The following is a 115,343-nucleotide window of genomic DNA, read 5'->3' as shown; positions in this document are numbered from 1 at the left end:
AGGTTGATGTCCACTGGTCGCCAGGAATCTAACTCGATTAGGAAGGTTTCTTCAATGGGGTTTGGAGTACCACTCCGATAAATTGATATATGGGCTGCAGGGCTGGCTTCCCCGTTTGGCCCCATCCCAGCGGGGTCGCCGTCAAACCAGGCGTTACCGGTATTCCCCTCCACTACGCAATCCCGATACATATTGATCCGGATTTGGTAGACTTTAATTCCCGAGAGGGTATCCCCGTTGAGGAAGCCCAGGCACTCATAGCTGAATTCTCCCCCCACGATGTGGTCAGCTAACGCCTTTTGGGGAAGGAAAAACAGAGCAACAAACGCAAGTAGGATGACTTTATGGAAAAACTTGCTCGGTATCAATCTTAAAAATTTAGGATGGGTACAATCTGAACGGCAAAATACAGTTTCCTAGTCTGAATGCAGTTCTTTTATCCAGGGTTCAGGAAGAAAGTCAAACCGCTTGTCGGTCAGACGTCTCCAAACCGATAAAAGGTTGGTATTCTCTCCCTTAGTGGAGAATCGTAGTCCTGAAAATTAAAGCGTTTCGCGACCGACCGGGGGTTTCCCCCAACGGGTCATGAGATGACTCACGAAGTATTTGAAACCGCTACCGGCCCCGATTGGGCCGGGGTCTTTACCAAAAAGAATGAACATCAGGACTAACCCACTACCCGAGATGCACCATCCGCTGCCACCGCGTGGCACCAAGGCCCTGTCGACCTTACACACCGGTGGTCTGCTGCTCCTGCCCACCGCGAACCTGTGGCAGCTCACCGCCCACGTGCAACTTCCCACGGCGGTCGACAAACTCTTTGCCGCCTGCCCGCCCTCCCGCATCAACCGCCCCGAGCTGATCTTCGGTGATCAGGAAACCCTGCGCGAATGGTGCCCCATGATCCACCCCCGACTGGATACGCTGCTGGCCTACCATCGCCGTCCCCTGACCCTTCTGGTTCCCGCCGGAAGACGGGTACCGCTGGCCATGATTGATAAGAACGGAGAAGTGGCCGTCCGACTGGCCATGGACAGTTTCTGTTACCGGATATGTGAAGATTTGGAGGTACCCCTCGTCGCTTGCCTGGCCCTCGGCCAGGGAGCCACCGAACTGCCCACGAGATTCGGGCGAATCCGGTCCGACGTACTGCGGGCGGCCAACTACACCCTTCCCCGTCGTCAACGGGACGAAATCGGGCAATACCCCGCCGTGCGGGCCCGGGTGAATGCCCTGGAAGAAATTGAGTTTATCCGCTGATTACCAGCGCTTTCCGAAATGGAAGTTAACGAAGAGGCTTAAGAACAGCGGACTGTTAGACACACCCGGCGTAAGGTCACTTTCGATCATGATGTCCGTGTTGCCGAGGAAGAAGTCCGCCATCAGTCCGGTTTCCAGAAGTTTGGCCGACTCTTCGTAGGCTCCGAAGCCGAAGTGAGCGGCGATTTTGGCGTGGATTCCGGGGCGGAAGGCAATTTCATCGATGCCCACCGTCCAGGCACTGGCCCCGAAGATGCGATCCTGGTTAAGGAACTCGGCGGTGTTTTCCCCCGTGTGGCGGATGTCGACGATGGTTCCGGGCCGGCCGGGTTCGCCGGCGTCCACTTCCAGATAGTAGGGTTTCAGCAGGCCAAGGGTCGGGCCGAATTCGTAGGAATACCCTACGGCTACTCCCCGTTCCCGCGCTTTCTCGCTCAGGTACGTCCGTTGTCCGAACCCCACCCGCAGAGCGTAGAGTTGGTTCTGCTTGCCAAACACGTAGGCGCGGCTGACGCGGTTGGTCGCCAGGTTGATGCGGTCGGGATTTTCGCGACGCTCCCGGGAATGGCGAATGTCGCCAAACGAGGCCGTCCAGTACCGCATTTTATCGTAGGTGATCAGCTTGCCCGAACGCACCCCGAAGAAGAAATTACGGGGCGTAGCCAGCCCGGCGTAAAAGGTCAGTTCGTGGTCATAGACGATTCCTACGCCACCGGCATCGTAGATGTTCTGGTTGCCCGGAAGTTGCTGCTGGGCGGAGGCCCAGGAGGACAGGAAAAGCAGGAAGAAGAGGGCAGTAAGGAATCTCATCATGATACTAAGATAAGCGACACGAAGAAAAGACAGGAAAACGGGCACTATTGTTGTGGAGATATTTCGCCGGAAGGGAAAAATCCGCCGGTCCGTCCGGAATTTTACCTTTGTGGTGAGCTGATGGCTTGGGCAACGCGTGCAGGTGCCATGGTATCGGGAGAGGAGCAGGCTTGATTGGCCACACTTCCCGGCCGCCGGAAGGTACGTTGCACCCGCACCGGCTGAACCGAGTATTTCGTTACCCTGCACACACCGTGGCCTGATCAACCCACATTTTCTTCACCAACGCTTCCCGATGCGCGAGTCCACCGTTGCCCTACTGAGTACGCACCGTCATCCGAGGTTACGGTACGTGATTCGGGAACTGACCGGAGTCACCGGGCACCGGTTTCGGCTCTTTACCCAGGAAGAACAATGGAGGGCCGCCAAGGTGGATTACCGCTGCTGCTACGGACTTTCCCGGCCCGCCGTTCCCAGCCTGCCGGCCAACGATTTCCTGAGCGGAAAGCTTCCCAAAAAAGAAGACCTACTGGTAAAAGTTGACGACGGATTGCCAGTATTTTTCACCGATCCCAGCGGAATCCCCGATCTCCTGTCCTGCATCTTTTTTGCCCTCAGCCGCTACGAAGAATACGGCCCCGGCCCCCGTGATGGGCACGGTCGGTTTACGGCGGCCGATTCCCACGCCCAGCGGTGGGGCTACCTTCCAAGGCCCGTCGTGGCGGAATGGGCCGAACGATTGATTACCGTCATCACCGGAAAAACATCCCCACAATCTCCCAACGACTGGTCGCTTCAACTTACCTACGACGTAGACATTCCCTGGGCCTGGCAGCATCGTGGGTGGCGGGGCGTTGCCGCTGGATTACGCGACCTCCTCACCGGCCACTGGCAGCGCGCCCGCAACCGCTTCTTCGGCACCAACACCCACGACCCGTACTGGACCTTCGAACAATTGGAAAATTTGCACCGGGAGCACGGGCTGGGCGTGCTTTATTTCTGGCTACTGTCGGAAGGCAAGAACCGCCATGATCCCAATACATTTCCCATTCCTGCCGCCCAAAGGGACTTAATCCGACAGCTGAGCCAACGGCAGGTCTGTGGCATCCACCCCAGCTACGAAGCCAGCGACCGCCCCCCCCTGCTTGATCAGGAACGTGCTCGCCTGGAAGAAATTACGGGCAAAACGATCACTCGCAGTCGGCAGCACTTCCTCCGTTTTCGGCTCCCCGATACCTACCGGCAGTTATACCACGCCGGCATTCAGCACGATTACTCCATGGGTTACGCCGACGCCATCGGTTGGCGGGCGGGCACGAACCGCCCCTTTTACTGGTACGATCTGGACCGGGAAGGTGTCACGGGTTTTCGCGTCCATCCCTTCGGGGCCATGGAGGTGACCCTGAAGCAATACCTGGACCTGGGACCGCGTGAGGCCAAAGCCGAAATACTGGCCCTGGCCGCGGCTACCCTCCCCTACGGAGGTCCCTTCACGCTGCTGTGGCACAACAGCAGCTTTTCTGCTGCCTACGGCTGGCGGGGATGGTGGGAAATGTACCAGCAGCTCGTGGCTGAACTACTGGACCTCCGAAGTTCGGCTACTTAAGTACGAACAAGTCCTTGACCCCGGGATACCGCGCCACGTTAAAGCCCTCGGCCAGTTCGAAGCCCGCCTCGCGGCCGAAGCCGCGGGCCTTGGCGCTCAGGAAATCCATGAAGTCCTTCCCGCTGATGGGGGTCTTGGCCTCCTTGGCGTACTCGTTGCTCTCGTGGTCGTTAAACTGGGAGCGATAGCACTGGATGATGGCCATTTTCTTCTCCAGGTAGCCGGTAATGTCCACTACAAAATCCGGTTTCAGGTTCTTATCCTGAATGTAATGGTACACCGCCTGCGGGCGCCACCGTTCCTGCAATTCTCCGTCTTCACCCCGGGTTTCCAGTTTCATCAGCCCACTGTAGAAGCAGGCATCGACCACCAATTTGGCGGCCCGTCCGTGATCCGGATGGCGATCCTCGACGGCATTGGCCAGTACGATTTTAGGACGGCACGCCCGCAGGACACCAATAATCTTGCGGATGTTTTCCTCCGTATTGCGGAACAGGCCGTCCTGCATATCAAGGTTGACCCTGAATTTGGCTCCCATCATTTCGGCGGCATCCAGCGCTTCCTGCGTCCTGATTTCCGCGTTTCCCCGCGTACCCAGTTCTCCCCGCGTAAGGTCGAGCAGTCCTACCGTATAGCCCTGGTCAATGTGGGTAAGTACGGTGCCACAGGAACTGAGTTCAACGTCGTCGGGATGGACGCCAATGGCCAGAATATCTACTTCGGAAATCATGGAAATTGCTCTTTTACGATTGGAGGGGGCGGCCACCAGAGAGTCGCCATTTCGGCAGCCTGATCGGTAAGCCCGGCAAAGAAAAGCATTCCCGGGAGGATAAGTTTATTTCCACCCGAAATCATCTGGCCAAATCCGCGACACAAGCCTTGTACAGCCGACGGCACAAGCGAACGGAAATTTCCACTTCCGTAGTTCGCCAGAAAGTATCTAACTTCCTTTTTGGCTAGCGGGCACGGAAGGCCGCCACGCCGTCGACGTAAGTGGCCAGAATTTCCGTGTCCATAATGTCATCCTCCGGGCAACTCAGCAGGTTCTTCGTCAGTAGGACAAAATCGGCGTCCTTACCCGCCTCCAGTGTTCCCAGTCGGTCTTCCTGGAAAGCGGCGTAGGCACAGGCCCCCGTGTAGCTGTGGAGGGCTTCTTCCCTGGTCATGGACTGCTCGGGGAAAAACACAGCCTTTCCGTCGGCCCGTTTCCGGGTAACGTTGGCGTAGAAGCTTTCGATGGGGTCCACGTCTTCCACTGGGGCGTCCGTACCGTTGGTTACCACCGCTCCGGCATCCAGCAGGCTGCGCCAGGGGTAGGCGCCCTCGCGGGCGCGCTCGGTGCCCAGCCGCGTTTCGGCAAAGAGGGCATCGGAGGTGCAGTGAATACCCTGCATACTGGCAATCACGCCCAGTTCCGCAAAACGGGGAATATCCGCGGGGTCCAGGTGCTGGCTATGCTCGATCCGCCACCGCCGATCATCTTCGGGCTTGACGTATTTGGCCATTAGGCTCAGGGTTTCGCGGTTGGCCTTGTCACCGATCGCGTGCACACACAGCTGCATATCGTTTTCCATCGCCAGTTGGGCGATACTGTCCACGGTTTCCACCAGGGTCGTATTCTGTCCCCGGAATCCCGGATTATCGAAGTAGGGTTCGATCAACCAGGCCCCGTAGGCGCCCAGGGCGCCGTCCAGTTCCGACTTAATCGCCGCACAGGTAAACCGGTCGCCGTAGTGCGGCAGCCCCTCCATGTTGTTGTCCATTTCGTTAATTCGGTGTCGTAGCATGACCCACAACTTCAGGTCGAGGCTATCGGCTTCGTCCAGTTCTTTGTACCATTCAATTTCCCGGTACTTACTGCCCGCGTCCTGAAAGGAGGTAATACCCTTCCGGAGGCATTCTGCCTCCGCTTCCCGAATACCGGCCAGCCATTCTTCCTTGCGTTCTTCGGGGGCCATTTTCTGCACGAAGTCCTGGTAGGCATCGGTGATCAGGTCCATGGCCCGTTCCTCGAATACCCCGATGGGATCTCCGCTTTCGTCGCGGACGATCCGTCCGCCGCGTGGATCAACCGTCTCGCGGGTGACGTTGGCCAGTTCCATTGCTTTGGCGTTGGCGTAGAGGGAGTGCCCGCTGGCGTGGCGCAGGATAACGGGGTTTTCTTCCGTCAATCGGCTTAGTTCGTCGTGGACGGGATAGCCACCTACGCTGTGGTCGTGGGGTTCATCCCATTTTTCCTGATGCCATCCGCGGCCCGTTACCCAGGCACCCGCCGGTAGCTCATTGGCGCGATTAGCCACCATCTGGACGATCTCGTCCCAGTTTTTCGAGCGCAGAAAGTTGAGGTTTCGCAGGCTACTCCCCAGTCCACTGAAGTGGGCGTGCCCCTCAATGAAGCCGGGCATCAGAAACTGCCCCCCGGCATCCACCCGGCGGGTCTCCTCCTGCAGGTGCCCTGACCAGGACGTAGTGTCCTGCCCGACGTACATGATTTGTCCCTGTTTATCGACCAGCATGGCCGTGGCACAGTAATCTTCTCCGGCGGGACGCTCTACCCCGGCACAGTCGAGACCGGTCCATATTTTGGCGTTATACACGAGAAGTCCGGCGGGCTCAATGCCATTGTCGGCTGCTTCGCCACAAGAAAAAAGAAGGGCCAGAAGGGCCAGCCCCGTAATGATTTTATGCATGGATGCGTATGGTTATGGGCCGAGGACGCGCCTCGTTTAATCGTTCAATAAGTCGGCCAGCTCATCCGGTGAAATCACCTGAACCGGGCGGTTAATGCTTTCCTCCAGACTGATGAAAGTTTCCGTTCGCTGGATTCCTTCATACTGCTGAATCCGCTGCAGTACCCGGCGGAGGTGATCGGTATCCCGGCACACGACCTTGAGAAATATGCTGTAGACCCCCGTGGTGTAGTGAGCCGAAACGATTTCCTGAATGCTTTGCAAATACTCCGCCGCCGGCGCATATTCTCCACTACTCTTCAGGTAAACGCCCAAAAAGGCCGTCACGTCGTATCCGAGCTTGGTGTGGTCGACCTCCAGGGTCTGCCCCTTCACAATGCCGGCAGCGATGAGCTTGTTCATCCGCACGTGAATCGTACCGCCGGAAACGAACAATTTTGCGGCCAGGTCCGTGTACGGACGCTTGGCGTTTTCCATCAGGAGGGCCAGAATCTTACGATCCAGGTCATCAAGTTCGTACGGTTTTGCCATGGAAGTGCTTCCTGTAAAGCCGAAAGATAGTGAACCCTACCCTTCTGCAAAAAAGCTAGGGAGTATCCCAGCCGAGCCAGGCATCCCTGACCCGGAAGGGGACTTCGCCGGCCCGGTCCTTTTCCAGTACCATAAGTTCCGTGGTGGGAGCAAGTTGTTCCTCAATGGCCCGACGGACGGCCTCGTCGTAATCCGCCCGGATTTCGGGAGTTTCCATCCAGAGGACCAGGACGATTTTTTGTGGATCGTCTACCCTTCGGTGAGCTTCCGACCAGAACCAGTAGTTCGATTCCGGGCGGTCCTTCGCCCGCTTTTCCAGGTACCATAACCGGATGCGTGACCACCATCTGCGGCGCAGGGAGGCGTCCACAATGCGGATCAGCCGACAGGTATCGTCAAACTTCCGGGCAACGTGATTGGCCAGCTCCCGGGGGCTGCGCCGTTTGGCGAAGTGTTCTTTGCCGGTTCGGGTACTGATCCGGGGTCGGTAGTTCTTGACCTCCATCAGCCATAATTTCCCGTCGGGAGTGAGCGCCAGAAAATCGACGCCCTTCAGTCCGTGCCCACTCAGGCTCTGATAGGCCACCGTATCGTCGTATTTCCGCACGATCCAGTCGTCCGGAAAATCAAACAGCAGGTCACTTTCTTCGTAGGTGGACAAGGAAGGGGGATCATTAGGGATTTCCAAGGTAGGCCTTCCAGTCGGAATATTGGCGGCATTTTTTGGCGTCACCGCAGGTGCAGTGATCACGGAACTGCCGTGCTCAGCCGGGGTGCCATGTTGTTGGGAATGTAGAGACAAGGCATGCCTTGTCTCACAACATCCATAATTCATTGCACCTGCGCGCCGTCGCATTGTCTACCTAAATCGATGATCCCGACGAGTTTTGCTTCGCAGCTCCCTTCGGTGGTCGGATCTCGGGACCATCGCCCGCAGCAACCAGCAACCAGCAACCAGTAACTTCCCATATCCGGTCGGCAGACGAACCAGCTCGTCCCTCGCGTTTCGGCGGACGACCTATCTTCCTCCAGCAACCAGCAACCAGCAACCAAACTAAACCCTATCTTCGAAAATACGTTACGCTAAGCAATGGCCAAGAAGGATAAGAAACAAGGTGAAGACGCGGATTTCGTAAATCCCATCGATGCGGATAAAATTGCCGAAAATCCGCACCTGCTGCCCTACGCCCACGAACGGGGCGGGGCGACGATCAAGCCCGTGGACAAGGGCAAGATCAAGGGCCTCGCCATGACGGCTATGTACGAGCAGACCGACATGCAACTGGACCAGATCAAGGCCCAGATCGAACTTCTCGCCCGCCAGGCCAACGAGATCCAGCACCGGATGACGATTTCCGAGCGCATCTACGAAGCGGAAATGGGCATCGATCCCATTGTGGGGCGCACCTATTACCTCTACGTCCGCAAAAACGGCAAGAGCGTGCTGAGCCTCGTCAGCCCCGCCGAATGGGGCCCCAATCCTCCCTACAACTATATCGCCACTATCAAGCTGCTGGCTGACCGTACGTGGGATATTCTGGAGAGAAGGGAGGATGTTGACCTGTAAAATATGATTACCCCACGTTTCCGATCACCTGCAATTGCGACAGGTCCGGCGTAGGTTTACCCCCCTCGTCCTCGAGCGTGATGGCGAAGGCAGCCACATCGTCGAAGTGGGGGACTTCCAGGAAGGCGCCAGCCGTCAGGTCGAGCGCCAGGACACCCATATCTTTCGGTCCGTCGGCGTCGATGGCCCAGAGTTGATACTGTTTTCCCGCGGGAGGCTCCGGCAGGTTAGCTGCCGCAAAGAGCGTCTTGCGGTCTTCGGGATTATAGTATACGAAGGCCCGGCTGTCGGGTGCGTTGTCCGTGCCGTCCAGCAATACCTGACGGGTAGCGGGGTCCGAGAGGGCCACGATTTGATCACGCGCGGCCGCCAGTCGGGTTTGCTGTTCTCCGCAGTCCTCCTCCAGTTCGATGAATTGCTGCTGCAATTGCCGGTACTGATTCATTTGATCTTGTCCCCGGTTAAAGAGGTAAAATGCGCCAATGGCCAGGATGGCCGTTAGGAGCCAGGGCCCGATCCGCCCCAGACCAAAACCTCCGGCACTACCTACCGGCGGGCTGGGCGGAGGGGTTGCACTGGGCGGATTGCCAATCTTGTCCATCAAGCTATCCAGCATTCCTTCCGGCAGCGGCGAACTGTTTGCCTGAGCGTAGGCCTCCAGGGCCAGCTCAATCTCGTCCATCTCCGCCCGAATTTCCGGATACTGCAGGGCATTAGCTTCCACCTCCCGAGCTTCTTCGGGGCTGAGACGGCCGAGCAAATAGAGCTCGAGAACGCCGGAGGCTATGTACTGCTTGATGTCCAAAACTATTTCGTTAGAATAAAGCTATTTGGGTTAAAAAATGTACCATTACCAACCACACCATCTCGTGCTTCAGCAACTCACGTAACTGAAGGATGGCCCGGCGGGCGCGGGTTTTGACCGTTCCCAGCGGAAGGTCAAGTTCTTTGGCGACTTCGGATTGAGTAAACTCCCGTAAATACAGAAGTTCGATGATGCCCCTACTCTTTTGGTCAAGTTTTGTCAGGAGTCCGCTAACGCCGATTTGATCAATCGATGGGGTCTCACTGTGGGCAACACTATTACTTACGAGAGGAACCAGTGAATCGGTTTTATTTTTTTTACGAAATCCTTTAGAACGCACTTTATCTACGGCCGCATTCCGGGAAATCCGGGCCATCCAGGTAAAGAATCTCGACTTGCTGGCATCGTACTGATCGATGTTATTCCAGACCTTGAGGAGTACGTCATGGAGTACTTCCTCGGCCACTTCGGGCTGATCGATAATTTTACTAATGATGGTCAGTAGAGCTCCACCGTAATGCGTAAACAACTCCTGCATCCCCTCCTGGCGACGTTGCCGAAGCAACGCCAGGACCCGATCTTGCCGGTCGTTGAATACATTAGTTTTTGCCACGATAGTGTCGTACAGGTTCAGTCCCTCAAGACTGGAATGGGTCAAAACTACGTTACATTATTGACATTGCCCTACTGCGACAGCATTTCCTTCTTCTTCGGAAGCAATATGGAAATATGTTTTCCAATTATCGTTATTTTGCCGAACGCTGCGGAAATTTCCGCAGGTATGGCTGACTAATCTCATCCCTTCCATGAAACATTTACTCTCCGGCATTGGTATTGGTCTGGTTTTTCTCGCAGGATGGCTCGTGCTGGCCAGCAGCAACGGTCAGCCCGCGGCTCCGCCCGTTGCGGAGGTAACCACCAACGCGGACGAAGGGCAACTGCCGCAGAAGGTGCGCCCCGTGGACCTGGACCGGCCCTTTGACTTCGCCGGAGAAGCACTCCCGATGGAGAATTTCGACGTACGGGAAAGACTGGACCAGGAATTACTGCGTAACGCGTATTTCCACCGCAACACCCTTTTACTGCTCAAGCGGACGACCCGGTACTTCCCCACCATTGAAAAAATTCTGGCCGAAGAGGGACTCCCCGAAGACCTGAAGTATCTGGCCGTAGCGGAAAGTGGCCTCGATAACGTCACCAGCGTAGCGGGCGCCAAGGGCGTCTGGCAGTTTATGGCCCCCACCGGCCGGGGATACGGTCTGGAAATCAACCAGGAAGTCGACGAGCGCTACCACCTCGAAAAGGCCACCCGGGCGGCCTGTGCCTACATCAAGGATTACCATAAAGAATTCGGGAATTGGCACTGGGTTGCCGCCGCCTACAATATGGGTGGGCCTAACGTCAAAAAATGGCGCAATCGGCAAAACGCCGACGAGTTTTTCGATCTCCACATCAACGCCGAGACCATGCAGTACCTCTTCCGTATCGTGGCGCTGAAAACCATCATGGAGGACCCCGAAAGCTTTGGTTTCGAACTGGACGCCGCTGATTACTACCCCCCACTGGATCAATTCCGAACCATCACGGTGGAGAAAAGCATCTCCGATTTGGGAGCCTTTGCCGAAGCGCAGGGCACCTCCTACCGAATGCTCAAGCTTTACAATCCGTGGCTCATCGACAGCTCCCTCCCCATCAGTAGCGGAAACAGCTACGACATTAAAATTCCGGAATAAGCCGCACCCATTCGGGCCTTTCCTTGTTTCCTTCCGGTAACCCCAAAGCTTCTGCATTTGAAAGCTCAATTGCTCAAACCTTACGCCAACCTGGTTCGCCGGAGGCTGCGCCGCAGCGCCAAGCGCGCCGTGGACAACCAGCTGGATATCCTCACAGATCTGGTCCACACCGCCCGCAACACGGCTTTTGGACAGAACCATGATTTCGGCAACATCAAAAATCATGAAGACTTCCTCCAACGCGTACCCATCGTAGATTACGAGGGCTTTCGGCAATACGCCGATCGCATCAAGGAGGGGGAAGCCGACGTTAGCTGGGTTGGCAAACCAAAATATTTCGCCAAGACCAGCGGCACCACCAGCGGCGTAAAGTACATTCCCCTTACCCGCGAGAGCATTCCCAATCACTTTGGCACGGCCCGTAACGCCCTGTTCAACTACTACGCCGAAACGGGACAAGGGGGCTGGCTCAACGGTAAGATGATCTTCCTGAGTGGAAGCCCGGAAATGAATGACACGAACGGCATTCCAACTGGCCGTCTGAGCGGCATCGTCAACCACCAGGTCCCCGCCTGGCTGCGGACGAATCAGCTACCCTCCTACCCCACGAACTGCATCGAAGACTGGGAAGAAAAACTCGAAGCCATCGTGGCCGAAACGATGCACGCCGACATGCGCCTTATCTCCGGCATTCCGCCCTGGGTGCAGATGTACTACGAACGGTTGCTGGAAAGAACGGGCAAAGAAACCATTCTGGACCTGTTCCCCAACCTGGAAATGTTCGTTTACGGAGGGGTCAACTTTGAGCCCTATCGCCAGAGCCTCGAAAAGTTAGTGGGCGGCCGCATCCCCAGCGTGGAGACCTATCCGGCCAGTGAGGGCTTCATCGCCTTTCAGGATAGCCAGACGGAGGAAGGCCTCCTGCTCAACACCAACAGTGGCATATTCTTCGAATTTATCCCCGCGGGAGAAATTTTTGCGGATAATCCCACCCGCCTGAACCTCAGTCAGGTCACCACCGGCGAAAATTACGCCATCATCCTCAACACCAACGCCGGATTGTGGGGATACAACATCGGCGATACCGTTGAATTCGTGAGCCTCAACCCCTTCCGCATCCGGGTAACCGGTCGGATCAAGCACTACATCAGTGCCTTCGGTGAGCACGTGATCGGCAAGGAAGTCGAAACCGCCCTGCGGTCCATTTCGGACGAATTCCGGGCGGAAGTGACGGAATTTACCGTTGCCCCCCAGGTAAACCCGCCCGCCGGCGGACTTCCGTACCACGAATGGTTCGTCGAGTTCAGTCAGCCGCCCGCCGATCCGGCAACCTACGCGGCGGCCATGGACCGGGCCATGCAGGAACAAAACATTTATTACCAGGACCTCATCAGCGGCGGTATTCTCCGGCCACTGGTCATCACTCCCCTACCCGCAGGCTCCTTCCGGGAGTACATGAAAAGTCAGGGTAAACTCGGCGGCCAGAATAAGGTTCCCCGCCTGAGCAATGACCGTAAAATCGCCGATTGGTTCTCCGCCCACAAAAAATCCTGACCCATGTCAAATTCCACCGACAAGCTCCTCAAAATCATTGCCGCCGTGATTCTCCCACCGCTGGCCATCCTGCTCCACGAAGGCATCACCAAACAGTTCTGGATCTGCCTGGTCCTGACGATCATTTTCTTCCTTCCCGGCATGGTCTACGCCATCTGGATCGTGACGAAGTAAGGATTCAGGTTTGAGGATTCAGGTTTTAGGATCAAAGCCTTAAGCCTGAATCCTCAAACCTAAATCCTAATCCCGACGCTTCGCGTCGCGGACCATCTCCTTCACCTCCTCGCGCAACTTCACGGCATCGTAGACGATGCCATCCTTTACGGTGTAAAGAATCCCCTTGGTGGTCGTTACGTCCCCTTCGTCGGTCAGGCGGGTAGCCCCGGTGCCGTAGAGCACCTTGAGGTCCGCCAGGGGATTCTCGCCGACGATCACCAGGTCGGCCATTTTTCCGGGTTCAATGGTGCCGATCTGATCTTCCATGCCGAGGGCTTCGGCGCCGTACAGCGTAGCCGAGCGAATGACCTCCAGCGGGTGGAAGCCGGCCTCCCGGAGCAGCTCCAGTTCGCGGATGTAACCGAATCCATAAAGCTGATAGATGAAGCCGGAATCGGATCCGGCCGTTACCCGACCACCCCGGTTCTTGTATTCGTTTACGAAGGTCATCCACAGCTGGTAGTTGCGCTTCCAGTTTACCTCCTGTTCGGTTCCCCAGTTATGCCAGTAGCTGCCGTGGCTGATGCGGCTGGGCTGGTAAAACTGCCAGAGGCTGGGCAGGGTGTATTCTTCGTGCCAGTCGGCGTTGCGCGCCCGCATCACGTCGCGGTTCGCGTCGTAGATGTTGAAGGTCGGATCGATGGTGAAGTCCAGGTCCAGCAGCTCCTGCATCACGGCATTCCAGTGATCGCTGTAGGGTGCGGCGGCCTGTTGCCAGAGGCGACCGGCCTCCCCGAAGCGGTCCTGCTCATTCTGGTAGTTATAATCGACGGGGTAATCCTGAACGGTCCGGTCGTTAAAGAGGGCCTCGGGAAGACCATACCAGTGTTCCATGGTGGTCAGGCCCGCCCGGGCGGATTTCAGCACGTTCCACCGGCCCACGTCCATCTGCGCGTGGTGACAGGCCGAGCCCAGACCAATTTCCTTGTTGGTTTCCAGGGCCGCCTGCATAAAGTCAGGACGGGCACCAAAAAACTTGATGCCGTCACTTCCGTTGGCTTTGTTTTCCCGCACCCAGTCTTTGACTTCGTCTACGGTCGTAAAGGGTTCCGTCCGTCCCTGACCAAAGCCGGTGTAGGCGACGATTCTGGGGGCGACAATGGTGTTTTCCGCCGAGCGCCGTTTGTGGTCCAGGACCCATTTTAGGCCGTTAAAGCTACCCGGCTCCCGAATGGTGGTGATGCCGTGGCCCATCCAGAGTTTGAACACGTAGTCGGCGTCCGCTCCCTGGGCCCGTCCGCCGATGTGGCCGTGCATGTCCACGAAGCCGGGAAGGGCATACATGCCGGAGCAGTCAATCTCCTTGCCGCCCGCCTTCAGTTTGGGCCGACGGCGCTCGTTGATGGGAACGCCGGGATAACCCACCGTACTCGTCGAGACGATTTTATTACCCTCAATCACAATGTCCACCGGCCCGATGGGTGGTGCACAGTTCCCGTTGATCAGGGTCAGTCCCCGCAGGATAAGCTGGGGGTATGGCCCGTCGCCGTGATCGGTTCCACGATCGGGGGCGGGGTCAACCTGGGCGAGGACGCGGGTGCAAAGAAATACGGTAAGCGCAAGCAAGAAGAGGTTTCGCATGGTGAGCTTTGGTCTGGTATGGGTGTAGATTGATTGGGGTGAACGACCAATCGGCCCCAAGATCGTAAATCCTTGCTGGATTCAATTGTCCACCTCCCGATTTCCTCCGATCCTTACCGGATGATCGATTATTCCGCCCAACACCCCGCCCCACTTCAAGCCCTGCTGGAGCACAGTGAACGTATTGGTTTCACCATGAACGCCGACCATCGGGTTGGCAGCCTGCTACGCACGCTAACCGCCAGCAGACCCGGAGGCAACTTTCTGGAGCTCGGCACGGGAACGGGTGTGGCCCTGTCCTGGATGCTCGACGGTATGGACGAACACTCCTCCATCATCAGTATTGACAACGACGGCGAAGCCCTCGGGGTCGCCCGGGAACAGCTGGGAGAAGATGCGAGGCTTACGCTGGTCGAAGCAGACGCCGAAGGATGGATCATGGAGTACTCCGGTGCCCGGTTCGACCTCATCTTTGCCGACACCTGGGCCGGAAAGTACCATACTCTGGAGCCCACCCTCCAGTTGCTCAAACCCGGGGGCATGTGGCTGATCGACGACATGATCGCCCAGGCATCGTGGCCCGAAGGCCACGCCGAACGTGCCCTAGCCCTGATGCAGTCCCTCGCGGACCGGCAGGACCTCCTCCTCACCAGCCTGCCGTGGGCAACCGGAGTGATTTTGGCCGTGAGGCGGTAGCCGGTGAAGCCCCGAAAAGGATCAATGCACTGCGCTTGTTTCGCGCTGCAAGGTCCCAGGGAAGCACACCTCAAATCGGTCGAGGACTTCCTAGAGCCGAACATCTTTCCGGAAAAGGCGTGCCCTGGGTTAGCAGATTGATTTTTCATAGTCTTTACGACCGGCTTGCAGAGCAAGCCTTTTCCGGGTGGTGCTCTTCGACCTTAGCCTTCTCCTGAGCCTCAGCCTTACGACCGACTTGCAGAGCTAGCATTTTCGGGTGCTCGTCCTCAGCCTGCTCCTCTGCCTCAACCTTATTACTTACCTTGTGCTCGGAACAACCATTCTTGCCACCATCGCCCGCTCGCCCCGTCCCAATCAGGTTTACGTAGTCTTCAGTCTGGCCCTGGTCCTGTTTCTCCTGGGGCTGGTCGGCTGGTGGATGCTCCAGGCTAACGACCTGACGCAGCGCCTGCAGGAAGACCTCGACATCGTCGTGGAATTAACGGCCGAACGTAGCGACACTGCTCAGGACCAACTGATGTTGCACCTGCGCTCCGCGCCCTACTTACGCCCCGGCGCCGAACCCCAGCTCGTCACGAAGGAAGCGGCCCTCACCGACATGGGCGAGTCCCTGGAACGGGACCTCGAGTCTCTGGGCCTCACCAATCCCCTGCTGGACGTGGTAACCTTTAATGTGCCCGTGGAATACCTCCACACCGACAGCCTTCAATGGATTGCGGCGGAAGTCGGTGAACTGCCCGGCGTCAGTGGTGTATACTACCAAGAAAACTTCGTGGAGAGGATCGCCGGAAACGCCCGAAAATTGGGCTATTTACTGTTGGGACTGACGGCCCTGTTTACCCTGGTGGCCGGGCTGCTGATCCACAATACGGTACGGCTGTCGCTCTACGCCAATCGGTTCCAGATCAAGACCCAGGAACTGGTGGGTGCCAGCTGGGGCTTCATCAGTCGCCCCTTTTTGTGGCGGGCCGTTGGTCAGGGCATCATCAGTGGACTGCTGGCCGCCGGAGCCCTCTACGGTCTCCAGCGGTGGGTCGCCACCGTCCTGCCCGAACTAAATCTCGTAGAGGATCCGTTGTTACTCGGTCCGCTCTTCGGTGGAATTGTCCTGTTGGGCATCTTGATCAACTTCTTGAGCCACTATGTCGTGGTTCGTCGTTACCTTCGCCTCCGCGTTGACGACCTGTACTAGACAGCTGGTTTTAACGCTCCAAAAAGAAATAAGCAGACGGGACCTTTGGGCTCCGTCGTTGAAATTGCCGTTATGAGTAAGCGCAGAAATAAGGCTAAAAAATCAAAGGCTGCTGCCCCCAAAGCCCAGCTCGATAACACCCGGGTGGCCGCTCCGGTGGCCCGCACCACAGTGAAGAAATCATCGAGTGACGGCTCCAAATCGTCCGCCCGCCCCCTGACTTTCGGTCCCGAAACCTACAAATGGATGGGGGGAGGATTTGCCCTCGTTTTATTGGGTATCCTCCTGATGGCCGGTGGCCGGGGAGACGATCCTACCGTTTTTGACGCCGACGCCATTTACAGCTTCCGGCGCATCACCCTGGCGCCCATCGTCATGCTCGTTGGTTTGGCCGGGGTCATCTACGGTATTCTCAAAAAGTAAAGCGTGTTGGAATTGGTTAAGGCCCTCATTCTGGGGGTTGTTCAGGGGCTGACGGAGTTTCTCCCCGTCAGTAGCAGCGGACATCTGGAACTGGCCAAGTGGATCCTGCAGGACGATAGCATCGCCGCCGAATCCATGCTGATGACCGTCAGCCTTCATGCCGCCACGGCACTGGCCACCCTGGTGGTCTTCCGCCGGGAAGTCATGGAGATTCTTCGGGACCTACTAAAGTTCACCTGGAACGAAGGCACCCGTTTTTCGTGGTTCATCGTTTTGAGCATGATACCGGCGGCTATCGTCGGGGTATTGTTTGACGATATGCTGGAAGCGCTTTTTGACCGGCAGATTGTCCTGGTAGCCCTGATGTTGATCGTAACGGGCTTTCTCCTCTTCCTGGCCGATCGGGCGCAGGAAACCGACCAAAAAGTAAGCTGGAAATCCGCCCTGCTCATCGGCCTGGCCCAGGCCGTAGCCATCTTACCGGGCATCAGCCGTTCCGGGGCTACCATTTCCACCAGTGTCCTGCTGGGCGTTGACCGCGAACGTGCCGCACGCTTCAGCTTCCTGATGGTCGTCCCCCTCATCCTCGGTAAAATGGCTAAAGATTTACTGGAAGGAGACTTCACCGGGGCTACTCCGCTCCTGGAACTGGGCGTCGGTTTCGTGGCCGCCTTCCTCACCGGCATGCTGGCCTGCGTATGGATGATCCGACTCGTTAAGCGAGCTGAACTCAAGTGGTTTGCCTACTATTGTTTTGCCGTGGCTGGCATCGTACTGCTCTTCAGACTTATATTTAGTTATTAATCAAGTCCATTCTTGCTTCATGGCCTCCGTACCAGCTACTACTGAACCCCCCTTTAATTTTGTGGAGGGGTGCTTACTTCTAGTCGATAAACCAAAGGACTGGACGAGTTTTGACGTGGTCAACAAACTCCGCTTCGCCATCAAACGCCACCTGGGCGTAAAGAAGTTTAAGGTCGGACATGCCGGCACCCTTGACCCCATGGCGACGGGCCTGCTCTGCATCTGTACGGGCAGATGGACCAAACGTCTGCAGGAACTGCAGGGCATGGACAAATCCTACACCGGTACGATTAAGCTCGGGGCCACTACCCCATCCTTCGACGCCGAAACGGAAGAAGACGAACACTTCCCCACGGACCACCTTAGTGAAGCCTTGTTAAACGCCGAAGCCAGGAAACTCACCGGAGACCTCCAGCAGCTTCCGCCCATCTTCTCCGCCATCAAAGTAGACGGGCAACCCCTCTACAAAAAGGCCCGCCAGGGCATCAAGGTCGAAGTAAAACCGCGGCCGGTTACCATCCATAAATTTGAACTCACCAGCATCAAACTGCCCGAAGTAGACTTTGCGGTTGATTGCTCCAAAGGTACCTACATCCGCTCCCTGGCCCATGACCTCGGGAAAAATGCCGGCTCCGGCGGCTACCTGACGGCGCTGTGCCGGACCAGCATCGGCCCGTATAAATTGGAAGATGCGTGGGATTTGGAGGAGTTGGTCAGGGTGCTGGAGGAGGATGTTTGATGCAGGGGATGGGTTGTGGGTACTGGGATAGTCCTGCCTGGGGAGGACGTTTGATGTTTGATGTAGGGGATGGGGCGTCGGTACTAGGATGGTACTACCTAGGAAAGGACGTTTGATGTTTGATGTAGGGGTTGGGGCGTGAGCACTAGGATGGTACTGCCTGGGGAAGACGTTTGATGTTTGATGTAGGGGTTGGGGCGTAGGTACTAGGGAGGTAGTGCCTCGGGGAGGACGTTTGATGTTTGATGTAGGGGCTGGGGCGTCGGTACTAGGGAGGTAGTGCCTCGGGGAGGACGATTGATGTTTGATGTAGGGGTTGGGGCGTGAGCACTAGGATGGTACTGCCTGGGGAAGACGTTTGATGTTTGATGTAGGGGCTGGGGCGTCGGTACTAGGGAGGTAGTGCCTCGGGGAGGACGTTTGATGTTTGATGTAGGGGATGGGGCGTAGGTACTGGGATGGTACTACCTAGGAAAGGACGTTTGATGTTTGATGTAGGGGTTGGGGCGTGAGCACTAGGATGGTACTGCCTGGGGAGGACGTTTGATGTTTGATGTAGGGGCTGGGGCGTCGGTACTAGGGAGGTAGTGCCTCGGGGAGGACGTTTGATGTTTGACGTAGGGGATGGGGCGTAGGTACTAGGGAGGTAGTGCCTCGGGGAGGACGTTTGATGTTTGACGTAGGGGATGGGGCGTCGGTACTAGGGAGGTAGTGCCTCGGGGAGGACGTTTGATGTTTGATGTAGGGGATGGGGCGTGAGCACTAGGATGGTACTGCCTGGGGAGGACGTTTGATGCAGGGGATGGGGCGTCGGTACTAGGGAGGTAGTGCCTCGGGGAGGACGTTTGATGTTTGATGTAGGGGATGGGGCGTCGGTACTGGGGGATAGTTTATTAGTACATTTTGTTTATATTTACGAACATAAAAACAATTTAACGCTCCTAAGTCCTGAAAAATGAACACTCGTGCCCTCGAGCTTGAAGAACGGCTGATTGACTTCGCGGTGAACGTGATTGATTTTGCCGAACAGCTTCCGAAGTCCTTAGCCGGTAAGCATTTATCCGGGCAAATAATTCGATCTGGTAGTGCGCCTGCGCTGAATTACGGAGAAGCCCGGGGAGCGGCTTCCCGGCGAGATTATCGCCATAAACTCACCATCGTGGTGAAGGAACTCCGTGAGACGCACATTAATCTTCGAATAATTGAGAAGAAGCGATTCGCTGACCTTCCTGAAATGGATGTCCTCCTTAATGAAAACAATCAACTGATCAGCATCTTCGTCGCTACGATCAAAACCCTGGATGGTTCAGGGAAGCGTTAACCCTTGCCCAGAACATCTTGGACATACCTCGAATCACGTGCCCTAACTCTTAATGGAATCATTTATTCAGTATCCTGTGTATCCGAAATGTTGCTTGGTCTAGTTTTCCAAAAAATATATTTCCTCCTTGACGGGTATTGAAGTACAGATCACATGAAAAATTACCTTCCAGGTCAACCAGTATTTCCCCGCCTGCCAGTTGAATAGCGGAGGCTTTGGTTAATACCAGATGGTTATTCCCCTGAAAGCCAGCTTCACTCGATAAAGGTGTGGCTGCATAAAATCCTCTACCGTTGGCGTAAAAATCGAAGCAATAAGCCCTAAGGACAACTTTGGCACCCTGGTCACATGCCATACCCTGTCCGATAATGGATATTGGCACTCCTACTTTCAAGTGGTCGACGTATTCCAGAGGTGTACTAAACTCCTCGCTACAGGGAAATTGAATAGAAGCGGAAAATAGCGGTGCACCTACAAAAGAACTGCCCGAAGCAGCCTCCTGACCGATCGCAAACGTAAACTGATAACGGCTTTCTACCGTAGACTGGGATTGATTGGGATTATTAATTATCAATAATTCCTCATCTACGAATCTAACTCGGTAGTCCTTAAACCCATCTTTAATAATGATTGGAATATTATCCAAAGTGCCTGAGAAAAACACGCTATCTTCTGTAGAATCAATAACACTTGATTCAAATTCGGAAAAGTCGGCGCAGTCTGCCACCTCCTCTATTGCTTCCCTAAGTGGTGTTTTTTCACATCCGAGGCAAGAGAGACAAAAGACCACTATGTAAAAGGCACTTCGGCGAATAATTATTCTCATTCTATTTCATGAAAAATAATACTTCTGGTGGCATTCACGAAATCACCGATTATCTGATTTTCCAGGAATGAGATGGCGAAGACGGATTTAATTATGAAATGACACTAGTTCTTAATCTTAAAGATTACCCTAGCAGCCAACTGTTCGCCGGATAAATCCGGCGCTACTGATGACTTAATGATGCTTTCGTTGTCCTAAAGTGACGTACTGCTACATCAAAATCAACCGCCATATCCCATTCACTTCCATAGCAAAAAGGAACTTCCCCCTACTTCAAACGTCAAACGTCTTACTTCAAATATCAAGCATCACTCTCCTCCCAATCCATACTCCGCTTTACCGCTTTCTTCCAGCCACGGTAACGTTTCTCCCGGCTGTCCGCATCCATCTTGGCTTCGAATCGCTGGTCCAGTTGCCAGGTAGAGGCCAGGTCGTCTCGGGTCCAGAAGCCTACGGCTAGACCGGCGAGCATGGCGGCCCCCAGGGCCGTGGTTTCCACGATTTCCGGACGTTCAACCCGGGTTCCCAGGATGTCGGCCTGAAACTGCATCAGCAGGTTGTTGGCGCTGGCACCACCGTCCACCCGGAGGGTCGTGAGGTCTTTGCCCGAATCCTGCTGCATGGCCTCCAGAACGTCCCGCACCTGATAGGCAAGGCTTTGCAGGGTGGCCCGGACGATGTGGGCCTTGGTGGTTCCGCGGGTCAGGCCAAAGATGGCTCCCCGGGCGTACATATCCCAGTAGGGAGCTCCGAGTCCCGCAAAGGCCGGCACGACGTAAACCCCTCCGGTATCCTTGACTTTGCGGGCGTAAAACTCACTGTCCGGAGCTTCATCGATGAGCTTCAGGCCGTCGCGCAGCCACTGAATGGCCGCCCCGGCAATGAATACCGATCCCTCCAGGGCATATTCCATCTTCCCGTCCACTTCCCAGGCAACGGTCGTCAGTAGCCCATTGTCCGAAGCAACCGCTTCGGTTCCGGTGTTCATGAGCATAAAACAGCCCGTACCATAGGTGTTCTTGGCCTGTCCCGGCTCAAAACAAGCCTGCCCGAAGAGGGCGCAATGCTGATCACCGGCCATACCCGCGATGGGGATTTCCGCTCCTAGTAGTTCCGCCGATGTATGGCCGTAAATTTCACTACTCCCCTTGACGTCCGGCAGCAGTTCGGTGGGGACGTCCAGCTCCCGCAGTAGTTTTTCGTCCCACCGGCGGTTCCGAATGTCAAACAGCATGGTACGTCCGGCGTTGGTAACGTCCGTAACGTGCACCTTACCGCCGGTCAGTTTATACACCAGCCAGCTGTCCATCGTACCGAAGCACAATTCCCCGGCCGCGGCGCGCTGCCGCGCGCCTTCGACGTTATCGAGGATCCAGCGGATTTTGGTCCCGCTGAAGTAGGCGTCAATGACCAGCCCCGTAGTATCCTTCACGTGTTTTTCCAGCCCCCGCTCCTTGAGTTCATCGCAGAAACCGGCCGTCCGCCGGTCCTGCCAAACGATCGCGTTGTGGATTGGCTCTCCGGTGGCGCGGTCCCAGATCAGGGTGGTTTCCCGCTGGTTGGTGATGCCAATGGCGGCTACTTCCTTGGCCGAAACACCCGCCTTTCGCAGGACTTCCTGCGCTACGGCCAGTTGGGTCGACCAGATTTCCTCCGCGTCGTGTTCTACCCAGGCGGGCTGGGGATAAATTTGGGTGAATTCCTTTTGGGCTACTTCGGTAATGTTACCGGATTGATCGAATAGAATGGCCCGGCAAGAAGTGGTGCCCTGATCAAGCGAAAGAATAAATTGTGCCATAGAAGTTGTGATCGACGCGAAATTTTAGAGAAAAGAAAGCTTCAACTCGGAGCCATTAAACTATCTGGTTGCTACACGGGTTATCCACCCCGATCCGCAAGATAACCACCCCATGCAAATTGACCGTATTCCATTCCCGGAAGTCCCCCAGTTTTCCCAACGCGACGTAGCCTACAGCATCGGAAAGGAAGATCTTCGCCCGTTTTACCAGTATCCGGTTACGCGGGACGCCTTTGGAGAGGTTATGGCCGACAAGGCCAAGGATCCCATTGATCGGGACTTGCTGGTCCGTGAACTCCTGGCGCAATACGCGGAAATTCCTGATTCTGATCGGGCGCAAGCGCAGGTGCAAAGTCTTGCGAATGGCAATACCTTCACGGTCATTACGGCCCACCAACCGGCCCTGTTCACCGGCCCCCTGTACTTTATCTACAAGATCTGCTCGGCCATCAATCTGGCCCGAACACTCAACGCCGCCTATCCCGATCACCACGTCGTGCCCGTCTTCATCACCGGAGGGGAAGACCACGACTTCGAAGAAATCAATCACGCCCGCATTTTCGGCAACAAACTGGTGTGGGAGAATGACGCCGCCGGCGCCGTGGGCGCCATGTCAACGGACACCCTGGCCCCCGTTCTGGCCGAACTGAAGGACATCCTCGGCACCCGGGAAACCGCTGCCGCCATTTACGCCAAGATTGAAGCCGCCTACACCAACTACTCTACTTACGGACGGGCCAGCGTCGCCCTGGTTCACTCCCTGTTTGCGGACACGGAACTGGTGGTAGCCGACATGGCGCGACCGGCCTTCAAGCAGGCCTTCCGCCCCCACATGGAGCGAGAAATTTTTGAGCAGGTCAGTCAGCCCCTCATCGAATCGGCCCAGGCCGAACTGGAGAGCCTCGGGTATTCCGGACAGGCGCACGCCCGCGAAATCAATCTCTTCTACCTCACCCCTAACCGCCGCGACCGAATCGTCCTTGAAGGAGACACCTACTCCGTCCTGGACACGGACATCACCTTCAGCTCCGAAGCACTGCGTAAGGAACTTCACGAGCACCCGGAAAGATTCTCCCCCAACGTGGTGATGCGCCCACTCTTTCAGGAAGCCATCTTCCCGAACCTGGCCTACATCGGCGGGGGCGGTGAACTTGCCTACTGGCTGGAGCGCAAATCCCAGTTCGCGGCCTTTGGCCTGAATTTCCCCATGCTCATCCGCCGGAATTCGGTGCTGTGGATTGACGGTGGATCCCAGAAAAAGCTCGACAAACTTTCCCTGGATTACCGGGAACTGTTCCGCGAAGCGGACCTCATCATCCGGGATTACGTAGAGCAACAATCCGACAATGAATTGAGCCTGGCCGGAGAACTCGATCAACTGGAAAACATCTTCCAGCAGATCGCCGAAAAGGCCCGGGAAATTGATCCGACGCTGGAAAAGGCGGTGCTCGGCGAGCACGTCCGTCAGGCCAAGGCCATTGAAAACCTGGAGGGCCGCCTCCGGCGGACCGAAAAACAGCGCTTCGATACCGCCATGAACCAGATCCGCGGACTACGGGACAAACTCTTCCCCGACAACAGCCTCCAGGAACGCAAGGATAATTTCCTGAACGTTTACCTACAGGAAGGTCCGGAGATGATTCCCCAACTCATTGAGGCCCTCGATCCGCTGGAAAAAGGGATGGTGGTCATCCGGCCGTAGGGGGAAATGTAGCTAGTGCGGAGTTACTGGCATTAGCTTGATGACGGAGGGACGTTTGATGTAAGGCCGGGGACGTGGGTACCAGGATAGTGATTCCCGGGGCAGACGTTGGGCGGTTGGTGCGGGTCAGGCTTCTGCCCCGGACTCAGAGTCTACCTCGATGCGGAGGGCATAGGGAAGCGCGGACAGCGCTTCACCCGTTTGCTGGCGGAGCATTTCGGGAGTAAGCCGGCCGGCCATTTCCTGTTCGTTCTCCTGGCGTACCCGTATGGGTAATACACCTTCTTCCAGACGTCCAATGACAATTTTGATGCCCTGTCGGCCGTAACGGACAACTGCCGAGAGCACGTGTGCCCGCAATCCTTCTGGAAATTGGTGTAGATTCATAATTATTAGTGCTTGTCCGCAGGATTCCAAAGATATAGTTTTCTCCTACGGTAATCAATACCCACCGTGTAGGTGGAAAGAAAAGTTGAACCAAGAATGCCGGAAATGGTATTTCCCGAATCTGATTGCAGGTGATCGAAATCCATGGCAACGCAAACGATACCATTTTCGGTGGCCCGGAAATTATCCGGAGTACGGAGTTCAACCATATCGTACACGGCCTCATTTCCGTCCAGTCCCTGCAGGTTTATCTTCCGGTCTTTGCCAGTTGCCAATCGCGGCGTGCTCGCCAATCGGCTGTCCAGCAGATTAACGCCGGAGCCCGTGTCGATCACAAACCGCAGTTTTTTGCCGTTCACCTTTAAAGTAATCACGGGCAGATGATCATGGAAAGTAATCTTGAAAACATGATCGGGTAACCGGCCTTCGTGCTGCGGTGTTCGGGTGGATTTCCGCAAATAGAATAATTCCGATTGATAATTGATCCGCAGCTCTCCCGTGCGGATCAGGTCGTAGCCGACGTAGCCGTCAATGGTCTTGCCCGTCCGGGATTCCATCGGCCGCAGATCCGTGGCCAGCGCCCAGCGCCGTCCGAGGTCCTTACCCGCCATTTCAAAGGATTCTACCTTGTAGTCCGACAGGGCTACGGTGCCACCGGCAGCCACTCCGATGGAAGTGGGTGATGGTTTGATCGCTTTGCGGGCGTTAAGTAGTAAAGTAGGAGCACCGGTATCCAAAACGTAGTTACCCTCCTTCCCATCGAGATGTGCCGTAAAGAAGATGAGGTTCCGCTCAAAGGAAAATTGCTGAGTACCCACGAGCGCCGCTACCTCCCGATTTTCCAGGTGGTCGGCACGGAGGAAAGACACGGCATCCTGCGCTTGCGCCCCAGAAAATCCTACACCAAGAACCAGGGCCAATAGGTAGGCCAAAGTGCTTGAGATTGCCGCCTTTTTGCGGAGGATTTGCATGGATTATCTGGTCAGGTTAGGGTTGAAAACATACTAAATTAACCAATAGTTTACACATAGTTAACATTGGATGATTTTTTAACACCTCCCATCCAAATAATTTTTCCGGACGGACTTTCCCCGGGCAGAATTGCGGTTGATGACCCGAGCAAATCTGGGTGGGGCCGTTCGTCGCCCGGATTTTTGCAACGCTTTCCCTTACTTGACCAGAATAAAAATGTTTCTCCGCCTCCCGTAGCTCAGGAATAATTGTACCTTTGTATCCCGTAATCGATCTACATGAGTAAGTATATTTTCGTTACGGGCGGGGTGACTTCGTCCCTCGGTAAAGGCATTATCGCCGCCTCTTTGGCCAAGCTACTTCAAGCCCGCGGCCTCTCCGTTACCATCCAGAAATTTGACCCCTATCTCAACGTTGATCCGGGTACGCTGAACCCGTACGAACACGGAGAATGTTACGTCACCGACGACGGGGCGGAGACGGACCTGGACCTCGGCCACTACGAGCGTTTCCTGAATACGCCCACCAGTCAGGCCAACAACGTTACTACGGGAAGGATTTATCAAACCGTACTGGACAAAGAACGCCGCGGAGACTACCTCGGGAAGACCGTGCAGGTAATCCCCCACGTGACCGACGAAATCAAGCGGCGCATTCAGCTGCTGGGCAATTCCGGCGACTACGATATCGTGATTACCGAGCTCGGTGGCACCGTCGGCGACATTGAGTCCCTACCCTACCTGGAAAGCCTACGGCAACTGCGCTGGGAGCTGGGCCGCGACAACTGCATCTGCGTGCACCTGACCCTGATTCCCTACCTGTCCGCGGCCAAGGAACTGAAGACCAAACCCACCCAGCACAGCGTCAAGGAATTGCTCCAGACCGGCATCCAGCCCGACATCCTCGTGGTGCGAACCGAACACGAGATCGACGAGAGCATCCGTCGGAAACTGGCCCTGTTCTGCAACGTGGAAAAGAGCGCCATCATTGAAGCCCTCGACGCCGCGACCATCTACGACGTTCCGCTGCTCATGCTCAAAGAAGGTCTTGACGCTCAAGTAATTAGCAAACTACGACTACCGGATCGTAAGGCCCCCGATCTGCGGCGCTGGAAGAGCTTCCTGGGTAAACTCAAGAATTCTACCCACGAAGTCACCATCGGACTGGTGGGTAAATACAATGAACTCCAGGACGCCTACAAATCCATCTACGAGGCCTTTATTCACGCCGGTGCGGTGAACGAATGTGAGGTCAAGGTGGTGCCGATCCACTCCGAACAGTTGGAGGGGAACGCCGACCAGATTCACAAAACCCTCAAGCGGTTTGACGGCATTCTGGTGGCGCCGGGCTTTGGTGAACGGGGTATTGAGGGAAAAATTTCCACCATTCGCTACGTACGGGAAAATGGAATTCCCTTCTTCGGCATTTGCCTCGGCATGCAGTGCGCGGTAGTGGAGTTCAGCCGCAACATCGCTGGGATCGAGGATGCCAGTTCTACCGAAGTTAACAAGGACACCAAGGCTCCCGTGATTGCCCTCATGGAGGAACAGAAAAACATTGAAGAAATGGGCGGCACGATGCGCCTCGGGGCCTACGCCTGTAAACTGGTAAAGGGGTCCAAATCCGCAAAAGCCTACGGTACCACCGAAATCAGCGAACGTCACCGGCATCGCTACGAGTTCAACAACGCCTACCTGGACCAACTGAAGGCCGCGGGATTACAGATCGCGGGAACCAACCCGGAAACCGGACTGGTGGAAGTGATTGAACTGAAGAACCACCCCTACTTTGTCGGCGTTCAGTTCCACCCTGAACTGAAGAGTACCGTGGAGGAACCCCATCCGCTCTTTGTGTCCTTCGTTGCGGCGGCCATGAAGCACCGGGAGGCCTAGTGGTGGTACCCCATGCCCGGATGGTAGGCTGGCCCACCATTGACCGTTGACCGACATAACCAATGCACCCCAGAAATCGCTATCGGGACCCGCATGACTTTCGACAATTAGCGGAAGTCGTTCCGGAACTGAAAAATCACTTCACGAAGACGCCCGATGGGCGCCTCAGTCTCGATTTTGCCGATCCCATGACGGTAAGGAGACTCAATCTGGCCCTGCTCAAGCGCGATTACGGGATGAAGCACTGGGACATTCCCGAGGGCAACCTTTGTCCGGGCATTCCCGGTCGACTGGATTACGTCCACCTACTCGCGGATTTACTGGCGGGCGAGGGGCCGCAGGTGCCAGAAACCTCCGAACGGCAACGGATTCGCGTACTCGACGTCGGCGTCGGTGCTTCCTGCATTTACCCCATCCTGGGCGTCCGCGAATACGGGTGGGAGTTTGTCGGCAGCGACGTCAACGATCAGTCGCTGCGGGTAGCGGGTGCCATCGTTAAGTTCAATCCCGGTCTGGGCAAAAAGATTACCCTACGGAAGCAACCTCAGGCGGAGTCCATCTTCCGGGGAATTATCCACGAAGGCGAATTCTTTCACCTGAGCATGTGCAATCCTCCCTTTTACGAAGACGCCGCGGCCGCGCGGGCCGCGGCCCGCAGAAAATGGACCAAACTCGGCCGGGCGGCCTCCCCCACCCTCAATTTCGGGGGGCAGGCGAATGAGCTGTGGACGAAGGGCGGGGAACCCGCTTTCCTGAGGCGAATGATCCGTGAATCCAGCGACTTTGCCACCCAGGTGGGGTGGTTCACCACCCTGGTTTCTCAGGCCGGCTACCTGAAAATTGCCCGGCAGGAACTGGATCGGATCAAGGCCGCCGAAGTAAAGGTTTTGCCCATGGAGCAGGGCGGGAAGAAACGGCGGGTGCTGGCGTGGCGGTATTAGGAGCCTCAGCCTAAGGCTAAGGCTAAGGCTAAGGCTAGGGCAAGGAAGGATGAAGGAGAAAGAAGCGTTCTACGGATGTCTCCGGAGCGCAGCCTAGGGTCATCCGATGTAGGGTTAAAATCCACTGATTTGACCAGACATTCCTCGCCAATGGCTTCTTCATGTACTGTCCAGGCCAGGGATCAAGCGTGGTCGGAAGCCTGTTTCGCGAGGGCGTAGCCGAGTGAAATGGCGTCCGAACACTATTTGATGTACACTGCTAGACAAATGCGTTTTCTCCCTCTCCAAAACGCTGCGCTGGAGAGGAACCGAAACGGCCATTTGTCTAGCAGTGTGCTATTTGAGGTATCGCTCAAGCGCGAAATTTTCACCACCCTACCTCCGATGCATCGCGGATAAATCAACCAAAATTTACATCTTTTTCCTCCCCTCGGCCGGGGCACAAACTACCGCGATTTCTTTGGAATCGTAATTATTCAAAGGGGGCTTCAGTAGGCAGCAAGACATGCCCCGCCGCTACCTTCCCCCCAACAAATATTCAAGCCTTTACTCCAGCGCCGCGTACACCCTCCTGACCAGTTCTCCGATTTTACTGGGCTCCAGCCAGCGGGTGACGATGACCAGGTCTCGTTCCTGATCCACCACGATGAAGTTGCCGCCAAAACCGGCGGCGTAGAAGACGTTGCCGGGTACGGCCTCCCAGGATCGGGGGCCCTGATTAAGCCACCACATGTAACCGTAGCTGGTGTAGGGCGCGGCGGGAGTCTTGATGGCGTCCATCCAGCTTCGGGAGATCAGCTGCTGATCTCGCCACTTTCCGTGCCGGGCGAACAGCAGCCCGAAGCGGGCGTGGTCCAGGGTACTGGCGAAAAATCCGCCACCGTGGTGCCCGCCGCCACTGACTGACTGCATCCTGATCCCATCCACATTTACCCAGGTGTTGTCGTAGCCGTACCAGCGCCAGGTGGTGGTGGCGCCGATGGGATCCATAATTCGTTCCTTGAGCACCTGCGGCAGGGGACGTCTCCATACCTGAAGAAGGGAATAGGCCAGGACGTTCACCCGCACGTCATTGTACTTGTAGGCCGTGCCCGGGGTTTTCAGTTCCCGGTACTTCCAGTCGTCGTACCCACCGTTGCGGGCGGGGCGATCCGCCCAGTCGTTGAGGCCGAAGAGGGTGCCGGACCAGTCGGAAGTTTGTTGCAGGAGGTGCTCCCAGGTGATTTGTCCGTTGTGCTCGCCCCTGAAGGTGCCGTCCCAGACGTATTCCTTCACCGGGTCCTGCACCGAGCGGATGAGACCATCGTCCACCGCCAGTCCGGCGGTGGTGGACAGGTAACTTTTCGTGACACTGAAGGTCATGTCCACCCGATTGATGTCGCCCCATTCCGTGATGAGGTAACCGTCCTTGATGATCATGCCCGCCGGACCGCCCCGCTCCTTGGTGGGACCAAGGAGTTTGTGGTCCGGCTCCCGAGCAAAGCCTTTTAGGATCGCCAAGCGTAGGTCCCGCTCGCCACTGTATTCATTATTCATCGCGAAGTTGACGGCCGCCTGCAGGCTGTCGGATCGGAAGCCCGCGTCCGTCGGCAAGCGCGTATCCCAGTCGTTCGGCGCCGGGTAGTACTGGGCCGAGAGGGAGAGGCTGAGGAGGAGGCTGAGGCTAAGGAGGAGGTGGGGGCGTTTCATGAGGGGGAAGGTACGATTTGACCTTATAATGGTTCATGGGCTAAAGAGTCACCTCGCCATAGTTGAAAACAAAACGCCTCCCCCCAAATCGGGAGGAGGCGTTCCATTTAAACAAGAGTTCAGAAGAACTCCGGCAGAGGCGGATTAGTATCCGGGGTTCTGCGTCAGGTTCCGGTTGGCGTTCAGCTGAGGTGCGGGGATCGGGAAGAGCTTCGCATTATCGGAAGAAGCCGTCTTATCGAACCAGGCGTTGGTAAAGGCATCGAAACGGATCAGGTCCTGGCGGCGCGTTCCTTCGTAGAAGAACTCACGACCACGCTCGGCGAGGAGCTCGTCGGCGTCGATGTCACCGTCAGCCAGCGGATCGAGGTCAGCACGCTCACGCACCATATTAACGAACATGGCGTAACCACTCTCACCCTGACGCCACATGGCTTCCGCTTTGTTCATCAGTACTTCCGCGTAGCGGATGATGGGGAAGTCATTGCGCATGGTGTTGGGCGTTCCGATTTCGTAACCGTACTTGAATACCCGGGCACCAGCCTCACGGTAAGCCTGTGGCTCCAGCTCGTTTACTTCGGGGGTAAAGACGACCTCAAGACCACCGGGGTCGTCGGCCGTACCGTCAATGATGGGCGTCGTGCCATCCAGGGCATACTGAGGACCGGCGAGGAAGTTACCACGAACCTGCTGGTTACCGAACTCACCCTTACGGGCGTCTTCGTCATCGTAGCTGTTGTAGAACTCCTGCAGCGTACAGTAACCGTTCCAGGGCTGATCCTGGGTGTTGAAGGTCTGCTGGCTGGAGTAGTGCAGCGTCATCTGCACCAGGTTGAAGCCACCGGCAACGGCGGGGGCATCGTAAGGTACTACCCAGATGTTCTCGGCCGTACCGGCACCACCGTTGTCGTTGTCGGGATCAAAGTTCGTGAAGTAGTTGTCCTCCAGGCTGTAGCGACCACCATTGATTACCTCGTCGGCGGCAGCTTCGGCGTCGGCCCAGCGGGCCGTACCCGTCATTACTTCAGCGTTCAGCAGCATCCGGCTCAGGAGTGCACGGTTGGCCCAGTAGTTGATCTTACCGTAAGTAGCCTGACCGGTCTCCCGGCTCAGGTCCGCTCCGGCAGCTTCCATTTCGCTAACGGCGAAGTTGTACACGTCGGCGCGGGGCGTCGCGGCGGGCTCAATGTCGGCGGGGTCAGACTGGTCGGTTACCAGCGGCACGTCACCGAAAGAGTCAGCCAGGAGGAAGTAGAAGTAAGCCCGCAGTGAGCGAAGCTCAGCAAGGAAGGGCGCTTTCTCGGCTTCCGACAGGGCGTCAGACGCGTTGATGGCGTTGATTACGGAGTTGGCCTGCAGGGCTCCCTGGTAGAGGAAAGTCCAGGCACCGTTGAACTGACCGTCGTTGGGGTCATAGGTCTGGCGGTGCGTGCGCAGCCAGATACCACCATCGAACCAGTCAGAACCACGCTGAGGAATCATGATCTCATCGGAAGAAACTTCCTGGATACTCATGTAACCACCGTGGTTCATCATGCCGTAAAGGCGGGTGTAGGAAGAAAGGTACGACGTGATTAAGTCGTCCCGGCTGGCCGGGAAGTTGTCCGGCGTCAGGTCGGAGAAAACCTCCGGCTCCAGGTCCGTACAGGAGTTAAAGGGCACCATCAATGCCGTCAACAGCATCACGGTGAGCACCCGTAGTTTAAGTAAGTTTTTCATTAGTTAAATTTTGTGGCACGTAGCTCCGGGGAGGCGGGAGGAAGCCTCCCCGGGGCACTAATGCCTTAAGTGCGTACGATAGTTTACGGTTTAAAATCCGACCGCTACCCCGAACGTATAGGTAGCCGTACGGAAGAAGGTCGTCCGACGGTCGATACCGGGAGCGAGGGGGCTTTCGCCAGCTTCCCGAGAACCGTTGGAGTTCTGGTCATCAAAGAAACGAACGTTGGGATCAACACCGGAATAATCGGTCAGGTAAAAGAGGTTCTGTCCGGCAACGTACAGACGAACGTTGTCAAATCCAGTGCCTGCACCAAGATCGAAGGTGTACCCCAGCTGTGCGTTGTCGAGGGCCAGGAAGCTGGCGTCCTCCACGAAGTAGTCAGAGAAGATCGGGGGGCTGATCACGCCTTCCAGGAAGCGGTCACTCACGATGATGTTGTCAATCGGACGGCTGATGGCGTTACCCTGCTGACCGTAGAAGTTAGCGGGCAGGTTAGCCAGGCTGTGGCCGAAGTCACCGCGCAGCAAGAAGTTGAAGTCCCAGTTGCGGTAAGCGAAAGAGTTCGTGATCGTCAGGCTGAAGTCGGGCAGACCGTTACCAACGAGTACTTTGTCGTCGTTGTCGACGTCGCCGTCACCATCCTGGTCAACGAATACGTAAGAACCTTCCGCACGGGAAGCCTCCACGTCGAGGACCCGGGTGTAGAGGCCACCGAACTCCTCACCGATCCGTACCTGGCTGATGGGGTCACCATTCTGACCGGGAGAACCGGGCGTAGAGCTCTGAATAATTTCGACACCACCGGCACCGAAGTTGAAGTCAGGCGTCTCACCGTTGTCCCGCAGTTCCGTGTTGAACGTAGCGAAGGTCAGGCTGGGCTGCCAGCTGAATCCGTCACCACCAACGTCACCTACGGCGTAGGCAAGTGCCAATTCAACACCAGTGTTGAAGAGGTCCACGTTGTTCAGGTTAGCCTGCAGCGTTCCGAACTGGAAGGGAGGAGAAGGTACCTGAGCGTTGTAGAGCAGGTCGCGCGTGGTCCGCGTGTAGAAGTCCAATGAACCCGTCAGACGGTAGTCCATGAAGGCGAAGTCCAAACCAACGTTAAATTCTCCCTTCTTCTCGAAGCGGAGCAGTGGGTTGGCGTTGGAGCTGGGACCAATGGTGGGCACGAAGCCGCCACCGAAGGGCACCTGACCCTGACCACCGAAGGTTTGCAGGTAGTCGTAGTTACCCGGAGGAAGCGATCCCGTGATACCGTAACCGGCCCGCAGTTTCAGCTGGTCGGGGCCCTGAAGGTCGAGGGCGTCCACCAGGTCAGCACTGGCAGAGATGGCGGGGAAGATGTCCCACTTATTCTCGGGGCCGTTACGGCTCGTACCGTCACGACGCACCGAGGCGGTGATGTTGTAGGCAGAACCGAGGCTCAGGCGGGCACGACCGAAGAAGCCGATTACGCGGTAAGCCTGCTGGTAGCTGGATACGTTAACCTGTCCGTTGGCGATGTCGAGCAGCTGACCGAGGTTGTTGAAGCCGAAGGCGTCAGAAGGCAGACCACGACCACCGGCGTTAAAGCCCTGGAAGTTGAATTCCTGCCAGGAGTAACCGGCCAGTAAGTTCAGAGAGTTGCCACCGAGGTCCAGGTCGTAGTTGGCGGTAACCTCAAAGAGTTCGTTACCATCATCGTTGCTGAAACGGTTAGCCGCACCACGGCGCTCAACGGCACCGTTGGCACCACCGGCGAAGCGGCTCGTCTGGCTGGCGAAGAAACCATTGATGCCGGAAGTACGGTTGCGGGAGTAGGCAACGTCCAGGCTGAAGTCATCCGTGAAGTCGTAACCGGCACGGACGCTGTAGAGAATCGTCGTTTCCTGACGCTCGTTACGCGTCGTCCGGGCGATGGCAGCGGGGTTGTTGTACTGGAAGTTATCGATTTCGAAGAAGCCACCGTAAATACGGTTAGATTCGTCAATTACGGCCTGAGGCACGTTGAATCCTGGCTGGTCAACCGTCACCGGAGCGGTGGGGTTGTAGGTCGTAGCGAACTGGAATACAGCAGGATCGAGGAACTGAGAAGCACGATCCGTAGCCGTTACGTCCAGATTCAGACGAAGCTTATCGTTCAGGGCCTTGGTTCCGATGCTCAGACGACCGTTCAGCTGACGGAAGCCATCGTTTACGGCACCGATACCCTGAATATCACGGTAGTTTACCGAAGCACGGTAGGTCGTATTACCGGCACCGCCGGAGTAGCTCAGGTTGTGTACGTGGCTGATGCCCGTACGGGTTACCTCGTCTACCCAGTCCGTTTCACCACCGAAGTCGTTTTGTGCGCGCGTAGCGGCACCGTCACCACCGTTCAGGTTGGTGGTCTCTTCAATGAGACGGAGGTACTCGCTGCGGCCAGCCGTAGGCTGCTGCTTGGCGATGGATTCTGCGGCTACGTAGCCACGGTAGTCAAAGCTACCTTCTCCAGCGCGTCCCTGCTTGGTCGTAATGATGATTACACCCGCAGAGGCCTGGATACCGTAAATGGCGGCGGCAGATCCGTCCTTGAGGACGTTTACGGAGGCGATGTCCGCGGGGTCAACCGTGTTTAGGTTGGCACCTACCACACCGTCAATGATGACGAGGGGGCTGGAGTTACCACCGAAGCTGGAAAGTCCACGCAGACGGATCACGGACTGACCGTTGGCGTTACCACCGGGACGAGAGATCGTCAGACCGGCTACCTTACCCTGAATAAGCTGGGTGGGGTCGTTGATGTTACCGGCGTTAAAGTCCTCGGCTTCGATGGACGTTACCGCAGAAGTTACTTCTTTCTGCGTAACGGTACCGTAACCTACGACGACTACCTCTTCGAGCAGCTCACCGGAAGTCAGTGCTACGTTGATGGTCGTTTGGCCCGTCAGGGGAATGGTTTGGGTTGCGTAACCCGTGTAAGAAATGGTCAGTGACTCCGCCCCGTCGGGAACGTTCAGGGTGAAGTTACCGTCAAAGTCAGTAACCGTACCCGTGGAAGTGCCCGTCACGAGGATGCTGGCACCGATGAGCGGATCGCCGTTGTCAGCGTCCGTGATCGTTCCTGAAATCGATTGCGATGAAAGCAAACCGGTGAACAGAACGAGCATGACGAAGAGACAACCACGAAGTAAGTGGTTCAATTTAAGCTTCATACTACTACTTAAGGTTGAAAAAATTTGGATGTATCGCAAACGCGGGGAACCCTCCGGTGGAGGTGTTGTCCTCGCGGATAAGCTGGGGAATAGACCGGCAAATGAACGTGTAGAAAGGTACCCTTGGTCACCTTATTGGCTGTTTGCATGATCGTGTTGTACCGACAGATATATGTCGGTGAAGGCCTCAATTGGCACGCCAAATGTCCACATTTTGCAGTACTCTGCCAAACAAAGGCCCGTAAATTGTCATCAACTTACCGACAAAAGTTTGGTCTATTTTCCAAAATGCAACATTCGTCGTAACACTTTCTTAACGTACGGGCGGTCCAGTTCGCTGCTTAATTGATTGTTCCTATATTTCCTGCGCCTCCATCGCCAACCCGATTAAATGTCCGGCACACTTTCATACTCGTGGCTATTTCGTTTACTGTTGCTGCTGATGGCGCTAGCGCTGGTGCCGTGTACATCCGGGGCGCAAAGATTGGACATGAAGGTGCTCGGCAAGGCCAAAAGAATTGAGCTTCCTTTCATACTCGAAAATGATTTCATCGTTCTTCCCGTCCTGGTAAATAATGTGGTCCCCCTGCGCTTTATCCTGGACACGGGGGCCGAAAACACCGTTTTGCTGGAGAAGCAGGTCACCGACCTGCTAGACATCAGTTACCGCCGCACCTTCGAAGTACGGGGCGCCGACGTGGATTCCGTCCTGACGGCCTACCTGGCCACCGGCGTTAACCTGCGCATCGCCAACCGGTTGCTGGCCCGCAACCGCTCCATGCTGGTCCTGGAGAAAAACTACTTCAATTTCGAAAGAATCACCGGCACCAACATTCACGGAATCCTCGGCGCAGATTTCCTGATGCGGTTCTCGGTGGAATTCGACTTCAAAAAGAATGTTGTCATTTTACACGAGCCGCATAAATTCAAACCCAGCAACCGGCACGTGGAAATTCCGGCCACCTTCATCCGTAACCGCCCCTACCTGGAACTCCCCATTCGCGTAAACGCCCAGGAGGAAACCACCCGAAAAATCCTGCTGGACTCCGGGGCCGGCCTGACGCTGCTCCTCCACACCTTTGGGGATTCTACGGACGTCGACCTCCCCGTCCAAACGATCCCGGCCTACATTGCCGACGGTCTGGGAGGGAAATTGGAGGGCAGCGTGGGCCGCTGCCGGGAGGTAGCTCTGGCCGGCAAATCACTCACTAACGTCGTTTCCTATTTCCAACCCCTCGACACCACCGGACTGGATTTCCTCAACGGCCGCGAGGGCATCATCGGTAATCGCCTGATGAAACGGTTCAACGTAGCCATCGACTACGTGCAGGAAAAGGTTTACTTCCGTCCCGAAGGACGAAGCTGGAAGGCAAAGTTCCGCTACGACCGTTCGGGTATTGCCATCGTGGCGGGTGGCGCGAACCTGCGCACCTACACGGTCAGCAACGTGGTCAAGGAAAGTCCGGCCGGCGAAGCCGGCGTCCAGGTCGGTGACCGGATCGTCGGAATGAACGGGACCTCAGCCACCTTTCTCAGCCTCGGAAACATTATCCGTAAGCTGGAGGGAAAGCCGGGGAAAAGAATCCGGCTCCGCCTACGCCGGCAGGGAAAATACGTCGAAGTTGAATTCAGGTTGCGGGATTTGATCTAGTGCGCGTTGGGGAAGGGCAACTCCGGTTATGACCTTACTCTAAAGCAAAATCCATACCTTTTGCGGAGCACCAATGACGTTCTGCCATGCGAATCTCCCGGCTTCTGACGAAAATTCTTTGCACCTGCGCGCTGGCGCCCCTTGTGATTACCGGATTATCGGCCCAGTCCATCCCCGCAACGAAGGCCAGACTCCTGGACGCCATTGACGGACGGGAGCAACAACTTGTGGCCATGTCGGACGAAATTTGGGCGCTGGCGGAAGTAGCCTTTGCGGAAACCCGGAGCAGCAAAATTCTGGCCGACTACGCCGAAGGACAAGGATTTTCCGTGCGACGGGGAGTATCCGAAATGCCAACGGCCTTCATCGCCGAATATGGGAGCGGGTCCCCCATCATCGGCATTCTCGGGGAGTTTGACGCCCTGCCGGGCGTCAGCCAACGCGCCGTTCCGGAAAAATCTCCCCTTAAACCCGGAGCCGCGGGGCACGGATGCGGCCATAATCTTTTCGGCGTCGGAAGCCTGGCGGCGGCCGTAGCCATCAAGGAGGCCATGGAACGGGGAGAGATCACGGGTACCGTTCGTTTCTACGGCACCCCGGCCGAAGAAAAATATTTCGGTAAGCTCTACCTCGCCCGCGACGGTCAGTTCGACGATCTCGACGCCTGCCTCGACTGGCACCCCTCCGACCAGACCAAGACCGACGTGCAGTCCTCCCTGGCCCTGGTGGACTTCATCGTTGAGTTTCGCGGACAGGCGGCCCACGCCGCCGGGGATCCCTGGAACGGCCGAAGCGCCGCGGACGCCATGGAACTGATGAGTGCGGGCATCAACGCCTACCGCGAGCACGTCCGGCCCTCGGTGCGTATCCACACCCACATGCAGCAGGCCGGAAGCGTGGTAAACGTGGTTCCGGACTACGCGAAGTTTTGGGTCCGGGTGCGGGATTCCAAACGGGAAGGCATGGTTCCCGTCTGGGACCGGGTGAAGGAAATCGCCCGCGGCGCGGCCATCATGGCCGACGTTGATTACGAAATCACCCTCGTTTCCGGTCTCCACGAAGTACTCGTGAACCGGACGGGGGGAACTATCATGCAGTCGAACCTGGACCTACTGGGAGCCATTGAGTACAGCGAGGAAGAAATTGCCTTCGCCCACGGCATTCAGGAGGCTACGGGAAAACCCCGGTTGGGGATTGACGGAAGTATCCATCCCCTGGAGGCCACGCGGGAGCACCCCGGCGGAGCCAGCTCCGACGTCGGAGACGTCAGCTGGCTCGTTCCGGAGATACGACTCGGGGTCACCACGGCGCCCATCGGTACCCCCTGGCATTCCTGGGCCGTGGTGGCCTGCGGCGGGATGAGCATCGGGCACAAGGGTATGCTACACGCCAGCAAGGCGCTGGCCATGACGATGTATGACCTGTTCCAAAACCCGAAATCCCTCAAAGCCATGCGAACAGAATTCGAAGAACGGCGCGGAGACGCCAGGTACGAAGCCATCCTGCCCCCTACTGGCCCACCCATTCCGGAAGACGGAAAGTAGCCAACCAGCAACCAGCAACCAGAGCAACCAGCAACTAGCAACTAGCAACCAGTACCCAGCACCTACTTCATCCCCTGCACAATGAGTTCGCTCAGGTCATAAACCATGACGCTCTCCTGCTTTTCCTTGGCCGTAACGCCATCGGACATCATGGTCATACAGAAGGGACAGTTGACGGCGATAATGTCGGGTTGCACCCCGAGGGCTTCGTCGATGCGTTCCATGTTGATGCGCTTCTCGCCGGGTTCGTCTTCCTTCCACATCTGGGCGCCTCCGGCGCCGCAGCAGAGACCATTGGTTTTACTGCGCTTCAGTTCCACCAGTTGGCCGTCCAGGGATTTGAGTACGTCGCGGGGGGCTTCGTAGACGCCGTTAGCGCGCCCGAGGTAGCAGCTATCGTGGTAAGTGATGCGTTTCCCCTTGAAGGCACCGCCTCCGGTCATTTTGATCCGACCCTCGTTGATCAGTTCCTGCAACAACTGGGTGTGGTGGACGATATCGTAGTGTCCGCCCAGGGCCGGGTACTCGTTCTTGATGGTGTTGAAGCAATGTGGGCAGGCCGTCACCATCTTCTTCACCTTGTACATATTGAGGGTCTCAATATTCTGGAGGGCCACCATCTGGAACAGGAACTCATTGCCCGCCCGGCGGGCGGGGTCTCCGGTACAGGCCTCTTCGTTACCCAGCACCGCAAACTCGATGTTTGCCGCGGTGAGGATTTCCGCAAAGGCCCGGGTGATTTTCTGGGCCCGGTCATCGAAGCTTCCCGCGCAGCCTACCCAAAAAAGAATTTCCGGTTCTTTATTCTCGGCCGCGAATTCGGCCATTGTCTTTACCGTCATAATTGAGGGGGAATTTACTCCTGTGCCCAGGCCGTCCGGTCAGTGCCGACGCTCCACGCCCGTTGCTGGTTTTCGATTGAGTTGAAAAGGGGAAGCCAATCCTGGGGACCAGCCGCTTCGGTGAGAATTTCGTGACGCCGCAGCTTGGTGATCATTTCCAGTGGATTGATCAGTACCGGACAGGCTTCCACGCAGGCATTGCAGGTGGTACAGGCGTGGATTTCCTCCCGGCTGATGTAGTCCCAGAGGGTTTTTCCGTCGTCAAAGTTGTCTACGCTTAGGGGCTGAGAATCATCTTTGGCGAATTCAGCATTTCCGGAACGAATCTTTTCGCCCACCTCCTCCGTGCGGTCCCTGACGTCCATGACAATTTTCCGGGGACTGAGCTTTTTGCCCGTGATGTTGGCCGGACACACACTGGTGCAGCGGCCGCATTCCGTACAGGAATAGGCGCCCAGCAAATCGATACGGCTCATGCCGAGGATGTCGTTAGCTCCGAACTCCGGCAGTTCCGCGTTCATGTCCGGCTCGGGAGCATCGGGATCACCGAGGCCCATCATGGATTTGACCTCGTTCATGACTTCGGGCATGTTCAGCATTTCCCCCTTGGGCTTGAGCCGGGCGAAGTACGTATTGGGAAAGGCCAGCAGAATATGCAGGTGCTTGGATTTGGGCAGGTAATTGAGGAAGAGGAATACCATCAGAATGTGACCCCACCAACCGATCCGCTCCAGAATTTTCAGGGTTCCTTCTTCCATGCCGCCAAAGATTGCGGGGCCCAGCCAGGACGTCACGGCGAAGTTGGTAGCCGGATAGTGCTCCGGATCCATGGTCTGCAACACCGCATCCGTCCCGTTCATGGTGAAGATGCAGATGAGCAGGATGATTTCGAAGATCAGGATGAGGTTGGCATCCAGTTCGGGCCAGCCCTTCATTTCGGGTTTTCGGAACCGGGGAATCCGCAGGGCATTACGGCGAATGAGGAAGATCAGGGTAGCCACGAAGGCCAGCACGGATAGCACCTCAATGGTGCTGATGATGACGTTGTAAAGCGGCCCGAGTTTATCCACAAACCAGCGATGTACGCCGAATACCCCATCGATGAATATCTCGATGAGTTCAATCTGGGTGAAGACGAAGGCGACGTAAAGGGCAAAGTGCAGAACGGCGGGAATCAGGCGCTTGAACATTTTCTTCTGTCCCAGCGCCACCAGGGTCATGTTTCGCCAACGGTCGGCAGCAGGGCCCGCCAGCTCCTCCGCCTCGCCAAGCATGATGTTCTGATAAACCTTTCGAAACTGAAAGAAAGCATACCCGAGGGCCAGGATGGAGACCAGGCTGAAAACAATCGACTGTAGCATGCTGCCAAAGGTAGCAGCCCCGCTAATTGTAGCCAAATGACAATAGCGAATTTTCGCTAATTTAGATCAGATATGTGTTCTCCGGGAGGGAGTAAAGGAAACAACCCTAGCCCGCCGTTTCCACCAGGAAAACGTGTCCTGACTGGTGATGCGGATCGAGGTCCACGTAGTTTCTTTCGCCATTCCACCAGTACTGGTTACCGGTGAGGAGATCCGTGACCCGGAAGCCATTGCCCGTCAGGAGGTCCCGGGGTACGAAGACGTGGCCGGCCTGTCGGTTGTGCTGATCGAAGTTGACGATCGTCCAGATCAGGTTGTCCCGTTCGTCGGTGTACTTGACGTAGCTCAACAAGTTGGGGTTGTCAGATCCCGTGAAGCGAATATTATTGGTCTGCTGCAGGGCCGCGTTTTCTTTCCGGATGCGGTTGATTTTGGTGTACATATCCGTAATCCGGTTCCGGTAGGACCAGTCGTAGTGGCGGACCATATACTTCTCCGAATCGTAGTATTCTTCCTTACCGTTGGTGTTCCCCCGGTTTTCCATCAGTTCGTAGCTGGGGCCATAGAGTCCGTAACAACTGGACAGCGTGGAGGCCAGCAGCAATCGCTTGAGGAACTGATTGACATTGGCGCCCATCATTTCGTAGGCCAGAATATCGGGCGTATTGGGCCAGAAATTTGGTTGCATGATGTCCTTCAGCTCGGTGGTAGTCAGCTCTTCGAGGTATTCCCGCATTTCTCCGGGGGTGGTCCGCCAGGTGAAATAGGTGTAGCTCTGCTGGTAACCACGCTTGGCCAGTTCGGCCATGATCGCCGGCCGGGTGAATGCTTCGGCCAGGAAGATGGTGTCCGGATATTTCTTATGGGTCTCCTCGATGATGTACTCCCAGAACCGGTAGGGTTTGGTGTGTGGATTGTCTACCCGGAAAATCTTGATGCCGGCCTTACACCAGTACAGGACGACGCTGAGCAGCTCCTCCCAGAGGGCTTTCCAGTCTTCCGTCTCAAAATTGATGGGCACGATATCCTGGTACTTCTTTGGCGGATTTTCCGCGTACATAATCGTTCCGTCGGGGCGCCAGATGAACCACTCCGGGTGTTCTTCGATGTAGGGGTGATCGGGGGCACACTGGAAGGCCAGGTCCAGGGCGACCTCGATGTCGTAAGCGGCCGCCTTTTTGATCAGTTGCTGGTAATCGTCAATGTTGCCCAACTCGGGGAGGATGGCCTTATGGCCGCCCTCGGCGGCGCCGATGGCCCAGGGGCTACCGGGCTCCCCCTCCATGGCGTTAACGGCATTATTACGGCCCTTACGGTTACGGCGACCGATGGGGTGCACCGGCGGCATATAGAGCACGTCAAATCCGAATTCTTCAATGCGGGGCAGGAGGGCCTCCACGTCCCGGAAAGTCCCGGGACGCTCGACATCCGGGGAGGCCGAGCGGGGAAACAGTTCGTACCAGGTACTGAAGCGTTCCTTCAACCGGCCTACTTTGATGCGCAGGTCGTGGTCATAGACGGTCTCATGCTGCCGCAGGGGGTAGCGATCAATGATCTCGGCAAAGGCTGGGCTGAGCACGTAGGTAACGGCTTCCTTTTGGTCGTCGCTTCCCAGAAGCTGGATGGCCTCCCGGACGGGTTTTTGCTTATTCTTCGGCAGCTTTTTCATCACCGCCGTGAGCAGGTTGGCACCGATGGTGAGCTCGACGCCCATGTCCTGGCCGTCGGCCTGCTTTTTCTTGAAGCCCCGGTACCAGGTGAGCAGGTGATCCACCCAGGATACCAGTCGGTATTTGTGGACACCGCGCTCGAGCACCTGAAAGGTCGCCGACCAGTGATCATTTCCGTGCTCCTCCATTTCCACGGCCGACCAGGTCCGTGCTTTAGGAGCCTTGAACTCCACGACCGCCCGCAGGTAATCATGGCCATCACCAAAGATGCTGGCCGTAACGTGTACGCGCTCACCGACGACGCGCTGGATGGGAAAACGGCCGTTGTTTATCTGCGGAGAAACGTGATCAATTACGCTGCGATTCTGCATGGGTGCTGGGGGAATTTCCTAGAAAGTGCAATGTTAAGTAAAAAGATATAAAGTGTAAGCCCCCCCGGAAGTTCAGTCCCGTTAAGTTTATATGAACCAGTGCGTTAGCGCCCCTCCTTTTGGATCCTCGGAACACGGCCGCACGGGCACCACGCGGCACCCGCAGCCATGCCCAAATCAATCCATTTCGCTCCATCTCCTGATCCCGTCAAAATGTTAACGTTAAGGCCCCGGAAAGGGGTACGTTAAGAACGTTAAAACCCTTCCGCTCAATTTCCCTCATTCTATTGCCCTGCGGCCGGAAACCGTCGCGAAAAGACCGTTCCCTCATTGTAGGGAAACATTAAGATTTTGGGGGGCAATTTTTAGGGCCACTTCACAGCTATACTACTACCGTTATTATGAACACCGAGCTCTATCTACAGTACCAATTTGAAATCCCAGAAACATGAAACCTGCATTAGTCCTTCTTGCTCTCCTGTTTGCCCTCCCCATTTTTGGCCAGGGAAGATGTATTCAGGGCGACTGCCAAAACGGAAAGGGTACCTTTAGGTTTCCCGACGGCGCTACTTATAAAGGCGACTTTAAACGCGGTAAATTCCACGGCATGGGCATCCTGAATTATCCGGGAGGCGCCATGTACGTCGGCAACTGGCGCAACTCCCTGCAGGAAGGAAAGGGGCGGCTGACGGAAGCTGACGGCACCAGCTACTTCGGAGAATTTCACCAGGGCAAACGACACGGAGAAGGGAGCATTACCTTCTCTAATGGCAGCCAGATGAAGGCTTTCTGGGCCTTTGACAAGGTGAGCGGTACCGCAGAATTCACCTTCGCCAACAAAGATTTTTACCGCGGAGAGATGGAAGGCACCATCATGTCCGGTCAGGGAACGATGAACTACGCCAACGGAGATACCTACACGGGCAGCTGGCTGTCCAACCGCCGCCACGGCGAGGGCAAGATGGAATTTGCCGACGGATCCGAACTGGCCGGTACCTGGGACAACGATGAGTTCCAGGCCGACTGGTCGCTGCTGGGCTACCAGGGAGACATGGCCGCCGCCACGGATTGCTCCGGCGGAAACTGTCCGGACGGTCGGGGAAAATACCGCTACCCGGACGGCACCACCTTCTTCGGGAAGATTGTCAATAAAGTACCCACCGGCAACGGCAGCGTTCAGTACAACAACGGTAATCTGTACCACGGTGGCTTCTCCGGGCACCGACCCGATGGCCTCGGCATCATGTACTACGCCGACGGCGAGATTCAGGGAGGGCTCTGGAAGGGCGGTCAGCTCTACCGCCGACTCTTCACCGCCACCGGTCGCCCCGTGCAGGAGGTCGCCACGGATTATGATCCCGCCGTCAAGATTTGGGCGGTGGTCGTGGGGGCCGCGCGCTACAATCACATGCGGACCCTGAAGTACACCGACGACGACGCCTACCATCTGTATGCTTTCCTGAAGAGCGTGGAAGGGGGTGCCCTGCCCGACGAACAGGTGAAGGTGCTCATCGATGATGACGCCACCCACCGGAACATCATTCTCTCCATGCGGGAGGTGTACCAGCGGGCCGACGAGAACGACGTTATTCTGTTCTACTTCAGCGGCCACGGCCTGCAGGGAGCTTTCCTGCCCGTCGACTACGATGGTTTTGAAAACCGTCTGGAGCATTATCAGCTCCGGGATGCGCTGCTGGCCAGTCGGGCCCGCCATAAACTGGTCATCGCCGACGCCTGCCATAGCGGGAGTCTGGGAGGCCGGACGGGCGGAGGGCCCCAGGACCTCGCAGCGCGCTCGGGAGGCGTAGATGGTGCCCTGGACGCCTACTATCAGGCCCTGAACAACGCTCAGGCCTCTACGGCCCTGCTGCTGTCGAGCAAGGGGGAAGAAATCAGCCTGGAAGACGGGGGGCTACGGTCCGGCATTTTCAGTCACTACCTCATCCGGGGAATGAAGGGAGAAGCCGACGAAAACGGAGATCAACTCGTGGGCATCCATGAACTGTTCAGCTTCGTGCACCGGGAAGTTCGCCGCTACACGGGGAACATTCAAACCCCCACCCTCACGGGTACCTACGATGACAATATGCCGGTGGCGGTCATTCGTCGCCGCTAGTCGGGCCGCAGCTTTTCCAGGACGGAATACTCAATCGCCTTCGGGCTAAAGCGCACGCCAATGGCGCTCGTGGGCTTACGATTAAGCGTCAGGGGGATTTGTGCCTGGCGGCCACTCAGTGCGTAGGTGCTCAGGTCGGCTACGAGGTAAAAGTCGGTCGGCCGGATGGAGCCATAAGCACTTTTGGGGATCGTCACAACCACCTCCACCTCCTCCGGGAAGATGCGAAAACTATCGACCTGAGGGGTATTGATCGTCCGGACGGGGACCATCAGTTTTTCCTGAATGAAGGGTTCAACGTCCAGCTGGTAGTCGATCTGTGAGCGACTCAGGGAGATGCCGGGTGGAGGGTCCGCCAGCGACAGGGAAAGTTGGAGGTTATCGGTAACCCGTTCGAGGACCACTTCTGTGGTGGCCCATTCATTGACCTCCTCCAGCACGTCGAGGGATCCGCTGATGGTGATGGAATCCGGCGTAATGCGGGCCGACCGGGGCGCCAGATAACCGGAGGCGAAGTCCACCGTCACGCGGGGCAGGACGGGCACGCGCTTGCCTTCCTTGGGGGTGGTGAGGATGTTGACGGGTTCAAAATTCATGAACCCCACCTTCAGGTCTCCGCTGGAGAGTTTACGGTCGATCTTGAGGGAAAAGTCGTTTTCGGTCAACCGCAGATTTTCCTGATTGCGCAAATCAATCGTGACGGGAAGATTACCCGGCCGCAGGCTTTCCCAGAGCAGGTTCCAGCCCCGGCCCTCAACCTGAACGTCCACGACTTCCGGAGCTCGGCCGGCGATGACCCGCTCGGGGTCCACCTGATAGGTAATTTCTACCGTCCGACTGATGCTGTAGTCCCGGGAGAGGTTCAGGATGAGCCAAAAGATAAAGGCGGCACCGATGCAGATGGCCAGCACCTTACGGTCCGTTTCCGCCATCTGCCGCAGCGGGTTGTTATTCGTCAGCCTTTTGAGTAAAGATAGCATCGGTTAACTCCTTGGAAATCGCATTCTTGGTTACCCGAATGTACGTCTTGTTGCCCACGTTGATGGTAACAATCTTGTCTTCAATCTTATCAATCCGGCCGAGGATGCCACTGGCGGTGACCACTTCCTGCCCCTTGGCGAGTCCTTCCATGAAGGTCTTTTGTTCCCGGGCCCGCTTCCGCTGAGGGATGATCATGAAGAATACCAGTACGACGAGCATGGCAATCATGAAGAAGCCGTTGGTCAGCATGGAGCCGCCACCGGCTTGAAGTAGAATAGTGGTCATGGTTAATCGTTGATGATCGTACCGTCCATGTACACCGTGGTCATGGATGGGTAAGTATTGGCAATGATGGTAATGGGCTTGCGTTGCCGCCCGTACTTGTTCTTGGTATCGAAGGACACCCGGATGACGCCCGTTTCTCCGGGCTCGATGGGTTCGGTTGGATGCTCGGAAACGGTGCACCCGCAGGTGGTCCGGGCGTCACTGATCAGCAGGGGCTGCGTCCCGGAATTCGTGAAGGGGAATTCGTGCTCGATAACCTTTCCCTCCTTTACCTCACCGAACAGAAATTCGGGTTCCGCAAAGGTAATTCGGGCCTGGTCCGTCGTGTCCGCACCATTTTCCTCCGCCGAAACGGGCATCCGGATGATGGATGCGGTATGGCTTTGATCTTCCACGGCCGCCGGATCAAGATTAGCCGAGGACGCAGGTGCCGGGTCACACCCGAAGAGCAATGTTCCCAGGATAAGTAAGAGGAGTGAACAACGAAGTGAACCTGACAGCATGTAGCACGTAGTATTTCTGAGGGCAAATGTAATGACCAAATTCATAAAAGCATTCCAGTCATTACATTTGTCAGCGCCAAAATCAGGAGTTCCCCCATTGGGACCACTCCCTACTCTTTTTTCTCCTTTGAACTTTCGCGAGGGCACGCTCCTCTTTCCAATTTTTTCAGTAGTCTTTCATCCTCCCCCCCATGCGTATTTTCCTCACTGGCTTCATGGGCTCTGGCAAGAGTCATACCGGCCTTGAATTGGCCCGAAAACTTGGCCGCCCCTTCGTCGATTTAGATCACTGGATTGAAGAGCTTCAGGGCCGAAGCATCCGGGAAATCTTTTCCCAGCAAGGGGAAGATGCTTTTCGGGCACTAGAGGCCGAAACGCTGCGCAGCTTCGAAAAGCTCCCCTACTTCATCATGGCTACCGGAGGGGGCGCGCCCTGTTATCACGATAACATCGAGTGGATGAACGACCACGGGATGACCGTCTTCCTCGATCCGCCGGTCAATCTCCTGGTTGAACGGCTGCGCGGAGAAATCGAGCAACGGCCGCTTCTGCACGGACAGGACGATCTTTCGGCCTTCATTGAGGAGAAAATGCTGGACCGCCGCCCCTTCTACGAACGGGCCCACGTGCACCTGCGTCCCGCAAAAAATACGGATGTTTCCACCCTGCTGGCCAATCAGTTCACCAACATTACCGGCCACTAATCATTCCTAATAAATTGATCTTCGGGGCAACAACTCCCCTACTCCGATCATTTATTCATAGTTGAAAAGTTCATCTATCCAACTCCCCCGACATGCGTTTTCAATTCCTCATTATTGCCCTGCTACTGTCTTCCACCGCCCTGGTTTCCCAGGATAAGGAAGGGATGTTTTTTGTGGGTTTTGCCGACAAGGCCGACTCCCCCTTTTCACTCGACAATCCCCAGGAGTTTTTGAGTCAACGGGCCCTGAATCGTCGTGCCCTCCACCAGGCGGCCATCACGGAATTGGACCTTCCACTCAGTCAGCCCTATCAGCAAGCCGTTTTGGCCACCGGAGCAAAAATCTGGTTGCGGAGTAAGTGGATGAACGGCGTCGTCGTCCAGGCCAGCGAGGAACAACTGGCCGCGATCAAAAAACTAGACTTCGTTACGGAAACCGAATTCGTGGCCCCGAAGCAGTATGATCGCCCGAGCAGAGTGCCCGTTATGGCTTCCCTGGACCGCCCGGCTCCCACGCCGGCGAAGGTTCCCGTGTCCCAACGCTTCTACGGATTTGGCTGGGATAACCTCACGGGAATGAAGGGGGATAGCCTTCACCGCTGGGGCTTCCGCGGAGAGGGCGTGCTGGTCGCCGTACTCGACGGAGGGTTCCCCAACGTGGGCTACAAAGATTTCCTCGGCTACGACGAGGAGGCGGCCGTACCCGGCAACTACGACCTCGTACAACAGGACAGTACGGCCCTCGACGGTGGCACCCACGGGGCCACGGTACTGAGTACCATGGCCGCCCATCACCCCTTCTTTTACATCGGCACGGCGCCCGGTGCCCGTTACGTCCTCTTCAAAACGGAGAACGGACGCGGAGAGCACCGGCTGGAAGAAATCAACTACGCCGTTGCGCTCGAAATTGCCGACAGCATTGGCGTTGACGTGGTCAACAGTTCGCTCGGGTACACGGAGTTTTCGGACGCTACCATGAACTACACCAAAGACGATTTGGACGGCAAGACCAGCCCGGCCAGCGTGGCCATTGGCCACGCCTTCTCGCGGGGAATGATCATCGTCACGAGTGCCGGCAATTCCGGAGCCGATAAATGGAAGTACATCGGCACCCCCGCTGATGCTCCCCAGGCCCTGAGCATCGGTGCCCTCGATCCCGAAGGCGAGCGAGCCTACTTCAGCAGCGTCGGCCCCACGGCCGACGGTAGAATCAAGCCCGACGTAAGCGCCCTCGGCGTTAGCGTAGCCGCCGTTTCGGCCAACGGCCGCGGACTCGACGGTGCCAACGGCACCAGCCTTTCCTCCCCCCTCGTGGCTGGCCTGGTCGCCTGCCTGCGGCAGGCCGTCCCCGACGCTACCAACCAGGAACTGCTGGACGCCATCCGGGCCACGGCCAGCCAGGCCAGCTCCCCCGACAACCTGACCGGATACGGGCAGCCCGATTTTGCGGCGGCCTACCGCCGGCTGATGATGGCCAGAAAATAGCCGAGTCCACCGGGCTAATCATAAATTGCTTACATCGCCCGTACACGAAAATTCCCGGAAATTTTCGCGCCATTAGAAAGGCCAGGCTGAATTATGGCAATTCTACTAATACACAAGTTATTGTTGATCAGTAGTTTCAGCAAAAAAATTACATTTCCCTTTTGCGCGAAATCCCCATAAAATTTCTCAAACCCATTTGTCAACAAGCGACGGGTTTGCTACTTTTACCTTAGAAAGGGTAAGGAATCCAGGTTTCAGCCTCCTGAAGCACTCCTTCCCTCCGGGAGTCTTTCCCGAAAAGAATTATTTGGTATCAGTAAGTTGGAACGAGCCCCGTCAGGATTACTGTCGGGGTTCTTTTTTGTTAGAGTTCTGTCGGTTTGCAAAAGCTGCAACCCCGCACTGGTCGAGGCGTTTCACGCCGAGCCATGCCCTGGGCCGAACATCTTTTCGGACGAGGCTTACTCCCCGCGCCATCGATGATTGGTCGAAAACTGAAGAGCAGTCCGGGAAAAGGCTTGCTCTGCAAGCCGGTCGTTTGGTAAGGGGAAAACTGAAGCTGGTTGAGGGGCTCAAAGGAGCTACGCACTACGCTTGCTGCACGGCTTCGAGGTCCCGGGGAAGCGCTCCCTAAACTGGTCGAGGCGTTCCACGCCGAGCCATTCCCAGCACCAAACAGCTTTCTGGGCCACACTTACGCTAGGTAGCAACATGGACTTTTCCTTATGCAGCCGATGAGGGAGTTCCAGCTCCCGCCTGACGTTGCGGAATCTAGGACTAGGCTGTTCCGCGAAGTTTCATCAGCGATTCGTGCGGAATAGCGGCAGTTCAGTGGTGCAACGGGTAGCGGCAGGAGATTTCCTGCCGCTACTAGAAAATTCAAGGGCTTGATTGCCAATTGATTACTTCACGGAGCAGCCTAGCGCAGGCGAACCGTTCCTTTGCGGGGCCATCGGGCTCCTAGCGATTAAAGAGCAGCCGCTCACCGCGGAATTCCTCAAAGAACAGCCCCCGATCGTAGGCCAGGTGACCGGAAACGATGGTTTGGCGGACCTTCCCGTGAAGTTCCATTCCCTCCAGCGGAGACCAGCCTACCTTATAGAAAATGTTGTCGGCGGCCACCGTCCAGTTTTCGGCCGGATCGTAAATCACCACGTCCCCCCAGTAGCCCTCGTCAAGGTATCCGCGCCGGTCTACCTGGTAACAGATGGCCGGAGCGTGGCACATCTTCTCGATGATCTTCTCCAGGGATATTTTTCCCTGCTGCTCCAGCCGCATCATCATGTCGAGGGAGTGCTGCACGAGCGGTAGTCCACCGGGTGCCTTGAAGTAGTCCGTTTGGGCTTTCTCCTCCGCCGTGTGGGGGGCGTGGTCCGTAGCGATAACGTCAAACTTATCCGCCAGCAGGGCGGGCAGCAGGGCCGCCCGGTGGTGCTCCGCCTTGATGGCTGGATTGCACTTGATTTTGTTGCCCAGGGTATGGTAATCCTCCGCGTTAAAGGTCAGGTGGTGCACGCATACCTCGGCGGTGATGCGCTTCTCTTCCAGGGGGATGTCGTTCCGGAAGAGGGCAATTTCATCCTCCGTGCTGATGTGCAGGATGTGCAACCGGGTATTGTGCTTCTTCGCCAACTCCATGGCCAGCGTACTGCTCTTCAGGCATCCTTCGGCGGAGCGAATTACCGGATGCATCGTCACGGGAATTTCCCTCCCGTACTGTTCCATCGCCTTTGCCGCATTGGCCCGGATCGTGGCCTCATCCTCGCAGTGAGTAGCGATGAGGAGCGGGCTTTTGGCAAACAGGGCATCCAGGGTACTGTAATCGTCTACCAGCATGTTACCGGTGCTACTGCCCATGAAAATTTTGAGTCCACACACCGTTTTGGGGTCGGTTTTCAGGGCTTCGTCCAGGTTGTCGTTGGACGCCCCCATGTAGAAGCTGTAATTGGCCGGGGAGCAGGCAGCTCCGATGTCGTACTTGGCCTGCAGCAGCTCCTGCGTCAGCGTGGGTGGCTTTACGTTGGGCATCTCCATGAAGGAAGTCGTGCCGCCGGCCACGGCCGCCCGGCTCTCGGTCTTGATGTTAGCCTTGTGCGTGAGCCCCGGCTCGCGGAAATGCACCTGATCGTCAATGATCCCCGGCAAAACAAAACACCCCTCAGCGTTGATCTCCCGGTCGGCGGATCGATCCAGAGAAGTGCCCACCGCTTCGATCATCCCGTCCTTGATGAAGATGTCTCCCACAAATCGCTTCCCTCGGTTCACCAGGGTTCCTCCCTTAATCAAAATGCTTTGTTTACCCATGATCCTTTGTGCTTTGGGCCAAAGGTAAATGATTTGATTACTCTTTCTAATTTCAGGGGGATAAATGCGGGAAAGTACCCACGCCAGAGGAACTAGCCCTTTAGCTTAAGTATTCAGACGTACTCCAAGACCCAGGAGCAGCAGTCCGGGCCTCTGGCCCAGAACCGACAGTTCGAAGGACCGGCTTTAATTTCTTAGACCAGAGCGCTCCTCGGAACCGTCAAATGTTTACGCGACTAGCGGATTGCGATGGCGTGCAAAGAGCTGCTCCGAGCTTTCGCGAAAGTTAACTGAACAGCCAGGCCAGACGATCACTAAAAGTCATGGAAGTAAGCACCGTTGATTAGTGTACGCAAACAAGTATTATTTTAAATTGAGAAAATTTTGGATGAGTAAATTACATCCATTAACGCTATTCCCATACCGCCCTGGCTTACGTCCCTGGGGGCCTCCCTTTTTTCCCCAGACTCGTCGGTCGGTGAGCCCGCGAACGTCGGAAGAATGGTTACCTCCATCGGAATTTTCCGCGGTAATCCCTTAAGTCTTCATTAATTGTCCGGGTCTAAAATTTTAAGAGTTTTCGATGCAACCTTTGTTATTGCGGATCCGCCATTAGGGTGTAAGAGCTTGTTTGGACTTTAGAAGTCGGCCTCCATTTGGCCTTTTTTGGCGCTAGCTTCGTTGGTAAAATCCTCATTTAGCGCTGCTAAACTCCGGTTTTCCCGCCTTGCTACCACCAAAAAAATCTCAAATTCGGCCAGACGACCAAAATCCGAACAAGCTCTAAATGAATTCGCGTATCGCCTTGAACTCAACAATTCAGCAATCATGAGACTTTTTGCACTACTGCTTTTTTCGGCCCTCACTTTCAGTCTGAGTGCCCAGGACATCAACGCCAACGTTGACGAAGTTGGCATCCTTGCCTACCGCACCACCACCACTTCCGTTGAGGAAGAAGCCGTGTCCAAACGGTACCGCAAATACCGGGAGCGCACCCTACTGGGTGACCTCGACCTCAGCGGTGCCTGGGGTGGCCCCACCTACAACTACTCCATGACCGGCGACGACTGGGCGCTGGTGCGCGGTGGTTTTGGTGGCCTGGAATTCGGTGAAGAATTCTTCCTCGGCTACGGCGGCTGGAAAGCCCGTGACCCCTTCACTACGGACGAAGACGTGGTCGATCGTCCGGACTACAATTTCCGCCACGGGGGCTTCATCCTGGCCTACTCTCCCCTGCGGGAGAGCGCCATTCACCCCCGGATTACGACCATCATTGGTCCGGGCCGCATTGACTTCGCCAACGCCAACGGGGAGAACATCCGCGACCGGATGCTCATCGGCCAGGCCATGGCCGGGCTGGAACTCAACCTGTTCCAGTGGTTCCGCCTCGGTGTGGAAGGCGGCTACCGCTTCGCCAGCGGCGTGGATGTCGAGGGTGACCTGATCTCCGACAAAGACGTTGGGGGTGCGGTCGTCCAGATTGAAGCGCGCTTCGGCTTCAGCTGGTAATGCCCCGGGCGCTGCGCGCAGGTGCATTGCCTTTACCAAAGGGCCCCGCACCTGCGGTCATCGCCCAAACGAAAAGCCCCGGATGAAATGATTCATCCGGGGCTTATTGTTTTTGAAACAATGAGCACTTAGCCCATTTCCTGCACGACTTCCTTCACTTGAGGCATCATCCGCTTGAGCATTTGCTCGATACCGGATTTCAGGGTGACCGTCGAGCTGGGGCAACCGCTGCAAGACCCCTGCATGATTACCGTAACGACGCCCTCGTGGTAGCTCTTGAATTCGATGTTACCACCGTCCATTTCCACGGCGGGCTTCACGTAGGTGTCGATCAGTTCCTTGATCTGCTTTACCGCTTCGGCGTCATCTTCGCTGTATTCGTAGGTGTCTCCACGTTCCGCTTCCAGCCGCGCTACCTCATCGGCAAAACCCTCCTTCATGATGGTCTTGTCCTCCTGCAGGTATTCCTTGATGTACTCCTTGAGTTTGAGCATGATGTCATCCCAGGAGTAGTTGAATTCCTTCGTCAGGGTGACGTAGTTGTTGGCGATGTACACCTTCTTCACGTAGGGGAAATCGTAAAGTGCGGCGGCGAGCGGAGACCATTCGCGGGCGAAATCCTCTTCCTTGAACTCGGCCGTACCGTTGTACAACATCCGGTTGGTGACGAACTTCAGGCTTTCGGGATTCGGGGTCTGCTCGGTGTAGAGCAATACGGGGCGTTTTTTGGTGGCCACTTCACTCATCGGTTACAATTTTGGGGCCGCGAGGCCGGTTTGTGAATAAACACGTAACGAATAATTGGGTTGAATGAGGGGATTACTACTTTTGCCAACCATTCAGGGTGTAGCCCGCCTCTTTTAGCCAAACTCTTAAGACATGATGTCGTTTTATCGCCTTTGCATTATCTGTTGCTGCCTGATCTGTGGCCTGAGCCTCAGTGCTCAGGAGTTCAGCGGTGGTTTCCGTGCCGGTCTCAATTTCGCCAGCTTCGACGGTGACCGGGAAATGAGTGCCGACGGCATGACGGAATACGAGACCTTCAGAACCTACACCGGCTTCCACGTCGGCGCCACCTTCGCCCTCGAATTTACCGACCTGGTGGGGATCAAGGCCGACCTCATGTACAGCCAGCGCGGTGGTCAGATCGACTACGACGGTCCGTCCTACTTCTACCTGTACCAGAATACTGCGGATACCGAGGGAGAAATCAATTTCGGCCGCCGGGTAAGCGAAAAGGACGTCGTCAACAGCTACATCGACGTTCCCCTCGTGGCCTACTACCGCCTCGGCCCCTTCGAAATCGAGGGCGGCGTGAGTGCCGGTGTGATGGTCAGCAGTCGTCTCTCGGGGGGCACCACCTATTCCGGCACCCGCTTCGGGGCCGACGAGGAAATCATCTTTAACTTTGACGGCAATTATTACCGCGACGGTGCCGGCGGACAAAGCATCCTGGCCTTCGCCACCGAGCCGCTTCCCCGCACGGAGGTTCGCCCGCCCAGCATCGTGGGTGCCTACTACAACTCCAACTCTGACGAAAGCCTTTACCGCCGACTGGACTTTGGCCTCATCGCCGGCGTGAGCGTCTTCCTCAATAACGGCCTCTACGTGGGGGTCCGCTACCAGCACGGACTGACGGACATCACCCAGGGAGAAAACGACCTCCGCGTCACCAACGAAGACAATACCGGTGGCCGCTCCTTCAACACCGACGACGTGGACAACAACCGCAATGTGGCGGCTAGCGTGGGTTTCCGGTTCTGATTTAACGGTCAATTCAATACACGAAGGCCCGGCAGTGAATCACTGCCGGGCCTTCGTATTCTCCTAAAGGAAATTAGTTATTCGGCGTAAGTTTCCCGCGTAAACCCAAAGCGAATCAGGTCCGCCAACATCCCGCCGGGCTTGCGGAATTCATTCCGCAGATCCCCCTCCCGGGTGAAGCCGATCCGCCGGGCCAGCCGGTGGCTGGCGTAATTGTCCGCCAGCATCTGGAGGTAAATTTTCTCGAGCTCCAGCTGCCGGAAGCCGAACCGGATAATCCGCGCCATAACTTCCGTCATCAGTCCCTGCTGCACGTGGTCCTTATCGATGAAGTAACTCAGCTGGGCCATCGGAATGGACCAGTCGATCTCGAACAGGTGGACGTAGCCGATGAGCTCCGTCGATTCGTTTAGCCAGACCCCGAAGGCGTAGTCCTGCTGCAACAGCCAGGCGGCAATGCGCTGGCGAATAAAGATTTCCGCCTTCTCTTCCGTCGTGCCGATTTCCCCCACCAGGATGGGGAAGTGATCCTTGAGGTAGTCCTGATTGGCCGAGATAAGCTGGTGGAACGCGGCGCCGTCGTTCTCCCGGAATCGCCGCACGACGCAGCGACTCGTTAACAGGGCAGTATCAATGGCAAAAAGCGAAGGACGCATAGGTAGGAAGGTGAAGGAGGTGCTAAGTAACGGAAAACGCGGTTATTCTACCCAGGTAACCTTTTCTTCCCAGGGACCACGCGGGCGGGGAAGCTCGGGAGCGGCGTGGTGGCCGAGGTAGAAAATACCCAGGCAGCGTTCATTGTCGGCGGCTCCCGGCCACTGCCCGTAATCACCACAAAGGAATCCCGGGCTGGACCAGTAGCCCCCCAGATTCACCTCATCCAGGCCCAACCACAGGTTCTGAACGGCACACCCAACGGCCGCAATTTCTTCCCACTCCGGCACCCGTTCTTCGGGGTCGCGGTGCAAAAAGACCGCCAGCGCGGTATCGGAGGCCATGACCTTAGAGGAAAACTTTTTCTCCAGCTTATCGTCCCAAACGCGGTCCGAAGGCCCGGCATTATAGACTTCTCGCATGAGGCGCATCAGTTCCTCCCGTCCGGCACCCCGAAAAACCCGGAAGCGCCAGGGTTCGGTTTTCCGGTGACTGGGAGCAGCGTTCGCGGCGGAAAGCAGCGCTTCGATGACTTCCCGGTCTACGGACTGATCGGTGAAAAACTGGGGAAAAATGGAACGGCGACGTTCAAAAATGGAATTCATATCCGGCATCAGCTTGTAAAAATGGTCACGTCCTCTGCGGCCTTCGGAGGGCCGTGGGACAACAAAGAAATTAAAGATCGAGGAGAAAACGAACCAGGCTACACTAAGTTGACGTAAGTTTGCCCCGTCTTGGGGTAGATCATGCTTTGGTGTGGTCTTTAAAAGGGAATCCGGTGCAAAACCGGAACTGTCCCCGCAGCTGTAAGCTTCAAAAATTCCAGCCCACGGTGCCACTGAGCGATCGGGAAGGCGGGTTGGAAGGAGTAAGTCAGAAGACCTGCCCGGAGACGCCATACGTAACCATCCTTCGGTGAGAAAGGCGGGAACGAGTCGTTACGCGGGTCCGTGGGAACCGCCGTCAAGTGGTAGTACACCAGAAGCTGATCTTTTGGGCGTCACCGCGGGTGCCATGCTGGTGGGAAGTGCCATCATTATGGGTAGTAAGGCTTGCTTTCGGTCCGACTTGCGGGAGGTAAATTTTCCCGCCCTTGCGTTTCCTCCTTACTACCACCTTTTTATTCCTTTGCTGCGGTCTCTCGGCCCAGGAGGTCCCTACCCTATCCACTACCACGGACGAGGTACTGGTCAGCACAACGAAATTCCCGCAGGCCGCCGAAGATAGCCCACAGTACGTCACCGTCATCGACTCTACGGCCATCCTGGCGGGGGGCGACCTGGCCATGCTCCTCCAGGAACAGGCCGGGGTGGTCATCAACGGCGCCTACAGTAATTTCGGGAAGGACAAGTCGGTTTTTCTCCGCAATGCCGGTAACCAGTACGCCCTGATCCTGATCGACGGCATTCCGGTGACGGACCCCTCCGCCCTGGGCGGAGCCATCGATCTGCGACTGTTGTCCCTGGACAACGTTCGGCGGATTGAAATTTTGCGCGGCCCCCGCTCCCTACTCTACGGCTCAGACGCCATGGCCGGGGTCATCAACATCATTACGAAAAACAGCGATACCGAAGACCCCATCGGCTTGCACCTGCGCGCCGCCGCCCAGACCCACAATACCTTCGACGGAGCCGTTTCGGTCAGCGGAAGTACCGCAAAAGTGGACTACCGCCTGGCCTACGACCGCTTTCAGAGCGACGGCATCAGCGAAGCGGCCGAACCGGCCGGGACCACGGACGCCTTCGACGATGACCCCGTCACCCGGCAAAACATCAATGCCAGCCTCCGGTGGCAGGCCACGCAGCGTTTGTCCCTCCGCCCCAGTCTGCGAATCGCCGATTTTGACGGGGATTACGACGACGGCGCCTTCACCGACGGCGCCAACACCTACACCAACGACCTCATTCTTCCCGGCCTGCGACTGGATTATGCCGCCGACAAATTCCGCATCACCGGCAACTATAACTACGCCAAAACGGACCGGGTATTCAACTCCGCCTTTGGCGCTTTCGAAGGGCGGGGGCGCAGTCACCAGGCCGACCTGGCCGCCAGTTTTTTCCCGCAGGAGAAGCTCTTTTACACCCTCGGCACCCAGCTCCGGGAGGAGCGCCTGCAGGTAAACGATCCCGGAACGGATGCCCCGCAGGCCACCACCATCAGCCCCTTCCTGCAGCTGGGCTACCGGCCCTCCGAACGACTCAGCCTGGAGGGAGGATTCCGGTTTAACCAGCATTCCAATTTCGGTGGACAAAGCAACTGGTCACTGGCCGGTATTCTGAGTAACCGGGGCGGACTATCCTGGCGGGTATCCGTCGCTAGCGCCTTCCAGAGCCCCACCCTAGATCAACTGGCTGGTCCCTTCGGAGCCAATCCGGACCTCCAACCCCAGGTAGCTACCTCCCTCGAAACGGGTGTCAGCTTCCAGACGGAAGACCAGCACCTCAAGCTGCACCTTACCGGTTTTCGCCGCCTGATCTCCGACATCATCGTTTTCGGTACCAACGGCTACGAGAACCAGGATGAGCAACGGGACCTCGGCCTTGAATTCTCGGGAGACTATCGGTTGAACAAAGTGCTGACCGTATCCGGAAACTTCACCCACGTCTCCGGCACCCTGCGCCAACCAAACGTTCCCAGAAATGTGGAAGTCCGTGATTTCCCTCGCCGTCCCGGCACTACGGCAACCCTGAGTCTTAACTACCAAGCTCCCAAAGCATTTTCTGCCCGGATCACCACCCAGTACGTCGGTGATCGTCCCGACTTGCTCTTCAATCCCGATTTCAGCACGACGCTGGTTACCCTGGACAATTACGTTTTGGTGAACGCTTACCTCCAGTACCAACTCCTCAAACGGCAACAGCTCACCCTATTCGCTGACCTGAGGAACCTGACCGATACCGAATTTACGGAGGTGATCGGGTTCAATACGCTGGGAAGGATGATCAGGCTTGGGTTTTCGGTGGATTTGTAGGATAGAAGTACCGAGATTCGTCAGACAAACTTTGTATTGACTACGTCAGAAACAAAGAATTTGTCGGACGACCGCTACGGGAACCTGGGAGGTAATTTCTTTTAACTTTCATCCTAGTGCGGTGAGATCTTTTGGCACGAACCGTTCTATCTCACGCTCTACTACCGACTCGCCTTGGTTATAACTCATTTCAATAAAACAGTCCGGCAACCGCTCCGGTCATGAGGCAGGCGATGGTGCCGCCGATGAGGGCGGTGATGCCCAGTTCGGTGAGGGTTTGCCGCTGGCCGGGGGCGATGGCTCCGATGCCGCCAATCTGGATGCCGATGCTGGCGAAGTTGGCGAAGCCACACAGGGCGTAGGCGGCGATGAGGACACTCTTGGGGGATAGCTCCAAGCCGCTGGCCTGAACGTTGCGGAAGGTATCGTAAGCCACGAATTCGTTGATTACGGTTTTGAGTCCGAGGAGCTGACCGATGACGGTGATGTCTTCGAAGGGAACACCGATGATCCAGGCAACGGGAGCGAAAAGCAGCGCCAGGAGGTAGGAGAAGCTGAATCCTTTGAAACGGTTGTCGGTGGCCGCGGCGATCATCTCGTTCCAGTCGCCGACGTCCGGATTGATCCAACGAACCAGGTCATTGACGATGTCGGTGCCACCCAGGAAAAGGACGTTGAGCATGTAGATGAGGGCCGTAAAGACCAGCAGCATGGCGCCTACGTTCACCGCCAGACGCAGGCCGTCGGAGGTGCCGGTGCTGATGGCGTCCAGAAGGTTGCTGCTTTCGTCGGCGGCCATTTCCAGCCGTTTGTCTTGCTGGGGGGTGTGGGCGGCGTGGGGATCGTCGGTGGCCGCGCCGGTTACGGCGGCCAATTCCGCGGAGGTTTCCGGCAGCAGCATTTTGGCGCAGACGATGGCGGCCGGAGCGGAGATGATGCTGGCCGTCAGGAGGTGCTTGGCGAAGAACTGCTGGCTCTCGGGGTCACTGCCCCCGAGGAAGCCGATGTAGGACACAAATACACTGCCGGCGATGGTGGCCATACCACCCACCATAACGCAGAGCAGTTCGGAGCGGGTCATATTCTCCAGGTAGGGCTTCACGACCAGGGGGGCTTCGGTCTGTCCGATGAAGACGTTGGCCGCGGCGGCCAGGCTTTCCGGACCGCTCAGTCCCATGGCCTTACTCAGCAACCAGGCCAGTCCGTACACCACCTTCTGCAGGATGCCGAAGTAGTAAAGGATGGCCGAGAGGGCCGAAAAGAAAACGATCGTCGGTAATACCTGGAAGGCAAAAATATAGCCGAAGCTGTCCATGTCGTTGACGATGCTGCCGAAGAGGAACTCCGAGCCGGCAGCGGTAAACTCCAGCGTCTTGCGAAAACCCGTAGCGACGTAATCAAAGATGGTGGACACCCCCTTGACCTTAAGGATAAGGACGGCCAGCACAAACTGCATGGTTACGCCGATTCCGACCAGTTTCCAGTCAATCGCTTTGCGGTTTTTACTGAACAGGTAACAGATACCGATCATTACGGCCAAACCTAGCAGGGTACGGAATAGATCGTAGGCAAAATCCATGGTTACAATTGGGTTGGCGGCAAGTTAACATATTTGTCCGCAGCAAGGGCATTGTTACTCCGGAATAGTCAGGGCGGGGGAAAATCCTTCTGTCCTGAACCGTCCCCTGCGGGATACTTCCCGATTGACCGGGAAGAATCGGGACGGAGGCCCTACCTTCGCGTTCCGTATGAAAAGACCTTTTCTCATCGGCATTACGGGAGGTTCCGGTTCCGGCAAAACCACCTTCATTAAGCAATTACGTGACGGTTTTACCGATCAGCAGGTTTGCCTGCTGAGTATGGATGATTATTACGTCCCCCGTGAATTTCAGAAGAAGGACAAGAACGGCATTTACAATTTTGATCGTCCGAAGTCTATCTACAAAGACGAATTCGTCCGGGATTTGCGCCTGCTGTGTGAGGGGCAGTCGGTCCAGCGACAGGAGTACGTCTTCAATAATGAGCTGGCCGAACCCAAGCTGCTCACCTTCTTTCCCGCGCCGGTCATCATCGTGGAGGGCCTTTTTGTGTTTCACTATAAGGAAGTGCGCAAAATGCTCGACCTGCGGGTCTTTCTGCACGCCAAGGACAACCTCAAGGTGGTCCGGAGAATCAAGCGGGACCGGGTAGAACGTAATTACCCGCTGGAAGACGTCCTATACCGTTACGAACACCACGTGCTTCCGGCCTACGAGAAGTACGTGCACCCCTACCGGGAAAAGGCCGACATCATCGTCAACAACAACAGCGACTTTAACATGGGGCTGGCCGTGGTGCGGGCCTTCGTGGAAAAGAAGGTTGGGAGTTAGGATTGAGGTTTAAGGATCGGGGCTTGAGGATTCAGCCTAAAACCTGAATCCTGAATCCTGAATCCTAAAACCTGAATCCTAACTTGGGTGAACACTAAAATAAAACGGGTCGGTCCTTTCCCTTATCAGAATAATGCTTATCTTTGCGCTCCATTTGTAAAACCACGTGTTATGCCTAAGATGAAAACGCACAGCAGTGCGAAGAAGCGCTTCAAAATCACCGGTAAGGGGAAAGTGAAGCGTTTTCAGGCTTACACCTCGCACATGATGCGCAACAAAAGCAAGAAAGCCAAGCTTCGTCTTCGTGACGGCGCCCTGGTTTCCGAAGCTGATGAGAAGCGTATTAAGCGCCTGCTGTGTAAGTAAACTGCTGCCCCAGATGTGGGGTCTTCTTTAACCTCTTTTTTCACGAGAGTACGGGTTCCAAAGCACAATCGTCTCCGTACTGCACAAAATCAGAGCATTATGCCTCGTTCCGTTAATCACGTCGCCTCCCGCGCACGTCGTAAGCGCATCCTGAAAGCCGCCAAAGGTTACTGGGGTGCACGTTCCAAAGTCTACACCGTAGCAAAAAACGCGGTCGAAAAGGGTCTTCAGTACGCCTACCGTGACCGCCGCAACAAGAAACGCGCCTTCCGCCGCCTGTGGATTGCCCGTATCAACGCCGCTGCCCGCCAGAATGGCACTACGTACAGCCGCCTGATGCACGCCCTGGGTCAGAAGGAAGTTGGCCTGAACCGCAAGGTCCTCGCGGACCTGGCCATGAATCACCCCGAAGCCTTCAAGGCCGTGGTGGACAGCGTAAAATAAACGCTGGGATAATCCCATCGACAAACTTTGGAACCCCTATCATCTTCGGATGGTAGGGGTTTTCTTTTATTTGTAGCAGCACCGGCACTTAGCGCTTCCGGAACGGTGGGCTAAGCATCCTTTTTCCAACCAAATTTCCCGCGGATGTTGTTGCTCTTTATCTTCTGCTACCTTCTGGTGACCATCTTCATTGGCTACCTCGCTTCCCGGAGGGTCAAGAACGCCCAGGACTTCGTTATTGCCGGCCGCAACCTTCCCCTGCCGCTGGCGGCTACGGCCCTGTTCGCCACCTGGTTTGGATCGGAAACCATCATGGGGGCCAGTGCGGAATTTACCTCCCATGGCCTACTCGGCGTCATTGAAGATCCCTTCGGAGCCGCGCTGTGCCTCATTCTCGTGGGAGCCTTTTTTACCCGCCCGCTCTATCGCCTCAACATCCTGACCTTCAACGATTTCTTCCGCCTGCGTTTCAGTCGCAAAGCCGAAGTAATTTCGGCCATCTTCATGGTCCCCAGCTACTTTGGCTGGATTGCCGCCCAACTGGTGGCCCTGGCCATCATCCTGCAAACCCTCGCCGGAATTCCGCTGGTGTACGGTATTCTACTCTGCGCCGGTGTGGTGCTCTTCTACACCTACATTGGTGGGATGTGGGCCGTCTCCGTCACGGATTTCGTGCAAACCATCATGATCGTAGCCGGCCTGCTCATCCTGGCCTGGCAACTCGTCGGACTGGCCGGCGGTCTGGAGGTTGTCCTGGACAGTCAGCCCGACGAATTTTACCGCTTCCTGCCGGATGCCGGATGGCAGCCGGGATTAGAATACCTGGCCGCCTGGATTACCATCGGGCTGGGCTCCATTCCCCAACAAGACGTCTTCCAGCGGGTCATGGCCGCCAAGTCCGCCGATACCGCCGTCCGGTCTGCTTACCTCGGTGGCTTTCTCTACCTCTTTATCGGATTACTCCCCCTGCTGATCGCCATCGCTGGCACCGTCCTCTACCCTTCTCTGGCGGCCGCCGAAGATCAGCAAATGTTCCTGCCCAGTCTGGTCCTGCAGCACGCCTCCCTGCCCCTGCAAATTCTCTTTTTCGGCGCCCTGCTGTCCGCCATTCTCAGCACCACGAGCGGAGCTATGCTCGCTCCGGCAACGGTGATCGGGGAGAACCTCGTTCGCCCCCTGCTGACGGTCGGCCAACTGAGCCGGGAGGAGCAGGACCGACGCCTACTGCGGATCATGCGGTACAGCCTGGTGGGGGTAGCCCTGGCCTCCGCCGCGATGGCCGCCAGCACCCAGAACATCTACGAACTGGTGGGGCAGTCCTCCGCCCTCAGCCTGGTCGCCCTCTTCGTGCCGCTCACCGCGGGCCTGTACTGGAAGCGGGCCAGTCGGGCCGGCACCTACGGTGCCATCGTAATGGGCACCCTCGTGTGGCTGTACTTTGAATGCTGGCCGGTAGAAACTCCTTCCCTGCTCCTCGGAGGCGCCGCCAGCCTGGTGGCCATGATCGCCGGCTCTATTCTTCGTCCGGATAACAGTCATCAGGAATTCATCCAGGAGACGAGCACCGCGTAGCGCACGGGGTTAGTCATCACGGTTATCCTGAGTTATCGGTGGGCAAAGCTTATTTGGTGCCCCGTCGCCGTTGGGCGAGCATCCACCGATACAACTCGGGGTCCGCGTAGGCACGTTCCCAACTGTTGTGCCCTACCCCCTCGTACAGGGTCAGTTTCGGCGGCGGGCTCATCTTTTTGCGGCGGAGGTTTTCCACCATATTGACCGATTCGGAAGGATGAATCAGATCGTCGTCGGTGCCGTGAAACACCCAGATAGGTAAATTTTCCGGCACCCAGATGTCGTAGGAAGCCGGCACGGCACCGCAGACCGGCACCAGGGCCGCAAAGCGCCCCGGGTCATGCATCGCCGTCATCCAGGCCCCCAGACCTCCGCGGCTGAGGCCCGTCAGGTAAATCCGGTCAGGATCGATCCGGGTGTCCCGGGTAATTTCATCCAGCAGGTGGTGAAGGCCAACAATGTCCCAAAATCCCCGCTGGTACTTGTTCTGCGGGGCCAGGAGCACGAAGGGGAATTTTTCTCCGGCCGCCACGTGCTTCGGGATGCCGTTTTTCTTGACCAGTTCGAGGTCATTGCCCCCTTCGCCCCCGCCGTGAAGAAACAACACCAGTGGCCAGAGTTCTTCCCCGTCCCCAAAACCTTCCGGATAGGCCAGCAGATAGTGCATGCTGTCGCGGCCCAGATCAACAAATCCACGCTCAAACTGGGCGTGGGCCGGGAAGGAAAGTCCGCAGAGAAGCAGGAGTAGGATAATTCGCATTGCGTGTATTTTGGGAGTTCACAGGGTGTGAACTTTTGGTAGTCGGTGCCCACGAAGAGCTTACGGATAGACGTAAAAAAACCGTGCAGCCCCCGAATGGAACTGCACGGTTATCATGCCAGTATGCTGGTAAACGCCCGGAGCAATTACTTCTTGGTAGAAGTCTTGTCCTTGGGCACTTTGATGACTTGCACCTGCTGCTCCAGAATCATCCGGTTGTAGGCGGGCACCTGATCGGCGAGGATGGAACGGTAGGTAGCCAGCTGCTCGTCAATCTTCTTGGTCATTTCGGCCTTAACGGCGTAGGCAGCCTTGGTGGGCGCGTAGGTACCGATACCCGTCAGGCTGTTGAGGTGCGCCAGCTTATTCGTCAGACGGATGGGGAAGTTCAGCGGATCCTGTCCACTCCGGTTTTTGGTCTGGTAGAGGGCCTCCTCTACTTCCGTCAATCCCTTGATGATGTCCTTTCCGGACTGCATCAGTTCCTTTGGCGCATCGGCCGGGAGGCGATCCTGGAAGGACTTGATCTGATCACGCACGGAACGCAGGTCAATGATGGCCTGGTGGGCTTCACTGACTTTGTCCTGCACCTCCTTCATGAAGTCAAACTGTGCCTTCATTTCTGCCGGGGTAGCCGTCACGCGGGGATCCGCCTTGATGTTGAAATCATGGCTTTGCGTCACGTCGCCCTGGGTGAGGGAAACGGTGTAAGTACCGGGCAGGGCCATCGGCCCGCCTACTCCGGCCGACCACATAATCATGCCCTCGAAGCGGGTTCCTTCGGGATACCGCATATTCCAGTTGATGACCTGACCACCCGGTTTGATCTCCAGTTTTTCGGAGCGCTTCCCGTCGGTTGACCAGCTGCGGATGGTGTCCGTTCCCTGCATGACGTGCAGGACGAACGGCAGGGTGTCCTTGGCGGCTTCTTCGCTCACGTAGACGTGGAAGTTCACGCCGCCGGGGTGGTTTTGTCCGGCCGTACGACTGGTCCGGCTGCTGCCCCCCATGCGCCAGGCATCCACGGGATCGTAGAGGTGGAAGCTGGCGTTGTTGGCCACCTTACCTACTTGCTTGAGCACGGTCAGGTCGTCCAGAATCCAGAAGCTCCGCCCCTGCGTAGCCAGAATAAGATTGTCGTCCTTAATGGCCATATCCGTAATGGGCACCATGGGTACGTTCCGCTGGAAGGAACGCCAGTTTTTTCCGGCGTCAAAGCTGATGTACAGTCCACTTTCCGTTCCGGCAAACAGCACGTTCGGCGCACCGGGGTACTGGCGGATGGCCCGGGTGAAGTGGTCGCGGGGAATCCCGTTATCGATCCGCGTCCACGTCTTACCGTAATCACCGGTGTGGTAGAGGTAGGGCGTGTAGTCGCCCATTTTGTAGCTGGTGCCCGCCACGAAGAGGCCACCGTTCATCCGCTGGTCTACTTCCACGCAGTTCCACATGACGTGGGTGGGTGCGGCCTTAGGCGTGACGTTTTCCCAGTCCCCACCGTTGTTTTTGCTGACGTGAATCAGGCCGTCGTCGGAAGCCGCCCAGAGCAGGCCGGGCTCTTTGTTACTTTCGGTCGCCGCAAAGATGGTTGCGTAGTATTCTACGCCGGTATTGTCCTTGGTGATGGGGCCGCCACTACTCACCAGTTTATCCGCCTCGTTGCGGGTCAGGTCCGGGCTGATGATCTCCCAGCTTTCTCCACCGTCCGTACTCCGGTGCAGGTGCTGACTGGTGGTATACAGTACTTCCGGATTATTGGGGCTAAAGAAGATCGGGAAGTTCCACTGGAAGCGGTACTTCATGCCTTCTGCTCCGTATCCCATCGGGTTGTCCGGCCAGACGTTGATGGCCCGGACCTGGTTGTTCTCGTGGTCGTAGCGGGTCAGGAAGCCACCGTAGCTGCCACCGTAAACGATGTCGGGATTCTTCGGGTCCGGGGCCAGGTGGGCGCTTTCGCCCCCGGCGGTGGATTCCCAGTCGGATTCTCCGATGGTACCCCGATCCGTACGGTGCTGAATCCGGACCGTAGAGTTATCCTGCTGAGCGCCATAGATCCGGTACGGGAAGCTGTTGTCCGTAACGACCCGGTAAAACTGGCTCGTGGGCTGGTTGTAGTAAGTACTCCAGTTTTCACCCTGGTCAAAGGAGACCTGTGCCCCTCCGTCGTCGCCGATGATCATGCGTTCCGGATCTTCCGGAGCAATCCACAGATCGTGGTGGTCGCCGTGGGGAGCCCGGTGAGACTCGAAGGTCCGACCGCCGTCGGTACTGTGGTGGTAGCTTACGTTGACCACGTAGACGCCGTCCACGTCTACCGGGTCAGCGTAAATCCGGGTGTAGTACCAGGCACGCTGCCGCAGCGCCCGGCTGGAGTTGCGCTTCGCCCAGGTATCTCCGCCGTCGTTCGACACGTAGACACCACCGTCCTTATTTTCGATGATGGCGTATACGCGGTTGCTTTCCGCGGGACTTACGGCCACGGCATTAATACCCCACAGGCCCTTGGGTAATCCCTGGTTACCACTGATGTTTTCCCAGTTGTCGCCACCGTCGGTGCTGCGCCAAAGGCCGCTGCCTTCCCCGCCGCTTTCCAGGCTGTAGGGGGTGCGGCGGATGGTCCAGGTGCTGGCGAACATCGTCCGGGGATTATTGGGGTCCAGGATCAGGTCAACGGCTCCCGAGCGCTCGTCGGAGAAAAGGATTTGCTCCCAGCTCTCACCGCCGTCCGTGGAGCGGTAAACGCCCCGTTCCTTAGTGTCTTTGTAGAGGTCTCCCATCACCGCAGCGTAGAGGACGTCCGGGTTATCGGGATGGATGCGGATGCGGGAAATGTGGCGGCTGTTCTCCAGCCCCATCTGCTTCCAGGTCTTTCCCCCGTCGATGGTTTTCCAGACGCCGTAGCCGTAGCTAACGTTACCCCGCACGGTTTTTTCACCGCCCCCGACGTAAATGATGTTGGGGTTATCCGGATACACGGCTACGGCACCGATGGAGCCGCCGAAGTAACCGTCGGAAATGTTGGTCCAGGTTTGCCCACCGTCTTTCGTTTTCCAGACGCCGCCACCGGCAGCGCCAAAGAAATACAGGTTGGGTTTTCCGGGCACCCCGGTTACGGCCGCCGAACGGCCACCCCGAAAGGGACCGATGTTGCGGAATTCCAGGGAGGAATAGTGTGCCTCCTCCTGGGCGGACAAGCCCAGCGGAAGTAGCAGGCACAGTAGTAAAACAAGCCTCATAATGGTTCTCATGGTTTCAAATGGATTTGGACGCGCCAAGGTACAAAATTGGGCGCGGACGCGGGTGCCGTGATTTTTTGTGTGGCCTTGTTGGTGAATGACCGTATTATTGTACCAACATTGTGGTCGGCCCCGCAACTTATGGGCACCATCACCGGGTTTTCCCGGTGCATTTTGGGGCTTGAGCCCAAAATCCAAGACTTCAGCCTTCCCAAGGCTCAAGCGCATACTTTTTTCACTACCACACCCTTTTATCCACCTATTAAACCCTCTTTTCCATGCACGACGTTCTCGACCAAATCACTACCCGCGGCGAAAGATCATTTGCCATCGCCCCGAAGAGCAAACGACTGGGAAACTACCTGCTCGATTATATCGGCTTTTACGCCATGAGCATGGGCTTCGGCCTGCTGCTCGGTTTCCTGTTAATGGTCCTCCCCGTCGATTTCCTTGAGCAGTGGATTGACGATGACGGGTCCGGTAACTTTTGGGCCTTTGACCTTGTCTTCGGCATCATCCTTTCCCTGTCCTACTACACCTGTTTCGAATACTTCACCCAGGGAAAGTCGCTGGGTAAACTCGTTACCCGGACCCGAGCCGTCCGGCTCGACAATGAACCCCTGACCTTCCGGGATGCCCTCCTGCGGAGCGCCATACGAATGATTCCCTTTGAGGCCTTCAGCTTTCTGAGAGAAGAGAACACCGGATGGCACGATATGTGGACCGACACCAAGGTCATTCTGGATCAGGACTGGAAGTAGGCTGTTCCGTGAATTAATCCTTTGGCCATCAAATCCTTGAATTTTCCGGTAGCGGCAAGGCATACCTTGCCGCTACCGTTTGCCCCACTAAATTGCCGCGATTCCGCAGGAATCGCTGATGAAACTTCAGGGAAAGCCTAGGACTGGAAGTAACGCTCTCCCAGTTGCCTACTCCCCCTGCACCGGCCCCTGATTCCACGGTCCGTTTACCATGATCGGCTTACCGCCGAGGAGCATGGGATGTTTTTTCAGGATCTGGGTTCTCCGGTATTCGACGGCGGGATCTTCCTGGTAGTTGACCACCTGCTCCATCAGCAGGAGACCGTCGTCAGTGCTGAAGTCGAGCAGGCGGGTCCGGAGGGTTTCTTCCCCTTCGGCCAGGACGTAGGAATAACTGTACCCGTACTCCCCCACGTCCGTAAAGGTGATCGTCAGGGTTTGTCCACCGCGTTCGTAAACCGTCGTTTCGGTGGTGGCGTCGCCTCCGGACTCTTCTCCGCCGGAAACCTTGTTCCACTCGCTAAGGTCGAAGGTACCGAAGTAGGGGTACTGCACGTATTCGGGGTCCTGCTCCGGGTTCCCCTTTTCTTCTCCGACCATCTTTACCGCACCGCCAAACACCCAGCCGGGGGTGGCGTCTTCCGTTTTCACCTCCAGCCAGGGTGCCTCGTACACCACCCCGCGCAGGAGTACCGTCTCGGTATGATCCGACTGCTTCCCCGTAAACAACAGGGGATTTTTGGAGGAAATGTTGGCCACGACTTTAGCCTTGAGCTCCGGACTTTCCCGGATGTTGAGGCGGTCCACCCAGGCGTAGAGCGTTTCCCCGGCCTCCAGCCCCTTTGGTTTGGGCATAATGATGGTGGGTTTTTCCCTTTCTTCGGCAGGCGCATCCGTTGCGGGGGCGGCGGCCTCGCCGCCGCAGGCCATCAGGAGGGCAGCAAGGGCAAAGAGAAAGAGGAATCGGGAGAGCCTGATCATATTTACTTTGTTTACGACCGTAAAGAAGGGAAATAATCTGCAGAATACCCCGCAAACTCCCCTTACCCGGCCAGTTGGGCCGCATAGCGGAAGCCGGCAAAGGCGGGCATGCCGAAGGTTCGGTAACCCAGGGAATCGGAGGCCTCGTCTCCGTAGAAGAAATTGAAGATGAGCGCGTGGTCCTCACTATCCTGGTGTGCTTCCGCGTGCCGGGCTACCGCTGGTGGCAACTCACCTCCTTCCAGTCCCGCAACGCCCGCCACGTATTGTTCCTGTTCCAGGTGCTGCCGCAGGCTTACCGGCTGCCCGTGGGCGTAGCCGTAGGCAAAGCGCGCCGCGGCGGCCACCGCCCTTTCTTCGATTAGGGCCGGTGAGTAAGTTTCACTCGTCCAGAAATGCGGCGTACAGAACCTCCGTTTCACCAGTGCCGAGGTACGGAAGGTGGCGGCGTAGTCCGTGGCGTAGCGGTTCGTCCAGCCTCCGCCCACGTCGTCCGCCAGGTTGATCACCACCCGCACCTCCACCTCCACTTCGGGTAGCAACGCCAGCCCACCGACCGCACGCCGCACGATCGCTTCGGCATCCAGGGCACGCAGGGCCTCCAGGCTCTCCGCCACGTGCGCTCTGGCCATCGGGTTATAGGCCATGATGGGCACCTCCAGGTCGCCCCGACTACTCCCCTGCAATTTTTCCAGATAGGCTTTGAAGCGATCGCGGGAAATGGGCTGGGCGTAGAGGTCGGCCATCCAGTCCAGGATGGGGAAGAGGGTGAAGGTCATGGGGATGATTAGCGCCGTAAATTTTGTTTGGAATTTGATTAGGGTTGGATGTTGTCTACCCTTTCGATACTACGTTTGACCTCTCTTTCGATTGAATTACAAACCCAACCTGCATGAGAATCAAGAACTGGAAAGTCCCAAATTCTTTCTCCAGATGGTGACAGTAGCATAAGCCACGACCCCGTGTCTTCCATTAATTTATACCCATCTTGGTTTGCCAGGGAGAATTGATTAGCATCCTTCTTCCATCCTCGTTCGCAAAGCATTGAAAATATAATATTCACAATTTCAGGTTTCTATTATAACTGAAATATTCAATTGCTGAGGCAGATACACCCTCAACCAACATTCTTTGCTAAAAATTAGGTGCAGGAATTCCCCACATTTTATAATATAGCTCGTGCGCCACTTAATGGGTTGCAAAATCCTTGATATCCCGACCCCTTCGAGGACTCTGGGATTGGTGTTCGGCACCATTCATTACACCACTTCCGCCAACCGATCAAAGGCGTTTCCCCACCCCCGAAAGAAGCCCATTTTTTCCTGTTGCTCCTTCTGGGTTTCGGTTTGGTGATGCACGGCAAAGATCATCCGGGTCTGCCCGCTTTCCTCCCGTAGAGTGACCTCCATGACCACGCCTTCGGTCATGGGCCGGAAGTTTGCCGTAGTGATGATTTTGTGTCCCGCCTCAATGGTCTGAAACTCCCCCTCCGAAACAAAATCACTGCCGTCGGGCAGGGGCATGAGGTAGCGCCACGCTCCGCCTTCACGGAAATCGTGTTTGGCCATCAGCACTTCCGTGCCGGGAGGTCCCCACCAGCGGGCGATGGTGCCCCGGTCAGACCAGGCTTTCCATACCCGATCCACCGGGGCAGCAAAGGTTCTTTCGATGGTTAGGATGAGTCCGTTATCAGCCATTATCACTTGACGTTTGATTTTGATCGGTAGCATTAAGCTAACTGTGAAATAGGTAAACTACACCAACGCGACGCTCAAAGGACCTCAAATCTTTGATTTTCGGACGGTTCGAGGACGCTGGTAAGTGACAAGTTTGTCCTCGAAGTGTTTAGGTAATTGCGCGGGTAGCGAAATTAGGCTAATCCTTTGAGAGTCAACCTCGGGTTTCCTAACCTAAGTTATTTTATTTAGTGAAACCAAGATCAGCCCAGAGCTCCGGTCCCGGTTTCAGGTACCGCGGATGGTTGATCTCCGTCCGCCAGCGCTCGGAAAGGTACGGGCTTAGCTGCAAACGCGAATCCACGTTCTTAAATACCGGGTTAATGATCCACATCGGCTGCACCGACCAGTTGACGTTGATGTAACTGAAGGCCTTCACCAGGTCAGGATTACCGTGGATGGTTTGGAAAAAGGGCTGGAACCAGCGCTCCCACTCCCGGCGGGCAATCCTGGGATCACTGAGGCGGGTATCAAAAAACAGCCCTTCCCGCTCGTACACGGGCGTCGCTTCGGCGATGAAGACGGGCTTTCCGTGGCGCCGGGCGAAGGTGATCATCTCTTCATCCGGCGAGCCGAAGTAGGAATACCCGCACCAGTCCACCCGGTCGTCGCCCGGGTACCAGTCCTCCAGCAGCTCCTGACCGGAGCCCGTACCCTTGGATTGCCAGACGTAGGCGACGTTGTCCACGGCCATGTCCCGCAGAATGTCCTGAATGCGGTTCCACGCCCCGAGGTAAGCTTTGCGTTCGTAGTGGTTCCAGTCGAAGCCGTCGAATTCATACCCGATGCGCAGGAAGACCGGCCGGTTGGCGGCTTTGATCCAATTACCCAACTCCCGAATCAGGTTATCGTGCTCGCCCCGGGCGATGCGCTTGTCGTGGCCCACCAGGGAAAGGCCGATGGCCATCATGCTGTGGCGGTAATCGGTATCATCCAGGTAACACTGGGCGCAGTTATCGCCGGAGCCCCAGTTGGCCGTTTCGGTTAGGCCATCCAGTCCTTTGGCGTAGAAGCCGAAGGATTCTCCCCCCGGTGAAAGGTTGGTGTACACCGTGAAGCCGGCCGGCACCGCAAAATGATCGCCATAGCCATCGGCGTAGCCGGGCAGGGCGCCGGTGGCGCCCATGTCCTGTCCGATGAAGAAGAGAACTTCTCCGTCGGCGGGCTCGAATTTGGCGGGGGCGCGGTCCGGGGCGGAGGTTGTCGCCTCCGGGGTTTTACAGCCCCCAACGACAACGATCATCAGCAGGCTTAGGAGGAGGGGCTTCATGGGCGTGGGGGTGTTTGCGGGGTGGAAGGTAAGGTAGCAGGAGATTGGGGTCCCGGCAAGGCTCCGGAGGATTCAGCTTTGCTCCTCTTGGCACCTTAAGGGACTTTGAAAACAAGGGTTAGCCGGACGTTTCAAGGACGCGTTCAGTCATTTGGGTTGACCGCGAAGTGTTTAGGGAGGGAGGTGAGTTGGTGATGTTTAGCGGTCGACGCATAGCGTCTCAACCAGGGGGGAAGTGGTGCTATTCAGCGGTCGACGCATAGCGTCTCAACCAGGAGGGATTGGTACAATTTAGCAGTCGACGCATAGCGTCTCGACCAGGGGAAGTGGGGCAAATAGAAGATTGCAAGGGCGATTACCGCAGGTGCAAGGCTCCTTACCAAAGCGCCTTGCACCTGCGGTGATCGCCCAGATCATTTTACTTCTTCTTAGCCCGGGCAACCGGTGAAAGGCCCTTGGCCGTAAGCATGGCGTTGAACTTCGGCAGTTCGTCGTCGAGCACGGTTTCCAGTTTGGCCAGGTGACCATCCAGTTCGGCGGACAACTCCCGAAACACCTGATACGCACCGTCGGTGGGGCGGGCGTCGCCGCGCTCCAGGCTACGCCGGAGGTAGGCAAAGCGGTTGTTAAGCTTGATGGGGAAGTTGAGGGGATCCTGGTTACTCCGGTTTTTTACCTGGTACAAATCCTCCTCCACGGCCGTCATCGGCGCGACGAGTTTTTCGGCCATGTTCCTAACCGAAGAATCTTCGGTACCCTCCAGCCGATCCTCGATGGCCGACCGCATTTCCCGGATCATGATAACCGCCTCGTTGGCCATGCTGGTCTTATCGCGGATCTGACTCGCCAGTTTGAACTGTTCCTCCAGGTCCTCCTGCGTGATGCCCTTTAGATTGGGGTCCATCTCGATGGTGAACGGATAGGTTTTTTCGTAATCTCCCGCGCGCAGTCGGACTTGATAGTCCCCCGGAGGCGCCTTGGGGCCACGGGCGGGCTGCGCACTCCAGATGATCATGCCGTCGAAGGTGGTGGCCCCGGGGTAGCGCATGTCCCAGGTGAAGGTATTCAGACCCGCCGCCGTGGTGGGTTTGGAGGAGCCGCCGCGTAGCCACCAGGGAGTATTGGGGTCCCGCTGGTACTTCGGCTGGTTCCCCGAAAAACGGGCAATTTCATCTCCGTCCGCCTCCAGAATGGTGATGGTCACGGAGTCCATTTCCTCCTCCAGGTAATACTGCACGGTGGCGTCGTACACGCCGCGAATGGCGGACGTTGGCTTGAAGAGAATGACCGGGTCATCGGCCAGTTCGGGCGTGATTTGCCGCAGGGGACCGATGTCATCCATGATCCAGAAGCCGCGGCCGTGGGTTCCGAGGACAAGGTCGTTATCCTTGACCACCATGTCCCGTACCGGCGTATCGGGAAGGTTGCGTTGTAGCGACTGCCAGTAGCCCCCGTCGTTGAAGGACACGTAGACGCCGTGTTCGGTGGCGAGGTAGAGCAATCCCGGTCGTTCGGGGTCTTCCCGTACCGCCCGGGCGAAGTGCCCGGCGGCAATGCCGTCAATGATTTTGGTCCAGGTCTTACCGTAGTCGTGGGTCTTGAATACGTAGGGCTCGCGGTCGTCCACCTGGTAGCGGTTGGCGGCCAGGTAGAGCGTTCCGGGTTGGTGGACGGACTCTTCGATGATGCTGATCCGGGAAAATTTCGGTAGTCCGGCCGGCGTGATGTCCGTCCAGTTCTTGCCGCCGTTGCGGGTGAGGTGCACCTTCCCGTCGTCGGATCCGGCCCAGATAGTGTTAATGTCGTGGTTGGAGGGAGCCAGGGCGAAGACCGTGGCGTATATCTCCGGACCGTTCATGTCCATGGTGATGATTCCGCCCGTTTTCCCGAGGGTCTCGGGGTCCGCGTAGGTGAGGTCCGGGCTGATTTTTTCCCAGCTCTGCCCGTCGTTGGTGGTCTTCCAGACATGTTGGGAGCAGGTGTACATCACGTTGGGGTCGAGGGGAGAAAACATGATGGGGAAGGTCCACTGCCAGCGTTCGGGGAGGGAGCTGGCGGGATCCCCGGAAAAGAAGCGGGGGTAGACCTGAATGTCGCGGGTTTGGCCCGTGCTGCGGTCGTAGCGGGTCAGCAGGGCGCCCTGGCTGCCGGCGTAGAAGATATCCGGATTGGTGGGGTGCTGGGAAATCCAGCCGCTCTCTCCCCCACCGACGGGGTAATACCAGCCGTGGTTGGGGCCCCGTGCCTGCATGTTGCTCCAGCCGTCACTGGGCATGGCCACGGTGCTGTTGTCCTGCTGGGCACCGGCCACGTGGTAGGGCACGTCGCTGGTGGCCATGACGTGGTAGAGCTGGGTGGTGATGTAATCCTGCTCCGTCCAGGTTTTCCCGCCGTTGATGGATACGTTGCCGCCGCCGTCGTTGGCGTTGATCATGCGATCAGGGTTATTCGGGTCGATCCAGAGGTCGTGATTATCTCCGTGCGGTACGCTGATCTGATCATCGAAGGTGACGCCGCCGTCGGTAGAGCGGTACAGGCCGGTGTTCAGGCAGTAGACGGTATTCTCGTCCCAGGGGTCGGCGTAGATGCGGGAGTAGTAGAAGGCCCGTTGGCGCAGTTTGCGCTGGCTGTTGGTGCGCTTCCAGGTCCAGCCGCCGTCGTCGGAGCGGAAAACGCCCCCTTCGTTGGCCTCCACGATGGCCCAGACGCGGTCCGGGTTGGCGGGAGAAACCGTGACGCCGATCTTTCCGATCGGCCCCTCGGGCATGCCGGGGTTGGTCGTCAAATCAATCCAGGTATCGCCACCGTCCAGGGATTTAAACAGTTTACAGTCGGGGCCGCCGCCCCACATTTTCCAGGCCTTACGGTACACCTGCCAGGTAGAGGCGTAGAGGACTTTAGGGTTCGTCCGGTCGATGATCAGGTCCACCGCTCCGGCCTTGTCGCTGACGTAGAGAACCTTCTCCCAGGTGTTTCCACCGTCCGTGGAGCGGAAAACACCGCGTTCTTCGTTGTCTCCGTAGGGGTGGCCCAGAGCGGCCACGTAGACGATATCGGGATTGGTGGGATGGATACGGATGCGCGAGACGGCCTGGGTTTCCTTCAGGCCCAGGTGTCGCCAGGTTTTTCCGCCGTCGGTGGTTTTGTACACCCCGTCGCCCTGGGTGATGCTGCCGCGCAGCTGCACTTCCCCCATGCCGATGTAGACCACGTCGGGGTTGGTCTCGGCTACGGCCACGGCCCCCACCGAAGAGCTGGTTACCTGGCCGTCGGTGACGGGAAACCATTCGGTGCCGCCGTCCACCGTTTTCCAGAGGCCACCGCCGGTAGCCCCGAAGTAGTATTCATTGGGGCGGCCCGGACTACCGGCCGCGCCCAGGGATCGGCCACCCCGGTAGGGACCGATGTTGCGCCACTTGAGGGCGGAAAAATATTTATCGTCGTAGCCTTCTTCCTCCGTAGAAGTAGATGACTGGGCACCTACCCCAAGGGGCAGGCAGGTCAGCAGACAAAGTAAGCCTACCGAAAGAATGGTTAGGGAAAATCTCATGTGTGTATTGTATGGGTTACCAATAAGTATTGAAGTAAAAATTCATCTAGTCTCAGGACGTAATTACTAGGCCTCTCTCCTTTACCAGGCAAAGCGGATCGTTACCCGGCGGTTCTTCTGCCGCCCCTCAGCGGAGTCATTTGACTGCGCCGGGGAGGACTCCCCGACAGAAGCAACCTCAATCAATTCGGGATCAATTCCCCGCTTGGTCAGCAGGGCTTTCACCCGATTGGCGCGGTCCAGGCCAAGTTGATAATTGACGTCCGGGTTGCCGATGCTGTCCGTATGGCCCGTCAGCAGTAACGATTTCGGTTCCCTGGCAAGGTAATTTTCTAATACCTCAATCACCGGCAAAACCCTGTCAATATTGACGATCCGGGTAGAATTGAAGGCAAAGTAAGTCGTTAAGCGCTCGGCTATCTCTCTTTCATATTCTTCTCTGATCTCGTTTTTTATCACCTCTTCTTCGTAGAGCACCCGTTGTTCGGCTACCTCAGCGGCAAAGGCCTCGGCGGACTTTGCCGAAATTACTTCTCCGCTAAAGCGGAAAGCCACCAAAGAATCGGCAGGCGTTACCGATAAAATCTCCACTGATTCCGCAAAGGAAATCTTGCTGGGCACAAATTCCCCGCCGTCTCTTTTGAGTACCGTTACGACGATGCGCAAACTGTGCTCCCCCAGTAGCAGGGGCTTCACCGAAAAACTCCACTCCGAGAACCGCTCGTTTTGGATGAACTGTTCCTCCTGTCCCGGGAAAATGGGTTGGATATTGAAGGCTGGATTCGATACGGAAGTATTCACCAGTTCTACCCGCATGCGGTCCGACGTCTCGATGGCCTCCACCGTAGCGGATTCCCGGACCATTTCTTGCAGGAGCTTTAGGGAGTCAAAGGCAATTCGGACGGTACACTCGGTTTCCCGCCCAAGCTGCATCTGGGTAGGAACATGGTACAACAGATAGCCCGTTGAATGCTCGGGAATTATCGCAAATTCTTCGTCAGGTAAGGGACTACCGAATAAATCCCCCCGGAGCCCAAAAAAGACGGCTCCCCCCAGGAGTAGCAAGCCGAGCAGAAGTGTGATACCACGTAATAACCACCCGCCAATCGCCCGCAAGCGTGAAAAATCGGCTACTTCAAGTCCGGCGACCAACTCAATGACGCTAGACCGAATCCGATTGGTCGAAACTTCTTCACTTTCCTGGGTGATGGTCTTCTCGATCCGCTTCTTCTCCAATTCATTGTACTGCCCCTCCAGATTGAGCACCCGCTCAAAAACCGGTGAATACTGCGGGATTTTTTCCTTGAGCACCAGAAAGGTCGCCGGAAGGTCGCTGACCACCAGGGACTGCAAACGATCCTTTAATTCGTCCAATTCACTGGCTGAAATCATAGAAGAATGGTGGGTCAACGGGAACGAACGCCCAGAGCAGCAAGGCAGCAAAGCGTGATACGGGCTTAAATATAGCTAATGAGAAAATGGGCGCCAGGAAGGCTACTGGCCCAATCACCCACCCCTACCCTTCAGATCATTCATAACCGGAAGGAGTCAACCGTCGGTAATCCGTTGGGGACTGCCGGAAAGGATTATTTTGAAAAGTGTCAAAATGGAACTAACTTTGAATAACAAAGTACTTTAAATATTTGCCATGCAACTTACTTCCGACTTCCGCAGACTGGGCTACTTCCTGCTGGGTATTGCTGTACTGCTACTCATTCCCTTCCTGGCCATGCAATTCACCGAGGAGGTCAACTGGTCCGGCGGAGACTTCCTGGTGATGGGCGGTCTGTTATTTTTATTCGCAGTTGGTATCGAGGCGATGCTCCAGGCCACCAAACAGACCAGGACCAGAATATTGCTCGGACTGTTCCTGCTGGTGCTTTTCCTGCTGATTTGGGCCGAGCTGGCCGTCGGCATCTTTGGTTCTCCCTTTGCGGGTTCCTAAGGCCCAAACGGTTCGCCGGCGGAACCGGCGAACCGTTCGAAAAGGCCAACACGAACAACTCCGCTCAGCTTATTCTTCCAGGTAGAGGATCAGCACCTCGATTTCCCGTTCCTCCTTGGCGTAGGTTAGGCCCAGTTCTTCCATGGCGGTCTTGAAGGTGGTTGGATTCTCCGGATCGTAGGTAAAATCAATGGCGTAAGCCCCTGCGATGGACGTTTCATCAACCACGGGAAGGTTGAAGATACCGAAGCCCTCCAGATAAGATCGAAAATCCTCCACCGTAGCTCCTTCGCTACTAAAGCCATCCTGGCGGCCCGTATACCCCTCCACTGGAGTCGCCGGAACGGCCGCCAGGGTACCGTCCTTTATTGCCCGTAATACGACCACCTCACGGGTTTGTCTTTCCGTACGCGCCTTGATGGGGTGAGCTTGCTGAAGGTGACGGCGAAATTCCGGAAGTAAATCCTCCGGGTTTTCCACTACAACATCGGCGCAGAAACGATTTTCTTCCCGCTCCCAATCAACCAGGAATTCCTCGAACTCCAGTTCCATCCGATAAATGGTGGTTTCGTAGGCCATCCGATACAGGCCGGGAATGGTGAGGTTATAAACGGACATTCTCCGCCCCCGGAAGGGCCCGTCATAAAATTGCTTGGTGAAACTCGGGGTCACGGGATTGTGGGGCTGGAGGGTAAAGGTCCTTACCGTATTGGTATCCAGCTGGAAATAGTCATGGGTAGGATCAAAGTCCCGGGCGTAGCGTTTTACCGGCAGATCAACCACTTCGCCCCGTAAGGTCTTTTCAATCACCTCCCGGGTGATGTTATCCGGGGAGGTAATGGCCACGACGGTGCCGTCGGGGGCGATGAGGACGGAATGGGGAATCACGCCGTAGGGAAACAGCTCGCGCAGGTCGCCGGTGTCCCGGGCAAAGAGAAATTGGTGATCCGTGTGGCGAAGGAAGCGCAAGAGCCGATCTTCTGATTCTTCGCTGACGGCGATGACCCGAAGCTCCTCCCGGAAAGCCTCCTGCAGGCTATCCAGATGGGACATGGACGAAATGCAGGGCGCGCACCAGGTGGCCCAGAAATCCAGCAGCAGGACCTTGCCGGTATGGGTCTCCGGCTGATTGGCCGTCGGGTCTTCCCCCAGGAAAGCAAAACTGAGCGGAGGGGCTTTTTCGCCCGGAGTGAGTCCCTGAGCAAAAATGGGAGCGTATGCAGCAAAAAGGAAAAAGAATAGGATGTAGTACTTCATGGCGTAGGTTTTGAGCGAAGTACGGCGCCCCGGAAAAAAAACAGGGTTAACGGCTCCCTTAAGAAGTGTAAATGTTTGCTAATGGCCCGTTCAGCCTTGACCGTAGACATTAGCTTTGGGTCATGACCAAACGTACGCAGTCACTTTCGTTCTTGATTACGGGTTCTCTTTTGGGCATCTTTCTGCTGCAAGTCTACTTCGGCTACCAGGTTTACCAAAAGCATCGCCTTACCATCCAGCGGGAACTCACCGCTGCGCTGGACGAGGCCATTGACCGCGCCGACGCCCGGCGCATCTCGACGATCAACGACCTCTTCGCCCGGGATCTCCGGGATCCGGAATTGGTCCGCCTGGAAATCCGCGTGGAGGAAGACCAGCCTAAAGTATTCATCATTTCCCCGCAAACCGGCGACATCCACGTGTCCATCTTTTTCCCGGACCTAGTGGACTCCGTTGCGGCCGTACAACAAATGGAGGAGCAAATTCTGGAACGTAACCGGGCCCTACTCGTAGAAGGGTCCATAATGTACTGGACCGACGAGCTGGGCAAACGCCTGATCACCTATTCCGATTCCATCCAAATCTCCCGCGAAACCCTGCGGACGGCGGTCGCCCGCGAACTTGACTCCCTGGACATCCGTAGTGCCTTTTCCCTGGTGTTGGAGCATGACTCCTTGGCCGCAGTTCCCGACGAAAGCCTCTTTTTCCAACACCAGCGGTTACCCGCGAAAGTAGAAGGCAACAATCTGGTTTCCATTCTGCTGGCCCAACCGGCGCTGGAGGTGTTTCGCCGCGCCGGCTTGGTTTTCCTCATGACCCTGATCATCCTTTTGCTCATGGTGGCCGGTTTCTGGTGGCTACTGAAACTTGCCCGACGGGAGGCCCGTTTGTCCCGGCTCAAGGACGACTTCATTGACAACGTGACCCACGAACTCCTTACCCCCATTGCCACCCTAAAACTGGCGCTGGCCACCCTGCGGGAGGACAACAATCTGCCCAAACCCAATAAATACCTCGCCATGAGCGAGCAGCAGGCGCAGCGCATTGCCGAGGTCGTGGATCACGTCCTGAAGGTCACTTTCGTTGACCAGCAGCAGGCCGGTATTACTCTGGAGCGCGTCAACCCTAACGCCATACTGACGGAGGTCATCTCCTACTACGAGAATCATGCCGGTGCCACCATCACGGTATTGCCCGCTAAGGACATTGAGGTTGACACGGACCCACACCACCTGCAAAACGTCTTTCACAACCTCGTGAGCAACGCCCTGAAATACGGCCCCGAACACCCCGAACTGACCGTTCGGGTAAAAACTCTCCCCCAATCGGTGACCATTTCCTTCACCGACAATGGCCCGGGTATTCCCCCATCGGAACGGGACAGCATCTTCGAAAAATTCCATCGCATTTCGGAAGGAGGAACCCACGACGTCAAGGGGCTCGGAATCGGCCTCTATTACGCCAGAGGCATTCTGCGGCAATTGGGCGGGAATCTCGAGCTCACCAGGAGTACGGCAGCTGGCTCCACCTTCACCGTCACCCTACCCACAACGGAAGTATAACCTATGGCTCCCCCAACTACCGTTCTACTGGTCGAAGATGAACTCGCGCTCGGATTGCTCGTGAAGGAAGGCCTGGAAAAACAGGGCTATCGGGTGCTGCACGCTCCGGATGGCAACCAGGCCCTGTCGCTGTTCTTCGCCCACCAACCGGCCCTGGTCGTGCTGGACGTCATGATGCCGAAAATGAACGGGTTTGACGTCGCCAAAATGATCCGAAATACCGACCGGCACACCCCCATCATCTTCCTGACGGCAAAGATCAAAGCCGAAGACGTCGTCCGGGGATTCTCCGCGGGGGGCAACGACTACCTCCGCAAACCCTTCGCCATGGAGGAATTGCTCGTCCGGATGCGGGCACTGCTGAGCGAAGACCGGCTGGCCGCCCGCCTGGAAGCCTCCGAACGCTACCTCTTCGAGTTGGGAAGCTATACCTTTAACAGTAAGCAATTGCTCGTCCTCCGGCCCGACGGAACGGAGCAACGTCTCACGGCCCGGGAAGCGGAACTCCTCAAACTCCTTTGTGAAAACCCGAACCGGGTGCTGCCAAAATCAAGCATTCTGCTGAAGATCTGGGGGGACGATTCATTTTTCAACTCCCGGAGCATGGACGTCTTCATTTCCCGGCTCCGCAAATACCTCCGGGAGGAACCCACGGTCCGGATTGTCAACCTGCGGGGCGTAGGCTACAAACTGGTAATTGAATAAACAAGCCCCCAACTTCCCGCGGAAGCCGGGGGCTTGTGCGTAGGGAACCCTCCGTGGCCTAACAACCACAGGTACCCCTGACTTCTTTCTCGTCGAGGACGGTCTTCCCGTCGTGGGTGAGCAATACCAGTCGGCCACCGTATTCACTCGCTTCGGTGCCGTTGTCCTTTGACTTGTGGATGCGGGTGACGATCCGATAATCCGCCGTGGAATATTCCTGAATTTCTACCGTATTGGTTTGCCCCTGCTGGCGGATATTCTTAACCATCTGGATGGCATCTGCCGGAATATCCCGGACTTCCCGGATGGCCATTCCCTGATAGCCATCGTTACGAACGGGAATTTCGGTAACTTTTTTGTCGCTGGCCAGCAGGACGTCCACCAAAAAGGCCACGCCGTCGGTATACCGGTAATCCTCCAGGGGCTTACCAAAGTAAAGCACCTGACCGCTCTCCTTCATAACCATCCAGTCTTTGGTTGCCGTATTGGCCAGACGCTTAAGCGACGTCAGAGCGCTGGAACTCTCTTTCGTCAGCTGCTGCATGGATCCGTTGATGGACACGCAGGCATTTTTGTCCATATCGGAAGAAAAGTAGGGATCCCCCTGGTAGGTATCGCCCACGTTATAGGCGCAGGAACAGGAAAAGTCTGCGCCCGTCAGGCTACCACAGAATCCGTCCATCTTGCTCAGCTTCCCCGTCGTTGGCTTATCCGCCAAAGTCATCCCCTTTCCCACCGTAGCGTCCTGCCGGGTGGTCATGGCTCCCCGGACCATGTCCGGACGGGGCTTGATGTTGTAGAAATACTCGGTACTGGTCCATGGTTCGCTACGGGTGCAAACCGTGGCCGGGCTGGTGGTATAATCCGTTACTTTTTCGGTCAGCATCTTCTGCTCGTCGGGCATTACGTCGAAGAGGATGCCGATCGTCCGTTCCTTGAGCACCTTCCCGCCGGTGTCCTTAAGGGTGTATTTTTTCTCCCAGTAATATTCACTTTCCAATTCAACGATTTCGAGGGATTGCCCGCCCTTCTGGTAGGTGGCACCGGCGGAGGAGACGTCACTTTCGTCGTCCCCCGTACTGGTGCTACTCCGCTGCCACTGGGTCAGATCAAAGGTACCGAAGCAGGGGTAGGTAAATTTGGTGGCCGTGTTGAGGGCGTTGCCCTTCCGTTCACCGGGCATCTTCACGGCACCGCCGAATACCCAGCCCGTTTTGCCGTCGGCGGTGGTGACTTCCACCCAGGGCTCGGTGTAACTCTTTCCGCGCAGCTCGATGGTCTCCGTTGTGCTGGTCTTGTTTCCCGTCAGGGTCAGCACGTCGTTTTCTTTTGCCTGAGCGACCACTTCCCCCTTAAGGTCCGGGGTCTTACGGACGTTGAGGTTTTCCACCCAGGAGATGACCTGGCTCGGAGCGGGATCGGTGGCAGGAGTTGACTGTTCCGCGGGGATAGAATCCCCGGTGATAGCCGGAGTGGCCTCGGTGCCTGCGGAGGACCCGCAGGCCGTGAGTAGTCCCAGCAGGATCATGAGGGATACAATTCTTAGCATAGATGAGTGTTTTGACTTACCGAAAAGTAGCAAGATTATTGGCCCTCACATCGTTTACCTCCACCTATGTTCCGAATGGTAAGAAATATGTTCTGAACGGTAAAAAAGAAGGGCATGGGCGATCACCTCAGGTGCAGTGAAGCGAAATGCACGGCTTAGCCGGGATACAGCGTAACGGAATCCTCGTGCTCAGCCGGGATGCAGTGAAGCGAAATGCACGGCCTAGCCGGGATGCAGCGTAACGGAATCCTCGTGCTCAGCCGGGATGCCATGGAGCCCTCGTTTTCAGCCAGAGTGCCGTACTAAGGGGTTTAAGAACTTACCGCTTATTCGGTCAGTGTAGAGCCGCGAAAGGTTTTATAACATACCTAATCCAAGATAATTATCCGGCACCCGCGCTTCGCCGCATTTTCAAAAAAATCGGTGATCCCGACGAGTTACGACCACCGAAGGTAGCAGCGAAGCTAAACTCGGGACCGGCGCCCAAAACATCCAAAATAGGGTGATAAAAATTTCGCGCTTGAGCTGTCCATCAAATCGTGGTCGGACACCATTTCGCTCGGCTAAGCCTTCGCAAAACAGGCTTCCGACCACGATTAACCTGATCAGAACCGTGAATTGTTACCCTACTTCCAATATGGCCACGGAAAAATGCCTGGAGCTGATCACTACTTCCGCTCAAAGAAGACGCCCAGGGTTCGGCCGCTGTTGATATTGAACCCAAGGATGTCTCCAGATGCTGATCGCTCAAACTCCAGGAACCACCCCCAATCTGATTGGAATACATCACGGGTAACGGGGTTTAACCTCACCTCTCCCAACCACCGATGCCGGACGCGAAGTTGGTTTTCTTCAACCACTAAATGGTAAGCAGTTTCAAGCTCCTTACTGTAATAATCTGCCCGATATACTTCCAGCTCATCCGCCGCAGGAAACCAGGACGCTACCTGCTGGTATTCGGACTTTGCGTCGGCATGAATGATCAATTTGGGCAGGTGATCTTCCTGCTCCACGATCTCAAATTGCCCTCCCCAGGTATCAGAATAAAACCTTTTTTCGGAGAGGGGGATTAATTTCGTTCCTCCCCAAATGGTCAGCGTATCGTTCACCAACCTCAGGTTGGTTGTTTGGTTGTGACTGGGCGACAAGTAGGTTCCCGAGAATTGCTCCAATTTTTCCACTGGAAGATCAACCCGCGGATGTTCTTCCTGCTTTGGAAAATTCATGAAATCTTTGAGGACGTATTCGGCTATTTGACCCGTTGCTATCCAGCCATTACCCCCAAAATTTGATATCGTCACGATTCCCAAAGCATGATCTGGATAGTATCGAATCTGGGTCAGAAAGGACTCATGAGATCCGGTGTGGCTGTACATCCGCACGCCCTTGTGCAAACCATTTTGAATGCCCAATCCGTAGCCTGAGCTCCTACCATCATTGAGCATAAATGGGGTCAGGAAAAGGTCCATTACCTTTTCACCACCAATTTTTTTAGTCCGGAAATTATTCAACCAGTGCAGTAAATCTTCTACCGAAGCGCACACATCCGAAGCCCCGAAAATGGCCCGATTGCTTTTCGAATTACCGTACCCCAGGTTTCGGTCGTAGAAGTAAGACTCTGCGGCCTTCGGGATAACCTCCCCGACAAATGATTCGATGTAGGTGTTGTCCATCCCGAGTGGCACCAATACGTTTGTCTTCACCCACCTGTGCGCGGGCTGCCCCGTTACCTGCTCCAACACTTCAGCCAAAATGACCCAGGCCGTACTGTTGTAAGTATATCGGGCCCCGGGGACAAATTCGAGCTTTGGTTGCTTCCGCACTACGTCAAGGCATTCTTTCCGGGAAAGTCGGTCAACTCCGATGGGCCTTCCCGCGAGGTCGGACATGGTGTACGCCTCCCGGTAACCGCTGGTGTGGGTGAGAAGGTGCCGGAGGGATACCTGGTGTTCAAATTCGGGCCAATCGTCCAGGTATTTGCCAACGGGGTCATCCAAATCCAACTTCCCCTCTGCGTGTAACATCGCAAAGGCATATCCCAAAAATTGCTTACTAACCGACCCAAGGTTATACACCAATTGGGCATCATTTGGTATACCGTAAGCAAGATTGGCCAGCCCATATCCCGCACTAAAGATCAGCTCTCCTTCATGAACGACCCCGATTACCAGGCCGGGAGTCGTGTCGTTCACTGCGGATGGGACAAGGGATTCAACTTTAGCTTCCAGATCTTGCAGATGGAGCTCCTGTCCGTTTGCGGCCGTGCTCCAGTACAGGCTCAAAGCGACAATTCCGAAAAGTAAGAGGGTGTCTTTCATGTAGTTTTATGGTTGCGGCCCGGTCATGAAGTAGACTTTGGCCATTCACCTATTTAACCCCTAGGTAGTCGTAAACTAACAACCGCCGTTGTTAACCGGGAGTACCCAACCACGGGAGGTGTTGACGATCGTGGCGGGAACGAGCTGCGTGGGTGGGGCCGGCCGGTAGCCGTTCCAAAGGTACTGTGCCAGCGTTTGGGGCTGGCGAATGATGCCTTCCTCGCAGGGGGACTCCCAGTGTTTCCCGTCGCGGGAACGGAAAATTTCCCGGTAGGCGGACACGGCGTAGATGTATTCCTCATCCTGGAGCAACTGAATGATGGCCCAGTCTGACCGCATTTCCGACCAGACAATCTTCCCGTCCTCCAGGACGCCCATGCCGTTCTGACGGGCCACGTGAATCTTTCCCCGGTGCATCAGCATGCCGTTGATGGGGGTCAGGTCCTCCTCGTTCCGGTTCCAGTGCTCCCCGTTGTCCCCGGATGTCCAGATGCCGGCATGGGTGCCGGCCAGCAGCACCTCCCCGGTGGGCAGGAAATTGGCCGCTACCTGCTCGAAATGATCCGGCGAAGCGTACCAGGTCCGACCGCCGTCCCGCGACAGAAACACCCCGTCCTGAAAGGTCCCTAAAACCAACACGTTGCCGGTGACGGTCAGGGATAGCGGGTGAAAGAAGGGTTCGTTGAAGGGAAGGCCGGTGCTGCTCCGCCTCCAGGTGTCACTATTCTTAGCCAGGCGGAAAATGCCGTGGTTTCCGGTAATCAGGAAAAGGGTGCCCTCATGCTCAAACACCGTGCGGGTCTGGACGTTGGCGGGAAGCCCCTTGGCGAAATTCGTCCAACTTGCTCCGTCATCGGTGCTGAGATACAGGGCGTCGACGGTGGACTCCGGGGGAACTATTTCCACGGGTTGAGAGAAACTAAAGAGGCCAAGTAATAAGATCAGTATGGTCATGGTTTGCGTTATGGCGAGATTGGTCTTCCGGCAGCGCACGAAGATTCCGCTTTGCTTTGCCCGATGAACTTCAACCTCCGGTTTACATCAAGATAACCACAAGATAAATCCGGTGCCCTCCCCATCCTTACCCAAAATGTAAAAGGATGTAAAATGTCTTTAAGGGCCGATTAACGGCAGGCCTGCCTCAGCCATTGCCCATCCAGGCTCCCTGAGGCCCCTCCCGTACAGGTGAAAATTCCAGGATAGGAATGAGCGGCGTATTGCTCCAAAATACAACGGCGCACCGGTACTTTCTGCACCTGCGCGCCGTCGCATTTTTCAAAAATCGGTGATCCCGACAAGTTACAACCACCGAAGGTAGCAGCGAAGCTAAACTCGGGACCGTAGCAGAAGGACGTTCCAGGCCATGATTCGGGTGACCACGAAAGGCCTGGGGAGCATTCCCATTAAAGCTTCTGGAACAGCCAGGAGGCGTCTTCCAGGTACACCTTATTTTTCAGATTCCCTTCCGTAGCCTCGGACACGTACATTTTGTAGCCCATGTGCCGCAGGTAGAAGTTCGGCAGTTGAATCGACTCGAAGGATACGTAGTCGCTGTCCGGCGTTTCGGTTTGCAGGGCAGGCTTCACGCGGAATTTAGCCAGCGGGCTCTGTCCTTCCGCGATTTTCACCTTATTCCCATCCTGACGATCGATGGTAAGGTAGTACTCCTTGCCGGGGTCGCCAAAGTTCTCTACCTGGAGGTAAACGATATCCTTGACGTCATCCGCGGTCACTTTTTTAACGCTCATGATCTTGGCCTGATCGGCGTTGGCGCCGGTAAGGATTTGGGCCCAGTTGGCCTGTCCGTACCAGCCCATCCAGTAATTGCCCAGCTCGCGCTTGCCGTTGATGGAGTAGGCGTGGAGCTTAAACTGATCGGGAATCTCGGGAGTAGCCGATTTCACGCAGCGTACGTAAAGCCCCAGGCGCTTGTCTTCGGGACTCATCTTGACGGTAGACCCGAGATAAAAGGCGTTGGCCTTGTATTCCGCAGATTTATCCGTGTCAGTTGACCAAAACTGTACAAAGCGACCGCGCACTACCGAGCCGTAGGCGTCCGCCCGACCAGCTATGTACATGAAAGGTTTATTGTCGTTCTCGGCATCACGAGTTCTCAACACCTTGGCGTCGTTCTTGATGGTAGTCATGAGCTTTTCCCAGTCGCGGGTGGATGGGATCCGGAAGCCCTCCGGGCAAACATTGCAGGCTTCGATAGCCGCAAAATTAAAGAGTGCTCCCAGGGGCTTTTGGGTAACGGGATCCAGATCGTTTTCGTTGTTGTTGTAGTGAGCATAAAGTGGCTTATCAAAGACGTAAAACTCCTGATTCCGGGAGGGGTGGTTTCCGAGCTGAATTGATGTAATCTCCGGACAGGAAGAGCAGGCCGGTGCCCGTAAGTTCTCCTGAAGCCAGATTTGATTACCGAATTGCATGGTGGTGTACTCGTTTCCACACATGTCCAGAATCGACTCACCGGCCTCAACTTCCGTACCATTGACTTTGATGCGGATACCCTGGATGTTATTGCCAGTCGCGCAGTTATCGTACTGCACAATGACCACCCGGTTTACTTCACCGGCGACAATTTCGTCCTTCAGGTTAACCGATCCGATACTCCCGCCCAGGACGAGGTCTGCCTTAGGGTTGAAATGGCCATTGGGGTGCTTGGAATTGAAGAAGTAAATCCGGGCGCCGTCGTCCGCTTTATCGTAGGAGATATTAAACTCATCGATCTCCATGCCTTTAGGGACATTCACTTCGGTCTGGAAATACAGGAAATCCAGTTGCTGCTTACACCGGAGTCCGGAACGCCGGCTAATGGATACCTGACCATTGTCGTCGAGGGGAGCCGCTTCCCAGTCCTCATCGTTCGGGTCCGGAATGCTGATTTGCGTATAGGCGGCCGGATCTCCGTGGCTGCTGGTGCGGAAATCGACGATGCCCTCGTTTCCTTCGTGCATTTGCCATTCGGTGACAACCTGTGCCTGAAGGGAGGACAATCCCATTACGGAGCACAAGAATAATAGCGTTAGAAGTCTCATTTTGTAGTACTGTTGAGTAAAGTATTCATGCCTACTCTTTTCAGGATTTTCGGCTTCCTCCCGGTTTCTGATGGCCAAACTAGGAGGAGCGAATACTTCTCTCAAAAACTTAATAACTCAATGTTCTGAACGGTATCAAATATGTTCTGGGGGGTCAAAATCTGTGCTGAATGGCAATGGACAAACCGGCCCTTTACCCTATTCCTACGGCAAAATGCATCTCTGGTTTAGTTCACCTTTCGACAAATAATACTCTCTAAATATGGCATCATCGCCCTGGTCAAATTATTGACCGGATTTATCAATCTAGCGTCTACTCAGCGTCTAGCCCCCCTATGGAACCGACGTGAGTACCCGTAAAGATTAGCTGGATGTCAAGTTACTGCCCAAGCTTAGCTAATGAATCAGGCCGCCCGAAACCGGAGCTGCACCACGGTACCTTCCGGCTGTTTCTGCCAGTTCACCGTTCCCCGGAGTTGGCGCACGAGTCCCCGGACCAGATTAACCCCCAGGGTATTGCCGGAGTCCAGTCCCTGATCTTCGGGGATGCCGACACCATCGTCGGCGACGTGTAGCTCGAACAGGTCTTTCTCTTCCTCTCGGAGGGATACGGTCACCTGCCCCTTCCGGTCTCCCGGAAAGGCGTATTTATAACTGTTGGTCAGCAATTCATTCAGGATGAGTCCAACGGGAATGGCCGTATCCAAACTGAAAACCTTGTCGGGGACGTTCAGTTTCAACCGAACCTCCTGGTTCTTATAGCCCTGACTGATGTTCTCACCGAGTTCCTCCAGATAATTACGCATATTCACCCCGCTCAAATTATTGGATTGGTAAAGATTCTGGTGAACGAGCGCCATGGACTGGATACGGTCTTTCCCCTCGTCCACCATTTTCTTCAGGTTCGGGTCCGCCGACAGCCGGGCCTGCTTGGAAAGCATAGCGGAAATGATTTGCAGGTTGTTCTTCACCCGATGGTGAATTTCTTTCAGGAGGACCTCCTTTTCCTGCAGCGAATTTTCTACGATCTGCTTTTGAACGGCGATTTCCCGGGCGTACCTACGGCTGCGTAAAAAGGAATACCCGATGACCGCCAGCAGCAACCCCAGTCCCATGAGACTGAGAACGAAAATGCGGCGGTCACTGGCGGCCTCCTGTCGGGTCAGGGCACTCTCCTGTTCCGCCCGTTGTTTGGCCAGTTTATTCTCACTGACGTCCAGGGCGAAGGCCTCCTTGCTGGCCGCGTCGTTTTCGGTCGTCTCCAGTTTATAGTCCAGGAAGTAGACGATGACCCGGTAAACCCGCAGGGCTTCCTCGTCGTCCCCCCTTTCCTTGAGCATCTCCAGGTAGGGCCTGAGGAAGTCGAGTGCCTGCTCCGAATTAGGGAATCGAAACTTCAACATCCGGTCAAGCGACTCGGCATACTTATCGAAGGCCTGCTCTTTGTTACCCAGGATATCATCGTAAATCGCGGATTCCACCAGGGTGGAATAGTAGGTGTAATCGTCGGCCAGTTCTTCCCGGCTCATCGGAGGATTAGCCAGGAGTCTATCCGCTTCTTCCTTAATCGCAAAACAGGAATCGTTATCGGTTTTCCGGCAAATCTCCAGCCGGGTGGCCAGGTTGGACATCCGCTTCACGTAAGGAATGTCATCGCCATATTCTTCCTGATGGGCCAGCGAGAGCGAGTCAACAATTTTTTGGGCTTCGTCGAATTTCCCCCAGTCCATAAAATTCATTAGTCGGAATTGGCTGATGCCCGTGATTGCCCTGGCACGATCGGGGTTGATCTTTTTTCGGTTTTCCTCGGCCAGCAGAAACATTTCCTCTACCTGTTCGTGATCGCCCGTGAAATTCCGGTGAAAATCCCCCATGAGCGTGTAGAACCTCGTTTTGATCAGATGATTTCCCTCCAGCCGTTCAACCGTCCGCAAACCATCCTGAATGATCTCCCTGCCCCGACTACGGTCGTTACTCCTCATTTGATCGACGATCATGTAAAGGGACAACGCCAGGCGCTGGGAGTCACTCACCATCGGGTCGTTGTACAGCCGTTCGGTGACGACCCGAAAGGAATCCGCCTCGTTCCAGACCCTCAGACACTGAAAGAACATTCCCTCAATCATCAGTTGCCGGGTGGCCAGGATTTCGGGCGTACGTTCCGGACCGAGATCGTTGGAGATGGATTCGTAGATGAGCGGCAGAGAGTCGCGTCTTATTTTCGGCAGGTCATAGCAGAGGCGTGCCTTGGTTCGTAATTCCGCCACCCGGGCCCGGGTCCGGTAGGGCTCCCCCAGTTCTTCCCCCAGGGCGTACAATTCGTTCAGGTAGGGCCGGATGGGGACCATCGGATCCTCAGCCTTATCGGGAGAAGAAAACTCATTGTGGGTCTTGACGGTGATCAACTCAAATAAATCCCGGAAATGGTTGGCGTCACGGCTACCTTCCTCGATACGGGCGAGAAGTTGTTCCTCACTAAGGTAGGCCTCGGGAATCTGGGCGGTCAGGGGCAGGAAAAAGAAGAGTAGTAGCACGGGGAGACCCTGCCTGACTGCTAACCGTAGGAACATGTGTGTACGTTTTTAATAAACAACTGGGGTGCATTCCCTACCATACGGGAATACCTGGATACGATGATGAAGGTAATGCACGAAAGTCAAACCTCCCTTCTCCGGTAGGCAACCACCCAATCGTGGGTGCTTAACCCCCAATTGTGCTCCCTTACCGCCTGATAAAGCGGACCACACCCCGCTCCGACCCTCGCTGAAGCTCAAGGACGTAAATCCCTTCCGGCAGGGCCGCCACGTCAATCCTCATCCGCGAGCTGGCACCACCGATTGTCCCCTCTCGGGCGAGCCGGCCACGGGCCGAATAAATCCGGTAGTTACTTTCCTCACTGCTCGGGGGCAGCTCCACGGTCAACCAACCTTCAGTGGGATTGGGGTAGGCCCGCAGCGGAATACTGTTTTCGCCAAACTCACCGACGCTCGTCCCGATCTCTACGTCAACGTTGGGCTGTCCGACGTTGGAGATGCGCTCGGTCCAGCCTCCGCCCGTGGGCACCAAAATGGTCTGAAACTGGTAAGCATCCTCTGCGATGGGTACGTCCAGGGGAATGAAGAGCTTGGCGGTAATGGTGTTCAGCCCCGTGGCGGCTTCCTCCCGAAATTCCTGGAAGGTCGTGAAGGGACTCTGATCGAGCTGAAACCAGACCACGATCTCCTGTCCCTCCACGGCACTATACGTCACCTCCACCGCAGCGGTGTCGCCCCGGCCCACGGTCTCCGGACCGGAGATGGAAATGATCAACTGGGAGTCTTCTCCCAGCACGGTGATCCCGGAGCGCACCAGGTTATTCACGCTGCCGGGGATGCCCTCGCCGGTGGGCGTCAGGTAGGCCTGGTAGCGGTACTGGTTATCACCCGGCGGCACCGACATGGGAACGTCCAACGTAATGTCTTCGGTACCCGTTCCTTCGGAGACGCTGACGGTGGTTTGAGTGTAAAGGGTGAAGGGGTCTGAGTCCAGTTGGAGGGCAAGGACGATGTCCTGATTGCCCGTAGACACGTAGGTTACCGGGACGGTAACCTGTCCGCCCGGCGCGACGGCCACGGGGCCGCCGATGGAGATGACTTCCGGCTCCAGGCTGCCCATGCCACCACAGTCCGCCGTAGTGCCGCTACCGGGGTTGAGGGCGGCAAACCCGAAGTCGTCCTGATCCATCAAAGAATTCAGGGCGGCCGCGACGCCATCGTAGGCGGGTTTGGGGGAATAATTATCCCCTTCCGTAATCACGGCGTCCTCGCAGCCCATGAAGGGACCGTCATTTCTCAGGGTGATCCAGTTGTCTTCGTCGCGGAGTCCCCAGATCATCACCTCGTGACAGTTGGGCTGACGCAGCGCCATGGCCACGTACTCCCGAAAGGCTTCCTCCTGGAAGTCCTCGTCGCGATCCCCGTTGCAGACCCGGATATCCAGCTCCGTGACGGCGACTTCCAAACCGGCGGTCGCCAAATCTTCCATGGAATCTTCAATGCCGTCGATGAATCCCTGATTGATTTCTCCGGTGGAGCTGACCATCTGGGAGAGGACAAAATGGGACTGAAACCCGATGCCGTCGATGGGGGCGCCACAGTCCTTGAGGGCCTTGAATTTATCTCGCATGAAGCGGTTTTTGGAGGCCGGCGAATCGCTGAAATTTTCGATGCCGTAGTCGTTGTAGTGTAGACGGGCCTGCGGCTGGGCCTCGCGGGCCCAGGTGAAGAGCATCTTGATGAAGTTCTCGTAGGTGGCCTCTCCCCAGTCGGTCATACTGCCATCGTTGGCGCGGCGGTACCAGGTTCCGGGGCGCCAACGGCGCTGCCCGCCGGGAGCATCGTCGGAGATGGCTTCGTTGATGACGTCCCACTCATCCACCCGGTCGCCGCAAATCTGGCCGAGGGCCAGGATGTAGCGGCGGGCAAAGGAAAATACCTGCTGGCCGGTCCAGGTCGGACCCACCTCATTGAGCCACTGGGGGGCCTGGGTGAACCAGATCATAACGTGCCCCCGCTTTCGCAGGCCGGCCCAGTCTTCGTTGCTCAGGAAGGCTTCAATGTTTTCGTCCGTGAGCGTGGCCCGGAGCTCTTCCACCGTCAGGTCGTGGATGTTCTCGGGTTCCTCGCCGGGCAGAATGAAGCTGCTCTTCATGTAGTTTTCCAGGACGACGGCGTTGTACTCTTCCAGCAGATGAGCATCCGCCATGCCGTTGCGGAAGGTCTCCGGATTGTCGAGATGAGCGTTACTGATCAGGTTGCCGATGTAGACCTTTTTGGAACTGGCCAGGTCTTTAAGTCCGTCTTGCGCACGGAGGGGGGCAAACGCCGCCAGGGTCAGAAAAAAGAGAATAAGGTTAGGGAAGGTAAATCGATTAGTCCTCATGATGGGAGTTGGTGTTGGGTGCTTTGTGTTGAAATTATTGGGATGAAAGCGCGCATGACCCGACGGTAAATAGTGACCCGGGTGCGCGTAACAACAAGGTAGGAAAAATTTGGGCAGTCCCCCTACCCTTTTTGATCGGCACCCAAAAATGAGGGACTACTCCTTTTCCTCCTTTCTCGTTCCGGATTCGTCCAGCCGCTGCAGGTACCTTCTTTCCCAGTAACCGTCGCCGATGATGTTCAGGAATGCCTTCATGGTTTGCCGAAGGTAGTCCTCTTCGGGAGCTTGCTCGTCAAGGTGGAGGAAGGCAAATTCATACCGTAGCTCCTTGAGTTTATTGTACATGATTTTGGTCCGCATCCGGTAGTTTTCGATGTCCCAGAAGGCGGAAAGACCGGACAGGAAGGTAATGACGGAGGTAATGATCAGCGCGAGGTTGGCCGAATGCATACTCCAGTCATCCGGAGAAAGCTTTAACCCCAGAATGATCGTGGACAGGGCGGCCAGCAACAGAATGGAGATCTTTAGCCAGTAATCAATTCTCGTGGCCCGGGCATTCTTGGACCGGACCTTTTCGATCTTGAAATTGATCAGGGCCATCAGGTACTTCCGCCGGTCGATGTCGGTACCCTTGTCCAGAATATCGTCGTAGAATTCGCGGACCTTGCGCTCCAGCTCCTGCTGGTCGTCCCCGCTGCGGTTTGGCTTGCTCATGGCTCAGGTTTTGGTTTGATAAATACTCCCCTGTACGGAGTAGGCACCGGATAGTAGCCACTACCTTCCGTCCCAAATGCTTATCTCATTTTTCCGACAACCTTACACACGGCCGGAAGGAAATATTTCTGGCCCATGGATTTACCGCACGGTCGATGGTGTCCCCCCAACTATTCCGACAGGCTTTTTTCAATCTCGGCGAGGATTAATTCGATATTCTCCTTAAGCGCGGGGTAATAATGAAGTTGCAGCGACCTCATGACCAGGGAGTACAGTAGCATGATGTTGTCCAACTCCTCATCATAAAAAAGGGAAACGTTATCCTTCGTGGTGTCGTTTGGAACGATCTCACCGATAAACCCTTCTTCTGCCTCGATCATGAATTTCCTGAAGGAATACTCTCGCTGCATAAATTCAATGACCTTTTCCCGATGCTGCCAAAACTCATCCTCTTCATCCTTTACTTCCTGAATGGTAACCAGCCATCGCTGTAGCTGGGAGCGTAACTCAATATTGTTCAGTTTACTCAGGTAGCCCGAGTTGATAAGGTCATTAAGGATACCCGGGCTCTGCGTAAACTTCGGAGGAAAGCGAAAGGCGTTCATGTGGGCCTGCTGCAATTCGAGGTCCGTCAGTCGTTGACCGTCTTCATCCATTTTATTGATCACCTGCTTACAGGACCGGAAGGCAGAATCACAGGAAGTGATCACCCGGTTAACTTCGGCTAAGTTACTTTTGAACTCATCCCGTAGGGCCTCCAGGTACTGCTGCTCGACAAACGCCGCTTTTCTTCCTTCATTACAGTTATTGATCTGGAGCGCGATCAAAATACCGATTACGACCAGAATAACCTCTCCCGTAGCGTACTTCAGGTATTTCCGAAACTTCCCTTCAGCCAGTAGGCTTTGACGAATTCTTCTGAATATTTTGATGGGACCGGGAGTTTTAGTCTAGTGGAAATTTCCGGGCAGCTACGCAATCCGTAACGCTAACAACGCTAAGGGAAGGTAGGGGTATTTTGCTAAAAACCTTTTTGTTTCTGGCCGGAGGCAGGTGCCGTGATTATCCCGGATGCAAAAATTAGGCGGGCCATTATGTCATTTTCACACGCTTTCTATGGCTTCTATGGCGGGCAGCAATAAGTATGCATCAGCCATCCTCTTCTATCCATTCCCGGCGGGAAAAACCTCATGATCACCCCGCAGAAAACGCAGTCCCCGGATCACCACGTGTCCATCCTTGGCTCCCTGAAAGGACAATTTCCAGTACTGAGCCCTCCGCTTGGGAAAAGTAACCTTCGCTTCGGGCTGAAAGAAAATCTTGAAGAGGATACTGAGGTACATTTTCTTGCGGGTGACGAACTGCCACTGACCGGCCGCGTCCATCACTTCCACCTGCACCCGGTGGGCGGGATGAAATTTCTTGCTGTGCCGGGAGTACACCCAGATCGCGTTCAGCTCCGTTTCCTCCGGAAAGGCCAGTTCCAGGGAGACCCACCCGCTTTCGTTCACCTGCCCGGAATGCCACATGGTTTTCGGGTTAAACCCAACGCCCTTGAGGTCCTTTTGGATGGACCGCTGCGGAGCCACCAGATTGCTCAGCTTACTCTGAAAGGTCTCCCCGAAGGCCGAACGGATTTCCGGCGTAACGGGGGCAAAAACCTCCTCTTCGTTGAGGAAAAAGCGAATCCCCCGCACCACCACCCGGCCACTGCCGCCCGCCCGCAGGGCGATCTTCCAGCGGTGAGTTTGCTGGGGAGAGAAACTGATCGCCCAGTTGGCGCCGGGGATGGCTTCCTGGCCCAGTACCTCGAAGGTATTCGCAGCGTTGAGGTACTCCAACTGCATGGCCGCGGCGGCGTGATGCTGCCCACTGTGCTCGGTGTAAACCTGGATACGGTTCAGCAATACCGGCAGGGCGAAGGTGACCTCGAAGGACACCCAGCCCAGTTCATTGGCCGGACCGGAATGCCACATGGTATCGGCCCGAAAGCCGGTGGCCGCATTATTGGCCGCAATCCTGCGGGAGCTGTAGTGATCGTCCAAATTGGTGATGCTGCTGCCGTGGGTTTCTTTCGAGGTGGTGTAACACCGAAACAGATTCATGGAGCCCTGATTGATCGACCGACTGATGCCGTCGTGGGGCGGGCAGCCGCGTTTACAGGCGGGGGTATCGTAATCCTGATCGGGGAAAAAAGTAAAATCCGGAAAGACCAGCTTGTTTTTGGCCAGGTCCTCGCGGTCATCCCCTAGTAGGCTCCCCGGAATCTGGGCCGGATCCTTACTGTTGCTGCGGTTGGATAGGTCGTAGGACATGATCGAGCGGCTGCAGTCCTGATCATAATAACAGTCCCTCACCTGTGGTGGGATCAAACGGCCGAAGGCCTTGGCCCGGTCTTCGGTGTGGGGCAAGCCGAAGGCGTGCCCCAGTTCGTGCACCAGGGTGGAGGCGAAGTCCTGGTCGGCACTGAGGATATGGGCGGCAAATATGCCGATGCCCCCACCCCGGTTCCAGGTGCCGTTGATGGAGCGCGCGCCGGCCTTGAAACCGTACATCTGGGCATCGTCGACGATGAGCACACTGAACACGTAGGGCACATTCCAGCGCGAGTATTGCCGTCCGGGATTGGCCGCCTCGTCGGCCAGGACTTCGGCCAGGATGGTCTCTGCTCCCCGGGAACACGCCGGCACCCGCCGTGAGGCCCCCGTCATGTAACAGTAATTGAAGTATTCGCTCCCGGTAAAACGCCCGTTGAGGGGCAGCACGTCCTCGACCAGCTCAAAGGTGTCCCGGTGCTTGAGCATCTCCCGGAATTTTTCCCGGGCGGCCAGGTGGTAAGCCATCCACTCACCGGACCAGAACCGGTTGGGGCTCGTCCCCTTGGTGTACAGCACAACGGGCCACACGCGAACCCGGGTTTCTGGGAAGAAGGGCATGACGTTTTTATTTCTAATTTACGGGAAAAACATCACACTTCCTCCCGCCAACTCCCTCATTATCAGTTAATTTGTCCAGTGTATCGTGTCCGGCATTTTGGCCGAAGGCAGGTGCCAGGGACTTATCGGGTGCCGTCTTTACGGGTTCTCTCTAGCCAAAAACTTTTCATGGTCCTTAAATGCGAAAAGCGGGTTGGTCTCGGAAATTTTCCGATAGATTCGGTCATTGGGCCTACTTTACGCTGGGATAATCTCTGGCGGCCCGGACCAGCGGTGCATCGTCAAATTCAGACCGCTCGAACGTCTGGGCGAACTCGTAGGCCCGGATAATCCAGGAACATTCAATGAGTCGGATATCCCTGATTCTTTCCTTACTCCCCCATTTACCGAATAATAATCCAAAAGTCCGCACCGCAACGTAGTATACGGGCGCCCAGAAAAAACCCGATTCCCGGAGGATCTTGTAGAAAAGATAATCCGCCGTAATTCGGGAAATTTTGATTTCCTCCTTGTACTGATACAGCGCATCGTGGAACATGGAAGCGTAGTAGGTGATCGGTTTTTCGGTGAGGAAGTCCAGGCGGCCGTCCGGCGTGCCGTACACCAGGTCCAGGAACTCCCACTTGGGCGTGCAGCCGTCCCAGGCGTAGCCTTCCTCACAACTTCCGTTGATCCGGAAAACGCCATCGGGCGTGAGGGAGATGAAACCATTGCTTGACTCGAAATTCCTCCCGAAAATATTCGTCTTGATGTATTCGTCGCGTCGGTGTACGAACTTGTACACCTTCCCGATTTTGGTGGTTGATCTTATGGACATGCCGGAGAATTTTAGGTGTTTACTCTGAAAGTTAGCGCTATTCCTCCTGATCCCAACCCGCATTCAGGCTATCGTTGAGTTTCGTTCTGGCCCAGGCCCACACGTCCTCGCTGAATACGGCGGCGATCAGGCAGGTGAAGAAGACTACGTAGGGGTTCAGGTCCGCTGACGCGGTGGAGAAGATCGCCACCGTTCCCTTGGCCGCCAGGAAGACCACGATGGCGGCACTCAGGCCGTTGATGAGGATGCCCGGAACGTCGAAACCAACGATGGTTTCCTTCATCGGTCCCTCACTGATGCGTTTTCGGATGAACAACGCTCCGATGGCCCCCAGGAGGCCAAACCCGAAGAGGCCGACGATGAGGGCCAGGGAAGTAGATTCCGTACGGAGCAACCATCCCGAGATGGCGTTGAAAATGCCGTACTTTTCGCCGATGACGGGTTTGCCGGGAATGGAATAGATATCAAATCGGTCGTTCGCCCCGTATTTAACCCCCCGTCGATATTCCTCCAACTGATCCCGGAAAATGGATATCCGGAAAATGGAGTGGTCGTTCAGCTCCCCGTTACTTTCGTAGTAGCGCTGGTAAATGGAGGTATCCTGTTTGGACTCCCTCAGCTCATGGACGAATAACCGATACCCTTCCACCAGATCCAGGTACCGCGACCGGGAAAATTGCGTACGGACGATCCACGTCTGGTGATTGATGCTGTACCAATCCGCCAGTTCGTAGCCGTAGTCAATACGGTCCCGCTTCAGGGTATTTTGTTCTACGGCACTACTGTATCGATTGAGAACGATTTGCTTGATCTTTTCGTCGTTGGACCAATTGCGCTCCACCTGCGCATTGAAATTCTCAAGGTTGATGACGATGTTGTTGTGCAAGTTGACCAGGCGATAATCGTCCTCCACCTTCAGGCTATCTCCCTTGAAGTCAATGATTAGTTCTGACTTGTCGTAATCCGTCGTCTGGTCGTTCAGGACTTTGACGTACTTCTCCTTATAATCCTTCTCTACCACCACCAGTTTCCTACTCTGGAATTCGGGAACGGCGATGATGGATGCCACGCACAGGTAAATGGAGAAAATGATGATGAGAAAGGAAATGACCTGCTTGACGGCCGGCCGGTCGAAAAAATTGAAGTCATCGACCGGTGAAACATCCTCGCTTTCGGCAAATATCTTTTCGAGCAAAAAGGCCAGGCCTAACCATACGGCGGAAAAGATGATCAGTCCACGATAATCGAGGGAGAACACGTTCTGGTATACGGAGCTGCTGATCGACTGTGCCCAGCTGGACAAGTATTTCAGCAAGGCTTCATTCAGACCGGGATTGCCGTCAAAAAATCCGTTCAGCACGGAGATGTTCTCGAAGGGTAAGAGCAGGAAATTCCCTATCCGGGATACGGAATCAAAAAACAGGCTCTTGAAAAATACGGCCGTGATCCCCAGGCTGATCAGCAAAATACTGGCGGCCACTCGGGAGGAGAATATATTCCTGAATATTCCACGGAATACCTTCCGTAACAGACGGTAAAAAAGGAATAACACCAACAAGGTGAGTCCCAGATGAATAATGATCAGTATGGCTTGAGGAAAGAGGAGATCCGTATCGTACATACCCTGGCGTAATTATCAAGATTAGCGTACCGTCATTCCAATAGCGTCCCCTTCCGGGCGGCGCTCGGTTGCGGAAAAAGCTGATAAGAAAAATGACTAACGTAAAGTATGGGGAGTCCTCCGCGACTTGCAAGGATTTCGGGGGCTAATGGTTCCCGATGGGGCCATTTTACGCTATGGGTATTAGGGAATAAGCCGATAGGCTGTCCGGGTTTACCCAATCCGCACACTCGGCTTCCCCGCAAATACTTTCCCCGAGTCCGGACAAGTCTTTGACATTCTGGGGTCAGGCAGCAAGTAGGAGGCAGTGGGTCATGGGGTCTTGATTTAAATTTCGGGGCTTCATCATATCTGGTCAGCCCTCTCGCCCCAACACTTTAATCTTCTTCTGATATCGTTCCGACTCTGATTTTAAAATTATATTTTTCAAGGATTCTGGCGGGAATGACCTCCAGCTTACTCGTATCGTGCGGATTTCTCACGTTCAGTTCCTGGGCCTCCAGGTTTACGGAGTCGACCATATAAGCATGCCCCGTCGACAGATTGGGATACTCCGGTTCGTTCATCTCGGTCGTCATGTAGGTGACTTCACCCTCAAATTCTTCTCCAATGTCCCCTTCCTGTACCGTCACGTTAATGGAATAGCCGTACCCTTCTAATGGTGAATAGTAAAGATCATCTTTGGACGCATTGCTCCACTTGACCGTTTTCTCTTCTGCGCCCGGATTGGTGTATTTTATCTCCATTCCTATCCGGGTTGCGGGTGCCCGGGTGGCAACCGCGAAGTAGGAAACTCCTGCGTCGGTTTCAATTTTCAGAAATTTTAGCCGTTCAATGTGGTTGATTTTACTGGCACCCAGGGAAACGGCTTTACCCGCCTTAAGGGCGATGTCAATTTTACCAAGCATCCCCTCCCCTGAATATTCATTCTCCTCCTCACTGGCCTCGGCAGTAGTCCTTAAAACTTCGGCGGAGTTGCCCGTGAGCATGAAGAAGGCTTCCGCTTGATCACCTCCTTCTATTTTGGTGTAACTGCCGTGTAGTTCGGCAAAGGCTTTCTCAATCACCAGCGGCCACATTCCGCCTCCGTGTTTGGTTAAATCTGCATATTCCGGGCGCCCCGTACTATCAGTTGGAATTAAATTAGAGACCGTGACATACTTCTCAATGGCTTCACTCCCCCTTGAGTGCAGATAAAACCTGACCGTGAATTGCGTATTGGAATCATTGGCCGTGATCATCCTGGTGATTAACTTTTTGCCGTTGGCCGTATCCGCAATCACGCCCATAGGAGCAAGTAACCAGCAGCTTCCAAGTGCTCCTTGTCCTACATCTTTGGAGGAAGGCCCTTTCGGACCGAACAAAGGGTTCGTCAACGCCGAGAATTTATCGGGAGCCTCACTGATTTCACCCTGGGGCTTTACGACGCCCGTTTCAATATCCGCTTTATCGGGTTGAATCCACCCCATTTCCCCAAATGGGTTTCGCTCTGTACTTCCTTCCTTCGATTCTTTGAAAGTCAGCACTTTCATCTTTACCCAGCGGTCATTCCTTCCCCCGACTTCGACACCATAATCGCCTTTATTCAAGAAGATGTTTCCCGCTTTTCCAAAATGATTTTTTGATTTTTTTGGAAGCATTTCAACGTGGTCCTCGTTGATGATCAGAGAATCACCGGGAGCCATCTGGATGGGAGCCTTTGCTCCGGAGCTTAATGCATCTATCGGTGGTGATACACTAGCTTTGAGCTGCGTAGAATTCTCCTCGGAAGGTTCCTGATCTCGTTGTTCTTTGCTGGGGCGCTTCCCCCCAGATAAAGCGAGTGTCATTTTCACCATTTCAATGGTGAGCGGGGAGGCCAGGGTCTCACGGGCAATTTCACTTTCATCAACCCCTTCTAGCATCCGTTTCGCGATATAATCCTCTTCCACTGCCTCGAGATCAACGCTGATCGCTCTTAATTTTCCGATTATTTTTTGGTCTACGTCCCTTAAAGGAATACCGATATTATGGGTGATCGTGTAGTAAATAGCGTAGCCGACGGGATCGTTACTAAAACGAGGGTCCCACACGTAGAAGGTGCGTATGGTTTTCCCAGCGGCAATTATGATGGTCCTTCTTTTTTCATCATATCTGATCCGCGTGTTTTTGACTATTACTTCTATGAAATCATCACTCGACTCACGGCCAAAATCCTGGGCCTTCTTTATGTAATCCGTCTTACTTTTCGCCCCGAACTCATCACCGTGTTTTTGAAAATGGATTTCTCCCTGATCTCCGGATTGAGGTGATTTTTCAAACCCCGTTAAGCCCATACTTTTCCCAAAAAGAGAGCGCTCTCCTGAACCACTTACGGAGACGTCATCCTCCGACAAGGTAGGACCAGCGGGCATTGCTTCACCACTACTTTGTGCCCCTTCCCCCCTGGCGGGAGCTTCTACCTTGACCAAGCTAATACTCGTAATTTTTGCCAAATCTCCGTAGTTTCCCAAAGGGGTGGTTACGGTGGCAAATTTCACCGTCGGGGTTTTACCCTGCCTGATTACGGCTGTTCCTTCGGGGAAATCGCCCTGATGACCACTCAACAAGACGAATGGTATAACTTTACTATCGGCGCCCAATACTCGTACAATTTCTCCTCCTTCCGAAACTTCAATGGTTATTGAGTCGGGGGGATCGGTCTTCCTTTGAACGACCCTCTGGGCAGGAACACCCTCCTGATGAGCCATCATAGCCCCCGGCTGCTGACCAAGACTTCCCGGGGTGAGTGACGCTTGTCGGCCTTTCTGATCCGCTTCTTTTTCGAGTGATGGGTCCGTATTTACGCCAATGCCATTCACACTGGCGTTAGGCCGCACCCTCCCCTGTTTTTGTTGTACTACGTGCCAGGCCTCGTGGGGAAGATGTCGCTCCTGCCCCCCTCCCAGGTGAATATCCGTTCCCTGGGCGTAGGCGTGGGCGTGCAGTTGAGCGGGTTTATCTGAGTTATAATGAACCCTTACGTCATCCATCGAATATCCCGATAGACCTTCAATTCCCGCCTTAAGGCTATCGGGCAATCCGGTGTGGTTCTCCTTGCGTTGAAGGGCCGGATTTTGCCTCCCGGCAAAATCATTCGCCATGGCTTTGAGCTGATTGGCTTCCTGACTTCGGGAGTAACCGTCCATCATTCCCCTCAGTTTCCGCTGAACGGCGGCTGCCGGTCGTTTATCCAGCAGTTGATTCGCCTTCCTCTGATCGGCCGAGGTGGCAGCATGGCCACCTGACGCGGAATGGCGCTTATCCGGTGAATCGTGATGGGAGTAGGTATGCATGAAAAATCAATTTCTGCCCGCAAAACGGGGAGACCGGAAGCATGGGTCACTTGGGACAAGATCAACAAAGCTCTACCAGCAAGCAAAACCAAGGGTTCTCAACCAAATATAGTCCTTATTTCAATGCGATGGGGTGACTAAAGCACTAACGGTCAAACTGGGAATAACCAGTATCCGTAGTGGCCAGACCTAATCTGCGGGATATTTTCAATTCGCCGAAAGCATCTTCTGCCATTTACTGCTATAACCGAAAATGAAATTTTTCAAAGCGTACATTAGATTCGGCCAATAGTATTGCAGTGAGACCAGACATTCGTTCTCATCAGTCGCAACGGCCACTTAATCACTACCCGTCCACCTAGATGAAACATTTCCTACTCTATTCTTCCCTTACTGTTTATTCCATCTTCCTCGGCAGTCAGATCACGGAGGGTGTCCTGCTGGTTACGTATTGGAAATCTTTATCAGCGAATGATTTCCATGCTTACTACCGACAATTTGGTCCCGGAATCGGTCAGTTCTATACGATACTGACCGTAATGGCGGTATTGATGCCGGTGGCCGTTTCCGTTTATGCCGCACGAAGATTTCCTACTGCGCTGAAGTATTCCCTATTGTCTTCCTTTTTTGCGCTACTCGTCATTGTTTCTTTTTATGTCTACTTCCGGGGAACCAATGAACTTTTTTATGCGGCCACGCTCACCGAAGTAGAATTGCGGGAAGAGTTGATCCGCTGGGGGAAATGGCATTGGGGAAGAGTTGCCTTCGAAATACTGTCGCTGCTGTTCCTGGTGCTTTCCCTGACAGCCCTCACGGGTGAAACAACGAAGGGTGTGCCCTTGACCCAGTAATCATTGCTTTCCCTTTTCGCAACGATAGAACCCGAAAACAAACAGGCAGCCCCGGTGGGGCTGCCTGCGGTAGCTCGTCCAGCAAAGTGGACGGCTTTGGATTCCTAGGAAGTGGTTTGTTCCTATAATTTTTTCAGGTCAATGACTTCGAAGTTTCTGGCGTCGAAGTAATCGTCCAGTCCGTAGTCCGTATTGATGATAATGCCGCCCAGCAGGGTCACCGTATCCACGTGGAATTCATCCTTACAGGTCTTGACGTATTCGTGGACCTTCTTATCGATGACCTCGAAGGTGGCCTCCGTGATCGCCTTTTGGGGGTTATCGCTCTTCAGAATTTCTTCCTTGTAGGGCAGTAGGCTCGTCTCTAACCGCATCTGCTGGTAGTCGTCTTCGTTCAGGACGGGGGTATAGCTAGAGTCATGGAAGCGACTGAGGGCCAGCATCAGGGCACCACAGGAGTTACCGGTTTCTTCCTGGCGCGGACGGTACATCTTACCCAGTTCGCCGTCCAGCGTGATGCCAATGTGGGGACCGTAAAAGATGAAGGCACTGCCGCCGTCCGGGATATGGTGAGCGAAGGCCGTCATCCCGGTCTGACCAGAAAAAGGGATTCCGCCCAGTCCGCCCATGATGAAGGGACCGAACAGGACGTTGAAGAAGGTAGTGGAGGGGACGTTGATGTCGTCCGAGCACACCGAAGTGGCCATAAGGACCTTCGAGATATCGATTTTATGTTCCAGTTGCATCTTCCCCAGGTAGTGGATGGAAGTATCCTTGGCGTCCATGGAATTGGGGAAGTGATGCTTGACGACTTCGTCGAATTTTCTTTGTAACATGTTGTCTTGACTGATTGAATAATAAAACTTACCGGGCCTTCCCCACTCCGCAGAGTAGTTCCGGCCGCCTTCGTAAAACGCATTGGACACCAGTTCCAATGCTACCTTCCCTTCAGGGCTAAAAGGGCCGCTTACGGTATAGTGCTAACGCCCGCCGCGGGCGGGCAGTACGTGAGCAAGGTACAAAACTTCGGGTGATCGTGAATGGGATAGAATTATTCTTGAATCCAGGGACTATGGACAATCAGGAGCATACTCTCCGTTCCTGGTTCGAAAGTAGCGGGTACCGTCCAAATACAGTTTTTCGTCCTTGTATTCCAGACCGTAGCTGGCTTCCTCCCCGTTGTGGTATTTGAGGACCAACATCAATTGGGTACCAGCAGCCATAATTTTCCAGGTTCCCTGTCCCGCTTGATTTCCGCTGCTGTATCCCGAAACGCCATCGCCGGTGATGGTCATATCGTCTCGCCCACTTTGTTTGAAATAGCCGGCACCACACAAATCAATGCGCTGTTCCCGGCTGTACCCACCGCTGATGCCGCCGTCGGTTGCATTGGGTGAATAGTAACTATCCATGTAGGTTAGCCGGACGTTACTCAACCACTCGGTCCATTCATCGATTTCCTTGCGTTTATCAATTTTCTTGAAGGTAAAGGACTGGTACAACTGGTCCGCCACCTCAATATTGGCCTGACTAAAGGCTTCCTGAGTGGAAGCGGAAATAATGGTCACGCCAATCCCTCCTTCCTGAGGATTAGCCATGCCGATGATGTATCCTTTGGCCGCCTGATGCTCCATGGTCCCGGTGAACATCCCTCCAACGGCGTGATCGCCGAGCATCTTTAACTCACCGCCAAGCTGCATGTTGGTTCCGTTCTGGTCGGCAATGCCCGCTCTGGCTTCCTGGATCAATTCCTCCCTGGACGAGCTATGGGTGGTCAGGATGACGAGTCCCGGGACGGTATTGGAACCCAGGATCACCATGTCTTCGCCTTCCTGACCGAACCATCCCGGTGGAATATCAAACGAAACGCCCAGGGTTTCGTAGTTGACGTGTCCCCTTAATTGCGCCAGAAGAGAGGTCGCGGTCAGGAGAAAGGCAATCGGCAGTAGAACGAGATGTTTCACGATGAATGGGTATTTACGGGTAAGGTCAGGGACGCCACGGAAAGCGTCTACTGTTTAATGCCAGCACACCACGTCCTCGTTACCTTGAGATACGAGATTTTGCGATGGGTATTCGGAGCAAAGGGAATCAGCGGACTGAGGCAGGGTCTCTCGTCTACGAACAATTCGTCCACGGAATACCACACAACCATTCGGATTCAATCCAACCGACGGTACCCCGGTAATCTACCTTTACCCACGCTCCGCAGAGATCCTTGATTCTGATGCCCCCGACTTCCTCCTTGATCAGGCCAACGACCTCGCGCCCCTCGGGCGCATCCCGGAGTTCTAAAGTCTGTCCCCCGTAATTTCTGGAGTCCACCGCGATGACCGAGCCGTGGATCCAACCGATCCCTCCGGGTATGTCCACGTCCTCCTCAATGCCACCGATGGGGTTCTTGACCTTATACCAACCATCCCGGACCTCCGTGATCTCCATCATGTACTCACCCCCCTCGTCTTCTCCTTTCAGGGTAAGAATCACCGCGCCGCCGGGATTTTTTCGGACGTTCGTTCCGGAAGTATCGGCATCCTTCACGTACACCAGTAGTTCACTATCCCCACAATTATTTTTTGGCGTGGATGCCTCCACCGATTGGTTGGGTGACGGTTCCTCGGCCACGGGTACCGCCTGGACTTCCTCCTGCGGAGGGGCAACCTCATCAGAAGAACTGTTTTCGGATTGATTAGCGCCGCAGGAAACCAACAGCGAAAAGATGATGAACGGGAAGAAAGCTGATTTCATGAATAGCAATTGGGTGCGAATTGATTAGCCCTGGCTTGGTCAAGGCCTTACCTAAAAGTAGGTGCTGTGGTTATCCTACACAAGCCCGCCCCTTACCCAGCCTTTGGTGCAGTTTCGTAAAACCCGATGTATTCCCCACCAAACCTTTGAAACCCCATTAATGATGGCGCACTAAAATCATCGTCCTTATGGCGGGCTTTCCCCTGCTGAACGGCGCGGAATTCCTTTCAGGACGCAGCACGATGATCCAAACGCGCGATCTGGATGGATTTGCGCCCTCATCAATTCAGCCGATTTCGAAAGTCCCAGCCTAAAGATTACCGCTAGCCGAAAACTATTGAATACATGAGCGATAAAAAGTTGAGAAGTTACGAATGGTTCGGAAAGAATGACAAGATGGGTTTCGTGCATCGCTCCTGGCTCCGCAATCAGGGATATCCCAACGACTACTTCAGTGGCCGGCCGGTAATTGGGATATGCAATACCTGGTCAGAACTAACTCCCTGCAACGGACATTTACGGGACTTCGCCGAAATCGTCAAACGGGGCGTGATCGAAGCGGGAGGTTTCCCGCTGGAGTTCCCCGTTACTTCCCTGGGGGAAACCATCATGAAGCCCACCACCATGCTCTTCCGCAACCTGGCGGCGATGGATACCGAAGAAAGTATCCGCGCCAATCCCCTGGACGGAATTGTCCTGCTGACCGGTTGCGATAAAACGACGCCCTCCACCCTCATGGGGGCCTGTAGCGTGGATTTACCGACCATCGTCGTGCCCGGTGGCCCGATGCTCAACGGCCGCTTCCGCGGAGAATGCCTTGGCTCCGGTTCTTTCAACTGGTTGCATAAGGAAATGCAAACCGTAGAGAATTACACGGAAGAGGACATCCGGGAAGTAGAGATCGGCGTCGCCCGTAGTGCCGGCCACTGCATGACCATGGGGACGGCCTCTACGATGGCCTGCATGGTCGAAGCCCTCGGCCTGACCCTTCCTGGAGCCGCCGCGATTCCGGCAGTGGACTCCCGGAAAAAGGTCATGGCCCAGCTATCCGGACGGCGAATCGTTGAGATGGTCCGGGAAGACCTGAAGCTCTCAAAAATCCTTACCCGCGAAGCTTTTGAAAATGCGATCAAAGTCAACGCCGCCATCGGAGGGTCAACAAATTTCGTGATTCACCTGACGGCCATCGCGCACCGCATCGGCCTCGATCTCAATCTCGAGGCCTTTGATACCCTGGGTAGCCAAATCCCCCTGTTGGTTAACCTGAAGCCTTCGGGTAAGTACCTGATGGAAGAATTTTACTACGCGGGAGGTCTACCGGTCGTCATCAAGGAACTTGCGCCCGTCCTCCACAACGACGCCCTCACGGTAAACGGCAGTTCCATCGGAGACAACAGCGGCAAGGCCCAGTGCTACAACGAGGAAGTAATTACCCCTTTCGCTACCCCACTGCAGGAGAAGGCCGGTATCGTCGTCCTGAAGGGAAATCTCTGCGAAAACGGCGCGATCATCAAACCCAGTGCGGCCACCCCGGCGCTTCTGCAGCACCGCGGCAAGGCAGTCGTCTTTGAAAGCATCGAAGACTATCACTCCCGCATTGACGCCCCGGAATTGGAGGTTGACGAAAATAGTGTCCTCGTCCTCAAGGGTGTCGGTCCCGTCGGATACCCCGGAATGCCCGAAGTAGGTAATGTGGATTTACCCGAAAAGCTATTGAGGAAGGGAATTCGCGATCTGGTCAGGATTTCCGACGGGCGCATGAGCGGCACGGCCGCCGGTACGGTGGTGCTGCACGTGTCCCCCGAGTCGGCGGTAGGCGGCACCCTCGCGATGGTCCAGAACGGAGATATCATCGAATTGGACGTACCCGCACGACGGTTGCACCTGGACATTTCCGAGGCAGAACTGACCCGCCGTAAAGCCGCCTGGACGCCGCCCGCTCCCCGGGCGACCCGGGGATACGTCAAAATGTACATCGACCACGTAGAGCAGGCCGACCGGGGTGCCGACCTCGATTTCCTCAAGGGAGGCTCCGGAGCGGAAGTTTCCCGCGACCTCCACTAATCATCGCCTCCAGCTATCTAAACCTCTCCCCTCGCCGAAATCAAGCATCATGACCGTCCTTCTCTTACTCCTGAGTGTTGTGGCCCTGGTGGTACTCATCACCCGGTTACAATTACACCCCTTTCTCTCCCTGCTGATCGTAAGCATCGTTTTTGGACTGGTGGCCGGTATGTCCGGAGAAGCGATCATTACGTCCATTCAGGACGGTTTTGGCGGGACGCTGGGCAAGATCGGTCTCATCATCATCCTCGGGGTCGTGATCGGTGCTTTCCTGGAGAATACCGGCGGCGCGATGGCCCTGGCCCAGCGTGTCCTGAAAATGGTCGGCGAGAAGAACGTTACTTCGGCTATGGGCATCGTGGGCTGGATTATTTCCATTCCGGTTTTCAGCGACAGCGGCTTCATCCTCCTGAGTTCCCTCAACCGCAACCTCACCAAAAAGGCCGGCTTGTCCCTGGCCGGAACGGCCATTGCCCTTTCCCTGGGCCTGACGGTAACCCATAACCTCATCCCACCGACGCCCGGGCCCATTGCCGCGGCGGGTACGCTGGGGGCCGACCTGGGACTGGTCATCCAGTTCGGTTTCATCGTCTCGGTGGCGGCGTTGATCGGCGGACTCCTCTTTGCCCGATACTACGCGGCAAGGACGTACATTGATCCCGCCGAAGGTTTCAAAAGCCAGGTCGAAGAAAGGGAGATTCCCTCCCTGAACCCACCCAGTGCCGCCAAAGCTTCCTTTCCCATTCTAATTCCCATCGTGTTGATCATCGCCCGTTCCGTGGTCAATATTCTCTACCGGGATCTCGAGCCCAACGGACTGGTCACCTTCATTAATTTCGTCGGCTCCCCCGTGATCGCGCTCCTGATCGGATTTTTCCTCTGCCTGCTGCTCCCCGAAAAACTGGAAAAGACGATGGTCTCCGCCAACGGCTGGATCGGCAAGGCGTTCAGGGATGCTGCGGGGATCATTCTCATCACCGGGGCTGGCGGCATCTTCGGAAAGATGCTCCAAAACTCTGGCCTGGCCGGCGAGTTGGGGACAACCCTGGCGACCTTCAACGTCGGCATCTTTTTACCCTTCGTGCTGGCCTCCGCCCTTAAATTAGCTCAGGGTTCTTCGACCGTTGCCCTCGTGACGACGGCCGGCATCCTGCTGCCGCTCATGCCTTCACTCGGGATGGTCACGGAAGTAGATAAGGCCCTGGTCGTTACGGCCATCGGTTGTGGCTCGATGGTCGCTTCACACGCCAACGACAGCTTCTTCTGGGTGGTCACTCAGATGTCGGGTATGGACGTAAAAACCGGTTATCGCCTCCAAACGCTGGGGTCGGCCCTGACGGGCGTCCTCGCCATGCTGGTTACCAGCCTATTGTTCGCGCTCTATCACTAACCCCCTAAACGCAGCCAATTACCGTGAATTTCCATTTATACCGCACCACCCAGGGCATTTTCGTGGAACACCAGCAGCGCATGTATGCTTGTGATACCAAGGACTGGAATGCCTTAATCAACGACGATGCGCTGCACGCCACCTTGCGAGAGATCGTTTCCACCAAAGCGGCTGAAAGTACCGACTCCGCAGCCTTCCAGCTCCTCAAACCCATTGGCGACCAGGAAGTCTGGGCCTGCGGGGTGACCTACCTCAAGAGTAAGGTCGGACGGCAGGAGGAATCCCAGTCCAGTGGCGGAGCCGATTTTTACGAACGCGTCTACGCCGCCGAGCGGCCCGAAGTATTCTTCAAAGCGCTCCCCCACCGGGTTTCCGGACCGGGAGAAACCGTGCGTATCCGCAAGGATTCCAGTTGGGACGTACCCGAGCCGGAATTGACGCTGGTCGTCACTTCCTCGGGTAAGATCGTAGGCTACACCGTCGGCAATGACATGAGTTCGCGGAGCATCGAGGGCGAGAACCCGCTGTACCTTCCCCAGGCGAAAACCTACGACAAGTGCGCGGCCATCGGCCCAGGCGTCCTCGTCACCGAGTCGCCGCTCCCCCCCGAGTCCAAAATCAGCCTGAAGATCGACCGGGCCGGCGAACCGGTGTTTGCGGACAATATTGAGTTACGAAAGATGAAAAGATCACTATCGGAACTGGTCAGCTTTGTGTACCGGGAATGCAGCTTTCCGGACGGATGTTACATCATGACCGGAACCGGAATCGTGCCTGGCTCAGACTTCACCCTGCGAACCGGAGACCGGATCGAAATCAGCATCGACGGCATCGGAACCCTGGTCAATACCGTTGAATAACCGCAATATCTGATACCCCTTTAAGAAACATTTCTCCCACCCAGAAAACACATTGTATGCAAATTGACGCCATCGCCCAACGGGCCCATACCGCCTGGAAGAATTATCGCCATTCCGATTTAAAGCTTCGTCGCAAGTTTTTGGAAGCCATCGCCACGGAGATTGAAAACCTGAGCGACCAACTGATCGAAACTGCGGTCCGGGAAGCCCATTTACCGGAGGGGCGTTTTCGGGGAGAACGGGGAAGAACCTGCGGACAACTACGCGCCTTTGGCCAACACGTAACCGACGGGCGATGGCTCAACGCATCCATTGATCGGGCGCAGCCGGACCGCCAGCCGTTCCCGAAGGCTGATATCCGGAAAATGAACCACGCGCTCGGTCCCGTCCTGGTATTTGGGGCCAGTAATTTCCCCCTCGCCTTTTCCACGGCGGGTGGGGATACGGCCTCCGCACTGGCGGCGGGTTGCCCCGTCATTTACAAGATGCACCCCGCCCACCCCGAGACCTCCAGGCTGGTCGCCGGAGCCATCGAACGAGCGATGCATGACTGCGGCCTGGATCCGGGGGTATTTCAGCACGTCGAAATTGACGATTTCGCTTTGGTGAAGGCCCTCGTCCAAAATCCACTCATAAAGGGCGTCGGCTTTACGGGTTCCGTGGCCGGCGGCAACGCCCTGCGGAAGTACGCCGAGGAACGGCCGGACCCCATTCCCGTCTTCACCGAAATGGGGAGCGTTAATCCCGTCTGCCTCCTCCACGAAACACCCGGGGAGGCCGTGACCGCCAAAGCGAAAATGCTGGCGGCCTCCGTTATGTTGGGCGTCGGTCAATTTTGCACCAACCCCGGACTCATCCTGGGAATCCGGGGCGCGGCCCTCGATAGTTTTTGCGAAACCCTGAGCGCAGAAATCAAGGCTTCCGCCGCCAACACCATGCTCCACCCGGGGATCGGTGGTAACTACGTAGACAAGCTCCGTCACGCACTGGCTCAGAAGGGCGTACGTCTCCTGGCGTCGGTTGCCGAAGCACCCGCGGCCGGAGCACCGGCCGTGGCCTACGTTTCCAGCGCCGTGTTCCGGGATAATCCGGACCTCCACGAAGAAGTTTTCGGTCCTTTTTCCCTGGTCGTTGAATGTACCGACAAAGCCGACTTGCTGGCTACCTGTGAAAAACTTTCTGGCCAGCTAACGGCTTCGGTACTGTGCGACCCCAACGCATTGGCGGGGCACCGCGACGTACTCGATCTATTATCCGCCAAATCCGGCCGGGTGATCATCAACATGGCCCCGACCGGAGTGGAGGTTTGTCACTCCATGGTCCACGGAGGCCCCTACCCCGCCACGAGCGATCCCCGTTTCACTTCGGTGGGTCAGGACGCCATCCTCCGCTGGTTACGCCCCATATGTTACCAGGGCTTTCCGGAAACCGAACTCCCCCCCGCCCTGCGGGACGCTAATCCGCTCGGAATTCCCCGCCTGATTGATGGTGAATTGATTTTGGCGGAGTAAGTTTTTTTGGGCGCAAGCGTGAAGAGCAGTGGGGCTCAGGCAAAGCCAGGGCAATGTCTATGAGAACTTAAGCTTAAATTTTAGCGGTCTTTTCAAGGAAGGCTCTGGACGAATGCATAGTCACATTCAGCTTAATCAACCCCTAAATAATCCAACAGGTCATCCAAGTTCATTTCTCTCCAGTGGAAAAGCTCGTGGACTTTTGCCGGATAGATATCATTCGATGGTAATACCTGAGTTGGGACGTATCTCAGTATTTCACTCCTGTGCTTTTGCATACTTTCCGGGAGTTGGCTGAGGATATGCTTGCTAACAATCTCTTTGCCCTGCGTAGACACCTCTAACCTTTGGGCCTTGAAGAAAAAAGCACCATCAACTTCCTTGATGAGGGGCGACGCGACACCCTTCATGGACGATATTTTCGGCTTGGTTTCACCTTTGGTGAGGTCTTCAGCAGTAACGCCCGACTGATGATCACCTTCAAAAAACACTTCGAGGGTAGCATCATCGTCCTCCGCCGTTAGGAGCGTGAAGGCTTCGGCCTTCATCACTGAGGTAACTACGTAAATTTCCTTAAAATTAAATTTTTCGCTGGCCAGCTGCTGTAACAACTTGAACTTAAACTCATAAAAGTTTTCGATACTCCTAACGCTTAAATTTGAAGCGTCAAAAAAGTAATCGCCCGCATCATTGAATTCTAAATTCAAGTAAGAGGCACTGTTTGAACTGGAAACCTTTTCCGGATCACGCTCCCGCCGAAATGATTGACTAACGCCGGATTGCATTGGGTAGGCATCCAGATAAGGATGCCTACCTTCGGTTATGGATATATCCTCATTGACTCCGAAAAATTCATCCATAATATTCCCCAATTTCACCACCCTGCCCTTCACGATCAATATCAATTCTCCAAGATTGATGCTTGAGGAAAGGGGCCAGCACGGTATATAGCCACCGGAGTGTCGATAAAAGTCGACGTAAAACTTCCTTTGGGAATGTAGCATGATGTTTTTGCCAGGTAAGGTAGGGAAATCTCGGTGGCCGGAGACAGCTTTTGGAGTAAGCCATCAATACTTGTAGGGGATAAATACCGGTTTACCTTTGCTCTTCGCTGCCTAAATGGCAATCAAATACTACGGTGGATGATGGGATAAATCTGCCGCTACTCAGCCCCTGAAGACTCCGCCTCAATTGCGACAAGACCGTTGTAACAGAGACTATCATAAAGAATTCCGGAAAGGATGATTTGCCAGGTGATTCCTCGTAAAAAGGAACATTCATTAAAGATCACCCCAATGTTCCTTTACAAAGTCCTGAACCTCTCCCGGTAAACTGGCAAACGTAAATTTACTTTCTTTACTATTCCTACCTCTTTCCTGAGAAGTACATTGCTTGGGCAGAATATCCGTACCCGTTCCCTCAAAAAAGTAATGCTTCTTGGGGTTGCCTTCTTCCGTAACGTGGTGGGTTTCCGTAGTGAAATTCAAATGGTACGTTATTCCATCGTAATCCCATCTAGTCATTCTCGTAGACTTATTTATTGAGGCCAAGGCGTCCTGGACTCTTTCTGCTTTTGCTCGGTCCTTATCTTGATCAGAAAAGTAGATACCCAATTGTTCTTTCTCCTCAGCATCCAAATAATCTTTATTTTCTTCCAGGATTTCTTCAAGAGTCTTTCCCTGGTATAACTTTTCGTTATAATAATCTGCCAACTCTTCTTCTGATAATCTAAGCTGAAGTACGGATTGATTGTCGGGCATCGTCTGATGTTGAGCAGCCTGGTTTACTTGTGGAAGATTATTCGCCATTGCCCCTAGCTTTGCCTGCGTAATCGCTTCAGGTCGATTGTCCATCAATTGGAAGGTAGATTCACCAACGGTCTTCTTCTGAACAACGGCATGAGCTACCGATTGAGCCCTGGTTTCCCCATATGTATGTGCACGCTCTTTCATAATTTTTTCTTTCCGGACAATACCCCTGTCCAAGTGCTTTGGGCCTTTGATCGCAAATGAATACTTATCAGGCCACTTCAATTGGGTCTATTAGCCCTATCCGTTATTGTGATGCGCTAAATTTTTAAAAGTTTGAAAGACCTTCCCCCACTTGTAGAAAATATGGTCACAAAATACAATCCTGGCTCACCTTCTAATTCTAAATTAGAATCATTGATTCTGTGTCCAGCACTGGAAGATACTTCTCGTACTACCTTTCCGGTGACATCGGTAATTACTACCCTTGAAACACGCTCTTTGTTATCTGCATCAATTTTAAAGTGTCCTGTGGTAGGATTTGGATAGACAGTATAATTATGATCATCAAATTCACTGGTTCCCAAAACTTCACTAATTTCATATACCTCAACAAAACCTACATTAGTTCGACGACTTCTACCGAATACGACTTTTGAACCATCAGGCGTAATGTCTACATTACCCAATATGCTCTCATCATAATTGTCATAATCAAAATAATGAGCTAATTCCCACGCATTATTTCTTTGTTGGTAGATTCGAGTTCCGGCACCTTCCTCTCCACCACCTTCCATCCCGGTGCCCACAATAAAGGTGGTGCCATCGGCAGACATTCTTAATGCGTTGTTGCGCTCTCTTAATGGGGTTACGTTGAGGTCTGATATTTCCTTCACCCAGTCTCCTCCAATCAGGTCATACGTTTCAAAGGTAACGCCACTTGCTGCATTCTGATCATCTCCGTATGAAAGTACGATCCTTGTGCCATCAGCGGACAAGTCAAATCCATCAGAAACTATGATACTTGCAGAAAATGTCCTCGTGAACTGTAAACTCCAATCCGTTCCATTGAAAGTATAAATTCTGATACCATTAGCTCCACGATTTTCGCGAAATAACACGGCTACCGTTTGGGCGTTGTCTGAAATGGCCAACTCGTTTTGAACGGGGACCTCCAAGGGATTGCCAACCGCAATCCAGTTGGTGCCATTCCACTGGAACTGGGATACTGATTCTGAACCACTTCCCGTTGCACCAACCACTAAGGTATTTTCGTCTTGTGTGAATCTAAACGTTTTACAATCCGCATCGGGCTGGCCTGGAAACTCCAAATCCTCACCCATTTGTTCCCAATCCCCAATAGCTTCATTCCATTCATATACCTGAGGCTGGGCATTATTGTTTCCCAGGGCGATTCTATTGCCACTAGCACTCATGTCCAATCCTTGTCCAAACAAACCTACAACCGTTGGAACTCCTTCCAGCGTAGAGCCAAGGGGCACCCATCTATCCCCCTCCAACTGATACGCATCTGCTCTCCCCGCAAGATCTACGCCATTGGTGTTGAACCTGGGCGCACTGGTCAATATCCTATTACCCGCATCATTGATTGCAACGCTCGCACCAAAAGTATCATCGGCGGCAAATTCGGTAAGGGTTTGTCCAATTTGGGTTTGTGAATAAACTGGACAAAGGTTTATGAACAATAAAAATGGAATAATATTGAGCTTTTTCATACAATTTTGGGCTTTAATGAGTTTTTGGTAGGCCGATTTACGTCGGCCCGTAAGACACCTCAGTTCAGTGTTTATCACACAGATTTTTCCGGCTTCTGCGAAGACACCCGGACTTGATTATCCGGAGCAATCATCTGCTCCAGCGGCGTGGCGAACAAGCCAGATTATTTGATCACATCATGACTTTTCCTGATTGGCATAGTGCTATTAGGGCAAATCCTAGTTCAAGATACGACTTTTCACGCATTCTTAGAGACCGTTGAAAAAATTATGTCACGAGGTAAACCCATACCTTTCGTAAACCCACCGAGTCATGAAGGACAATGACCTCTCCCCTAAAAAGCGCACCCACTCAAAACTAGAAAGTTTCAGCCGATCTCTTAACTTTAAACAACAAGGAATCGGTTATGAAAAAATCAAAATTTACCGAGGCTCAGATTGCGTTTGCTTTGCGTCAAGCAGAGCAAGGAACTCGTGTTGCTGAGATTTGCCGCAAGATGGGAGTGAGTCAGGCAACCTTCTACAACTGGAAGAAAAAGTTTGCTGGCATGGGCGTGCCTGAACTTCGTCGTCTACGGCAACTGGAGGAGGAGAATAAGCAACTCAAGCAATTAGTAGCCGATCTAAGTTTAGACAAACAAATGCTGCAGGATGTGATTAAAAAAAAGCTTTGAGTACCAAGCATAAACGGGAGTTAGTCCACTTTCTCTTGGATGAATACCATACTTCTATTCGGCGAGCTTGCAAGGTCTTGCCACTTCGGAGGCAAACGATGTATTACCAGCCGAAAGGAAGAGATGATGCAGCTTTACGGCAACGGATAAAAGAGCTTGCGGCTACTCGTGTCAGATATGGTATTTGGCGGATAATTATCCTGCTTAAACGAGAAGGTTGGAAAGACAATCACAAACGTATCTACCGCATTTACTGCGAAGAAGGTCTCAATTTACGGAGCAAACGGCCACGTCGCCGCAAATCTGCTGCTCACCGCCAAATTCCTACCCCAGCATCAAGTATTGATGAATGCTGGAGTATGGATTTTGTCGCAGATCAGCTCTTCAATGGCCAGAAATTCAGAGCCTTAACTGTAGTGGATAATTATAGTCGTCAGTGCCCCGTAATCTATGTGGCTCCTTCAATTAGGGGTAATGATGTCGTAGCTGTTCTGGATAGTCTAGAGCGCCGTCCAAAACGAATTAAAGTGGACAATGTGTAGCCTTCCCCAAAAACTGGACAGCTCGTTTTTTGAAAATCTTTAAATTCGAGTTGTTATGAAAAAGAAACGATTTAGCGAGACGCAGATCATTACTGCGCTCAAACGCAACGAGCAGGGTGTC

Annotated in this window: 90 protein-coding genes, 2 pseudogenes and 1 riboswitch (1 of these 93 running past the window's edge); of the genes and pseudogenes, 37 read left to right on the top strand and 55 right to left on the bottom strand. The window is 55.4% G+C overall.

From position 1 onward, the window contains the following. A protein-coding gene (locus E1J53_RS14445; RefSeq protein WP_134272137.1) for a PKD domain-containing protein crosses the window boundary here: on the bottom strand, nucleotides 1-368 show its start. Its footprint begins 1,996 nt before the window's first position; the window shows 368 of its 2,364 coding nt (coding positions 1-368); it begins with the start codon at nucleotides 366-368; its stop codon lies off the left edge, out of view. A 286-nt stretch (nucleotides 369-654) separates the two neighbouring features. Here E1J53_RS14445 and E1J53_RS14440 point away from each other — a divergent pair, with 286 nt between their 5' ends. Further along, nucleotides 655-1,260, top strand: a complete 606-nt coding sequence (locus tag E1J53_RS14440) for a Sua5/YciO/YrdC/YwlC family protein (protein WP_134272136.1) — start codon at nucleotides 655-657, stop codon at nucleotides 1,258-1,260. On the opposite strand, the gene E1J53_RS14435 is transcribed toward E1J53_RS14440, so the two are convergent. Next, entirely contained in the window at nucleotides 1,261-2,073 is an 813-nt protein-coding gene (locus tag E1J53_RS14435) for a hypothetical protein (RefSeq protein ID WP_134272135.1), read from the bottom strand. A 295-nt stretch (nucleotides 2,074-2,368) separates the two neighbouring features. On the opposite strand from E1J53_RS14435, the gene E1J53_RS14430 reads away from it, so the two are divergent. Next, nucleotides 2,369-3,679 (top strand): polysaccharide deacetylase family protein, encoded by a 1,311-nt coding sequence (locus tag E1J53_RS14430; RefSeq protein ID WP_134272134.1) that lies wholly within the window; start codon nucleotides 2,369-2,371, stop codon nucleotides 3,677-3,679. Here the strand turns inward: E1J53_RS14430 and bshB1 are convergent. From bshB1 to E1J53_RS14410, 4 genes are all read right to left on the bottom strand, one after another. After that, on the bottom strand, nucleotides 3,672-4,409 hold the full coding sequence (gene bshB1, locus E1J53_RS14425) for a bacillithiol biosynthesis deacetylase BshB1 (RefSeq protein WP_134272133.1): 738 nt from the start codon (nucleotides 4,407-4,409) through the stop codon (nucleotides 3,672-3,674). The two genes, E1J53_RS14430 and bshB1, sit on opposite strands and share 8 nt — an antisense overlap. A gap of 226 nt (nucleotides 4,410-4,635) precedes the next feature. Beyond that, the gene (locus E1J53_RS14420) at nucleotides 4,636-6,369 is read right to left on the bottom strand and encodes an amidohydrolase (RefSeq protein WP_134272132.1); all 1,734 of its coding nucleotides are present in this window, start codon (nucleotides 6,367-6,369) and stop codon (nucleotides 4,636-4,638) included. A gap of 36 nt (nucleotides 6,370-6,405) precedes the next feature. Further along, nucleotides 6,406-6,900: an Lrp/AsnC ligand binding domain-containing protein gene (locus tag E1J53_RS14415; protein ID WP_134272131.1), complete on the bottom strand. Its 495-nt coding sequence runs from the start codon at nucleotides 6,898-6,900 to the stop codon at nucleotides 6,406-6,408. A gap of 55 nt (nucleotides 6,901-6,955) precedes the next feature. Further along, nucleotides 6,956-7,561, bottom strand: a complete 606-nt coding sequence (locus tag E1J53_RS14410) for a hypothetical protein (RefSeq protein WP_134272130.1) — start codon at nucleotides 7,559-7,561, stop codon at nucleotides 6,956-6,958. A 429-nt stretch (nucleotides 7,562-7,990) separates the two neighbouring features. Between E1J53_RS14410 and E1J53_RS14405 the strand changes: the two genes are divergently transcribed. Then, entirely contained in the window at nucleotides 7,991-8,467 is a 477-nt protein-coding gene (locus E1J53_RS14405; RefSeq protein WP_134272129.1) for a DUF2452 domain-containing protein, read from the top strand. Between the two features lie 7 nt (nucleotides 8,468-8,474). Here E1J53_RS14405 and E1J53_RS14400 read toward each other — a convergent pair whose 3' ends face one another. Beyond that, nucleotides 8,475-9,272 carry an anti-sigma factor gene (locus tag E1J53_RS14400; RefSeq protein ID WP_134272128.1) on the bottom strand — a complete coding sequence of 266 codons (798 nt, stop codon included), beginning with the start codon at nucleotides 9,270-9,272 and terminating at the stop codon, nucleotides 8,475-8,477. A gap of 10 nt (nucleotides 9,273-9,282) precedes the next feature. Continuing rightward, the gene (locus E1J53_RS14395; protein WP_216650052.1) at nucleotides 9,283-9,885 is read right to left on the bottom strand and encodes a sigma-70 family RNA polymerase sigma factor; all 603 of its coding nucleotides are present in this window, start codon (nucleotides 9,883-9,885) and stop codon (nucleotides 9,283-9,285) included. 193 nt (nucleotides 9,886-10,078) lie between these two features. On the opposite strand from E1J53_RS14395, the gene E1J53_RS14390 reads away from it, so the two are divergent. From E1J53_RS14390 to E1J53_RS14380, 3 genes are read left to right on the top strand one after another with little or no spacing between them, the layout of a single operon-like run. Further along, nucleotides 10,079-11,005, top strand: a complete 927-nt coding sequence (locus E1J53_RS14390; protein WP_134272126.1) for a lytic transglycosylase domain-containing protein — start codon at nucleotides 10,079-10,081, stop codon at nucleotides 11,003-11,005. A gap of 51 nt (nucleotides 11,006-11,056) precedes the next feature. Then, the gene (locus E1J53_RS14385; protein ID WP_134272125.1) at nucleotides 11,057-12,559 is read left to right on the top strand and encodes a GH3 auxin-responsive promoter family protein; all 1,503 of its coding nucleotides are present in this window, start codon (nucleotides 11,057-11,059) and stop codon (nucleotides 12,557-12,559) included. Between the two features lie 3 nt (nucleotides 12,560-12,562). Continuing rightward, complete coding sequence (locus E1J53_RS14380; RefSeq protein WP_134272124.1) at nucleotides 12,563-12,733, top strand: YqaE/Pmp3 family membrane protein; 171 nt, start codon at nucleotides 12,563-12,565, stop codon at nucleotides 12,731-12,733. Between the two features lie 66 nt (nucleotides 12,734-12,799). On the opposite strand, the gene E1J53_RS14375 is transcribed toward E1J53_RS14380, so the two are convergent. After that, complete coding sequence (locus tag E1J53_RS14375; protein WP_134272123.1) at nucleotides 12,800-14,356, bottom strand: amidohydrolase family protein; 1,557 nt, start codon at nucleotides 14,354-14,356, stop codon at nucleotides 12,800-12,802. A gap of 72 nt (nucleotides 14,357-14,428) precedes the next feature. Here E1J53_RS14375 and E1J53_RS14370 point away from each other — a divergent pair, with 72 nt between their 5' ends. The 6 genes from E1J53_RS14370 (at nucleotide 14,429) to E1J53_RS14345 (ending at nucleotide 19,534) form a co-directional block, all read left to right on the top strand. Then, nucleotides 14,429-15,052: an O-methyltransferase gene (locus E1J53_RS14370; protein ID WP_253931794.1), complete on the top strand. Its 624-nt coding sequence runs from the start codon at nucleotides 14,429-14,431 to the stop codon at nucleotides 15,050-15,052. A gap of 307 nt (nucleotides 15,053-15,359) precedes the next feature. After that, nucleotides 15,360-16,247 (top strand): ABC transporter permease, encoded by an 888-nt coding sequence (locus E1J53_RS14365; RefSeq protein ID WP_134272122.1) that lies wholly within the window; start codon nucleotides 15,360-15,362, stop codon nucleotides 16,245-16,247. Nucleotides 16,248-16,319: 72 nt separating this feature from the next. Continuing rightward, nucleotides 16,320-16,670, top strand: coding sequence for a DUF3098 domain-containing protein (locus E1J53_RS14360; protein WP_134272121.1), 351 nt, complete (start codon nucleotides 16,320-16,322; stop codon nucleotides 16,668-16,670). A gap of 6 nt (nucleotides 16,671-16,676) precedes the next feature. Next, on the top strand, nucleotides 16,677-17,474 hold the full coding sequence (locus tag E1J53_RS14355) for an undecaprenyl-diphosphate phosphatase (RefSeq protein ID WP_154640208.1): 798 nt from the start codon (nucleotides 16,677-16,679) through the stop codon (nucleotides 17,472-17,474). 19 nt (nucleotides 17,475-17,493) lie between these two features. Continuing rightward, on the top strand, nucleotides 17,494-18,213 hold the full coding sequence (gene truB / locus E1J53_RS14350; protein ID WP_134272119.1) for a tRNA pseudouridine(55) synthase TruB: 720 nt from the start codon (nucleotides 17,494-17,496) through the stop codon (nucleotides 18,211-18,213). A 955-nt stretch (nucleotides 18,214-19,168) separates the two neighbouring features. After that, nucleotides 19,169-19,534: a four helix bundle protein gene (locus tag E1J53_RS14345; RefSeq protein ID WP_134272118.1), complete on the top strand. Its 366-nt coding sequence runs from the start codon at nucleotides 19,169-19,171 to the stop codon at nucleotides 19,532-19,534. Nucleotides 19,535-19,592: 58 nt separating this feature from the next. Here the strand turns inward: E1J53_RS14345 and E1J53_RS14340 are convergent, their stop codons facing one another. Continuing rightward, nucleotides 19,593-20,360 carry a hypothetical protein gene (locus tag E1J53_RS14340; protein ID WP_134272117.1) on the bottom strand — a complete coding sequence of 256 codons (768 nt, stop codon included), beginning with the start codon at nucleotides 20,358-20,360 and terminating at the stop codon, nucleotides 19,593-19,595. A gap of 301 nt (nucleotides 20,361-20,661) precedes the next feature. Continuing rightward, a complete protein-coding gene (gene glpK, locus E1J53_RS14335; RefSeq protein ID WP_134272116.1) occupies nucleotides 20,662-22,158 on the bottom strand; it encodes a glycerol kinase GlpK in 1,497 nt (498 codons plus the stop codon). Nucleotides 22,159-22,270: 112 nt separating this feature from the next. Between glpK and bshC the strand changes: the two genes are divergently transcribed. Next, entirely contained in the window at nucleotides 22,271-23,860 is a 1,590-nt protein-coding gene (bshC, locus tag E1J53_RS14330) for a bacillithiol biosynthesis cysteine-adding enzyme BshC (protein WP_134272115.1), read from the top strand. A 126-nt stretch (nucleotides 23,861-23,986) separates the two neighbouring features. Here bshC and E1J53_RS14325 read toward each other — a convergent pair whose 3' ends face one another. Both E1J53_RS14325 and E1J53_RS14320 read right to left on the bottom strand, forming a co-directional pair. Then, a complete protein-coding gene (locus E1J53_RS14325; protein ID WP_134272114.1) occupies nucleotides 23,987-24,247 on the bottom strand; it encodes a hypothetical protein in 261 nt (86 codons plus the stop codon). Between the two features lie 5 nt (nucleotides 24,248-24,252). Beyond that, nucleotides 24,253-25,179 carry a pepsin/retropepsin-like aspartic protease family protein gene (locus tag E1J53_RS14320; RefSeq protein ID WP_173021494.1) on the bottom strand — a complete coding sequence of 309 codons (927 nt, stop codon included), beginning with the start codon at nucleotides 25,177-25,179 and terminating at the stop codon, nucleotides 24,253-24,255. A gap of 318 nt (nucleotides 25,180-25,497) precedes the next feature. Between E1J53_RS14320 and E1J53_RS14315 the strand changes: the two genes are divergently transcribed. Both E1J53_RS14315 and rlmF read left to right on the top strand, forming a co-directional pair. Beyond that, nucleotides 25,498-27,111, top strand: coding sequence for a CTP synthase (locus E1J53_RS14315; RefSeq protein ID WP_134272112.1), 1,614 nt, complete (start codon nucleotides 25,498-25,500; stop codon nucleotides 27,109-27,111). 62 nt (nucleotides 27,112-27,173) lie between these two features. After that, on the top strand, nucleotides 27,174-28,052 hold the full coding sequence (gene rlmF, locus E1J53_RS14310) for a 23S rRNA (adenine(1618)-N(6))-methyltransferase RlmF (RefSeq protein ID WP_134272111.1): 879 nt from the start codon (nucleotides 27,174-27,176) through the stop codon (nucleotides 28,050-28,052). Nucleotides 28,053-28,598: 546 nt separating this feature from the next. Here rlmF and E1J53_RS14305 read toward each other — a convergent pair. From E1J53_RS14305 to E1J53_RS14295, 3 genes are all read right to left on the bottom strand, one after another. Then, nucleotides 28,599-29,741: a serine hydrolase gene (locus E1J53_RS14305; protein ID WP_134272110.1), complete on the bottom strand. Its 1,143-nt coding sequence runs from the start codon at nucleotides 29,739-29,741 to the stop codon at nucleotides 28,599-28,601. Nucleotides 29,742-29,885: 144 nt separating this feature from the next. Further along, nucleotides 29,886-31,460 (bottom strand): RagB/SusD family nutrient uptake outer membrane protein, encoded by a 1,575-nt coding sequence (locus E1J53_RS14300; RefSeq protein ID WP_216650051.1) that lies wholly within the window; start codon nucleotides 31,458-31,460, stop codon nucleotides 29,886-29,888. Nucleotides 31,461-31,550: 90 nt separating this feature from the next. Continuing rightward, on the bottom strand, nucleotides 31,551-34,640 hold the full coding sequence (locus E1J53_RS14295; protein WP_134272109.1) for a SusC/RagA family TonB-linked outer membrane protein: 3,090 nt from the start codon (nucleotides 34,638-34,640) through the stop codon (nucleotides 31,551-31,553). Nucleotides 34,641-35,130: 490 nt separating this feature from the next. On the opposite strand from E1J53_RS14295, the gene E1J53_RS14290 reads away from it, so the two are divergent. After that, the gene (locus tag E1J53_RS14290; protein ID WP_173021493.1) at nucleotides 35,131-36,291 is read left to right on the top strand and encodes an aspartyl protease family protein; all 1,161 of its coding nucleotides are present in this window, start codon (nucleotides 35,131-35,133) and stop codon (nucleotides 36,289-36,291) included. Between the two features lie 86 nt (nucleotides 36,292-36,377). After that, entirely contained in the window at nucleotides 36,378-37,835 is a 1,458-nt protein-coding gene (locus E1J53_RS14285) for an amidohydrolase (protein WP_134272107.1), read from the top strand. Between the two features lie 62 nt (nucleotides 37,836-37,897). On the opposite strand, the gene E1J53_RS14280 is transcribed toward E1J53_RS14285, so the two are convergent. The 3 genes from E1J53_RS14280 to E1J53_RS14270 form a co-directional block, all read right to left on the bottom strand. Next, complete coding sequence (locus tag E1J53_RS14280; protein ID WP_134272106.1) at nucleotides 37,898-38,677, bottom strand: (Fe-S)-binding protein; 780 nt, start codon at nucleotides 38,675-38,677, stop codon at nucleotides 37,898-37,900. Nucleotides 38,678-38,691: 14 nt separating this feature from the next. Continuing rightward, nucleotides 38,692-40,038 (bottom strand): (Fe-S)-binding protein, encoded by a 1,347-nt coding sequence (locus E1J53_RS14275; protein ID WP_134272105.1) that lies wholly within the window; start codon nucleotides 40,036-40,038, stop codon nucleotides 38,692-38,694. 106 nt (nucleotides 40,039-40,144) lie between these two features. Then, nucleotides 40,145-42,079: an alpha-1,4-glucan--maltose-1-phosphate maltosyltransferase gene (locus tag E1J53_RS14270; RefSeq protein WP_134272104.1), complete on the bottom strand. Its 1,935-nt coding sequence runs from the start codon at nucleotides 42,077-42,079 to the stop codon at nucleotides 40,145-40,147. A 448-nt stretch (nucleotides 42,080-42,527) separates the two neighbouring features. Here E1J53_RS14270 and E1J53_RS14265 point away from each other — a divergent pair, with 448 nt between their 5' ends. After that, a complete protein-coding gene (locus tag E1J53_RS14265; RefSeq protein WP_134272103.1) occupies nucleotides 42,528-44,195 on the top strand; it encodes a caspase family protein in 1,668 nt (555 codons plus the stop codon). Here the strand turns inward: E1J53_RS14265 and E1J53_RS14260 are convergent. The 3 genes from E1J53_RS14260 to E1J53_RS14250 are packed head-to-tail and all read right to left on the bottom strand — an operon-like array spanning nucleotide 44,192 to nucleotide 45,964. Then, complete coding sequence (locus E1J53_RS14260; RefSeq protein ID WP_134272102.1) at nucleotides 44,192-45,175, bottom strand: YbbR-like domain-containing protein; 984 nt, start codon at nucleotides 45,173-45,175, stop codon at nucleotides 44,192-44,194. The two genes, E1J53_RS14265 and E1J53_RS14260, sit on opposite strands and share 4 nt — an antisense overlap. Continuing rightward, nucleotides 45,144-45,461 carry a preprotein translocase subunit YajC gene (gene yajC / locus E1J53_RS14255; RefSeq protein ID WP_134272101.1) on the bottom strand — a complete coding sequence of 106 codons (318 nt, stop codon included), beginning with the start codon at nucleotides 45,459-45,461 and terminating at the stop codon, nucleotides 45,144-45,146. Before yajC ends, E1J53_RS14260 begins: the two co-directional genes overlap by 32 nt. 2 nt (nucleotides 45,462-45,463) lie before the next feature. Continuing rightward, nucleotides 45,464-45,964, bottom strand: coding sequence for a DUF1573 domain-containing protein (locus tag E1J53_RS14250; protein ID WP_134272100.1), 501 nt, complete (start codon nucleotides 45,962-45,964; stop codon nucleotides 45,464-45,466). A 191-nt stretch (nucleotides 45,965-46,155) separates the two neighbouring features. Between E1J53_RS14250 and E1J53_RS14245 the strand changes: the two genes are divergently transcribed. Further along, the gene (locus E1J53_RS14245; RefSeq protein WP_134272099.1) at nucleotides 46,156-46,668 is read left to right on the top strand and encodes a shikimate kinase; all 513 of its coding nucleotides are present in this window, start codon (nucleotides 46,156-46,158) and stop codon (nucleotides 46,666-46,668) included. A gap of 92 nt (nucleotides 46,669-46,760) precedes the next feature. Beyond that, nucleotides 46,761-48,152: a S8 family serine peptidase gene (locus tag E1J53_RS14240; RefSeq protein WP_134272098.1), complete on the top strand. Its 1,392-nt coding sequence runs from the start codon at nucleotides 46,761-46,763 to the stop codon at nucleotides 48,150-48,152. A gap of 960 nt (nucleotides 48,153-49,112) precedes the next feature. On the opposite strand, the gene E1J53_RS14235 is transcribed toward E1J53_RS14240, so the two are convergent. Beyond that, nucleotides 49,113-50,456: a dihydroorotase gene (locus tag E1J53_RS14235; RefSeq protein WP_134272097.1), complete on the bottom strand. Its 1,344-nt coding sequence runs from the start codon at nucleotides 50,454-50,456 to the stop codon at nucleotides 49,113-49,115. A gap of 828 nt (nucleotides 50,457-51,284) precedes the next feature. Between E1J53_RS14235 and E1J53_RS14230 the strand changes: the two genes are divergently transcribed. Beyond that, nucleotides 51,285-51,965 carry a hypothetical protein gene (locus E1J53_RS14230; RefSeq protein WP_134272096.1) on the top strand — a complete coding sequence of 227 codons (681 nt, stop codon included), beginning with the start codon at nucleotides 51,285-51,287 and terminating at the stop codon, nucleotides 51,963-51,965. A gap of 128 nt (nucleotides 51,966-52,093) precedes the next feature. Here E1J53_RS14230 and E1J53_RS14225 read toward each other — a convergent pair whose 3' ends face one another. Further along, complete coding sequence (locus tag E1J53_RS14225) at nucleotides 52,094-52,711, bottom strand: NifU family protein (protein ID WP_134272095.1); 618 nt, start codon at nucleotides 52,709-52,711, stop codon at nucleotides 52,094-52,096. A 133-nt stretch (nucleotides 52,712-52,844) separates the two neighbouring features. On the opposite strand from E1J53_RS14225, the gene E1J53_RS14220 reads away from it, so the two are divergent. Next, complete coding sequence (locus E1J53_RS14220; protein WP_134272094.1) at nucleotides 52,845-53,729, top strand: outer membrane beta-barrel protein; 885 nt, start codon at nucleotides 52,845-52,847, stop codon at nucleotides 53,727-53,729. Nucleotides 53,730-53,806: 77 nt separating this feature from the next. Here E1J53_RS14220 and E1J53_RS14215 read toward each other — a convergent pair whose 3' ends face one another. Together E1J53_RS14215 and E1J53_RS14210 are read right to left on the bottom strand one after the other, a co-directional pair. Next, nucleotides 53,807-54,385, bottom strand: coding sequence for a GNAT family N-acetyltransferase (locus E1J53_RS14215; protein WP_134272093.1), 579 nt, complete (start codon nucleotides 54,383-54,385; stop codon nucleotides 53,807-53,809). Between the two features lie 42 nt (nucleotides 54,386-54,427). Then, nucleotides 54,428-54,988, bottom strand: a complete 561-nt coding sequence (locus E1J53_RS14210) for a nitroreductase (RefSeq protein ID WP_173021492.1) — start codon at nucleotides 54,986-54,988, stop codon at nucleotides 54,428-54,430. Nucleotides 54,989-55,103: 115 nt separating this feature from the next. After that, a riboswitch (cobalamin riboswitch) is annotated at nucleotides 55,104-55,288 on the top strand. A gap of 188 nt (nucleotides 55,289-55,476) precedes the next feature. On the opposite strand from E1J53_RS14210, the gene E1J53_RS14205 reads away from it, so the two are divergent. Further along, nucleotides 55,477-57,354, top strand: coding sequence for a TonB-dependent siderophore receptor (locus E1J53_RS14205; RefSeq protein WP_134272091.1), 1,878 nt, complete (start codon nucleotides 55,477-55,479; stop codon nucleotides 57,352-57,354). A gap of 190 nt (nucleotides 57,355-57,544) precedes the next feature. Here the strand turns inward: E1J53_RS14205 and E1J53_RS14200 are convergent, their stop codons facing one another. Continuing rightward, nucleotides 57,545-58,933: a NupC/NupG family nucleoside CNT transporter gene (locus E1J53_RS14200; protein WP_134272090.1), complete on the bottom strand. Its 1,389-nt coding sequence runs from the start codon at nucleotides 58,931-58,933 to the stop codon at nucleotides 57,545-57,547. Between the two features lie 169 nt (nucleotides 58,934-59,102). Between E1J53_RS14200 and E1J53_RS14195 the strand changes: the two genes are divergently transcribed. The 4 genes from E1J53_RS14195 (at nucleotide 59,103) to E1J53_RS14180 (ending at nucleotide 62,105) form a co-directional block, all read left to right on the top strand. After that, nucleotides 59,103-59,723 (top strand): uridine kinase, encoded by a 621-nt coding sequence (locus E1J53_RS14195; RefSeq protein ID WP_134272089.1) that lies wholly within the window; start codon nucleotides 59,103-59,105, stop codon nucleotides 59,721-59,723. Between the two features lie 171 nt (nucleotides 59,724-59,894). After that, nucleotides 59,895-60,089, top strand: a complete 195-nt coding sequence (rpmI, locus tag E1J53_RS14190) for a 50S ribosomal protein L35 (protein WP_134272088.1) — start codon at nucleotides 59,895-59,897, stop codon at nucleotides 60,087-60,089. Nucleotides 60,090-60,188: 99 nt separating this feature from the next. Further along, nucleotides 60,189-60,533 (top strand): 50S ribosomal protein L20, encoded by a 345-nt coding sequence (rplT, locus tag E1J53_RS14185; protein ID WP_134272087.1) that lies wholly within the window; start codon nucleotides 60,189-60,191, stop codon nucleotides 60,531-60,533. A gap of 144 nt (nucleotides 60,534-60,677) precedes the next feature. Continuing rightward, on the top strand, nucleotides 60,678-62,105 hold the full coding sequence (locus E1J53_RS14180; protein WP_134272086.1) for a sodium:solute symporter family protein: 1,428 nt from the start codon (nucleotides 60,678-60,680) through the stop codon (nucleotides 62,103-62,105). A gap of 49 nt (nucleotides 62,106-62,154) precedes the next feature. Here the strand turns inward: E1J53_RS14180 and E1J53_RS14175 are convergent, their stop codons facing one another. Together E1J53_RS14175 and E1J53_RS14170 are read right to left on the bottom strand one after the other, a co-directional pair. Continuing rightward, nucleotides 62,155-62,865 carry an alpha/beta hydrolase-fold protein gene (locus tag E1J53_RS14175; protein WP_134272085.1) on the bottom strand — a complete coding sequence of 237 codons (711 nt, stop codon included), beginning with the start codon at nucleotides 62,863-62,865 and terminating at the stop codon, nucleotides 62,155-62,157. 146 nt (nucleotides 62,866-63,011) lie between these two features. Further along, nucleotides 63,012-66,101 (bottom strand): glycosyl hydrolase, encoded by a 3,090-nt coding sequence (locus E1J53_RS14170; protein ID WP_216650050.1) that lies wholly within the window; start codon nucleotides 66,099-66,101, stop codon nucleotides 63,012-63,014. Nucleotides 66,102-66,379: 278 nt separating this feature from the next. Here E1J53_RS14170 and E1J53_RS14165 point away from each other — a divergent pair, with 278 nt between their 5' ends. Continuing rightward, nucleotides 66,380-66,862, top strand: coding sequence for an RDD family protein (locus E1J53_RS14165; protein WP_134272083.1), 483 nt, complete (start codon nucleotides 66,380-66,382; stop codon nucleotides 66,860-66,862). A gap of 168 nt (nucleotides 66,863-67,030) precedes the next feature. Here E1J53_RS14165 and E1J53_RS14160 read toward each other — a convergent pair whose 3' ends face one another. From E1J53_RS14160 to E1J53_RS14135, 6 genes are all read right to left on the bottom strand, one after another. Continuing rightward, nucleotides 67,031-67,843 carry an SH3 domain-containing protein gene (locus tag E1J53_RS14160; protein ID WP_134272082.1) on the bottom strand — a complete coding sequence of 271 codons (813 nt, stop codon included), beginning with the start codon at nucleotides 67,841-67,843 and terminating at the stop codon, nucleotides 67,031-67,033. A 62-nt stretch (nucleotides 67,844-67,905) separates the two neighbouring features. Further along, nucleotides 67,906-68,622 carry a hypothetical protein gene (locus tag E1J53_RS14155; protein WP_134272081.1) on the bottom strand — a complete coding sequence of 239 codons (717 nt, stop codon included), beginning with the start codon at nucleotides 68,620-68,622 and terminating at the stop codon, nucleotides 67,906-67,908. Between the two features lie 480 nt (nucleotides 68,623-69,102). Beyond that, nucleotides 69,103-69,540: an SRPBCC domain-containing protein gene (locus E1J53_RS14150; protein ID WP_134272080.1), complete on the bottom strand. Its 438-nt coding sequence runs from the start codon at nucleotides 69,538-69,540 to the stop codon at nucleotides 69,103-69,105. Nucleotides 69,541-69,763: 223 nt separating this feature from the next. Then, complete coding sequence (locus E1J53_RS14145) at nucleotides 69,764-70,849, bottom strand: 1,4-beta-xylanase (RefSeq protein WP_134272079.1); 1,086 nt, start codon at nucleotides 70,847-70,849, stop codon at nucleotides 69,764-69,766. 418 nt (nucleotides 70,850-71,267) lie between these two features. Next, nucleotides 71,268-74,399 (bottom strand): glycosyl hydrolase, encoded by a 3,132-nt coding sequence (locus E1J53_RS14140; protein ID WP_134272078.1) that lies wholly within the window; start codon nucleotides 74,397-74,399, stop codon nucleotides 71,268-71,270. Nucleotides 74,400-74,480: 81 nt separating this feature from the next. After that, nucleotides 74,481-75,791, bottom strand: a complete 1,311-nt coding sequence (locus E1J53_RS14135; protein WP_134272077.1) for an OmpA family protein — start codon at nucleotides 75,789-75,791, stop codon at nucleotides 74,481-74,483. Nucleotides 75,792-76,047: 256 nt separating this feature from the next. Between E1J53_RS14135 and E1J53_RS14130 the strand changes: the two genes are divergently transcribed. After that, nucleotides 76,048-76,344: a hypothetical protein gene (locus E1J53_RS14130; RefSeq protein WP_134272076.1), complete on the top strand. Its 297-nt coding sequence runs from the start codon at nucleotides 76,048-76,050 to the stop codon at nucleotides 76,342-76,344. Between the two features lie 69 nt (nucleotides 76,345-76,413). On the opposite strand, the gene E1J53_RS14125 is transcribed toward E1J53_RS14130, so the two are convergent. Further along, nucleotides 76,414-77,601, bottom strand: a complete 1,188-nt coding sequence (locus tag E1J53_RS14125; RefSeq protein ID WP_134272075.1) for a redoxin family protein — start codon at nucleotides 77,599-77,601, stop codon at nucleotides 76,414-76,416. A gap of 122 nt (nucleotides 77,602-77,723) precedes the next feature. On the opposite strand from E1J53_RS14125, the gene E1J53_RS14120 reads away from it, so the two are divergent. Together E1J53_RS14120 and E1J53_RS14115 are read left to right on the top strand one after the other, a co-directional pair. Further along, nucleotides 77,724-79,163 carry a HAMP domain-containing sensor histidine kinase gene (locus tag E1J53_RS14120; RefSeq protein WP_134272074.1) on the top strand — a complete coding sequence of 480 codons (1,440 nt, stop codon included), beginning with the start codon at nucleotides 77,724-77,726 and terminating at the stop codon, nucleotides 79,161-79,163. Nucleotides 79,164-79,166: 3 nt separating this feature from the next. After that, entirely contained in the window at nucleotides 79,167-79,868 is a 702-nt protein-coding gene (locus E1J53_RS14115; RefSeq protein WP_134272073.1) for a response regulator transcription factor, read from the top strand. 58 nt (nucleotides 79,869-79,926) lie between these two features. Here the strand turns inward: E1J53_RS14115 and E1J53_RS14110 are convergent, their stop codons facing one another. The 13 genes and pseudogenes from E1J53_RS14110 to E1J53_RS24695 form a co-directional block, all read right to left on the bottom strand. Continuing rightward, nucleotides 79,927-81,417 (bottom strand): SH3 domain-containing protein, encoded by a 1,491-nt coding sequence (locus E1J53_RS14110; protein ID WP_134272072.1) that lies wholly within the window; start codon nucleotides 81,415-81,417, stop codon nucleotides 79,927-79,929. A 668-nt stretch (nucleotides 81,418-82,085) separates the two neighbouring features. After that, nucleotides 82,086-83,735: a serine hydrolase gene (locus tag E1J53_RS14105; protein ID WP_134272071.1), complete on the bottom strand. Its 1,650-nt coding sequence runs from the start codon at nucleotides 83,733-83,735 to the stop codon at nucleotides 82,086-82,088. Nucleotides 83,736-83,810: 75 nt separating this feature from the next. Beyond that, entirely contained in the window at nucleotides 83,811-84,689 is an 879-nt protein-coding gene (locus E1J53_RS14100; RefSeq protein ID WP_134272070.1) for a hypothetical protein, read from the bottom strand. Between the two features lie 449 nt (nucleotides 84,690-85,138). Next, a complete protein-coding gene (locus E1J53_RS14095) occupies nucleotides 85,139-86,740 on the bottom strand; it encodes an FISUMP domain-containing protein (RefSeq protein ID WP_173021491.1) in 1,602 nt (533 codons plus the stop codon). 440 nt (nucleotides 86,741-87,180) lie between these two features. Further along, on the bottom strand, nucleotides 87,181-89,346 hold the full coding sequence (locus E1J53_RS14090; protein WP_134272068.1) for a sensor histidine kinase: 2,166 nt from the start codon (nucleotides 89,344-89,346) through the stop codon (nucleotides 87,181-87,183). A 151-nt stretch (nucleotides 89,347-89,497) separates the two neighbouring features. Then, nucleotides 89,498-91,696 carry an endo-1,4-beta-xylanase gene (locus E1J53_RS14085; protein WP_134272067.1) on the bottom strand — a complete coding sequence of 733 codons (2,199 nt, stop codon included), beginning with the start codon at nucleotides 91,694-91,696 and terminating at the stop codon, nucleotides 89,498-89,500. A 156-nt stretch (nucleotides 91,697-91,852) separates the two neighbouring features. Further along, nucleotides 91,853-92,410 carry a hypothetical protein gene (locus tag E1J53_RS14080; protein WP_134272066.1) on the bottom strand — a complete coding sequence of 186 codons (558 nt, stop codon included), beginning with the start codon at nucleotides 92,408-92,410 and terminating at the stop codon, nucleotides 91,853-91,855. A 170-nt stretch (nucleotides 92,411-92,580) separates the two neighbouring features. Then, nucleotides 92,581-93,309: a DUF6090 family protein gene (locus tag E1J53_RS14075; RefSeq protein ID WP_368671759.1), complete on the bottom strand. Its 729-nt coding sequence runs from the start codon at nucleotides 93,307-93,309 to the stop codon at nucleotides 92,581-92,583. A gap of 264 nt (nucleotides 93,310-93,573) precedes the next feature. Then, nucleotides 93,574-95,346, bottom strand: coding sequence for a M66 family metalloprotease (locus E1J53_RS14070; protein WP_134272064.1), 1,773 nt, complete (start codon nucleotides 95,344-95,346; stop codon nucleotides 93,574-93,576). A 232-nt stretch (nucleotides 95,347-95,578) separates the two neighbouring features. Next, nucleotides 95,579-96,163: a hypothetical protein gene (locus E1J53_RS14065; RefSeq protein WP_134272063.1), complete on the bottom strand. Its 585-nt coding sequence runs from the start codon at nucleotides 96,161-96,163 to the stop codon at nucleotides 95,579-95,581. Between the two features lie 37 nt (nucleotides 96,164-96,200). After that, nucleotides 96,201-97,784, bottom strand: a complete 1,584-nt coding sequence (locus E1J53_RS14060; protein ID WP_134272062.1) for a hypothetical protein — start codon at nucleotides 97,782-97,784, stop codon at nucleotides 96,201-96,203. Between the two features lie 377 nt (nucleotides 97,785-98,161). Beyond that, the gene (locus E1J53_RS14055; RefSeq protein ID WP_368671758.1) at nucleotides 98,162-100,177 is read right to left on the bottom strand and encodes a C2 family cysteine protease; all 2,016 of its coding nucleotides are present in this window, start codon (nucleotides 100,175-100,177) and stop codon (nucleotides 98,162-98,164) included. Between the two features lie 375 nt (nucleotides 100,178-100,552). After that, nucleotides 100,553-100,873, bottom strand: a pseudogene (locus E1J53_RS24695) (DUF4157 domain-containing protein); the annotation flags it as partial. Between the two features lie 587 nt (nucleotides 100,874-101,460). Here E1J53_RS24695 and E1J53_RS14050 point away from each other — a divergent pair. Continuing rightward, on the top strand, nucleotides 101,461-101,949 hold the full coding sequence (locus E1J53_RS14050) for a DUF1772 domain-containing protein (RefSeq protein WP_134272060.1): 489 nt from the start codon (nucleotides 101,461-101,463) through the stop codon (nucleotides 101,947-101,949). A 122-nt stretch (nucleotides 101,950-102,071) separates the two neighbouring features. Here E1J53_RS14050 and E1J53_RS14045 read toward each other — a convergent pair whose 3' ends face one another. From E1J53_RS14045 to E1J53_RS14035, 3 genes are all read right to left on the bottom strand, one after another. After that, a complete protein-coding gene (locus E1J53_RS14045) occupies nucleotides 102,072-102,785 on the bottom strand; it encodes a hypothetical protein (RefSeq protein ID WP_134272059.1) in 714 nt (237 codons plus the stop codon). Nucleotides 102,786-103,019: 234 nt separating this feature from the next. Beyond that, nucleotides 103,020-103,913, bottom strand: a complete 894-nt coding sequence (locus E1J53_RS14040; protein WP_134272058.1) for a hypothetical protein — start codon at nucleotides 103,911-103,913, stop codon at nucleotides 103,020-103,022. A 154-nt stretch (nucleotides 103,914-104,067) separates the two neighbouring features. Beyond that, nucleotides 104,068-104,697 (bottom strand): SH3 domain-containing protein, encoded by a 630-nt coding sequence (locus tag E1J53_RS14035; RefSeq protein ID WP_134272057.1) that lies wholly within the window; start codon nucleotides 104,695-104,697, stop codon nucleotides 104,068-104,070. Nucleotides 104,698-105,042: 345 nt separating this feature from the next. Between E1J53_RS14035 and E1J53_RS14030 the strand changes: the two genes are divergently transcribed. The 4 genes from E1J53_RS14030 (at nucleotide 105,043) to E1J53_RS14015 (ending at nucleotide 110,522) form a co-directional block, all read left to right on the top strand. After that, entirely contained in the window at nucleotides 105,043-106,761 is a 1,719-nt protein-coding gene (locus E1J53_RS14030) for an IlvD/Edd family dehydratase (protein ID WP_134272056.1), read from the top strand. Nucleotides 106,762-106,810: 49 nt separating this feature from the next. Then, complete coding sequence (locus tag E1J53_RS14025) at nucleotides 106,811-108,151, top strand: GntP family permease (protein WP_134272055.1); 1,341 nt, start codon at nucleotides 106,811-106,813, stop codon at nucleotides 108,149-108,151. 80 nt (nucleotides 108,152-108,231) lie between these two features. After that, nucleotides 108,232-109,011, top strand: coding sequence for a fumarylacetoacetate hydrolase family protein (locus tag E1J53_RS14020; protein WP_134272253.1), 780 nt, complete (start codon nucleotides 108,232-108,234; stop codon nucleotides 109,009-109,011). Further along, nucleotides 109,008-110,522 carry an aldehyde dehydrogenase (NADP(+)) gene (locus E1J53_RS14015; protein ID WP_368671757.1) on the top strand — a complete coding sequence of 505 codons (1,515 nt, stop codon included), beginning with the start codon at nucleotides 109,008-109,010 and terminating at the stop codon, nucleotides 110,520-110,522. Before E1J53_RS14020 ends, E1J53_RS14015 begins: the two co-directional genes overlap by 4 nt. Before the next feature lie 131 nt (nucleotides 110,523-110,653). Here the strand turns inward: E1J53_RS14015 and E1J53_RS14010 are convergent, their stop codons facing one another. From E1J53_RS14010 to E1J53_RS14000, 3 genes are all read right to left on the bottom strand, one after another. Further along, nucleotides 110,654-111,382, bottom strand: coding sequence for a hypothetical protein (locus tag E1J53_RS14010; protein WP_134272053.1), 729 nt, complete (start codon nucleotides 111,380-111,382; stop codon nucleotides 110,654-110,656). Between the two features lie 420 nt (nucleotides 111,383-111,802). After that, nucleotides 111,803-112,474, bottom strand: coding sequence for a hypothetical protein (locus E1J53_RS14005; protein ID WP_134272052.1), 672 nt, complete (start codon nucleotides 112,472-112,474; stop codon nucleotides 111,803-111,805). Nucleotides 112,475-112,590: 116 nt separating this feature from the next. Beyond that, nucleotides 112,591-114,006, bottom strand: coding sequence for a T9SS type A sorting domain-containing protein (locus tag E1J53_RS14000; RefSeq protein ID WP_134272051.1), 1,416 nt, complete (start codon nucleotides 114,004-114,006; stop codon nucleotides 112,591-112,593). Between the two features lie 407 nt (nucleotides 114,007-114,413). Between E1J53_RS14000 and E1J53_RS24295 the strand changes: the two are divergent. Further along, nucleotides 114,414-115,216: pseudogene (locus E1J53_RS24295) on the top strand (IS3 family transposase); the annotation flags it as partial. Nucleotides 115,217-115,343 lie beyond the last annotated feature (127 nt).

The sequence above is a fragment of the Lewinella sp. W8 genome (genome assembly GCF_004375085.3).
Taxonomy (GTDB): domain Bacteria; phylum Bacteroidota; class Bacteroidia; order Chitinophagales; family Saprospiraceae; genus Neolewinella.
This window is presented reverse-complemented; position numbering and strand designations above follow the sequence as displayed.

Coding starts and splice junctions, on each gene's coding strand:
- E1J53_RS14440 (WP_134272136.1), top strand. CDS start 655: ATGAACATCAGGACTAACCCACTACCCGAGATGCACCATCCGCTGCCA.
- E1J53_RS14435 (WP_134272135.1), bottom strand. CDS start 2,073: ATGATGAGATTCCTTACTGCCCTCTTCTTCCTGCTTTTCCTGTCCTCC.
- E1J53_RS14430 (WP_134272134.1), top strand. CDS start 2,369: ATGCGCGAGTCCACCGTTGCCCTACTGAGTACGCACCGTCATCCGAGG.
- bshB1 (WP_134272133.1), bottom strand. CDS start 4,409: ATGATTTCCGAAGTAGATATTCTGGCCATTGGCGTCCATCCCGACGAC.
- E1J53_RS14420 (WP_134272132.1), bottom strand. CDS start 6,369: ATGCATAAAATCATTACGGGGCTGGCCCTTCTGGCCCTTCTTTTTTCT.
- E1J53_RS14415 (WP_134272131.1), bottom strand. CDS start 6,900: ATGGCAAAACCGTACGAACTTGATGACCTGGATCGTAAGATTCTGGCC.
- E1J53_RS14405 (WP_134272129.1), top strand. CDS start 7,991: ATGGCCAAGAAGGATAAGAAACAAGGTGAAGACGCGGATTTCGTAAAT.
- E1J53_RS14390 (WP_134272126.1), top strand. CDS start 10,079: ATGAAACATTTACTCTCCGGCATTGGTATTGGTCTGGTTTTTCTCGCA.
- E1J53_RS14380 (WP_134272124.1), top strand. CDS start 12,563: ATGTCAAATTCCACCGACAAGCTCCTCAAAATCATTGCCGCCGTGATT.
- E1J53_RS14375 (WP_134272123.1), bottom strand. CDS start 14,356: ATGCGAAACCTCTTCTTGCTTGCGCTTACCGTATTTCTTTGCACCCGC.
- E1J53_RS14360 (WP_134272121.1), top strand. CDS start 16,320: ATGAGTAAGCGCAGAAATAAGGCTAAAAAATCAAAGGCTGCTGCCCCC.
- truB (WP_134272119.1), top strand. CDS start 17,494: ATGGCCTCCGTACCAGCTACTACTGAACCCCCCTTTAATTTTGTGGAG.
- E1J53_RS14345 (WP_134272118.1), top strand. CDS start 19,169: ATGAACACTCGTGCCCTCGAGCTTGAAGAACGGCTGATTGACTTCGCG.
- E1J53_RS14340 (WP_134272117.1), bottom strand. CDS start 20,360: ATGAGAATAATTATTCGCCGAAGTGCCTTTTACATAGTGGTCTTTTGT.
- glpK (WP_134272116.1), bottom strand. CDS start 22,158: ATGGCACAATTTATTCTTTCGCTTGATCAGGGCACCACTTCTTGCCGG.
- bshC (WP_134272115.1), top strand. CDS start 22,271: ATGCAAATTGACCGTATTCCATTCCCGGAAGTCCCCCAGTTTTCCCAA.
- E1J53_RS14325 (WP_134272114.1), bottom strand. CDS start 24,247: ATGAATCTACACCAATTTCCAGAAGGATTGCGGGCACACGTGCTCTCG.
- E1J53_RS14315 (WP_134272112.1), top strand. CDS start 25,498: ATGAGTAAGTATATTTTCGTTACGGGCGGGGTGACTTCGTCCCTCGGT.
- rlmF (WP_134272111.1), top strand. CDS start 27,174: ATGCACCCCAGAAATCGCTATCGGGACCCGCATGACTTTCGACAATTA.
- E1J53_RS14305 (WP_134272110.1), bottom strand. CDS start 29,741: ATGAAACGCCCCCACCTCCTCCTTAGCCTCAGCCTCCTCCTCAGCCTC.
- E1J53_RS14300 (WP_216650051.1), bottom strand. CDS start 31,460: ATGAAAAACTTACTTAAACTACGGGTGCTCACCGTGATGCTGTTGACG.
- E1J53_RS14295 (WP_134272109.1), bottom strand. CDS start 34,640: ATGAAGCTTAAATTGAACCACTTACTTCGTGGTTGTCTCTTCGTCATG.
- E1J53_RS14290 (WP_173021493.1), top strand. CDS start 35,131: ATGAAGGTGCTCGGCAAGGCCAAAAGAATTGAGCTTCCTTTCATACTC.
- E1J53_RS14285 (WP_134272107.1), top strand. CDS start 36,378: ATGCGAATCTCCCGGCTTCTGACGAAAATTCTTTGCACCTGCGCGCTG.
- E1J53_RS14280 (WP_134272106.1), bottom strand. CDS start 38,677: ATGACGGTAAAGACAATGGCCGAATTCGCGGCCGAGAATAAAGAACCG.
- E1J53_RS14275 (WP_134272105.1), bottom strand. CDS start 40,038: ATGCTACAGTCGATTGTTTTCAGCCTGGTCTCCATCCTGGCCCTCGGG.
- E1J53_RS14270 (WP_134272104.1), bottom strand. CDS start 42,079: ATGCAGAATCGCAGCGTAATTGATCACGTTTCTCCGCAGATAAACAAC.
- E1J53_RS14265 (WP_134272103.1), top strand. CDS start 42,528: ATGAAACCTGCATTAGTCCTTCTTGCTCTCCTGTTTGCCCTCCCCATT.
- E1J53_RS14260 (WP_134272102.1), bottom strand. CDS start 45,175: ATGCTATCTTTACTCAAAAGGCTGACGAATAACAACCCGCTGCGGCAG.
- yajC (WP_134272101.1), bottom strand. CDS start 45,461: ATGACCACTATTCTACTTCAAGCCGGTGGCGGCTCCATGCTGACCAAC.
- E1J53_RS14250 (WP_134272100.1), bottom strand. CDS start 45,964: ATGCTGTCAGGTTCACTTCGTTGTTCACTCCTCTTACTTATCCTGGGA.
- E1J53_RS14245 (WP_134272099.1), top strand. CDS start 46,156: ATGCGTATTTTCCTCACTGGCTTCATGGGCTCTGGCAAGAGTCATACC.
- E1J53_RS14240 (WP_134272098.1), top strand. CDS start 46,761: ATGCGTTTTCAATTCCTCATTATTGCCCTGCTACTGTCTTCCACCGCC.
- E1J53_RS14235 (WP_134272097.1), bottom strand. CDS start 50,456: ATGGGTAAACAAAGCATTTTGATTAAGGGAGGAACCCTGGTGAACCGA.
- E1J53_RS14230 (WP_134272096.1), top strand. CDS start 51,285: ATGAGACTTTTTGCACTACTGCTTTTTTCGGCCCTCACTTTCAGTCTG.
- E1J53_RS14225 (WP_134272095.1), bottom strand. CDS start 52,711: ATGAGTGAAGTGGCCACCAAAAAACGCCCCGTATTGCTCTACACCGAG.
- E1J53_RS14220 (WP_134272094.1), top strand. CDS start 52,845: ATGATGTCGTTTTATCGCCTTTGCATTATCTGTTGCTGCCTGATCTGT.
- E1J53_RS14215 (WP_134272093.1), bottom strand. CDS start 54,385: ATGCGTCCTTCGCTTTTTGCCATTGATACTGCCCTGTTAACGAGTCGC.
- E1J53_RS14210 (WP_173021492.1), bottom strand. CDS start 54,988: ATGAATTCCATTTTTGAACGTCGCCGTTCCATTTTTCCCCAGTTTTTC.
- E1J53_RS14200 (WP_134272090.1), bottom strand. CDS start 58,933: ATGGATTTTGCCTACGATCTATTCCGTACCCTGCTAGGTTTGGCCGTA.
- E1J53_RS14195 (WP_134272089.1), top strand. CDS start 59,103: ATGAAAAGACCTTTTCTCATCGGCATTACGGGAGGTTCCGGTTCCGGC.
- rpmI (WP_134272088.1), top strand. CDS start 59,895: ATGCCTAAGATGAAAACGCACAGCAGTGCGAAGAAGCGCTTCAAAATC.
- rplT (WP_134272087.1), top strand. CDS start 60,189: ATGCCTCGTTCCGTTAATCACGTCGCCTCCCGCGCACGTCGTAAGCGC.
- E1J53_RS14180 (WP_134272086.1), top strand. CDS start 60,678: ATGTTGTTGCTCTTTATCTTCTGCTACCTTCTGGTGACCATCTTCATT.
- E1J53_RS14175 (WP_134272085.1), bottom strand. CDS start 62,865: ATGCGAATTATCCTACTCCTGCTTCTCTGCGGACTTTCCTTCCCGGCC.
- E1J53_RS14170 (WP_216650050.1), bottom strand. CDS start 66,101: ATGAGGCTTGTTTTACTACTGTGCCTGCTACTTCCGCTGGGCTTGTCC.
- E1J53_RS14165 (WP_134272083.1), top strand. CDS start 66,380: ATGCACGACGTTCTCGACCAAATCACTACCCGCGGCGAAAGATCATTT.
- E1J53_RS14160 (WP_134272082.1), bottom strand. CDS start 67,843: ATGATCAGGCTCTCCCGATTCCTCTTTCTCTTTGCCCTTGCTGCCCTC.
- E1J53_RS14155 (WP_134272081.1), bottom strand. CDS start 68,622: ATGACCTTCACCCTCTTCCCCATCCTGGACTGGATGGCCGACCTCTAC.
- E1J53_RS14150 (WP_134272080.1), bottom strand. CDS start 69,540: ATGGCTGATAACGGACTCATCCTAACCATCGAAAGAACCTTTGCTGCC.
- E1J53_RS14145 (WP_134272079.1), bottom strand. CDS start 70,849: ATGAAGCCCCTCCTCCTAAGCCTGCTGATGATCGTTGTCGTTGGGGGC.
- E1J53_RS14140 (WP_134272078.1), bottom strand. CDS start 74,399: ATGAGATTTTCCCTAACCATTCTTTCGGTAGGCTTACTTTGTCTGCTG.
- E1J53_RS14135 (WP_134272077.1), bottom strand. CDS start 75,791: ATGATTTCAGCCAGTGAATTGGACGAATTAAAGGATCGTTTGCAGTCC.
- E1J53_RS14130 (WP_134272076.1), top strand. CDS start 76,048: ATGCAACTTACTTCCGACTTCCGCAGACTGGGCTACTTCCTGCTGGGT.
- E1J53_RS14125 (WP_134272075.1), bottom strand. CDS start 77,601: ATGAAGTACTACATCCTATTCTTTTTCCTTTTTGCTGCATACGCTCCC.
- E1J53_RS14120 (WP_134272074.1), top strand. CDS start 77,724: ATGACCAAACGTACGCAGTCACTTTCGTTCTTGATTACGGGTTCTCTT.
- E1J53_RS14115 (WP_134272073.1), top strand. CDS start 79,167: ATGGCTCCCCCAACTACCGTTCTACTGGTCGAAGATGAACTCGCGCTC.
- E1J53_RS14110 (WP_134272072.1), bottom strand. CDS start 81,417: ATGCTAAGAATTGTATCCCTCATGATCCTGCTGGGACTACTCACGGCC.
- E1J53_RS14105 (WP_134272071.1), bottom strand. CDS start 83,735: ATGAAAGACACCCTCTTACTTTTCGGAATTGTCGCTTTGAGCCTGTAC.
- E1J53_RS14100 (WP_134272070.1), bottom strand. CDS start 84,689: ATGACCATACTGATCTTATTACTTGGCCTCTTTAGTTTCTCTCAACCC.
- E1J53_RS14095 (WP_173021491.1), bottom strand. CDS start 86,740: ATGGGATTGTCCTCCCTTCAGGCACAGGTTGTCACCGAATGGCAAATG.
- E1J53_RS14090 (WP_134272068.1), bottom strand. CDS start 89,346: ATGTTCCTACGGTTAGCAGTCAGGCAGGGTCTCCCCGTGCTACTACTC.
- E1J53_RS14085 (WP_134272067.1), bottom strand. CDS start 91,696: ATGAGGACTAATCGATTTACCTTCCCTAACCTTATTCTCTTTTTTCTG.
- E1J53_RS14080 (WP_134272066.1), bottom strand. CDS start 92,410: ATGAGCAAGCCAAACCGCAGCGGGGACGACCAGCAGGAGCTGGAGCGC.
- E1J53_RS14070 (WP_134272064.1), bottom strand. CDS start 95,346: ATGCCCTTCTTCCCAGAAACCCGGGTTCGCGTGTGGCCCGTTGTGCTG.
- E1J53_RS14065 (WP_134272063.1), bottom strand. CDS start 96,163: ATGTCCATAAGATCAACCACCAAAATCGGGAAGGTGTACAAGTTCGTA.
- E1J53_RS14060 (WP_134272062.1), bottom strand. CDS start 97,784: ATGTACGATACGGATCTCCTCTTTCCTCAAGCCATACTGATCATTATT.
- E1J53_RS14055 (WP_368671758.1), bottom strand. CDS start 100,177: ATGCCCGCTGGTCCTACCTTGTCGGAGGATGACGTCTCCGTAAGTGGT.
- E1J53_RS14050 (WP_134272060.1), top strand. CDS start 101,461: ATGAAACATTTCCTACTCTATTCTTCCCTTACTGTTTATTCCATCTTC.
- E1J53_RS14045 (WP_134272059.1), bottom strand. CDS start 102,785: ATGTTACAAAGAAAATTCGACGAAGTCGTCAAGCATCACTTCCCCAAT.
- E1J53_RS14035 (WP_134272057.1), bottom strand. CDS start 104,697: ATGAAATCAGCTTTCTTCCCGTTCATCATCTTTTCGCTGTTGGTTTCC.
- E1J53_RS14030 (WP_134272056.1), top strand. CDS start 105,043: ATGAGCGATAAAAAGTTGAGAAGTTACGAATGGTTCGGAAAGAATGAC.
- E1J53_RS14025 (WP_134272055.1), top strand. CDS start 106,811: ATGACCGTCCTTCTCTTACTCCTGAGTGTTGTGGCCCTGGTGGTACTC.
- E1J53_RS14020 (WP_134272253.1), top strand. CDS start 108,232: ATGTATGCTTGTGATACCAAGGACTGGAATGCCTTAATCAACGACGAT.
- E1J53_RS14010 (WP_134272053.1), bottom strand. CDS start 111,382: ATGGATGAATTTTTCGGAGTCAATGAGGATATATCCATAACCGAAGGT.
- E1J53_RS14005 (WP_134272052.1), bottom strand. CDS start 112,474: ATGAAAGAGCGTGCACATACATATGGGGAAACCAGGGCTCAATCGGTA.
- E1J53_RS14000 (WP_134272051.1), bottom strand. CDS start 114,006: ATGAAAAAGCTCAATATTATTCCATTTTTATTGTTCATAAACCTTTGT.